Source organism: Halopseudomonas sp. 4NH20-0008 (assembly GCF_057548395.1).
In genome coordinates this window covers 228,067-342,224 of the sequence record NZ_BAAJMD010000001.1, presented here as the reverse complement: position 1 = coordinate 342,224, position 114,158 = coordinate 228,067, and the positions used below count along the sequence as shown (strand labels likewise).

Sequence of the window (114,158 nt, the reverse complement as noted above, 5' to 3'; positions counted from 1 at the left end):
GGAAGAGTCCGAAGCCAATGAAGTCGATTTTATGGAAGTCATGGAGTATGTGCGCATGGCGGTACTGATGCTGTTCAGTGAGTGCCAGCCGGCAGCGGACAGCGAGAGCAAACCACCCGCATCCCTGCATTGAACCACCCGAGCCCGAGGTAAGCATGCATTTGACCAGGCAGGAATACAGTCGCCGCCGCAAGGCGTTGATGGCGCAGATGGAGCCCAACAGCATTGCCGTGCTGCCGGCCGCTCCGGTGCATATTCGCAACCGTGATGTGGAGCACCAGTACCGTCAGGACAGTGATTTTCAGTATCTGACTGGCTTTCCGGAGCCGGAGGCCGTCGCTGTGCTGATCCCTGGCCGGGAGCATGGCGAATATGTACTGTTCTGCCGTGAGAAGGACAAGGAACGTGAGCTCTGGGACGGCTATCGCGCCGGGCAGGAAGGCGCGATAGCGGATTTTGGTGCCAATGATGCTTTTCCGATCAACGATATTGACGACATTCTGCCGGGCCTGATCGAGGGGCGCGAACGTGTCTATTACGCCATGGGCGCCAACCCCGAGTTTGATCGTCGGTTGACTAACTGGATCAACGTGATTCGCAGCAAGGCGCGCCTGGGTGCGCAGCCGCCGAATGAATTTCTGGCCCTCGATCATCTGCTGCACGACATGCGGCTGTACAAGAGTGCTGCTGAACTCAAGGTGATGCAGGCGGCCGCCGAAATTTCCGCTCAGGCGCATATTCGCGCCATGCAGATATGTCGCCCCGGGCTCTGGGAGTACCAGCTTGAAGCAGAACTACAGCACGGCTTCATGCGCCATGGCAGTCGCTCTCCGGCCTACTCCTCGATTGTCGCGGCCGGGCGCAACGCCTGCATCCTGCATTACACCGAGAACAACTGCCAGATCCGCGACGGCGACCTGATTCTGATCGATGCCGGCTGTGAGCTGGATTGTTATGCCAGCGACATTACCCGCACCTTTCCGGCCAGCGGCCGCTTCAGTCCTGAGCAGCGCGCTATTTACGATATCGTACTGGCCGCCCAGGCGGCAGCCTTTGAGGTGATAGCGCCAGGCCGGCACTGGAACGAGGCGCATGAAGCTACCGTCCGGGTTATCGCCGCCGGTCTGCTCAAGCTGGGCCTGCTCAAGGGTGAGCTGGAGGAGTTGATCAGCACTGAAGCCTACCGCCGTTTCTACATGCACCGCGCCGGGCACTGGCTGGGCATGGATGTGCACGATGTAGGTGATTACCGGGTGGGGGGCGTCTGGCGCGAGTTGGAACCGGGCATGGTGATGACCGTTGAACCGGGTATTTATATCGCCCCGGATGACGATACGGTCCCGCGCAAGTGGCGCGGTATCGGTATTCGCATCGAGGATGACGTGGTCGTCACGCGCAGTGGCTGTGACGTCATCAGCGGCAGCGTGCCCAAGCAGGCGGATGAAATTGAAGCGCTGATGGCCCAGGCTCGCGAGTCTGAGGGCGTGACGGCGTGAGCACCATCAGTATCGTAGGTGGCGGCATGGTCGGTGCCTGCCTGGCGTTGGCCTTGCAAGCCTGTGCCCGGCAAGCAGGTTGGCGTATCCAATTGATTGAAGCCAGCCCGCCCGGCTCGGGTGCGGCGCCGACCAGTTACGATGCGCGCTCCACCGCTCTGTCGCATGGCAGTCGGCTATTGCTGGAGCGCCTGGGGGTTTGGCAGCGATTGTCGGAAAAAGCTGAACCCATCCGCCACATCCATGTCTCGGACCGCGGGCATCCGGGTGTTACCCGCCTGGACGCCCAGCAGGAGCGGGTCCCGGCCCTGGGTTATGTGGTGGAGAACGCCTGGCTGGGCGAGGTGCTGCTTGACGCCTTGGATCAGCAACAGGTTGAGTGGCTGGCGCCGGCCAGCGTCACCTCTGTGCGGGTAGCCCCAGGTGGTTACGCAGTGGACATACAGCAGGCATCCGGTCAGCAGACCTGCGAGACTGGCCTGCTGGTACTGGCCGATGGCGGGCGCTCCGGTTTGCTTGAACAGTTGGCGGTGCACCGTCAGATCAGCCCCTATGGTCAGGCGGCGATTGTCGCCAATATCAGTTCCGCCCAGGGTCATGCCGGCGTGGCCTATGAACGCTTTACCGATAGCGGCCCGCTGGCGCTGTTACCGTTGTCTGCTGGTCGCAGTGCATTGGTCTGGACCCTGCCGGAAGACCAGGCGGCGGCGGTTGCCCGGTTGCCTGATCAGGCCTTCCTGGATCGTCTGCAACAGGCCTTTGGTTACCGCATGGGTGCGCTCACCCGGGTCGGTGCCCGCGCCTGTTATCCGCTGCAATTGATTGAGGCTCAAGAGCAGGTGCGCTCGCATCTGGTGGTGCTGGGCAATGCCGCGCACAGTCTGCATCCGATTGCCGGACAAGGATTCAATCTGTCGTTGCGCGATACACTGGCGCTGGCTGACAAGCTGGTTGAAGCGGGTCGACGTGGTGTTGCGCCGGGGGATCTGGCGGTGTTGCAGGACTACCTGCACAGTCAGCAGCCTGATCAGCGGCAAACGGTGGCCTTCAGCGATTACCTCACGCGTCTGTTCAGTAATCGCCAGCCACTGCTGACGCTGGGGCGCAATATCGGCTTGCTGGGGCTGGATATGTTGCCACCGGCACGGCAGTTGTTCGCACGGCAAGCCATGGGGCTCAAGCATTGATGTTCCGGCCCGGGAGAAACCCGTGACACAAGACTATGATCTGATTGTGGTGGGCGCCGGCATGGTGGGCGCTACTCTGGCTCTGGCATTGGCCGATAGCGCTTTGCGCATTGCCGTACTGGATGGCATGCCGCTGGATCAGCCTGCTCCGGCCACGTCCACAGCCTCGGGCTTCGATCCAAGGGTCAGCGCCCTGAGTGCCGCCTCCGAGCATATTCTGACGCGTTTGCACGTTTGGCCGCTGATCACTGAGCGCGGCCCCTACCGGCATATGCACGTATGGGATGCTGAAGGTACCGGCGACATTCACTTTGATGCCCACGAGCTTGGTGAGCAGCGACTCGGCCATATCGTCGAGAACCATCGTCTGCAGCAGGCTCTGTTAGAGCGTTTGGCCAGCAGCGACGTTACCCTGCTCGGCCGTCATGCAGTACAGGGCCTGATTCGTGAGGAGGACGTCTGGCGCTTGGACTTCGTCGACCCCGAGTGTGCTTCATTGCGCGCGCCTTTACTGGTGGCTGCCGATGGCGGCCGCTCGCGGCTGCGTGAACTGGCCGGGTTTGCCATGCGTGAATGGGACTATCTACACCATGCCATTGTCACCACGGTGGAGCTTGCCGAGCCGCATCAGGACACCGCCTGGCAGGCTTTTCTGCCCTCCGGCCCGCTGGCCTTCCTGCCGCTCTCGCCACGTGATGGCAAACAGTTCTGTTCGATTGTCTGGTCCTTGCTGCCCGATCAGGCAGAACATCTGATGGCGATAGATGAACCCGCCTTTATCGCCGCGCTCAACGAGGCCATGGCCGGACGGTTGGGCAAGGTGCTGGCGGTTGATCCGCGGCATTGCATCCCGTTGCGCCAGCGCCACGCCAAACAGTATGCGATGCCGGGACTGGTGCTGATTGGTGACGCTGCGCATACCATCCATCCGCTGGCGGGGCAGGGCGTGAATCTGGGTATGTTGGATGCGGCCGAACTGAATGATGTGTTGCGCGCCGCTATGCAGCGCGGTGAAAATCTGGCCGACCTCGCCGTATTGCAGCGCTATGAGCGCCAGCGCATGGGTGCCAATCTGGCCATGATGGCCGCCATGGAAGGGTTCGAGCGCCTGTTTCACGCCGATGCCCTTCCGCTGCGCTGGCTGCGCAATACCGGCATGCAATGGCTTGACCATCAGGGCAAACTGAAGGCTCTGATCATACGCCGCGCCATGGGACTTGATGGTAAATTGCCCAGCCTGGCGCTTGATCCGGAGCTGGTCATGGAAGATTCATGATCTGACCATTGATAAACTAAATATGAATCATTATCATATAGCCTCTTTCTTCATTCTCTGAGGCGTACCATGTCCCTGATTCGTTGTGTTGTTGCACTGAGCCTGGCGGCAAGCGTGTCTTCTACCCTTGCCCAGGCCAATGAGCTGGTTGTCTATTCGTCACGTCAAGAGCATTTGATTCAGCCCGTATTTGATCTGTACACCGAACAAACGGGTGTGAAAATCAGCTATATCACCGATGGTGAAGCGCCGTTGATGGCTCGTCTGCGAGCTGAGGGTGCCAACACCCCGGCTGATCTGTTTATCACTGTGGACGCCGGCAATCTCTGGCAGGCTGAGCAAATGGGTCTGCTGCGCCCGGTCAAGTCGGACCTGATTGAAGCCAATATCCCTGCCCAGTACCGCGCCGAAAGCGGTGAGTGGACGGGTCTGTCTTTGCGTGCCAGAACGGTTGCCTATTCCACCGAGCGTGTTGATCCGGCCACCCTGAGCACCTATGAAGCGCTGGCTGATTCGAGTTGGCACGGTCGTCTGTGCCTGCGCACGTCCAAGAAGGTCTATAACCAGTCGTTGACCGCGACCCTGATCGAAACCCTGGGTGCCGAGGGTGCGGCTGAGGTGATTCGTGGCTGGGTAGCCAACCTGACTACGCCGGTATTTTCCGATGACACGGCACTGCTGCAGGCAATCAACGCTGGGCAATGCGATGTGGGTATCGTTAATACCTACTACTTCGGCCGTTTGCAGAATGCCGATCCTGACCTAAAAGTGGCGTTGTTCTGGCCTAATCAGGAAGACCGCGGTGTGCATGTGAATATTTCCGGAGCCGGTGTCACACGTCACGCCAAGCAGCCTGATGAAGCCATCAAACTGCTGGAATGGATGACCGGTCCCGAGGCTCAGGCGATTTTTGCTGGCGTCAACCAGGAGTTTCCGGCCAATTCTTCTGTAGCACCTTCCGAGGAAGTGGCCGCCTGGGGTGAGTTCAAGGCCGACACTATCAATGTCGAAGTAGCGGGTCGCCGCCAACCTGAAGCCATCATGCTGATGGATCGTGAAGGCTGGAACTGACGTCTATCTCTTGGCCTTGGTCCGCCCACGGATCAGGATTTACCGATATACTGCACACCCGGCCGCGAGCCGGGTGTGTTTTTTCTGAAGCCTTTTGCCACCGGGAGACCTTGTGCCGCAGAGCCTGATCAACAACATGCCTCGCTGGCGCGCCGTAGCCTATTGTGCAGCCGCTCTGGTCATCATGCCGTTGATGGTCCTGCTCTTGAGCTGGCAAAGCCTGGATCTGCCGATCTGGACGCATCTGCTGCAGACGCAAATGGCCAGGTTGATCGGCAATACGCTGGTGCTGGTAATAGGTGTGGCTGCAGGGGTGCTGCTTCTGGGTGTCAGCCTGGCCTGGTTGACCAGTCTTTGCGAGTTTCCCGGGCGGCGCTGGCTGGACTGGGCCTTGATGTTGCCCTTCGCCATACCTGCCTATGTGCTGGCCTTTGTGATGATCGGCTTACTGGATTTCGCCGGCCCCGTGCAAAGTCTGTTGCGCGACTGGTTCGGCAGTGATTTCCGGATGTTCTCCATTCGCTCGACCGGTGGCGTGATCAGTGTGTTGGTACTGGTCTTCTATCCCTATGTCTATTTGCTGGCACGCAGTGCGTTCATGGCCCAAGGCCGCGGACTGATGGAAGCCGCACGGATTCTCGGACAGACACCCTGGCAAGGCTTCTGGCGGGTGGCACTGCCGATGGCACGGCCGGCTATTGGTGCCGGTACTGCCCTGGCGATTATGGAAACACTGGCTGATTTTGGTGCAGTCTCGGTATTCAATTACGACACCTTCACCACAGCCATCTACAAGACGTGGTACGGTTTTTACAGTCTGCAAACCGCCACGCAGTTGGCCAGTCTGCTGTTGCTCTTCGTTTTTCTGGCTTTGTATGTCGAACGCAGGGCGCAAGGCAGCAAAGGTTTCCCGGGCGTGGATCGCCCACGTCAGGGCGCGCTCTATAGGCTGCACGGCCCAAAAGCCTGGCTGGCAACCGGCTATTGCCTGTTGGTACTGGCAATCGCCTTCGTGATTCCACTGATGCAACTCTTGAGCTGGCTATGGTTCAGCGGTCTGGCCGATCTGGATAGCCGCTATTGGACACTTATCCGAAATACCCTGACGCTTGGCGCGTTAGCGGCGCTGCTGACGGTTACGCTGGCCATTCTGCTGGTGCTGGCCAAACGATTCCAGCCGATCCGGCGGGTGCGCAGTGCAGTGGCCATGGCTAATCTGGGGTATGCGCTGCCGGGGTCGGTATTGGCCGTGAGCATCATGTTTGCCTTCAGCTTTCTGGATAATCAGGTATTGATACCGCTGAGGGTTTGGTTGGGTAACGAGTTGGCGGCGCCCTTGTTACTTGGCAGTCTGTTCGCCCTGCTGCTGGCGTATCTTATTCGCTTTATGGCAGTGGCCTTTGGTCCGCTGGAAACCTCGCTGGCGCGCATTCGCCCGTCGTTGCCGGAGGCGGCGCAGAGTCTCGGTCAGTCTGGCTGGCGCGTGTTCCTGCGGATTTATCTGCCGTTGCTGGTACCGGGCATTCTCAGTGCGGCACTGCTGGTGTTTGTCGATGTGCTCAAGGAAATGCCGGCGACCCTGCTGATGCGGCCTTTTGGCTGGGACACCCTGGCTGTGCGCATTCATGGGTTGACCGCCGAGGGCGACTGGGCCAGAGCGTCGCTACCGGCTTTGACGCTGGTGTTGGTCGGGCTGATTCCCGTGATTGTGTTGATCCGCCGGTCAGCTCGGCGTTAATTGCTGGGCAAAAGCTGCAAATCCTTAGCGTTTATGGCTACAATTCGCACCTTTGTGAAGTCCCTTCTTTTTCAATCAAGCAGGTAGGCCGTATGGGTTTGCGCACGCCGTTGTATGAATGTCACCTTGCTGCTGGCGCCAAAATGGTCGACTTTGGCGGCTGGGACATGCCTTTGCATTACGGCTCACAACTTGAAGAGCATCATCAGGTACGCCGTGACCTGGGTGTATTTGATGTGTCGCACATGACCGTTGTCGACGTCGTCGGCAGCGAAGCCAAAGCTTATTTGCAGTACCTGCTGGCCAATGATGTGGCGCGCCTGACTTCCGCCGGCAAGGCGTTGTACAGCGGCATGCTGAATGAGCAGGGCGGGGTCATCGATGATCTGATCGTCTACCTGACCCAAACCGGTTATCGGGTGGTGGTCAACGCCTCTACCCGGGACAAGGATCTGACCTGGATGCAACGCCAGGCCGAGGCCTTTGCGGTGACTGTTACCGAGCGCGCCGATCTGGCCATGCTCGCGGTCCAGGGCCCGCGGGCGCGTGAAGTCGCGGCCTCGGTGGTATCCGATACTCGAGCCGCATTGATACATGATCTTAAAGCCTTTCAGGGCCTGGCCGAGGGTGACTGGTTTATCGGTCGTACCGGTTATACCGGTGAAGATGGGCTGGAAATCATGTTGCCCAATGAGCAGGCCGCTGCCCTTTGGGATGCGCTGCTGGCGGCCGGTTGCAAGCCCTGTGGTCTGGGTGCACGGGATACCCTGCGGCTGGAAGCGGGCATGAACCTGTATGGGTCGGATATGGATGAGAGTATCTCGCCGCTGGCCGCCAATATGGCCTGGACCATTGCCTGGGAGCCGGTTGAACGTGACTTCATCGGCCGCAAGGCACTTGAAAAGCAGCGTGAAGCCGGTGATCAGCCCAAGCTGGTTGGTCTGGTAATGAATGAGCGCGCCGTCCTGCGTGGTCACCAGAAGGTCGTTGTCGAGGGTGTCGGCGAAGGTGAAATCACCAGCGGCAGTTTCTCTCCAACCCTGGGTTGCTCCATTGCGCTGGCCCGTGTGCCCCGTGCCACCGGCGATACAGCGCAGGTCGAGATCCGTGGCAAGTTACTGGATGTGAGGGTAGTCAAACCCGGTTTCGTGCGTCACGGCCAGGCCGTATTCGAATAAGTTTTCCCTTTTTTGTCGAGGATTGTCCCATGAGCAATATCCCTGCTGATCTGCGCTACGCTGCCAGCCACGAATGGACCCGTCAGGAAGCCGATGGCACCGTGACGGTGGGCATTACCGACCACGCCCAGGATTTGCTGGGTGATGTAGTATTCGTTGAGCTGCCGGAAGTAGGCCGCACTGTCAGCGCCGGTGAGGAGTGCGCTGTGGTTGAGTCGGTCAAGGCAGCCTCGGATATTTACGCGCCCATCAGTGGTGAAGTGGTCGCCGTCAATGACGTGCTGGCAGACGGCCCGGAACTGGTCAACAGCGAGCCCTATGAAGGCGCCTGGTTCTTCAAGATCAAGCCATCCGATGCCAGCGAGCTGGACAAGCTGATGGATGCTGATGCTTACGGTGCGTCTATCTAACGGCCTCATCCGTGCCTCGGTAAACCTTGATCAAGCGAGTATGGGGTTGGCGCCGTTGACTTGCCCCTGTTCCAGACCCGCTGCAAGCACATCCCTGTGAGCTCGACGACGCCCGTCCAGGGCGTCGACGGTCTGGAACAGGGGCAAGCCAACGGCGCTAGTCTGGCTATGTGCAACTGATCAAGGTTTCCCATCCAATCTGTATCTGACAGGCACGGACGGTCCCGGAACATAACGATTCAGCCCTACATATTTTCAACAGGTGCCCCCATGAGCCGTACCCCAAGCCTTACCGATCTGGAACAGACTGACGCTTTCCTGCGCCGACATATTGGCCCGGATGCCGCAGAGCAGCAGGCCATGCTCGATACGCTGGGTGTTGACTCGCTGGATGCGCTGATCAACCAGACCGTGCCGCAAAGCATACTGCGCAAGGACCTGCTGGCTATGCAGGGTCCGCGCAGCGAAGCCGAGGTGCTGGGGTACCTGAAGAATGTGGCGAGCAAGAACGAAATCTATACCTCCTGCATCGGCATGGGCTATCACGGCACGCTGACACCGACGGTGATCCTGCGTAACGTGCTGGAAAATCCGGGCTGGTACACCGCCTACACGCCTTACCAGCCGGAGATTGCCCAGGGCCGCCTGGAATCGCTGCTGAACTTCCAGCAGATTTCCATCGACCTGACCGGCATGGAACTGGCCAGCGCCTCGCTGCTGGACGAAGCCACCGCCGCCGCCGAAGCCATGGCGCTGGCCAAGCGCGTGGCCAAGAGCAAGAGCAACCTGTTCTTTATCGATCAGGATTGCCACCCGCAGACCATTTCCGTGGTCAGGACCCGTGCTGAAGCCTTCGGCTTTGATGTGGTGGTGGATGATGTGGCTGATCTGGGCCAGCACGAGGTATTCGGTGCGCTATTCCAGTACCCGACTACCTGGGGCGAGATTCGCGATATCAAGCCGCTGATCGATCAGGTCCATGCACAGAACGGCCTGGCCTGTGTGGCCGCTGACCTGCTCAGCCTGGTCCTGCTGACCCCGCCCGGTGAACTGGGTGCCGATGTGGTCTTCGGTTCGGCTCAGCGCTTTGGTGTGCCCATGGGTTATGGCGGGCCGCACGCGGCGTTCTTTGCTACCCGTGACGCCTACAAGCGTGCCATGCCGGGACGGATCATCGGTGTATCCATCGATACCCGCGGCAACCGCGCGCTGCGCATGGCGTTGCAGACCCGCGAACAGCATATCCGCCGCGAGAAGGCCAATTCGAACATCTGTACCGCGCAGGTACTGCTGGCCAATATCGCCAGCTTCTATGCGGTGTACCACGGGCCGCAAGGGCTGAAAACCATTGCCCAGCGCATTCAGCGCCTGACGGCGATTCTGGCTACGGCGTTGGAAAGCCGCGGCATCAGTCGCCAGAACCAGCACTTTTTCGACACCCTGACCTTCAGGGTGCCAGGTAATGCCTCGGCCATCGTTGAGCGTGCGCGTGCGGCGCGCATCAATCTGCGCCTGATTGACGGCGAGCATCTGGGTGTCAGCCTGGATGAGACCAGCACTCGTGCCACAGTTGAAGCCCTGGTGGCCTGTTTCACCGGTCAGGGCGACAGCCTGGATATGGACGCGCTGGATGCTCAGGTCGCTGACGCGGGTCTGGGTATTCCAGTTGGCTTGCAGCGCCAGTCAACCTTCCTGACCCACCCGGTATTCAACAGCTATCACTCGGAAACCGAGATGCTGCGCTATATCAAGTCGCTGGAGAACAAGGATCTGGCGTTGAACCACGCGATGATCCCGCTCGGCTCTTGCACCATGAAGCTGAATGCGACCACCGAGATGATCCCGATCACCTGGCCTGAGTTCGGCCAGTTGCACCCCTTTGCCCCCTTGGCACAGGCCCAGGGTTACAAGGTGATGATCGACGAGCTGGAAGCCATGCTGCGCGAGATTACCGGCTTCGATGCTATCTGCATGCAGCCCAACTCCGGTGCCCAGGGTGAATATGCTGGTCTGCTGGCGATCCGCAAGTTCCATGAAGCCAATGGCGACGAGCACCGCAATGTCTGTCTGATTCCGACTTCCGCGCACGGCACCAACCCGGCCTCGGCGATGATGGCGAGCATGCGCGTGGTGCTGGTCAATTGTGATGACCAGGGTAACGTGGATATTGCCGACCTGCGTCAGAAGGCCGAAGACAACGCGGCCAACCTGTCCTGTCTGATGATTACCTACCCTTCTACCCACGGCGTGTATGAAGAGGGTGTTCGCGAGATCTGCGACATCATCCATAAGCACGGCGGTCAGGTGTACATGGACGGTGCCAACCTGAATGCTCAGGTGGCGCTGACACGGCCGGCGGATATCGGTGCCGATGTGTCGCACATGAACCTGCACAAGACCTTCTGTATTCCGCACGGCGGTGGTGGTCCCGGTATGGGTCCGATTGGCGTCAAGGCGCATCTGGCACCCCACGTGGCCAACCACCCGGTGGTGCCACTGGATGGTCCTAATCCGGCCAACGGTGCGGTCAGCGCCGCGCCCTGGGGGAGTGCGAGCATTCTGCCGATCAGTTGGACCTACATTGCGCTGATGGGCGCGCAGGGTCTGCGGCAGGCCACCGAGGTGGCCATTCTGAATGCCAACTACCTGGCCAAGCGCCTGGGTGAGGCGTATCCGGTGTTGTACAGCGGACGAAACGGCCGGGTGGCGCATGAGTGCATTATTGATATTCGCCCACTCAAGGCGGCGTCCGGCATCACTGAGGAAGACGTAGCCAAGCGGCTGATGGACTTTGGCTTCCATGCGCCGACCATGTCCTTCCCGGTGGCGGGTACGCTGATGATCGAGCCGACCGAAAGTGAGTCCAAGGCCGAGCTGGATCGCTTTGTCGACGCCATGCTGACCATCCGTAGTGAGATCAGTCGGGTGGAAAAGGGCGAGTGGACTGCCGAAGATAATCCGCTGCACAACGCGCCGCATACCCTGGCCGATATCACCGGTGACTGGCAGCGCAGCTACTCACGACAGGAAGCGGTGTTCCCGCAGCCCTGGGTCGCCGCCAACAAGTTCTGGCCATCGGTCAACCGCATCGATAACGTGTACGGCGACCGCAACCTGTTCTGCGCCTGCCCGCCGATCGAGTCCTACGAGTCCTGATGGCGTCTGGCCGGGGGCGCTCTGTCGAGCTGCTCCCGGGGCAGGATAAGGTCAACTCTGACACCCTGATCAGGCACATTGCATAACTGCACGCTACCCCGGTGCAGTTGCGCAACTTCACGTACCAGACTGAGTCCCAGGCCTGTGCTTTTGCGCTGACTGTCCGGGCGTGGCAGCGAATAGAAACGCTCGAATACGCGCGCAATGGCGTAGTCGGGTACCGCGGGTCCCTCATTCAGAATGCTTATCCGTATCTGTTGTTCGGCCGTCGGTTCTGCGCTGATCAGGATGCGTCCGCCGGCTGGTGTGAAATCAATGGCGTTATCCAGCAGATTGCTCAGGGCCTGCTCGAGCAGAAAGCGCTCGGCTTGCAACTGCACTTGCGCGCTGACCTGCAGTTCAATCTGTAGATGCTTGCGGCTTATCAGGCTTTGTTTGGCCTGCAGCTCCTGATGAAGCAGCGCGCGCAGGTCGAGTGCTTCAATACTGTCCAGGTGCTGACGCTTTTCCACGCTGGCCAATGACAATAGCCGGTCGATCAGCCGTTGCAGGCGCGCCGACTCGGCGTCGATATTGCGGGTAAAACGCTGGCGGGCAGCCTCGGGCAGGTCGTTTTCCTGCAGCAGCTCGGCGGCGCCACGGATCGCCGAGAGGGGTGACTTCATCTCGTGGGTCAGGGTATGCACATAGTTTTCCACATAGGCCTTGCCGTCGATTTCCTCACGCATGGCCTCGGTGGCCTGGGCCAGGCGGTCCAGCTCGGGTTCGCCCATCACCGGCAGGCTGGCCCGCTCACCATGCCGTACCCGCTCGACATAGTTGACCAGCCGGCGGATGGAGTGTGTCAGCCAGTAGGCGATGCCGCCGCCAAGTAGCAGCGCAGTCAGCAGAATCAGACCGCCGCGTTGCCAGAAGTGCGCATTGGCCAGGGTAATGAAGGGCTGCAGGCTGGCAGTCGGTTGGCCAATGCTGAGGACACCGAGCAAGCCGTCGCTGCCCATGATCGGCGCGGCCACATACATGTAGCTGGTGCTTTCGTCCTCGGGGTCGGTGCGGGTGGTGCGCGCGCCATATTCACCGCGCAGGGTCAGGGCCACATCACGCCAGTCGGAGAAGTCTTCACCAATCAGGCTTGGCTCCGGGTGAAACAGCACCTTGCCCTGATGGTCGGTGATATACACCAGCAGTTCGGTCTGGTTTTTTTCGCGCGACCAGATCAAGGCCTGCAGCGGGCGCTGCCGGTAGCGTGTCAGGGCCTTACTGAACGGCGAGCCGGGGGCAAAGCCGCTGTCCCAGTGCAGGGCGCTGAGCTCGGCCAGCAGGTGACTGCTGTCGACCAGCACCTCTTCGCTGGCCTGGCGCATGGAGGAGGGTAACTGATTGATGATGCTGTTGTAGAACAGCAGCGTGCCAACGCCGGCCAGCAGGAACCAGGCGATAAAGACTCTAAGGCCAAGACTCATTGACGCGCTTGCCGGCTGTTCAGGTCCAGGCTATAGCCGAGTCCGCGGTGAGTAACAATCGGGTCGTGGGCCGGTTCGATACGCTTGAGTTTGGCCCGTATGCCCTTGATATGGGTATCCACCACACGGTCAAAGTTCGCTGCGGGGTCGTCCCAGGCCGAGTCCATCAGTTGTTCGCGGCTCAGCACGTGTTCCGGGCGTTGCAGCAGGGTGCTGAGAATCAGGTATTCGTAGCGGGTCAAATCCAGCCAATGGCTGTGGTAACGGATACGCCGACGTTGTTGATCATGTTCAAACAGGTTTGCTGCGGCTTCCGTAGGCGCCGAGCTGCCTGTCGCGGGGCCGCGACTACGACGCAGAATGGCACGCACCCGGGCGGAGATTTCCCGCGGGCTGAAGGGTTTGACGACATAGTCGTCGGCACCAATCTCCAGACCGACAATCCGGTCGACCTCTTCCTTGCGGGCGGTCAGGAACATCACCGGGACCGTGGAAAACTGGCGAATCTGCCGGCACAGCTCAAAGCCGCTGGTGTCCGGCAAGCCGACGTCCAGTACCAGCAGATCGACCGGGTTGTGTTGCAGCCAGGCGAGTCCGTCCCGGCCCAGGTGACACCAGTGCACCTCAAAGCCCTCACTGCCCAGGGCATAGATTAAGGCGTCGGCAATGGCTGCCTCGTCCTCGATGATCAGTATGCGCTCGCCCATCTGTTCCGCTTCCCTGTTTGCCAGCGGCGATTGTGGCGGCAATAAGGCCTGCTGCGCAATCATGTTGGGGGCTCCAGCAGGGCGCTGACCACATAGCGCAAGGGGCCGCCACTGTGCAGCGAGGCGAAGGGGTAGCAGGTGACCAGGCGTAGTTCGGCCAGATCCTGATGGAAATGCATGCTCTGTTGCGAGCTGTCTACCACAGTCTGAACACTGACCCGGTAGGCATGGTCGTTACCCTGGAGATCCTGTAGGCGTAGCAGGTCACCGGCTTTGAGGTGCTGCAGAAAGGCAAAGTGGCTGTCCTGATGTCCTGCCAGCAGCACCGTAGCCGTTTCGCCGGGGAGTGCGCTGGCCGGGTGATGGCCCGGACCGAAGGCCAGGGCTTCACCGCTGACGCTGGCCAGCACATAGTGATGACGTCCACCGGGTTCAGTCAGCCGTGCTACCGGCCAGGTGTCGGCCCAGCGCCAGGGTTTGACTGGTTCGCCGGAGAGCAGGCTCTGCTCCCAGGCGTCGGCAATCAGGTATTGGGCCACAATGGCCTTGGCCTGCAGCCAGCATGCCTGGCCCGCCAGACCGGCGGCTGCCAGCAGCAGTACACCAGCCAGGCCATGACGCAGGCGCCGGCTCATGCTGCTTTCCTGCGCAGCAGCAGAGCACCCATAAGACCCAGGAACAGGGCCAGCAAGCCTTTCTGCAATAGCCCCAGCGAGGTTTGCGGGTACTGGTGGTCGACCGGGTTGCGGTTACCCAGCTCCTGGCTGTGCAGCGCTTGATCAGGCTTGCGAGCCGGCTGTTCATCCACGGCAACAAAGCTGGTGTAGGCGCTCAGCAGCCGATGCTTGAGGGCGACATCCAGAACCGCCTGGCGAAGCTGCTCGGGGTCTTGACCCTGGCTCAGCTGATCCATCAGCACCTCGATCTTCTGGCGTGCCCAGAGCACGGCTGCACCGGCATGTTGCTGCTCGACGGGCAGGCTGAGTTGCTGCTGCCAGGGCTCGGGCTGACGGCCATGCAGGGTCAGATGCGTGGGCATGCGGTTCAGTTTCATGGCAATCAGCAGTGGCTGGCCGGCATACAGGTCAGGCAGTTCCTGGGGCCAGTATTCAGCCTCAATGCCGGCCGGCAATTCCAGGCGCAGATCGGTCAGGACCGGGCGTTCGAGCTTCTCGAACAACAGCGCCATCTGGGCTTCCACTTCATTGGCGTGGGCGATGAAGTTGTAGCTGCCGCGGCCCAGCTCTGCAGCCTTGCGCAGCAGATAGCTGTTGGGTGCTGCACCGATGCCAACGGTAAAGAGCCTGGCGCGATGCCGACGACGCTCGATCAGGTTGAGGATATCGGCCTCGTTCCCCACTGAACCATCAGTAATGAAGATGATCTGGCGCAGAAACGCGGGGTCGCTGGGAAATGACAGGGCATCACGCAGTACTGGCAGCATCTCGGTGCCACCGTTGGCTTCCAGGCGGCTCACCCAGGCTTCGGCCTCGGCCAGGTTGTCGGCATTGGCCGGCAGCAGGTCACGGAACAGCATGCTGTGCTGGTGGTTGAATTCAAGGACGTTGAACTTGTCCTCCGGCTGCAGTCTGCTCAGGGCATAAATCAGGCTGTCGCGGGCTTCACGCATGCGTTCACCGGACATCGAGCCTGAGGTATCGATCACCATGATGACTTCCCGCGGCATCCGTTCAGTTTGCTCGGACAGATCGCCGGGTACCAGCATCAGTAGGGCATGCAGGTCACCATCGACACGCTCGGCAAACACATTGACGCGGCTGGATGGGCTGCCTTGCAGCTGCCAGTCGAGCACGAAATCACGATCCATGGGCACGGATTCGGCCGGCAGAACGATGCGATGACGGTTGCCATTGGACTGCTGTTGAATCACATGGCTGGGGCTGCTGAGGCTATCCAGCGGCTGTCCGGCATCCAGTTGAATGGACAGGATGGTGCGATGGGAGTTATCCGGCAGGCCGCTGCTGGGCAGGATCAGACCTTCCGGTCCTGAGGCCTCGGCCGCCACGGCGGGCACCGGGTTTTCTGCATGCTCAGCGGCCATGGGCAGGTAACGCGGGGTCATGGTTAGCGGCAGGCGCAGTGACAGGCGAGGGCCATCGGGGATCAGCAGCTCGGTGTACTCGAGACTCACCATAATGTCGCTGTTGGGATCAATGTTGGCTACCGAGGTGTTGAAGATATTGGGCCTGCGCTGCTCAACCAGGGCGGTGGACTGACCTCGGGCACGGGCCTGTTCATAGATCTGCCGGGCCCGTGCCTGCTCTTCGATACGGCCGACGATGCGCCGCTCGCCAATCACCATCTGCATGCCATGCACGCCGGAACGCTCGGACAGAGGAAAGGCGTACACCCCTTCGGCAAACTGGTCGAGGGTGTTGCGAAAGCGCTGCTCGACCTTGACGCGCACTACCGGGCCACTGATCTGCACATCAAAACGGGTTTCCAGCAGCATGGCAGGCTGCCATTCCTGATGCCCATCACCCCGCAGCAGTAATGCGCCGCTCTCGGCTTCGTTCAGCCAGGTGTTGATGTGTGCGGGTGCTGGGTTGGCGAAGCTCATGCGGCCCAATAGGCCCGCCAGCAAAATGATGTATCCAAGGGTTTTCAGCATGACAAGTTCTCCTGTGTTGTCCTGGGAGAGAGTCTCGCTGGCGAATTTGTGCTGATGATGTGGTTTGTGTGTGGAACTCGACTCTGTTCTGCGTATCAGAGCTTGGCACCTGCGCTTGCCGACGGGTACATTGAAGAAAATATCAGCAGGAACACCCATGAAAGCACCCGAATCAGCTGCCCAGTCACCGGGCACCAGCCCGCTGCTGGTGTTGCGGCGCGTGGGTATCGATACCTACAAGGAAAATGTGGCTTATCTGCACCGTGACTGCGAGGTCTATCGAGCCGAGGGCTTTCAGGCGCTGTCCAAGGTCGAGGTGCGCGCCAACGGTCGGCGCATTCTGGCCAGCGTCAACGTGGTGGATGACGCCTGCATTGTTGCTGCCGGTGAGCTGGGGCTGTCCGAGGATGCTTTTGCCCAGTTGGCTGTGGAGGAGGGGCATAGCGTCAGCGTCTCACAGGCCGAGCCACCGTTGTCGATCCCGGCGCTGCACCGCAAGATCGCCGGTGAACGGCTGTCCCGGGATGACTTTCGGCATATTGTTCAGGATATCGCCGAACACCGTTATTCCAAGATCGAGCTGACTGCCTTTGTGGTGGCCTGCAATCAGTCCGAGCTGGATCGTGAAGAGGTGTTCTTTCTCAGCGATGCCATGAGTCGGGTGGGGCGCAAGCTCGACTGGCGTGAACACCCAGTGGTCGACAAGCACTGTATTGGCGGGATTCCCGGAAACCGTACCTCGATGCTGGTGGTGCCTATTGTTGCCGCCCACGGCATGCTGTGCCCCAAGACCTCATCACGCGCCATCACGTCGCCGGCTGGCACCGCCGATACCATGGAGGTGCTGGCGCGGGTCGAGCTGCCGTTCGAGCAGTTGACCGAGATAGTCCGCGCGCACCGTGGCTGTCTGGCCTGGGGTGGGACCAGTGACCTGTCACCAGCCGATGATGTTTTGATTGCCGTTGAACGGCCGTTGTCGATTGACTCGCCGGGCCAGATGGTCGCGTCGATTCTGTCCAAGAAGATCGCCGCCGGTTCGACCCATCTGCTGCTGGATATTCCCATCGGTCCCACCGCCAAGGTGCGCAGCATGCCGGATGCCCAGCGTTTGCGACGGCTTTTCGAATTTGTTGCCTCACGCATGGGCCTGGCCCTTGATGTGGTGATTACCGATGGTCGCCAGCCGATTGGCAACGGCATCGGGCCGGTGCTGGAGGCGCGGGACGTGATGCGCGTGCTGGAAAACCATCCGGATGCGCCCAATGATCTGCGCCAGAAGGCCCTGCGCCTGGCCGGGCGCATGTTGGAGTTTGATCCGGACGTGCGCGGTGGCGACGGCTTTGCCATTGCCCGTGACATTCTTGACTCGGGTCGGGCACTGGAAAAAATGCGCGACATCATTGCGGCGCAGGGCATCAAGGCCTTTGATCCCGAGTATCCACCCCTGGCGCCGCTGAGCTTCGACGTCAAGGCGCCGACAACGGGCACTGTGATCGGCATCGATAACCTGCAACTGGCGCGCATTGCCCGCCAGGCCGGGGCGCCTCGGGCCCAGGGGGCGGGCGTCGATCTGCTGGCCAAGCTCGGCAGCCCGGTGCGCAGTGGTGATGTGCTCTACCGGGTCTACGCTGCCTTCCCGACCGAAATGGAATTTGCCCGCCAGAGCTGTGAGCGCGCCAGTGGCTTTCAGATTGGCGATGCGGCGGCGTTGCCCTCTGTCTTTGTGGAGTTCTGATGAGTGATCTTCTGCTGTATTTTGCCGACGAAGCGCAGCCTGCGCGGCGTCTCGCCGAGGCCACGGAACTGGCTGCCGCCGAGATCGACAGTCACCGTTTCCCGGATCAGGAGTTGCGTCTGACCCTGCCCTTTGCCGAGGATCAGGCGCTGCCACAGTCATTGGTGCTGTATCGCAGTCTGGATAGGCCCAACGAGAAGCTGGTGGAGCTCTTGCTGATCGCACGCCACGCGCGTCGCCTGGGTATCCGTCACTTGGTGCTGGTAGCCCCTTATCTGGGCTACATGCGCCAGGATATCGCCTTCAACCCCGGTGAAATTGTCAGCCAGACCATAGTCGGCGGCTTTCTTGCCGAGCTGTTTGATGCGGTGATCACCGTCGACCCGCATCTGCACCGTATCAGTCACCTGCGTGAAGCCATTCCGATTGAACAGGCCATTGCCCTGTCCGGTGCGCCCCGGTTGGCCGATCTTATTGGCCAGCAACGGCACGATCCTCTGTTGATCGGTCCGGATGCCGAATCTCGGCAGTGGGTGCAAAGCGCTGCCGCCGCGCTCGGTTGTGACTTTGCCGTGTGCAGCAAGGTGCGCAGTGGCGATACCCGCGTCAGCATTACCTTGCCGGATATTGATGTACAGGGCCGTGCTGTGGTGTTGATGGACGATGTGGCCAGTTCTGGCCGGACGCTGGCGGGGGCTGCCGAGCAGCTGTTGCGGGCGGGTGCCGCCTCGGTGGATGTAGCGGTCACCCATGCGCTGTTCGCTGATGATGCCTTGGCGGTGATTCGAGCGGCGGGCGTTGATCAGGTCTGGAGTACCGACTGTATTGCCCATGCCAGCAACGCGATTGCCATGGCGCCACTGCTGGCAGTCGATCTCCGGCGTATCCTGTTACAGAATAAGCCCCCCAAGGGGTGATGATCTGCGCCTGAACAGCGTCTGAAGCGAGTAACTGAGAAATAGACCATCAAGGAGTAGCGGTTTGACCATTGAAGAGCGCGACAGTCCAATCCAGACAGCCCACGATGCGGTGCTGGACGCGCTTGAACGTGGAAAACGCAAGCGCCTGCGCAAACTGCTCAAGGCCATGCATCCGGGCAAACTGGCCAGTTTGCTGGAACTGCTTGAGGCGGAACAACGGCAGGCGGTCTGGCAGCAGATTGCCGACGAGCAGGAAGCGACCGTGTTGCGACACCTCGATCCGCTTTTGGCCGTTGCCCTGCACCGTGACCCTGAGGAAGTGGGCCTGGAAGCGGCACTCAAGGCCGGTGAAGAGCACGAGTTCAGCCAGGTCAGCAGTATTCGCGAGGCCCTTGAGGCGGGCAAATTCAAACGCATCACCAAGGTCTTCAAGCATATGCACCCGGCCAAGGCCGCGGGTCTGCTGGAGGCACTGCCACCGCCTGAACGCAGCAGCGTGTGGGAAACCCTGGATGCCGAGCGCGCCGGTAAAGTGCTGGTGCACCTGCATGATGAGGTGCGCGCCACCCTGGCGCTGGAAATGGAGCAGGAAGAGCTGCTGGCTGCGGCGCGCAAGCTGGATCTGGATGATCTGGTTGACCTGATACAGGCACTGCCGGCCGGCCCGGGCAGACAGCTGTTGTTGTCAATGGACGAGATCAAGCGCCAGCAACTGGTGGCCATGCTGTCCTATCCCGAGGACAGTGCCGGCGGTCTGATGAATACCGACCATATTTCCGTGCGCGCCGATATCAAGGTTGGCTCGATTCTGCGTTATCTGCGCCTGCTGGAAGACCTGCCTGATCATACCGACAAGCTCATGGTGGTGGACCGCAAGAACCGCTATCAGGGTGTATTGCGCCTGAGCAGACTGCTGACCAGCGTGCCGTCGGCCAAGGTCAGCGAGGTCATGGATGCGGATTTCCAGGCGCTGGATGTGAGTCTTTCCACCCAGGAAGTGGCGCGCAAGTTCGAGGATCTCGACATGCTCTCGGCGGCGGTTACCGATGAGCAGGGTACCCTGCTTGGGCGCATCACAGTGGATGATGTGATGGATACCATCCGCGAGGATTCCGATCGCGCCATTATGAACATGGCTGGTCTGGATGATGAGGCCGACATGTTTGCGCCGATTCTAACCAGTACCCGGCGTCGCTCGGTGTGGTTGGGGATCAACCTGGTCACCGCCTTCCTGGCGGCCTGGGTAATTGGTCAGTTTCAGGGCACGCTGGAACAGATAGTGGCACTGGCTGTGTTGATGCCGATTGTCGCCAGTATGGGTGGCATAGCCGGTAGTCAGACACTGACGCTGGTCATTCGCGGTCTGGCCCTGGGGCAGGTGGAGGGCGGCAATGCGCGGGTGCTGCTGGTCAAGGAAATGGGTATCGGTTTGCTCAACGGCCTGATCTGGGCGGTGGTTGTAGCGTTGTTGGCTTATGTCTGGTTCGACAGCTGGAAGATTGGCGGTATTATCGCTGCGGCGATCTTGCTCAACCTGGTTTGTGCCGCGCTCGCCGGCTTGACCATTCCTCTCATACTGCGGCGCTTCGGTATTGATCCCGCGCTGGCAGGCGGTGTGATTCTCACCACGGTTACCGACGTGGTCGGCTTCTTTGCCTTCCTGGGTTTGGCGACGCTGCTGCTGATCTGACCTGCAGGCATTCCGCTTTAGTCTGGTGCTGCACCAGTGTTCCGATGCGGGCAGGGATCGACCCCGTCAATTTTGCTCAAGGAGTATGACAATGAAAGATGAACTGGCTGCGCTGGATTCTGGTTTGCTGCCCGCGCTGGACACAGCCCGGCTGGGCCAGCCGCTGAAATGGCAGCATCCGCCACGTATTCTGTTGCTGTACGGATCGAACCGCCCGACCTCCTATAGCCGCTTACTGGTTGAAGAGGCCGCGCGCTTGTTGCAACGGATGGGCGCGGAAACGCGTATTTTCGACCCATCCGGTTTACCCATGCCCGATGACGTCCCCGATGATCATCCCAAGGTGCAGCAGTTGCGTGACTGGATGCAATGGTCAGAGGGTCAGGTTTGGTGCTCCCCGGAACGTCATGGTGCGATGACCGGGGTGTTCAAGTCACAGATCGATTGGGTGCCGCTGGCCTTGGGCGCAGTGCGCCCGACCCAGGGCAAGACCCTGGCGGTGATGCAGGTCTGCGGCGGTTCACAATCCTTCAATGCGGTAAATCAACTGCGGGTGCTGGGCCGCTGGATGCGGATGGTCTGTATCCCCAACCAGTCCTCGGTACCCAAGGCCTTTCTCGAGTTCGAGCATGGCCGCATGAAGCCCTCGGCCTATTACGATCGCGTTGTCGACGTCATGGAGGAGTTGATGAAATTCACCCTGATGCTGCGCGAACAGGCCGACTATCTGGTTGACCGTTATTCCGAACGCCGTGAATCGGCAGATGCCCTCTCAGCCCGGGTAAACCAGCGCAGTATCTGATCAGCCTCTCAGGCAGCCCCCTGGCTGGCGAGGTGAATGGGGCTGGCCTCCAGGCGCCGGGCACAATACCAGCCGATCATGGCTACGCCTGCACCGGCCAGCCCGATCATTGGCATGGAAAAAGCCTGGGTGACCTGGGCGCCCACCGCTGCACCGGCGCCCTGGCCGAGAAACATCATGGAGCCATTCAGTGCCAGGCTGACTTGTCGGGCATGCGGCGCGGCTTCGATCAATTGCCCCTGCATCAGCGGGGTCATGAAGAACAAGGCAGATGCGCCGAATACCACCGCACAGCTCAAGCCCAGCCAACTGATGGCGCCCATGCCCGGCAACCAGATCATGGATGTTGAATAGAGCAGCTGGGTGACCGCCACGGCGACGAAGGCATGCTTGAGAACCCGGCCCGGATTGCTGGGTGTTCCCAGTCGGCCGGCAAGGATGACACCGGCAAGGGCACCTACGCCTACCAGCATCTGTGACAGTGCCACCCATTCGGTACTGCCAATGATGATTTTCATTACCGGCGCAATAAAGGGCACGACACAAAAGGTGGCGCAAAAGGACGTCAGAGTCATGATCAGCAGGCGGCGCACTGGCGGGTGCCAGCCGAGCTTCAGCAGGTGCCAGCCAGTCTGGTCCTCGCTAGTGACCCGGGGTAGTACCAGACGGATCGCCAGCGCAGCGCCAATACAGAGTATGGCGGCAAGAATGAACGTGGAGCGCCAGCCAAACTGTGCGCCGATCAGGCTGCCTAGCGGCATGCCGAACATGAACGCCAGGACCATGCCGCCCATCACCATGGCCAGTGCCGGGCCGCGTCGTTCAGGGGGTAACAGGCTCGCCACCACGGCAGGCACCACGGGTGTGACCAGCGTGGCGGCCAGCCCGGCGAATATACGCAGGGCGATCAACTCGGTGAACGTGCTGGCCATGGCGGCAGTCAGGTTGATCGCGCCCATTACCAGTAAAGCGATCCACAGCAACCGGCGACGCTCCAACTGGCCGGTACGCAGGGCAATAAAGGGCGCGGTAAAGGCGTAGGTCAAGGCGTAAGCGGCAGCCAGATAACCGGCCACCGCGACGGTGATGCCCATATCGGCAGCCAGTTCAATCAACAGACCGGCGAAAACAAAGGTTTGAGTGCCCACTGCGCAGGTGGCGGCGGTCAGTACGGCAACATTTCTGTTCATGACGGTTCTGCCTGAATGTGATCGGCGTTTTGCTGGCGGCTGCTGTGTGCGAAACGTGGATGATAGCGTAGTCCAGCCGGTAGACGGTTTCGACCCCTGGTTTTTTTCAGAAAGTCGATGACTGACTCGATAACCAGGGGATCACCCAGGGGCCTGTTGTGTCCGCCTTGATCCAGCCATAGCGTTTGCGCCCGGCGTGCGGCGGCATTCTGATGCGCTGCTTGAATAGGGACGACCCGGTCATCCTGTGCGTGTACCAGCAAAACCTGGCATTGTATGAGCGCCAGTCCACGGTCCACCTGAAAGCGCTCCAGAGGGGCCGCTAACCGCTGTTGTAGCTGCCGCTGCATGCGCTTGATTGCCCTGGCAGACAGTCCGTTAGCCAGCGCCTGGCCTACCGCCTGCTTGCTGGCCGCTTGCGGCGCGCCAATCAGTACCAGTTTCTTGGCATTCAGTCCGTACTCCTCCATGGCCAGAACGCTGGTTGCACCGCCGACCGAGTGGGCAATAACCGCATGCAGGCCCGGCAGGGCGTTACTCACCGCCGCAATGGCTTGGGCTATCAGCGGCAGCGGAGCGGACTGGCCCTCAGCTTCGCCATGGGCCGGCAGATCCAGTGCGGCCACTGAGTAACCCTGATTGAGCAAGGGTTGGACAAAACCGCCCAGAGCAAAATGGTCGTTTTCCCAGCCATGCACGAGCAGGATCTGTGGTCCGTTGCCCTTGTGCCAGTAGGGAATGCGCAGTCCCTGGATGGCTATTTCCGACTTCTCAAAGCCAGCAAAGGCATCCTGCCAGCGCGTAACAGGTGCTGCGCGTTGCGGTTGCAGGAATAGTCGCGTGCCGATAGCACCGAAGTACTCGGGAAAAAGCCATGACAGACCCTGAACCAGCCGTATGCGAAACCTGCGACCTAGTCGTGAGATGTTCATGAGGTGCTCCTTAACTACCTACCAGTCGGTAGTTATTTGGTGACTAAAAAAAGCCCCTGAAGGGCTGGAATGCTTGTTTCTGTCTTTCAGCCTTTGTGGCTGTTGCCTGGCCACTCGCTGCGCAGTTGCGCGATAGTGTGCTCCAGTGGCAGTGGGCTGTTCTTGACCCGCGATAGCAGCATGGCACCCTGGACCCTGATCATCACCTGTTCCGCCCAGCACTCGGCCTGTTCAGGGGTGTTGGCCAGGCCGCCGAGCTCGGCAATCTTCTCCAGCCAAGTATGCTGCTCATTGAGCAAAGCCAGAGCCCAGCGTCGAGGCTCCTCGCCAAGGTGGTCCCAGTCACCAGTAACACCAGTGACCGAGCACAGTCGGGTGCCGGCCCCGATGCTGTGTTGATAGATCCCAAGGAAGGCATCCAGTTGGCGCTCAGGGGGCTGCTGCTGCATGTTCTCAACGCGCTTGCTAAACGCGTTTAAGCTGTTTTCCAGAACATCGGCGATAAGGGCATCCTTGTTTCGATAATGATGGAACAGGCTGGCCTTGCGAATGCCGACGCGATCAGCTACATCCTGCAGGCTGAAACCATTGACGGTTTGTCGCTGAAGCAGGTCTGAGGCAATGCTGAGTATCTGGGTTCTGGTGTCCATTTGCCTACCATATGGTAGGCGTTTGGGACGGGTCAAGTTTTTTATGACGTAATCACGCCGGAGGTCATAGTATTGTCTCCAATTGTTTCGGCAAGTCGCAGACCGTCTGGCCTCCGCTAAGGTATGCGCATCAATAACCGAGGAGTCTTTCATGTCAGGTCGTCAGTTGTTTTCATTCGTACAGTTAAAGTGGCTTGTCAGCCCTTTATTGGGACTGGTTCTTCTACTCTCAGGCTTGGCAGTCAATGCCTCGTCCTCAGCATCGGCAGAACAGCCCTTTGCCGGCAAGGTCGCGGTTATCACTGGCAGTAGTTACGGCCTCGGTCGCGAGTTGGCGTTGATCGGCGCAGCGCAGGGCATGAAGCTGGTGCTGGTGGATATCCGTCCGGAACCATCACTGGCGCTGGCGGAACAGATCCGCAGTCAGGGTGGTGAGGCGGTAGTGGTTGAGGTTGATCTGGCTGAGGCGGCTCAGCGCCCGCACGTCATTGATGCGGCCATGCAGGCCTTCGGTCGCATTGACTACCTGTTCAATAACGCCGGCTATTCCTATCTGGCTACGCTGGAGCAGATGGATATTGCCAAGGCGCAACATATGTTCGAGGTCAACTACTGGGCCTATGTCGATCTGGCTCAGCGGGTTATTCCGATCATGCGTGAGCAGGGTAGCGGGACCATATTGAACGTCTCCTCGATTCTTGGCATGCGCGCTGCGCCGCCCGGACTTGGACACTACGCCGGTAACAAGCACGCTCTGCACGGCCTGTTCCAGACAGCCGCTCAGGAATTGGCCGAGGCTAATATCAAGGTATTTATTGCCGCGCCGGCCGGCATGCGCACTCAGATCAGCCGCCATTCGGTGGGCCCGCTGGCCAATCCGGAAAATGACCGGGCTGCAGACTGGGAAGACCCGGCTATTGCTGCGCAGGATATTTTCGACATGATCCAGGGCGATCAGGTGGTATTCAATCCTGGTTACATCGGGAGACAGTAGCTTCAAGCTTCAAGCTTCAAGCTTCAAGCTTCAAGCGCCAGGAAAAACCCGGGCAGTCGCGTGACTGCCCGGGTTTTTTACTGTTCGTTGTCGGCCATTTCGAGGATGGCACTGACGATGTCGTTCATAGTGATGATGCCCACCAGTTCGTTGGCATTGGTCACTAGAATACGGTGAATCGACATGTTGACCATCAGCCTGGCGACGTATTTGACTTCCAGCTCACGGGATACAATCAGTGCCGGTTTGGTGCAGATGTCATAGACGTTGATCAGGTCAATATCGCCTTCTTCAGCGACTATGGTCTTGAGGATGTCGTTGTAAGTGATAAGTCCGTAAGCATCATGTTCGTTGCCCTTTTGCACGACCAGTGACTTGATGCCATGTTCGCGCATGGTTTTCATTGCCTGGCGCACGGTGGCAAAGGCTGAAACGGTGACGACATTGGACTTCATGATGTCTTTGACCAGCATGGCAGTTCTCCTGAAAGGGTCAGATCTCGTTCTTGATCAGTTCTTCGAATTGTTCGATCTGCCGGTGATCAATGCCGGCAATATGTTCCAGCGGCAGGGTAAAGACCACCCCGCGACTATGATTGTTCAGGTCCAGCTCGGCGACCAGGCGTTTCATGACCCGCAGTGACAGTTTCTTTTCCAGTACCAGAATCAGTACGGACTGGCTGCCCTCGTAGGTCAGCCCGAAAAAGGTCTTTTTCTGTTCGGCGCCGAGTCCGCGGCCGTTGAGGATGGTCATGCCGCCGGCGCCGGCGGCCTTGGCCACTTCAATGGCCTGTTCTTCAAGGTCCTCGGCCAGCATGGCCACCAAAACCGAGAATTTCATGGTGTCTCTCCTATGGCAGGCTTGATCCGCTCCATGACAATAGCGTAGAGCAGGACGGTAACGATTGGGAAAATGGAGGCAAAGGCAATCAGACCAAAGCCGTCGATCAGTACACTGCGACCTTCTATATTAGTTGCCAGTCCGATGCCCAGAGCGGTAACCAGGGGTACGGTTACCTCTGAGGTGGTGACCCCGCCGAGATCGAATGCCAGGGGCACAATAAAGCGCGGCGCCAGAAAGGTCAGCAGAATGACCAGCGCATAGCCGGCCATGATGTAGTAGTGGATTGAGTCGCCGGTGATGATCCGGTGTACGCCAATACTGATGCCAATAGCTACGCCGAGCGCGACCAGTAAACGGATATGCCTGGCCTGCAATTTGCCGTTGGCGGCTTCTTCGGCCTGCTGACCTATGGCGATCAAAGCAGGCTCAGCCATGGTGGTGGCGAAGCCGATGGCAAAGGCAAAGAGGTAGATGTACAGCAGCGTATCCAGACCGATCAACTGCTCTGCCATACTGCGGCCGACTGGAAACAGGCCGAGTTTGAGACCAATAACAAAGGCGTAGAGGCCGAGAATGACCATGGCAAAACCGAGAATAACCCGACGTACGTAGGGAATGGGTTTGCGGATCACGCCGTACTGGAAAAACAGAATCACCAGGATAATCGGCAATACATCGCGCAGCATGCCGAACAGGTCCATCAGCATGACCAGCAGTTGCCGACCCAGGCTATCTTTTATTGGCAGTCCCTCACTGGCCTGGCTCGCGAGCATCTGCACCTCGGTCAGACTGGCTTCAACCGGGAACAGGGTATAGACCACGATGCCGTAGAACTGCACGGCAATCATCGGCACCATAACCGCCAGCGCAACCAGGCCAAAACCGTGGGCCAACGGGTTGCGCCCCCGAATCGAACTGGCCAGACCAATACCCAGTGCAGCAATCAGCGGCACGGTGACAATATTGGTGGTGACGCCGCCGGAATCGTAGGCCAGACCGACTATTTCAGCGGGCGCAAAAAAAGTGACTGTCACGACCAGCAGGTAACCGATGATCATGTACCAGTGCAACGGGTGACCAAGCAGGGTGCGCAGTACCCCCACGGCGACCACCAGGCCAACCGACAGGGCTACCAGCAAGCGCAGAATCAGGCTGTCTATGCGGCCACCACTGATCTCTTCGGCCTGCTGGGCAACGGCGATCAAGGCTGGTTCGGCGACTACCGCCGAGAAGCCCAGGCTGAAGCCAAAGGCCATCAGCAGCGGCAGTGAGCCGCGTCGGGCGAAGGCATTGGAGAGATTCTTGCCGACCGGGAAAATACCCAGCTCCAGGCCCTGCAGGAAGATGGCCACACCGAGAATGACAATGCCCAGGCCGAGCAACATGCTGCCCAGTCCGTCCGGCACCTGACGAATCACGAAGATCTGAAACAGGCCAACCACCAGCACAATCGGCATAAGGTTGCCAAAGGCGTGCTTAAGGGTATGCCAGAATGCGTGCAGATGATTCACAATAACGGGGATCCTGGGTGGTCTGGCATTTCGGCACAGAATAGCAAAGGATCATTGCGCAGGGACTGATATCAATCAACTCAATGGCTTGAATGGCATGCAAAGGGAAAACCGAACAGGACTCAGGCAGTGGATGTGGCGCGCCTTTGTGCAGAGTGCGCTGATTCCTCTGGTCCTGGTGGAAACCGTATTGGTGGCGGCGTATCTGCTGACCAATATTGCTATTCGGGATGCCCAGGTGTCGCATCTGCGTGAGACGGCGCTGCTGGACCTGCAGGGTGCGGCGGCACAGGAAGCGCGTTTGGTCAGTCAGCGACTGCAGTCGGTGGCCGACCTGACCAGCCTGTTTGCTGACCAGACCCTTGAGGCGTTACAGGTACCGCTGAGTGCCAGCCTTGATGCAGAGCGCGACAATCTTGCCCGCACAGACTCAGGTGTGCTCTACAGTCCACAGGACAGGGGTGGTGCGGCATCCTTCTATTCGACAGCCACGCCAGAACAGCAGCAGGACATGGACAAGGTACTGAGACTGTCGCGTCTGGACCCGCTGATGCAGTCCATCGAAGCGCGCAACAGTCTGGTCGCGGCGGTGTATTTCAACACTCACGACAGTTACAACCGTATCTGGCCCTGGTTTCTGACACCGGAGCAGTACCCCCATGATATGGCTATTCCCGAGTACAATTTTTATTACCTCGCTGATGCGGTGAATAATCCCGCGCGGCAGGTTACCTGGACCGACATTTATGTTGATCCAGCCGGTCAGGGCTGGATGATGTCCGCCATGGCCCCGGTGTATCGGGACGACTTTCTCGAAGGGGTGGTCGGGCTGGACATCACTGTCGACAACATTCTTGAAGAAATTGCCAGTCTTGATCTGCCCTGGGACGGATACGCCCTGCTGGTCAGCGATGAGCTGAACATCATGGCGTTGCCGGAGGCGGGTGAGCGCGACCTGGGTCTGGATGAGCTGACCAGCTTCAGTTACCACGAGGCCATCCGTCAGGAGATTTTCAAACCGGGTGATTTCAACCTTATCAACCGCACCGATACCCGCGACCTGGCGATGCTGGTGGAGAGCCAGAGCCAAGGGCTAAAGCCGGTGGTCTTGGGTGGTCGAGCGCAACTGGCGGCCTGGGCGGATATACCTGAGACCGGCTGGAAGCTGATCACGCTGGTCGATGAGGCCAATGTGTTTCGGCAGACCAATGATCTGGCCAGCCATTTTCAGCGCATTGGCTATCTGCTGATTCTTGGCCTGTTGTTGTTCTATACCCTGTTTTTTGTCGCCATGTGGATTCGTTCGCGGCAGTTGAGTACCCAGCTACAGGAGCCGATTGCCGGGGTTGGGGAGATGCTCGATGAAATTGGTGAGGGCAAGTGGTTTCCTGCGCCAATCCAATCGCCGATTGTCGAGCTGCAGGCCATGTCCGCCACAGCGGCAGGCTTGGGCAGCCGCCTGGCAGACAGTGAGCAGCGTCGACTGGATACCAGCAAGCAGTTGGAGCGGGTGCTCGAGTCAACGACCGAAAGCCTCTGGGAAGTCGATGTCGGGCAGCAACTGATCCAGTTTCAAGGTCGTCTCCCGGCGCGTTTCGGCTTGCCGGATAATCGCCTGGATGTGAAGCATTTTCTTGCTCGTGTGCACCCTGATGATCTGTCTGTGGCGCGTGACAGTCTGTTGCCGCGCAGTCTGGATCGACGCCTGGATGCCGAGTACCGTCTACGCGACGCGGAAGGTAACTATCATTGGCTGCTGGCCCGTGGCCGGGTGGTGCAAATTGACCGTCGCTTGCAACGTCCGGCACGCATTGCCGGTACCCATGTCGACATTGATGCGATCAAGGCTACCCAGGAAGCACTGCGTACCGCCAGTTTGCAGGCTCAGTCGGCGAACATTGCCAAGACACGCTTCCTCTCCAGCATGAGCCACGAGCTGCGTACACCCTTGAACGCCATTCAGGGCTTTGCCCAATTGATGGCGCTGGATATCGAGCGTGAAATGCCACTTACGCAGCTCAAGCGTCAGGTCAATGAAATACTGATCGCTAGTCAGCACTTGTGCCTGCTGGTGGATGATGTGCTGGACCTGGCCCGGATTGAAGCCGAACGGCCGGAGATTCAGCTTGAGTCAGTGGATGCCTGGGCCATACTCAAGGCCTGTGCTGAGCAGATGCAGCCGGAGCGCAGCGCGGCCGGTATCAATCTGGAGCTGAAAGAGCCGTCGACCATGTTGCTGGTTCGTGCGGAACCCCGCCGACTGCGTCAGGTACTGCTGAACCTGCTGAGCAATGCCATCAAATACAATCGCCCTGGTGGCACTATCCGGCTTGGCTGCAAGCTCGTGGATGGTCGCGTACAGCTGCTGGTCGAGGATGATGGTGTGGGTATTCGCCAGGCTGACCAGTCGTTGCTGTTCAAACCTTTTCAACGCCTTGGCCATGAGAACGGAGCGATCAAAGGGACCGGTATAGGCCTGGCACTTTGTCGTGAGTTGGCTGGGCTGATGGGTGGCAGTATGGGGGTGCGCAGTGACCTGGGTGTGGGCAGCTGTTTCTGGATCGAGTTGCAGCAGGCACAGTTGTCAGTCAGTGCCCGCAGCGACTGGGAGGCCGGCGCCAGTGCGGATCTGCATGATCTGGTGTATGTCGAGGATGACCGCGCCAGTCAAATTCTGGTTCAGCATGCATTGAATGATCTGGCACAGGTCAGACTGATTGAGAACGGGCTGGAAGCACTGCACCTGATCACCGAGCGGCCGCCCGAAGTGTTGTTGCTGGATATCGATCTGCCGGATATGCAGGGTGACCGCCTGCTGCGTTCGCTGCGCAGCAGCGCGCGAACGCGGGACCTGCCGGTCATCATCATCAGTGCCGGCGCGCTGCCGGCTGATCGTGCCAGGGTCAGTGATCTGGATGTTGCCGCTTATCTGACCAAGCCGCTGCAGATACAGGACCTGCGCGAGGCGATAAAGCGCTTGCTGGCGGATTGATTCAGTCTGTTTCGCTGAGCTCGACCATCAGATCATCTGCCAGGTGTTCGAGGTCGGCGCGCAGGCTATCAAGATCGGTTTGAGCTTGAATGCCCAGTCGCGCACTGGCCTTGAACAACAGATCGGCGCTCATGGGGGCGGGGCTGCATTCGGTTTCAAGTTTGTCGACGTTAACGCCATGCCGGGCCAGAATCTGCGAGACCTCATGCACGATGCCGGGTCGGTCATTGCCCAGCAGGGTCAGGCGCATCACCTGCAGCGCCGGCTCGTCAGCCTGGCCACTGACAGCGACCTGCACGTTGATGCCCAGGCTGGTCAGCCCAGTCAGGTCGGTACGAAGGGCATCTACTCTGTCCGCAGCAATATCCACCCTGAGAATGCCGGCAAACTGCCCAGCCATTCGCGCCATCCGGCTTTCCAGCCAGTTGCCACCGTGTCGGGTGATGACCTGGGCGATGCTTTCCACCAGGCCGGGTTTGTCGGCGGAGATTACAGTCAGAACGAGGGGTGTAGTCATGGCGTTATTTTCCTTTTTAAACCTGGTAATAGCGGCCTTCGCCGGTGGCCATCATTTCCCGACAGGTCACTTCAATGGATTCAAAGTCGTACTCGCTAAGGCCGACATACTCCAGAATCTGTGCGCCGCTGGCGGCCCATTCGTGATCCACCGATTGGCTGCCCAGCACCCGATGTGATTCGCAGATATGCTCGGCCATCTTGAGGATAGCCAGCAGATTTTTCAAACCGGTGTCGATATGTTCATCCTGCATGAAAATATTCTGGGTGTTGTGATGACTGGCAATGGCTTCGCAAAGATGGCGGGGCAATAACCAGGACTTGGCCGTGAAGTAGCCGATAACCGCATGATTGGTATTCAGGCGCTGATTTTCTACGTCGACAATACGGGCATCGGACATGGCATAGGATTCTTCCATGACCTGCATGTAATGCGGGAAGCGTTTCAGCATCAGCGGAATGCCGCAGTTGTGGAACAACCCCAGGGCGTAGGCTTCGTCCGGTTCGACGCAGCCGATCTGCTTGGCCAGGGTCATGCAGGTCATGGCCACGTCCTGCGCGCTGTCCCAGAAACGATTGAGATTGACGATATTCTCATCGGTCATCTCGCCGCGAATCGACTGGGCATTGATGATGTTGATGACCCGCGTGACGCCGAGCAGATTGACCGCTTGCTGGATCGATGAAATGCGATTGGCCAGGCCAAAGAACGGCGAGTTGACGATTTTCAGCAGGCTGCCGGACAGGCCGGGGTCTTGGCTGATCAGCCGGGCGATGGTCTTCGGGTCAGGGTCGGGCATCACCTGTTCCATCTGCAGGTCAACCATGATCTGCGGCTGCGGTGGCACGCTGATGCCCTGCAGGGCGTTTTTGATCTGCTCTTCAGTAAGATCCTGGCTCATCGACGGCGCTCATCTGATTTCATCGGATCATCCGAGTTTAGCCGCAGACTGCGACACTGGACAGCCTGTATAATGCCCGGCCGGCGGAATACCCTGCCGTCCGAAGTCGAGGAGCGAATATGACCCTGCCCAGCCTGCGTCTCAAATCCAACAGTGACAGACGCATCAAAGCCGGTCACCTGTGGGTGTTCAGCAACGAAGTGGATACCGCCCAGACGCCCTTGACCGCCTTTGAGTCAGGACAGGAGGCCCTGCTGGAAACCGCCTCTGGCAAGCCGCTGGGGCTGGTGTGCATGAGTCCGGCCAACCTGATCTGTGCCCGCATGCATAACCGCGATACCGCCCATGGTCTGGGCAAGTCGCTGCTGGTACACCGTTTTCAGGTGGCCCTGAGCTTGCGTGAGAAGCTGTTCGACAAGCCTTTTTATCGATTGGTCTACGGTGATGCCGACTTGCTCCCGGGGCTGGTGGTTGATCGCTTTGGCGATTATCTGGTGGTGCAAATTGCCACGCCGGGGATGGAGCGGGTGCGTGATGCCATCGTCGAGGCGCTGGTACAGGTGCTCAAGCCCACCGGTATTCTGTTCAAGAATGACAGCGGCGCCCGTACCGCAGAAAACCTGCCAGCCTACGTTGAAGCGGCCCATGGCGAGGTACCTGAACAGGTCGAACTGGAAGAAAATGGCGTGCGCTTCCTGGCCCCGGTCTGGCATGGTCAGAAAACCGGCTGGTTCTACGATCACCGCATGAATCGTGCGCGCCTGGCGCCCTATGTGGCGGGCAAGCGGGTGTTGGACCTGTATTCCTACATTGGCGGCTGGGGTGTGCAGGCGGCGGTCTTTGGGGCCAGCGAGGTGATGTGTGTCGACAGCTCAGCGCCGGCGCTGGATCTGATCGAGCAGAATGCTGCACTCAATGGTGTGGCCGAGAAGATGGCCGTGGTCGAGGGCGATGTCATGGATGCCCTGCGCGAGCTCAAGTCCGGCGGTGAGAAGTTTGATGTCGTGATTGCCGATCCGCCAGCCTTTATCAAGAAACGCAAGGACATCCGCAATGGTGAAGCGGCCTACCGGCGCCTTAACGAGCAAGCCATGCGACTGCTGAAAAGGGACGGTATTCTGGTGTCAGCCTCCTGCTCCATGCACCTGGCCGAGGACAGCCTGCGCGACATTCTGCTGGCCTCCAGTCGCCACCTCGACCGCAGCCTGATCATCACCGAACGCGGCTTCCAGGGCCCGGATCATCCGCTGCATCCAGCCATCCCGGAAACCGGCTATATCAAGTCACTGTTCTGTCGGGTCTTGCCTGTTTAGGGCGGCCGTTGGCCGCCAGCTTCAAGCTACAAGCTTCAAGCGGCAAGTAATCCGCGTGAGAGTTAGGTTTGTCGTTGACACTAACAAGGCAGCGTCTGCCAGTAAGGCATCATCGAACACGAATCTATCTTTTGCTTGAGGCTTGAGGCTTGTAGCTTGCGGCTGTTTTTAGCGCAGGCTGACGACCCGCCATCCCAGCGCTTCGGCGTGCGCGCGGAGCACCTCGTCCGGATCAACGGCAACCGGGTTGTCGACCATGTTCAGCAGTGGCAGGTCGTTCTGCGAGTCACTGTAGAACCAGCTGCCTTCAAGTTGTTGACCGTTCTCCATCAGCCAGCGCTCAAGACGTGTCACCTTGCCTTCACGGAAGCAGGGTATATCGGTAGTGCGGCCGGTATAGCGTCCGTCGACCCGCTCGCACTCGGTGGCCAGCAGGATGTCGATGCCCAGACGCGCCGCGATCGGGCCGGTGATAAAACGGTTGGTGGCGGTGATGATCATCAGCGTATCCCCGGCCTGGCGATGCTGGTCAATCAAGGCCAGGGCCTTGGGCAGAATGATCGGTTCGATGCGCTCGGCCATGAACTGAGCATGCCAGGCTCGCAATTGTTCCGGCGGATGTTCGGCCAGCAGTTGCAGACAGAAATTCAGGTACACCTGAATATCCAGACGCCCTGCCAGATAGTCATTGAAGAAGGCGTCGTTGCGGGCCTTGTACTGGTCGGCATCAACAATGCCATGGGCCACGATAAATTCACCCCAGGCATGATCGCTGTCACCGCCAAGCAGGGTATTGTCCAGGTCAAAAATCGCCAGTGCCACGCCGTTTCTCCAGTCTATGCAGTGCGAGGTTGACTAGCATAATGCAGCATGCCATTACCTGCTACGATGCAATTGCCGCTGCGCGCGTCTTTGTGGAACAATGCCTTGCATACGCACTGAAGGATACTGGCCGTGATAGACCCTGATGGTTTTCGCCCTAATGTAGGCATTATCTTGACCAATGGGTCAGGACAGGTGCTATGGGCGCGCCGTATAGGGCAGGATGCCTGGCAGTTTCCCCAGGGCGGCATTCAGCGTAATGAAACGCCTGAGCAGGCGCTGTACCGCGAATTGCACGAAGAAGTCGGCCTGCTACCCGAGGATGTCGAGGTGCTGGCCTGCACCCGCGGCTGGTTGCGCTATCGCTTGCCGCAGCGGCTGATCCGCAATCACTCCCAACCGGTGTGTGTCGGCCAGAAGCAGAAATGGTTCCTGCTGCGTCTGACCGCCGATGAGCAGCGGGTCTGCATGACCAAGTCAGGCAAGCCCGAGTTCGATGGCTGGCGCTGGGTCAGCTACTGGTATCCCCTCGGCCAGGTTGTGGCCTTCAAACGCGATGTCTATCGTAAGGCGATGAAAGAACTGGCCCCGCGTTTGCCCCTCGGCGATCAGGTGCTCTGATGAGTATGCTCAACACGCTGCGGCGCATCGTCCAGGAGGTCAACTCAGCCAAGGATCTGTCTGCGGCGCTGGATATCATTGTGCAGCGCGTGCGTGAGGCCATGGGCACCGAAGTCTGCTCGGTTTATCTGCTTGATCCGGATGTGTCGCGTTATGTGCTGATGGCCACTGAAGGTCTGAACAAGGACGCGGTAGGCGTGGTCAGTCTGGCCAGCAATGAAGGCCTGATCGGTTATGTGGGCGCCCGCGAGGAGCCCGTCAACCTGCAGGATGCCGCTGCCCATCCGCGTTTTCGTTACTTTGCCGAGACCGGCGAAGAGCGCTATGCCTCGTTCCTTGGTGTGCCGATCATTCACCACCGTCGGGTCATGGGTGTGCTGGTCGTGCAGCAGAAGGAACGCCGCGAATTTGATGAAGGTGAAGAATCCTTTCTGGTGACCATGAGCGCGCAATTGGCCGGGGTGATTGCCCATGCTGAGGCAACCGGCTCGATCCATGGTCTGGGCTGGGCTGGCGAGGCCGTTCAGGATACCCGTTTTGATGCGGTGCCCGGTGCCCCCGGCGTAGCCATAGGCCAGGCCGTGGTGATTCTGCCGCCGGCCGACCTCAAGGCCGTACCGGACAAAACAGTTGAGGATATCGACGCCGAGCTGCAGTTGTTTTCCAATGCCCTGGAAGCCGTGCGCAGCGATATGCAGGGCATGTCGGCGAAACTGGCGACGCAGTTGCGCCCGGAAGAGCTGGCCCTGTTCGACGTCTATCTGATGATGCTTGATGATGCGGCTTTGGGTAACGAGGTCAGACAGGTCATCCGTAAAGGCCAGTGGGCTCAGGGTGCCCTGCGTGAAGTGGTCAATGCGCATATTGGCCGCTTCGAGATGATGGACGATCCATACCTGCGTGAGCGCGCTTCAGACGTCAAGGATCTCGGTCGGCGACTGCTGGCGTATTTGCAGGAGGCCGGCAAGCAGGACCGCGTGTTCCCGGATCAGACCATCCTGGTCAGTGAGGAGCTGTCGCCGGTCATGCTGGGTGAAGTGCCCAAGGAAAAGCTGGTGGGCCTGGTCTCGGTCCTCGGCTCCGGCAGTTCACACGTCGCGATTCTGGCCAGGGCCATGGGTATTCCCACCGTGATGGGGGCAGTTGATCTGCCTTACACGCGCATGGACGGGCTTGAGCTGATTGTCGACGGCAACCACGGCGAAGTGTATTCCAACCCCTCGCAGGAGTTGCGACGCCACTATATGGAGTTGGTGCGCGAAGAGCTGGAACTGGTGCAGGGGCTGGAGAAACTGCGTGATGTGCCCTGCGTCACCACCGATGGCCACCGTATGCCGCTGTGGGTGAATACCGGTTTGCTGGCTGACGTAGCGCGCTCGCTGGATCGCGGCGCAGAGGGCGTGGGGCTGTACCGCACCGAAGTGCCTTTCATGATTCAGGACCGGTTCCCCAGTGAGAAGGAGCAGCAGGCTACTTATCGGGAGCAACTGAGTGCCTTCCATCCTCTGCCGGTGACCATGCGCAGCCTGGATATCGGTGGCGACAAGGCCCTGACCTATTTTCCGATCAAGGAAGACAACCCCTTCCTCGGTTGGCGCGGCATCCGGGTAACCCTGGATCACCCGGAAATCTTTCTGGTGCAAACCCGTGCGATGCTCAAGGCCAGTCAGGGGCTGAACAATCTTCGCATCATGCTGCCGATGATCAGCAGTGTGTATGAAGTCGAGGAAGCGCTGCATCTGATTCACCGTGCTCACAGCGAGATCCTTGATGAGGGTATCGATGTGCCGATGCCACCTGTGGGGGTGATGATTGAAGTGCCGGCCGCGGTCTATCAGGCCCGTGAGCTGGCCCAGATGGTCGATTTTTTATCCGTGGGAACCAACGACCTGACCCAGTATCTGCTGGCGGTGGATCGCAATAATCCGCGTGTAGCCGACCTCTATCACTCGCTGCATCCAGCGGTGCTGCAGGCTCTGATCAAGATCGCCGTCGCCTGCCGTGAAGCGGGCAAGCCCATGAGTGTCTGTGGCGAAATGGCCGGCGATCCGGCCTCGGCGGTGTTGTTGATGGCCATGGGTTGTGACGTGCTGTCGATGAATGCCACCAACCTGCCCAAGGTCAAATGGCTGTTGCGGCAGATCAGTCTGGTGGATGCCAAGGCGCTGCTGGATGAAGTGATCGAAATCGACAATCCGCACCTGGTACAAAGCACCCTGCATCTGGCCCTGAGCAATATGGGGCTGGAGAAGGTGCTGCGTCAGGGCCGCTGAACCCGTTCCAGCAGCCAGCAGTTTTCCCCCAGCGCTGTGCCATTTGGTCCGAAACACCGCTCCGTGAAGGTGATCTCATCTTTGCTTAGGCGCAGCAGACTGCTGGCCCGGGTGCCGTATGTGTCGCCGAGAATAAACCGGGCTGACAGCAGGCGTTCCCACTCCAGACTGACGCCGGTAGCGGGCAGACGTTCATCGGCATAGGTATCGGTATTGCCGAGCAGGTCCAGCAGGCTGGCCGGATCATCGTTCAGGTGGGCCGCTAGTGCGTTACGCAGATCCAGAAGTTTTGGCCAGGGGCTGTCCAGGGACGCGTTGCTAAGGCCATAGATGCCGGGTGGCAGCTGCCGTGGTCGGGCTTCCAGGCTGTTCAGGTGCCAGAGTTGCTGGCAGTCGCCCACCAGTAGGTTGAAACCACTGTATAAATGCCCCTCTGCCGCGATGCGCTGCAGGTAGGCTTCTGGTGACTGGTCGGAGGCGAGGTAGTCAAGTGCCAGGTGCCCGCGGGAACGCGTGCCCACGGGACCCCCGGGTTGGCGAACATTGGTCAGCGCGGCAAAGCGACCCTGACGGGTGACGCCAAGCCAGGTGCCACCGGCCTCCAGATCCTTGCCCGCCAACAGATCCGGCAGGCCCTCTGCTTGCCAGAAGCCAGCTTGGCGGCTGGGCCGGGCATGGAATTCATCACGGTTTCCCAGCAGGGTCAGTGGATGTTCACCGATTTGCCAGGCAAAGGCCATCAGACACATGGGTATCTCCTTTCTCTGCCTTGAGTGTACGTATTTTTCGCTCGGTTGTCGGTGTCTGATCGGTCTGGCGAGGATGATCCTGGATTGGCGCATGTGAAAATCCTGTCGCCTGGCAGGTATTCAGGCTGTTGGGCGGAAAACCCAGGGTGATTTCGCGATGTGCGGAATTGGCCACGGCGGTATGAGACCCTCTGGCAAGATTTCCGTTACACTAGCGCCGCATATTCAAGCGCTGATCCGGCGTCTTCGGGGGTGTTGTGGAATTTCTGCTTTATCTGATTCTCGGTGGTTTTGCTGGCACCTTGGCCGGACTGTTTGGCGTCGGTGGCGGCATGATTATCGTGCCGGTGCTGGTCTACAGTTTTGCGTTACAAGGCTTTTCTGCCGAGGTGGCCACGCATATGGCGGTGGGGACGTCGCTGGCGACTATTGCCTTTACATCGATCAATGCCATTCGCGCGCATCATCTCAAGGGCGCGGTACGCTGGCCGCTGTTTGTCTGGATGACCCTGGGGATTGTCTTTGGTACTGTGCTCGGGGCCATGACGGCGGCGCAGATAGCCGGGCCGCTGTTGCAGAAAATCATCGGTGTTTTTGCCATTTGTATTGCCATTCAGATGGGCTTTGAATTGAAGCCTAAAGCCGAAAAAGCAGTGCCGGGCAAACTCATACTGACCTCCGCAGGCGGCGTGATAGGGTGGGCCTCGGCGATCTTTGGTATTGGCGGCGGTTCACTCACCGTGCCTTTCCTGGTCTGGCGCAGTGTTCCGATGCAACAGGCGGTAGCCACCTCGTCGGCCTGTGGCTTGCCGATAGCCATAGCCGGGGCACTGAGTTTTATCTGGACCGGCTGGGCCGCAGAGCCATTACCGGACTGGAGTCTGGGTTATGTGTATCTGCCTGCGCTGCTGGGTATCGCTGCGACCAGCATGCTGTTTGCCGGGTTTGGTGCCAGGCTGGCGCACCGGTTGTCGCAACGCTTGCTGAAACGCCTGTTCGCCCTGCTGTTGCTGGGTGTGGGTATCAATTTTCTCTTGTAGGGAGTGGTGATGCTGCCATATCCACAGATTGACCCGGTGGCACTGTCATTGGGGCCGGTGCAGATTCACTGGTACGGTTTGATGTATCTGATTGGTATTGGCGGGGCGTGGTGGCTGGCGCGTCGTCGTTTGGCCGATTTTGCTCCCGACTGGGATAGCGAGAAGCTCTCAGACCTGGTGTTCTGGGTGGCGCTGGGGGTTATCGCCGGCGGACGCCTGGGCTATGTCCTGTTCTATGAATTGGACGCCTATCTGAATGATCCCGCACTGATGCTGCAGGTCTGGAAGGGTGGCATGTCCTTTCACGGCGGGCTGATCGGCGTGCTGCTGGCGGTGGCCTGGTTTGCCCGTCGGCAAGGTGTGTCCTTTCTGGCACTGATGGACTTTATCGCGCCTATGGTGCCGATCGGTCTGGGTGCAGGACGGATCGGCAATTTCATCAATGCCGAACTCTGGGGCAAGGCAACCGACCTGCCCTGGGCCATGGTCTTTCCCACCGACCCGTTGCAGCTGGCGCGTCACCCATCCCAGCTGTACCAGTTTGCCCTTGAAGGTGTGGTGCTCTTTGCCATTCTCTGGATCTACTCCAGTAAGCCGCGCCCGACCATGTCGGTGATGGGGCTCTTCGGTATCTGCTATGGCGCATTTCGTTTTCTTGTCGAATTTGTCCGGGTGCCTGATGCGCAATTGGGTTATCTGGCCTTTGGCTGGTTGACCATGGGTCAGTTATTATCCTTGCCAATGATCTTGATTGGCGCTGCGCTGATGGTGTGGGCCTACCGTAAAGAGGGACGCAACGCGTGAAACAGTACCTGGATCTGATGCGCCATGTGCGCGATCACGGCACCTTCAAAGCTGACCGCACCGGCACTGGCACCTATAGTGTGTTCGGTTATCAGATGCGCTTTGATCTGGCCGAAGGCTTTCCGCTGGTGACCACCAAGAAGTGTCACCTGAAGTCCATCGTGCATGAGCTGCTATGGTTTTTGCAGGGTGATACCAACATCCGCTATCTCAAGGAAAACGGCGTATCGATCTGGGACGAGTGGGCGGATGAAGAGGGCAATCTGGGTCCGGTATACGGCTACCAGTGGCGTTCCTGGCCCGCGCCCAATGGCGAGTCGATTGACCAGATCAGCAAGTTGCTGGAGATGTTGCGGACCAATCCGGATTCACGCCGCTTGATTGTCTCAGCCTGGAACCCGGCGCTGGTGGATCAGATGGCGCTGCCGCCCTGTCATGCGTTGTTCCAGTTTTATGTGGCTGACGGCAAGCTGAGCTGCCAGCTATACCAGCGTTCGGCGGATATTTTCCTGGGTGTGCCGTTTAATATCGCCAGTTATGCCCTGTTGACCCTGATGGTGGCGCAGGTCTGTGGCTTCACACCCGGAGAATTCATCTGGACCGGTGGTGATTGTCATCTGTACAGCAATCACATGGAGCAGACCGAGCTGCAGCTGTCCCGTGAGCCCTATCCGATGCCGACCATGCGTCTTAACCCGGCGGTAACCGATTTGTTTGCCTTTACCTACGATGACTTCACCCTTGAAGGCTATCAGGCGCACCCGCATATCAAGGCACCGGTGGCGGTATGAGTCAGCCGCGTATTGCGCTGATTGCCGCCATGGGGCTGAACCGGGTGATCGGACGTGACAACCAGTTACCCTGGCATCTGCCGGAGGATCTCAAGTATTTTCGCGGCATGACCTGGGGCAAGCCCATTGTCATGGGCCGCAAGACCTTCGAATCACTCGGGCGACCGCTGCCGGGACGCACCAATATCGTTATCAGCAATCAGGGCGGGTTGCGTATTCCCGGCGCCTCAGTGCAGCCGAGTATCGAGGCGGCATTGGATCAGGCTGCTACGCAGGCGGCGCTGGATGGAGTTGACGAGATCATGGTGATTGGCGGTGAGACCCTGTACCGGCAGTTTCTCGATCGGGCTGATCGCCTGTATCTGACGCTGGTTGACGCCGAGCCGGAAGGGGACGCCTGGTTTCCGGTGGTGAATCCCGACGACTGGAGGTTGGTTGACGACCGGGCAGTGGCGGGCACCGCGGATTATCCGGCGCATCGTTATCAGATCCTGGACAGGGTCGCCGGCTGATTGATCACATCATCCAGGGTGCGCGGTCGGCCAATCCAATAGCCTTGCAGGTAGTCCCCGCCCCAACTTGAGAGCAACTCGGCGTACTGGGCGTTTTCCACGAAATTGGCGATCACTTGCTTGTCCATGCTGCGGGTCAGGCTGATCAGGTTGCGCATGTAGTTGGCTTGATCGGTGTCCTGCTCGGCCATACGCCGGGCATCCAGTTTGACGCCCTTGATCGGTAGTCTGGCCAGATAGCCAACGGCACCGTATTCCTCGCCAAAATGATCCAGCCAGATATCCACGCCCAGTGCGGCAATGGTCTTGCACAGCTTCTCGGCCTGGCTAGCATGCGTCAGCAGGGTGTCCTCGCGCAGTTCCACCTGAATGGCACTGGCGGGCACTTTGCTGCGCATCAGCAACTGCCGCAATTGGTCGGCAAAGCGCGGCTGCTTGAGCTCGCGATCACTCAGGTTGACCGACAGCCGGCAATCAATTCCGGCGTCGCGCCACTGCTTAACCGCTGTCAGCGCCTGGCCTATGACCCAGTGGCCCATGGGCAGAATCAGTCCACTGTGCTCGGCCAGCTTGAGGAAGGCATCGGGCGTCAGCAGCCCGAGCTGTGGGTGCTGCCAGCGCAGCAGCGCCTCCCAGGCTACCGTATGGCCCTGACGGGTATCGACTATGGGCTGATAATGCAAACGGAACTGACCTTCCAGCAGGCCGTGTCTGAGGCCCTGTTCGACATCCAGATTGTGCTGGGTCTGGGCTTCTTCATCAGGGCTGTAGAAACTGAAACCATTGCGCCCGCCGGCTTTGGCACGGTACAGGGCCTGATCAGCGTGGTTCAGCAGTTCGCTGGCCGAAGTGCCGTGCTGAGGAAAAGTGGCAATGCCGACACTGGCGGAAATCAGCAGGTGATGACCGTTCAAGGTAATCGGTTCGCTCAGTGTATGAATGATCTTGCTGGCGATCAGGGCGGCATCATTGGGGTCATGCAGATCATGCAGCAAGGCGACAAATTCATCGCCACCGATCCGGGTGATCAGATCAACATCCCGCATGCTGCGCCGCAGCCGGTTGGCGATCACCGCCAGCAGCAAGTCGCCCAGGCCATGGCCAAAGCTGTCGTTGATCTGCTTGAAATAGTCGAGGTCGATATACAGCAGGCCAAAGCGTGTGGGTGTGCGTTTGCTGCGTAACAGCAAGCGATCAAGCTCTTCTTCAAGCTGCGCGCGATTGCCCAGACCGGTAAGTGGGTCCTGTTTTGCCTGCAGTGCCAGCTTGCCACCCTGCTGTCGGCGAAAACCGGCGTGCAGCAGGGCGCGATTCAGGCTGGAGCTGGATAGCGTGTTGCGATGCAGTACGTCATCTGCACCGTCTTCCAGCGCTTGCTGGTCCTGCTCGTGGCCGGCCTGATCGCTGATCACCAGGCACAATGTCTGGCTGGACACGCGGCGCACATCGCGCAACAGGACGCTGTCATCAGGAATGATACAGGCAGTGTAATTGCCATTGGCCAGGCGATTGAGGGCTTCCTTCGGGCGCGTGCACACATCGACCAGCACGGGGTGGTCGATATCAGATTGGCACAGGGCAAGCAGCTGTTCGCGCTTGTCCGGGTCCATTTCAACCAGCAACAATCTGTGTGCAGTTGTATCCACTGGCGTCTATGCCCAATTGGAAGGGGTGTGGTGATATGACACTGTTATGCCATGAATGTTAACTCCGTCACAATATGGATGCCTGCACGCTGTAAGGCAAACGGTAGGTTTTACCGACAAATGGTTGATCAGAGGCTTGCATGTGCCGAGTGATTGACGTAATGCGGAGGGCGGTGGTTGCCCGACAGGAAACTGGCGCACTTTGTTAGTGCAGTACTGCTGAGATGTGAGGGAACCTGACGGCCGTGAGACCGTCAGGGCAGCAGGGATCAGTCCTCGAGCATGGCCTTGTTACGAACGGCACCCTTGTCGGCGCTGGTGGCCAGCAGGGCATAGGCCTTGAGGGCGGTGGTGACCTTGCGCGGACGTTTCTCAACCGGCTTCCAGCCTTTGGCGTCCTGCTCGATGCGGCGGTGAGCCAACTCCTCGTCGCTGACCAGCAGGTTGATGCTGCGGTTGGGAATGTCGATCAACACCTTGTCACCATCGCGCACCAGTCCAATGGCGCCGCCGGCAGCGGCCTCGGGCGAAGCATGCCCGATCGACAGACCGGAGGTGCCGCCGGAGAAGCGGCCATCGGTCAGCAGCGCGCAGTCCTTGCCCAGCCCCTTGGATTTCAGATAACTGGTCGGATAGAGCATTTCCTGCATGCCGGGACCGCCCTTGGGTCCCTCGTAGCGGATAATCACGATATCGCCGGCCTTGACCTCGTCAGCCAGAATCCCGCGCACCGCACTGTCCTGACTTTCATAGATCTTGGCGCTGCCTTCAAACACATGAATGGACTCATCCACGCCAGCGGTCTTAACCACGCAGCCATCCAGCGCGATGTTGCCGTACAGCACGGCAAGACCGCCTTCCTGTGAGTAAGCGTGCTCGACACTGCGGATACAGCCTTGCTCACGGTCCAGGTCCAGGGTGTCCCAGCGGGTGCTCTGACTGAATGCGGTCTGGGTTGGAATGCCCCCGGGACCTGCCTTGAAAAAGGTATGTACTGCTTCGTCACTGGTCTGGGTGATATCCCAGCGAGCAATGGCATCAGCCATGCTCGGGCTGTGCACCGTGGGTACATCGGTGTGCAGCAGCCCGCCGCGGGCTAGCGAGCCCAGAATCGAGAAAATGCCGCCAGCACGGTGCACATCTTCCATATGGTATTTCTGGATGTTCGGCGCCACCTTGCACAGCTGCGGTACCTTGCGTGAGAGCCGGTCGATATCACGCAGATCGAAGTCGATTTCAGCTTCCTGCGCGGCTGCCAGCAGGTGCAGTATGGTGTTGGTCGAGCCACCCATGGCGATATCCAGGGTCATGGCGTTCTCGAAGGCGCGGAAGTTGGCGATATTGCGCGGCAATACGCTCTCATCGCCCTCGGCATAATATTTTTTGCACAACTCGACTACGGTACGGCCCGCCTGCAGGAACAGCTGTTCGCGATCCGCATGGGTAGCCAGGGTCGAGCCATTGCCGGGCAGGGACAAGCCCAGCGCCTCGGTCAGGCAGTTCATCGAGTTGGCTGTGAACATCCCTGAGCAACTGCCGCAGGTGGGGCAGGCGCTGCGCTCGTATTCGGCCACGGTTTCATCGCTGACGCTGTCGTCGGCGGCCACGACCATGGCATCGACCAGATCCAGGCCGTGGCTGGCCAGCTTGGTCTTGCCCGCTTCCATTGGCCCACCGGAGACGAACACCACGGGGATATTCAGGCGCAGTGCGGCCATCAGCATGCCGGGTGTGATCTTGTCGCAGTTGGAGATACAGACGATGGCATCGGCACAGTGGGCGTTGACCATGTACTCCACCGAGTCGGCAATGATCTCGCGGCTGGGTAGCGAGTAGAGCATGCCATCGTGACCCATGGCGATACCGTCATCCACGGCAATGGTATTGAATTCCTTGGCTACACCGCCGGCCCTTTCAATTTCACGCGCCACCAGCTGGCCTAGATCCTTGAGGTGCACGTGACCGGGCACAAACTGGGTAAACGAGTTGGCGATGGCGATGATCGGCTTCTGGAAGTCCTCGTCCTTCATGCCGGTGGCGCGCCAAAGCGCGCGGGCGCCAGCCATATTGCGGCCAAATGTGGAGGTTTTCGAGCGGTAATCAGGCATGACAGTGATCTCGTTGGGCGTTGTCAAAGTTGACAAGCATATCAATTCGGCGTGGCAAGTGCAGCCAGTGCGCTGCTGCTTGACGCGATGAGCGTGTAGGGTAATCAATATATTCTTTATTGATCTAATAAAATAAAAAATCATTCTTTTAAAGAATATAAAGGTTCGGTTAGTATCCTCTCATCGACGCGCCAGTGCGTCGATCTGATAGCCCACGGAGCAGGACCATGACCGCAACATCACAACTCAATGCGGCTGTGGACGACGAGCGGGTAATTTCAGCCATTGCAGCGGCACTTAAAGATATTCAGTTTGGTGCCGTGGAAATTACCTTGCATAACGGTCAAGTAGTGCAGATCGAGCGGAAAGAAAAAATCCGCATTCAGCCACCGACCAAGGCGTCCTGATTGACCCGGCCACGGGAAGTGCCAAGTACCTTTTAACGACCTACCTCCCACCGACTGGCACCACCAGAGGTGTGAAGCTCAACTGACCATGGAGAATCCCATGCATGCTTTCACGCCTGCCAGAGCACGCTGTTGCCTGTGTAAAAGCACCCTCAGCCGGATGCGCTGATAAAACAGATTTGCCAACACGCTTATGACATGGCTTTTACAGAGTGCACGAAATGAAAAAACTGATTCGCAATACCCTGATAGTGGGTGGCCTGGCCACCCTATTTGCCACCCCCGCGCTGGCTCAGACCATTAACCTGCTGAACGTGTCCTACGACCCGACCCGTGAGTTTTACCGCGAATATAATGCGGCCTTCAGTCAGTACTGGCAGGAAACTAAAGGCCAGAGCGTCAACGTGCGTCAGTCTCATGGTGGCTCTGGCTCTCAGGCACGTTCTGTTATCGACGGTCTGGATGCCGATGTGGTGACCCTGGCGTTGGCCTACGATGTGGATGCCCTGCGGCAGAACGGTGAACTGATTCCCGAAGGCTGGCAGCAGCGTCTGGAACGCAATAGCTCACCCTATAGCTCGACCATCGTGTTGCTGGTGCGCAAGGGAAATCCCAAGAACATCCAGGACTGGGATGACCTTATCCGTGACGATGTTGAAGTGATTACCCCCAACCCTAAAACCTCGGGAGGGGCACGTTGGAACTACCTGGCGGCCTGGGGTTATGCGCTGCAGCAGAACGACGGTGACCAAGAGAAGGCTTATGAATTTGTCAGCCAGATCTATGCCAACGTGCCGGTGCTCGATCCGGCGGCCCGCGGTGCCACCAATACCTTTGTGCAACGGGGTATAGGTGATGCCTTTATCGCCTGGGAGAACGAGGCGTTTCTGGCAGTAGAACAGCTTGGTCAGGGTGAGTTTGAAATCGTCGTGCCCTCGGTAAGCATTTTGGCTGAGCCACCGGTTACGGTGGTGGACAAGAACGTTGACCGTAAAGGCACTCGCGAAGTTGCCCAGGCCTACCTTGAGTACCTCTACACCGATAAAGCCCAGCGTTTGGCGGGCAAGCATTATTACCGTCCAAGCGATCCGGACATCGCAGCCGAGTTTGCTGACCGCTTCCCTTCAGTCGATTTCTTCACTGTCGACGAGGTATTCGGCGGCTGGCAGAGCGCCCAGGATACGCACTTCAACGATGGCGGCAAGTTCGACAGCATCCTGGAATCCCTTTCCAGACGCTGATTGAGCCTGCTTTACCAACCCGGGCGATATACGCCCGGGATTCTGCTTGAGGTGATCTATGTTCGTGGCCAAAAGGCGTCGCGTTATACCCGGCTTCGGGTTGACGATGGGTTTTACGTTGTTCTATCTGAGTTTCATCTTTCTTATCCCGGTCGGAGGCTTGCTGTTATACACCTCCATGATGAGCTGGGACGAGTTCTGGAAAGCTGTCAGCCATCCGCAGGTGGTCGCGTCCTACAAGCTGTCCTTTGGCGCCTCACTCATAGGTGCAACCATCAACCTGGTGTTTGGTGGTCTGGTGGCCTGGGTGCTGGTGCGTTACCGCTTTCCAGGCAAGAAGATCATCGATGCCCTGGTTGATCTGCCCTTTGCACTGCCGACTGCCGTGGCTGGTATTGCGCTGGTGACCCTGTATGCCTCTACCGGCTGGGTCGGTCAGTATCTTGAGGTGGCCGGAATCAAGGTCGCCTATACCCAGCTGGGTGTGGTGGTTGCCCTGACCTATATCGGTTTGCCCTTTGTCGTGCGCACGGTACAGCCGGTACTGGAGGATCTGGAGGCCGAACGCGAAGAAGCCTCGGCCAGTCTCGGTGCCAGCCGCTTTACCACACTCCGCCGGGTGATCCTGCCGTCACTGCTGCCCGCCTTGATGACCGGCTACGCCCTGGCCTTTGCCCGCGCGGTCGGTGAATACGGGTCGGTGGTGTTTATCTCGGGAAATATGCCCTACCGCACGGAAATCACGCCCTTGCTGATCGTCGCCAAGACCGAGCAGTACGACTACAACGGTGCGGCGGCCATTGGCACGGTGATGTTACTGGCGGCCTTTGCTCTGCTGTTGTTGATCAACGGGTTGCAGTGGTGGACCTCGAAACGTGGCGTATGACCAGGAGAATCCCATGACAAGTAAAACAGGGGCCTATGAGGCTAATCCGGCGTTGGCTGCGCGTTGGCGTCGGGCCACGGAAGAGCCCACCTGGGTGCGCTGGACTCTGATCGGTATTGCGCTGAACTTCCTTGCGCTGTTTCTGGTCCTGCCGCTGGTTGTTGTGCTCTATGGCGCCTTCGAACAAGGTCTTAAGGTCTGGTTTGCCGCCATCAATGAACCCGATGCGCTGGCGGCGATTCGCCTGTCGCTGCTGGTTGTGGTGATTGTGGTGCCGATCAATATGGTTTTTGGCGTGGCGGCGGCCTGGGCGATTGCCAAGCACGAGTTTCGCGGCAAGCCGATACTGATTTCGCTGATCGACATGCCCTTTGCCATCTCGCCGGTCGTGGTGGGTCTGATCTTCGTGATTCTGTTCGGCTCACAGGGTTGGCTGGGGCCATGGCTGGCAGCCAATGATATACGCATCATCTTTGCCGTGCCCGGCATCATTATCGTGATTGCCTTTGGCACCATGCCCTTTATCGCCCGCGAGCTCATTCCGCTGATGCAGCAGCAGGGCAAGGAAGAGGAGGAAGCCTCGCTGACACTGGGGGCCAACGGCTGGAAGACCTTCTGGTATGTCACCCTGCCGAACATCAAATGGGGTCTGATCTACGGCATCATTCTGTGTAATGCCCGCGCCCTGGGCGAGTTTGGCGCGGTGGCAGTGGTTTCGGGGCGTATCCGCGGCGAGACCAACACCATGCCGCTGCATATCGAAGTGCTTTACAACGAATACATGTTTACTGCGGCCTTTGCCGTGTCGTCACTGCTGACCGGGCTGGCACTGGTAACCATTGCAATCAAGAGTCTTGTCGAGTGGCTGGATGAGCGTGGTCGAGAGGAGTCAGGTCGTGCCCATTGAATCCACAGCAGCATACCGCAGCGCTGCCGTGCAACATGTATCGATAAGCCAGACAGAATCAACCCTGAGGTTTTCCCATGAGCATTGAAATAGAACAGGTCAACAAACGCTTCGGCAATTTTGTTGCGGTTGATAACGTCAGCCTCACCCTGAATGACGGCGAGCTGACGGCCCTGCTTGGCCCCTCAGGCTCAGGCAAGACCACTTTACTGCGCATCATCGCCGGGCTTGAACAGCCCGACAGCGGGCGCATTCGCTTTCACGGTGAAGACACCACCGACCTGCATGTCAGTGATCGCGGCGTCGGCTTCGTATTCCAGCACTACGCCCTGTTCAAGCACATGAGCGTGTATGAGAACGTCGCCTACGGCCTGAGCGTCAAGCCGCGCAACCAGCGACCAAGCAAGGAGGTGATTCGCCAGAAGGTCATGCACCTGCTGGAAATGGTGCAGCTGGACTGGACCGCCGATCGCCTGCCGTCCCAACTGTCCGGTGGTCAGCGCCAGCGCATCGCCCTGGCCCGTGCCCTGGCGGTCGAGCCCAAGGTATTGCTGCTGGACGAACCCTTCGGTGCACTGGATGCCAAGGTACGCGCAGAACTGCGCCGCTGGTTGCGCCGCCTGCATGATGAAATTCACGTCACCAGCGTGTTCGTGACCCATGACCAGGAAGAGGCTCTCGAAGTTTCCGACCGCGTGGTCGTGATGAACAAGGGCCGGGTCGAGCAGGATGGCAGCCCGGAGGACGTCTACGACAATCCGGCCAACCCCTTCGTCTACCAGTTCCTGGGTAACGTCAACCTGTTCCATGCCCGCGTACATGATGGCGTGGCGCGCATCGGCGATGCCCAGTTCGACGCCCCCGAATACGCCGGGCAAGGTGACAGTCAGGCACTGGCCTATGTACGCCCACACGATATCGAAGTGCTGGGCAGTCGCAGTCATGGCGCCCTGCATGCCGAGATCGAACTGGTCTCGGTAGTGGGTCCCACAGTGCGGCTCGAACTGCGCACCGACAACAGCGCTGACGTCGTGCATGCCGAACTGTCGAAGAACCAGTTCAAGGCTCTCGGCCTGGTGCAGGGCGGCGATGCCTGGATACGCCCGGTCAATACCCGGGTGTTTCTGGAGGACGGCGAAATCAGCAGAGGCGACTGAGGTATCTGGGCGGGTAATCTTTCGAACGGGTAGAGGTAAACATTTATCCTGAAATCGGTCAGTATGGTCTGGTTATCCATGCTGACCAAGCCAGCAGAATCAGGGGAATGCAATGACCGACAACAGCTATACGCCACCCAAGGTATGGACATGGGACAAGGCCAGTGGTGGCCAGTTTGCCAATATCAACCGGCCGATTGCCGGGCCAACCCATGACAAGACCCTGCCAGTAGGTAAGCACCCGCTGCAGCTGTACTCACTAGCCACGCCCAACGGCGTCAAGGTCACCATCCTTCTGGAGGAGTTGCTGGCACTGGGTTTTGACGGTGCCGAATACGATGCCTGGTTGATCCGTATCAATGAGGGCGAGCAGTTCGGCAGCGGTTTTGTCGAGATCAATCCCAACTCGAAGATCCCGGCCTTGCTCGATCATAGCCAGAATCCACCGCTGCGCCTGTTCGAATCCGGCTCGATCATGCTGTATCTGGCTGACAAGTTCGGCGCCTTTATTCCCCAGGATATTGCCGGGCGCGCCGAGTGCCTGAACTGGCTATTCTGGCAGATGGGCAGCGCGCCTTTCCTGGGTGGCGGCTTTGGCCACTTCTACGCCTATGCCCCGGAAAAATACGAATACCCGATCAACCGCTATGCCATGGAGGTCAAACGACAGCTGGATGTACTCGACCGGCAGCTGGCCGAACAGCCTTTCATCGCCGGTGCCGAGTACAGCATTGCCGACATGGCGATCTGGCCCTGGTACGGCGGTGTGGTGACCAATCAGGTGTATGGCGCCGCTGAATTTCTGGAGGCTCACACCTATACCCACCTGCAGCGTTGGGTCAAGGAGATTGGCCAGCGCCCGGCGGTTCAGCGTGGGCGCATGGTCAATCGCACCTGGGGCGATGCGGCCGAGCAGTTGCCGGAGCGGCATGCGGCGAGTGATTTTGATGTGCTGAAAGGCTGATCAGGTAGCAAAGGCAGGGCGCTACTCAGCCAGAAGCCTTGGCTGCATGGCGCCTGGTCATATAGAACAGCACTGCGGTTAAGGCCCCGGCTGCATGGCTAGAACTCATGGTCTGTAGCTCTGCACCGTCAGTGGCGGCTAGGGAAAAGCCCGACCCCAGACTGTCGGCCAGTATCTTCAGGCTGATGACTAGCATCGCAACGCGGCTGAGCCATTTCAGCGATGGTTGGGTTGCGTGCAAATACAGGGCGCAGTAAAAAGCGTAGCCGTAGACCAGGCCTGACAGACCGCCATACCAGGCCATGTCAGGATGCAGAAGAAACAGCGTAGGGCCGATGACCAGCAACATCAATCCGGTAAGCTCGCACAGGCGTCGGCGGCTATGTGCTTCCATCAAGCCTGCTGTCAGCGCCAAGCCGAGCACATTGAAGATCAGATGTCGGCTGTTGAAGTGCACAAGGTGAGCCGATAGCAGCCGCCACACCTCGCCCTGTAGGACATTTGCCCGGTCATAAATGCACCAGGCGGCCAGTGGCGGCAGCATGTAAACCGCGATGCACAGGGCAGCAAAACCGCCTGTAATGAGAGGTAAGCGCCGGGTCACATTGCCGGGCGCCTGATGCGCCAAAGGCATCCGCCGGCCAGCAGCAGTAACAGCAGCAAGAACGCTGCATCGCTGCTACCGCTGCCGGTATAGCCGGGCTTGTGTATAACCTGATAATCGTCTGGCGTCTCCTTGAGTCTGTCCTGAAACAGAGCCAATTGCTGATTCAGATTGGTCACCAGATCGGCACTGGCATCACGGAAGCCCTGAGAGCTGTCTACGCGCAACTGCTCGGATTGGTTTACAGGTGTGGCGTTGCTCTTGATGTGACTGACGCCGGGCGCTCTGAACAACAGTTTGCGGCTTTGAATATCGTAGACAGCTGCATCCATCAATGTATGCGTGTCGTTCTTTTCGCCGCGGACCAGATAGGCGCCGATCAGCGTCCAATAGCTGATGGAGGCCAGACCCTCATCGGTAAACTGGGTCTGGTCGTAGGACAGCAGGGCGATGACGTCGACGCCAAACAGGCTGCGAATTTGCTCCAGATTGCTGAAGCTACCCTCTGTGCGCAGATAGCTGGAGGGGATAAGTTCAATCGAACGCACATAGTCAAGGGCTTCGAAGTGCGAGGCTACCGCAGTCTGAAGTTCAAGCTTGTCGCGTTCAGTAAGGCTGTCATGACCATGGCTGCCATCCGGGACAAAGGCGACACCGACGCGAAGAGGCAGCTCAAGTCGAGGTACGCTGGCAACGTCGATATGCTCATTCTTGTCTGGGTACAGATAGGAAACTACGCTGCTGCTGCGATGCTTGCTGGTACCCAAAGCACAGCCGGCAAGCAGGGTGATCATTGAAACAATCAGAAGATGACGGAGCGTCGTGATCCCTGTTTTTTTCATCTTTGCATTCCTTGTGCCTAGAAAAGATACTCGCTGAAATGGGTTGAAGCCCATCATTATGACCACGGTATTGCCGTGCGGTTCGTGGCCGACGAAGCGCAGCCTGTTATTTACCTTGTAGTGTCATTTGTTGCGGGCATAATCCGGGACGCTCGCATGCGGTTTTTCCGCGCACTACGGTCTGATACGAATTCAGCTGGCCTGAGGTTTTCTGATGCACATTGGTGAGTTCTGTTGTTTCTTCTACAGTGGTGTGCAGGCTGGTGGCCAGGGTCAAATCGTCTTGAGAGAGGCGTTATGAAAGGCAATCAGTCGGAAAATCGGCCCCATGGGCTGCAAACAGATGCTCAATCTGTGCCTTTTTATCAGGCTTTTCTGTTCTGGCTGAAGCTTGGGTTGATCAGTTTTGGTGGACCAGCTGGCCAGATTGCGATCATGCATCAGGAGCTGGTCGAAAAACGTCGCTGGATTTCCGAGCGGCGTTTTTTGCATGCATTGAACTACTGCATGCTGCTGCCGGGTCCAGAAGCCCAGCAGTTGGCTATCTATATCGGCTGGCTGCTGCATCGTACCTGGGGCGGGATTGTCGCTGGGGTGTTGTTTGTCCTGCCCTCGCTGTTCATCCTGATCGCCCTGGCTTGGATCTATATCGCTTACGGCGATGTGCCTCTGGTGGCGGGTATCTTCTACGGTATCAAGCCTGCGGTGACGGCCATCGTGTTCCAGGCGGCCTGGCGGATTGGCGGCAAGGTGTTGAAGAACCACTGGTTGTGGGCAATAGCAGTGGCGGCGTTTGTCGGGATCTTCTTTTTAAACCTGCCGTTCCCGCTGATTGTACTGGGCGCTGGCCTGATTGGCTTTATCGGTGGACGCTATGCTCCTGAGTACTTTCAGCCGGGCGGTGGCCATGATGCCAAAGGAACAGCCGATGAGACTGCGGTGATCGGCGACAATACTCCCACACCAGAGCATGCACGTTTCACCTGGTACCGCCTGGCGCGCTTGTTGGCTGTGGGCGCCTTGCTCTGGCTGGTGCCTATGCTGGTCCTGTTTATGCTGTTTGGTTGGAACGGTACCTTGACGCAGATGGGCTGGTTTTTTACCAAGGCCGCCCTGCTGACCTTTGGTGGTGCCTATGCGGTGTTGCCTTATGTCTATCAAGGTGCTGTCAGTGGTTATGGCTGGGTTACGCCCGCACACATGATTGATGGCCTGGCGCTGGGCGAATCCACACCGGGTCCGCTGATCATGGTGGTGGCTTTTGTTGCCTTTATCGGTGGCTATGTACTTGAGGTATTCGGCCAGGATCAGGCGTTTCTGGCTGGTGCGGTAGCGGCCATCTTGGTTACCTGGTTTACCTTTCTGCCGTCCTTCCTGTTTATTCTCGGCGGTGGCCCGCTGGTGGAGTCGACCCACGGTCAGCTGGGTTTTACTTCACCACTAACGGGTATTACCGCTGCGGTGGTGGGCGTGATTGTCAATCTGGCGTTGTTTTTTGCTTATCACGTGCTCTGGCCTGAAGGCTTTGATGCTGCGCCGGACTGGCCTTCGGCGGTTATTGCGCTAAGTGCTGCGGTGCTGCTGTTTGGTTTCAAACTGTCGGTGATGAAGACGCTGGGCTTATGTGCACTGGCGGGGTTGGTTGCCCATCTACTCTTTTAGGGCCGGTTTTCACGTTCAGCCCAAGCCGGGAAAGGATCCTGCGTGGGCTGGTCACGTATCGGTCAGGTTGTCTTGCTGTCCTTCAGCCGGTGCTCCCAGCGGCGACGGGCAAAGCGGCGCATATTCGGAATGTCGTCGGTCTCGTCCATGATCGGCTTGCCGATAATGGCCTCGACAATATCTTCCAGCGTAACCAGACCCTGCCAGCCGCCGAATTCGTCGTAAATCAGGCTCATGTGCTGACGCTCCTGCATCAGTTGGCTCATCAGGTTTTCCGCGTTGGTGGTCTCCAGCGTGACCTTGACCGGTTTCATGATGCTGGAGACCGGCTGGCTTTCATCTTCAGCCATCAAGGCGTCATAGCGGAAGACCACTCCCAGTGGTGACTCGTCTTCAGCCACCACGGGGTAGCGCGAGAACTGACTCTCGCGAATGCGCAGCTTGAGTTCGGCAATGGGTTCATCCGGGAGGGCAGAGTCGCAGACGATGCGCGGGGTCATGATGTCCCTAACCTTGACGTCATGCAGGTCGAGAATATTGCTGATGACCCGCTGCTCGTCGTCATCCAGCTTGTCCAGCTCCCGACCGAGCATGGCCAGCGCCTTGATCTCCTGGCGGACATCATGTTCAGGCGGCTTGCCGCCAACCAGTCGCATTATCACGTCCGAGAGCATGATGAACGGCTTGAGCAGCAGGATCATTGCGCCTAACAAGGACGGCAAAAAGGGCGCTATGGCACGCCAGTAACGGGCACCGATGGTCTTTGGCACAATTTCCGAGAGGATCAGAATCAGCAGGGTCATGACGGCTGAGGCAATACCCAGGTAGCCATCGCCAAACACGATGGTGACCTGTGCTCCGACACCGGTGGCACCCACGGTATGGGCCACGGTATTGAGTGTCAGGATGGCAGCAAGCGGCTGATCGACGTTGTCCTTGAGCTGCTTGAGGCGCTCGAAGAGTTTGGGCTTGTCCTGCTTCTGATGGGCAATGTAACTGGGCGTCAGGGAGAGCAAAGCGGCTTCAAGGATGGAACAGATGAAGGAAACCAGAATGGAAAGGACAGCAAAGGCTATCAGGAGAGTCATGGGGTCCGTAAAGGGTGGCTATTGGAAAATGGAACTTACATTAAAACAGGCTGATCGTCACCGGTCATTCTGTGTCCAAAGATCACTTTCAGATGAGTGACCCGCATGCAGGTTCCGTGCGGGTACAAGCTGTTTGATCAACCTGCGCCCAGTCTGGACTCGGGCGCAGGCCGGGGCTCAAAGGGCTTTTTCAAACACCTTGGAGTTACGCTGGTAGTTGTACAGCGATGCCCGCTTGGCCGGTAGGCGTTCGACCGAGCTGGGCACAAAGCCGCGCTCGCGAAACCAGTGCGCGGTGCGGGTGGTCAGCACAAACAGGGTGTCGAGTTTCAGCGCGCGGGCTTCGGCTTCGATATGCTCGAGCAGTTGATCACCACGGCCGCCATGCCGGTAATCCGGGTCGATGGCCACGCAGGCCAGTTCCGCCGAGCTGGATTCTTCCAGCGGGTAGAGGGCGGCACAGCCGATTATCCGACCGTCGCGTTCGATCAGGGTGAATTGGCCGATCTCGGTTTCCAGTACCTCGCGTGAGCGGCGCACCAGAATGCCGGCTTCTTCCAAGGGTCTGAGCAGTTCCAGCAGGCCACCGACATCCTCGATGGTCGCGGTGCGGATCAGTTCGAAGGCTTCCTGGCTCACCAGCGTGCCGCCGCCATCACGGGTAAAGAGCTCGGTCAGCAGTGCACCGTCATCACTGAAGCTGACAATATGGCTGCGCCTTACGCCCTTTTCGCAAGCTTTGCAGGCAGCGGTCAGCAGTGAGCCGGGTAGGCTGTTGCCGAGGCTTTCGCGCAGTGCCACGGTCTTGGTTGGCTTGAGCTCGCGCAACAGTTGACCACGGCTGTCGAAGATACCGGCATCCGGGCCGAACAGGATCAGCTTGTCGGCCTCCAGGGAGGCAGCGGCGCTGGTGGCCACATCTTCACAGGCCAGGTTGAACACTTCACCGGTCGGCGAGTAGCCCATGGATGACAGCAGCACGATGGATTGCTCATCCAGGTGCCGACTGATGGCCTTGCGATCAATTCGCCGGACTTCACCGGTATGGTGGAAGTCAACACCTTCAAGCACGCCTATGGGTTTGGCGGTGACAAAGTTGCCACTGACCACGCGCAGGCGCGAGCCCTGTCCGGAGGCGGAGGGCGCCATACAGAGTTGCGCTTCTATGGCGATCCGCAGGCTGCCGACCGCATCCATCACGCAGGCCAGGGTATCGCTGTCGGTAATGCGCAAATCCTGATGGTAGCGGGAGCTGATACCGCGCGCGTTCAAGCGCTCCTCGATCTGTGGCCGCGAGCCATGTACCAGAACCAGCCGCACGCCCAGGCTGTTGAGCAGCATGATGTCGTGCACTATGTTGCTGAAATTCGGGTGCGCCAAGGCCTCACCCGGCAACAGCATCACGAAGGTACAGTCGCGGTGGGTGTTGATATAGGGCGTCGAGTGGCGAAACCAGTTGACGTAATCAGACATGCTGGGCAATCCGTGCAAAACCGCAGTGTAGGGACTTTGTCTGATCCGCTTCAAGTGGTGATTGTGCTTGCCTGTACCTGGAACGCAAAAAACAGGCAAGATAGACTCATCAATAATCAGGGAGAAAACGCATGGCAGAGCCATCAGGCGGGTATCAGCAGGTCACGACAGCAGAGCAGGCTGTTGAGGTTCTGGCAGCACTGTATGGGCAGGCGTCATCAGCCCTTGCTCAGGCGCTGACGGCTTATCTGCATGATCGTCGTCGTCCCGATGCGGCTCAGTTGAAGGCCTTCTGTTACCCCGCGCTGCGCCTGACCTATGAGTGCCCCGGCGATGTACCAACCAGTGTCAGGGCCTACGCCAAAGTCCAGTTGCCCGGTACCTATGGCATCACGGTGACCCACCCCGGTGCCTTTCGCAATTACCTGCTGGAGCAGCTGCGACCGCTGATGAGTGAGTTCACCGTCAGGGTCGAGGTCGGGTTGAGCGAGCAGGCCATTCCCTATCCCTATGTGGTCGAGCATGTTGAGCTGGCCAGTGCCGGGGTGACTGCCAGCGAACTGGCGCGGGTGTTTCCCAGTACTGACTTGTCATCGGTGACCGATGCCACAGCCGATGGCCTGAACGACTGGGACACGCTGGATATGCTACCGCTGGCGCTGTTCGATGCGGCGCGCACGGATTTCTCCCTGCGGCGGCTGGTGCACTACACAGGCTGCGACTGGCGTCATGTGCAACCCTGGATTCTGCTGACCAACTACCATCGCTATGTTGATCAGTTCATTCGTCACGGGCTGGACATGCTGCAGGCGGACACCCGCTTTCAGCGCATGGTTCTGCCGGGCAATGTGGTGATCGAGCGTGGGCTGTCCGAAGGCGAGATGCAGGCGATACTCGAGCAGGTGGTGTGGCACCGCTACCAGATGCCTGCCTATCACCTGCAGGCCGAAGAGGGTCAGGGCATAACGCTGGTTAACATTGGGGTGGGCCCGTCAAATGCCAAGAACATTACCGACCATCTGGCGGTATTACGTCCGCACTGCTGGCTGATGATTGGCCACTGCGGTGGTCTGCGGCAATCGCAAACCATAGGCGATTATGTGCTGGCCCACGCCTATATGCGCCGCGACGGGATTCTGGATCGGGTGTTGCCACCGAATATTCCACTGCCGGCCCTGGCTGAAGTACAGATGGCCTTGCAGGAGGCCGCTGCCAAGGTAACCGGTGAGCGCGGTGAGGCGCTGAAGCGGCGACTGCGCACCGGTACCGTGCTGACTTACGACGACCGCAACTGGGAGTTGCGTTGGGCGCAGGAGCGGCCTTTGATCAATCAGGCACGGGCGATTGCCGTGGACATGGAAAGCGGCACTATTGCCGCACAGGGTTACCGCTTGCGGGTTCCCTATGGCACGCTGCTGTGCGTATCGGACAAGCCCTTGCACAGCGAGATCAAGCTGCCCGGTGCCGCCGGAGTCTTTTACGAGAAGGCGGTAACCCAGCATTTGCATATCGGCATTGCCGCTTTGGAGTTGCTGCGCAGTCAGCGCGACAGTCTGCACTCACGGAAATTGCGTAGCTTTGACGAGCCGCCCTTCCGTTAGTCAGAGCAGTCCCTGGCTTACAGGCAAAAACGGGCGATCAGGCCTTGCAGGATCTTGATCATCGGGTCGATGCGGTCCATGGCCAGATACTCATCCGGTTGATGCGCCTGATCAATGTCGCCGGGGCCGAGAATCAGGGTCTGCATGCCGATCTGGTTCAGATAGGGGCCTTCGGTGGCAAAGGCCACGCTTTCGGCGCTATAGCCGGTCAGCTCTTCGCAGATGCGCACAATCTCGGCATCAGCGGGGGTGTCCAGGGGCGGCACGCCGGGGAACAGTGGCTTATAGGTGATCTCCAGCTGGCGTTCGGCAGCAATCTGTTGCAGCACCTCGTTGATGTCGGCCCGCAGCGCATCCGGGTCCATGCCTGGCAGCGGGCGGATATCAAATTCCAGCGCACACTTGGCGCAGATCCGGTTGGGGTTGTCGCCGCCGTGAATGCAGCCGAAGTTGAGCGTAGGCACCGGCACGCCGAACAGCGGGTTCTGCCAGCGCTTTTGCCAGCCGGCCCGCAGGGTCATCAGGTCGCCAATCACCGCGTGCATGGCTTCCATGGCGTTCTTGCCGAGGGCCGGATTGGAGGAGTGTCCGGCCTGGCCGACGATATCGATCCGCTCCATCATGATACCCTTGTGCACCCGAACCGGTTTCAGGCCGGTTGGCTCACCAATCACCGCGTGACGAGCCTGCAGCAGATCACTGGCGACCAGCGCCCTGGCGCCGCTCATCGAGCTTTCTTCGTCAGCCGTGGCAAGAATGATCAACGGCTGCTTGAAGGGTTGCTCCAGGTGGCTTTTCAGCGCTTCGATAATCAGTGCGAAGAAGCCTTTCATATCGCAACTGCCCAGTCCGTACCAGCGGCCATTTGCTTCAGTCAGTGCGAAGGGGTTGTGCTGCCAGCGGTCAGGGTTGCAGGGCACGGTATCGGTATGCCCGGCCAGCACCAAGCCGCCAGGGCCGGTGCCGAGACTGGCAATCAGGTTGGCTTTGCCGGGTTCGCCCGGAATCGGTTGAATGCGGCAATCAAAGCCAAGAGCTTCAAACCAGCCGGCCAGCAGCTCGATAACACCCATGTTGGACTGATCGATGTCCGGCTGGGTGCAGCTGATAGAGGGTATCTGCAGCAGGGCATCAAACTGCGCCCTGAGAGTAGAGGTGGCCATGGCAGGCTCCTGACGACGTAAGCTGGAATATGCGTTCCAGCTTACGCTGCGAGGCAGCCAGCGTCAGCCGAAAATGCCGGTCAGGATAAAGAAAAACACAATTGAGAGACCGGCACCGGCTGGCAGGGTAATGATCCAGGAACTGAAAATAGTGCCGATTACCCGCAGGTTCAGGGCGGCGATACCGCGCGCCATACCGACGCCGAGCACCGCGCCAACCAGGGTATGGGTGGTGGAGATGGGCAAGCCAATGCCCGAGGCGCAAACCACGGTGGTGGCAGTGGCCAGTTCGGCAGCAAAGCCACGGCTGGGGGTCAGCTCGGTGATATGCCGACCGATGGTGGCAATGACGCGGTAACCGTAGGTGGCCAGACCGATGACAATGCCAATACCGCCAATCAGCAGAACCCAGCTGGGTACCACCGAGCGTGCGGCAATCTCACCGCCAGAATGTATAACGCCGACAATGGCTGCCAGCGGGCCAACGGCATTGGCTACGTCATTGGAACCGTGGGCAAAGGCCATGGAGCAGGCGGTGAAAATCATCAGTACGGCAAAGACTTTTTCCACGCTGGCAAAGTGGAAGCCCTTATCCGCTTCCGGATCCTGCTTGACGCGGCTCAGCAAGGCCACGCCTAATGCGGTTACCAGCAGGCCGATCAGAACAGCCAGGCCCAGCGCCTGCCAGGGATTAAGATCCAGCCCGACGTGCTTAAGTCCCTTGGTCACGGTCATCAGCGTAACCATAAACCCGACGGCAAACATGTAGAAGGGTACATAGCGTTTGGCATTACGGAATGGATCTTCGGTATCGAGGATCAGTTTCTGTACGCTGACAAAGATCATAAAGGCCACGATCCCCGACAGCACCGGTGAAACCACCCAACTCGAGACAATCGGGATAACACCGGCCCAGTTCACCGCTTCCATCGACACGCCGACCGCGCCGAAGCCGATCACTGCGCCAATGATCGAGTGGGTGGTGGAGACCGGCCAGCCTTTCATCGAGGCAATCAATAGCCAGGTACCGGCGGCCAGTAGCGCGGCCATCATGCCGAAGACCATCTGCTCCGGACTGATCATGCTTGAATCGAGAATGCCGCTACGGATTGTCTGGGTGACGGAGCCACCGGCCAGATAGGCTCCGAGGAACTCGAAGACAATGGCGATGATGATCGCTTGCTTGATGGTCAGGGCGCGGGAGCCGACCGAGGTACCCATGGCGTTGGCCACGTCGTTGGCGCCGATACCCCAGGCCATGAAGAAGCCGAACAGGCAGGCCAGGATCAGCAGTATCGTGCCGTATTGCTCAATCAGGGTCATGTCATCAATACTCTTTACAGGTGTATGTCAGGGCTGACCACTAGCGGGCCATCAGTTGTTCCAGGCGGTTACCAACGCGCTGGGCGCGGTCGGCTACATCGCCGACCCACTCGATGATCTGGTACAGGAACATCACGTTGACCGGCGGCAACTCGGACTCGAGCTTGAACAGGTCGGCCCGCAACTTGATCTGCAGTGTGTCGGTGTCGTGTTCGATACGGTCGAGCTCTTCGATCAGGTTTTCCACCAGGGTGACTTCACGGCCGGCAAAGCTGGTTTCCAGCAGCTCATCCAGCTCGTTCATGGCCTTGAGCGCCTGCGCTGCAGCATCGACCGAGCGCTGCACAAAGGCCTTGAAGGCTGGCTGAATCGGTTCGGGAATGGCCATCTGGCGACCCAGCATCAGGCCGGCGATATCCTTGGCGCGGTTGGCCACTTTGTCCTGTACACTGAGCAGTTCCAGCAGATCAGAGCGTGGCACCGGCAGAAACAGGCTTTTTGGCAGGTGCACGCGCACATCTTTTTTCAGCTTGTCAGCATCGCGTTCAAGCTGGGAAATCTGCAATTGAATGCGTTCGGCTTCAACCCAGTCATTGGCGGTAACCGCGTCGATAAAGGGCACCAGTTGTGCTGCACATTCATGGGCCTTGCCAATATGCTGCTGCATGGGCCCAATCGGCGAGCGACCGAACAGATTGAGAAAGGGATTGCTTGGCATGACGCCTCCGAGAGTGGTTCAAGTCGCGGATTATAGGTGTTGAGTGGCCTTGCGTCATCTAACGGTAAAAAAAGCGTCATCCTTTGGTCATTAAGTTATGTATTGCAGGCGCTCATTGGGCCTGTATCACGTCAGTTCGAGAGTGTTCATGGTTAAAGAAACCGAAATCAAGTTACGTATCAGCCCGGCCACCCTTGAAGCCTTGCGCCAGCATCCCTTGTTGCTCGAGCGCAGTGAGGGCGAATGGCAGACCGGTACCTTGACCAACCAGTATTTCGATACGCCAAACCGGGATCTGGCGGCCGCCCGAGTAGCCTTGCGCCTCCGGCGCGACGGAGATCAGCTGATCCAGACCCTGAAAACCCGCGGCCAGAGTGTGGCCGGCTTATCCGAGCGTAATGAGTGGGACTGGTATCTGAAGACCGAGCAACTGGATACCGATCTGCTGGACGATGGCTGTTGGCCGGCGGCGCTGGCTGATCTGGACAAGGGGCTGTTGCAGCCGTTGTTTACCACCGATTTTCAGCGCTGCAAGACGCTTCTGCGTTGGCAGCGCGATGGCCAGCAGGTTGAAGTGGAGGCGGCCCTTGACCACGGGCTGGTGCTTGCAGGTGAGCAGCAGGAAGTGATCTGTGAGCTTGAGCTGGAGGTACGCCAGGGACCCGCCGAGGCCTTGCTGGAGCTGGCGCTGGCGCTGGCAGCCGATCTGCCACTGATGCCCTGTGATATCAGCAAGGCCGAACGCGGTTACCGGCTGTTTGATTCGGCCAGCTATAACCTGCGTCCGGCCAGCCCTGATTGGCAGCTCGACAGCTGTGTTGATGAGGTGATTGCCGGTGCCGGCTGGCAGTTGCTCGGCTACAGCCAGCGTCTGGCTGAGCAGTACCGGCATGCCGCTCAGTGGCGCTTGTTCCGTGAGCTGACGCAGACCCTGAGCAGTTTGCGGGCCTCCTTTGCGGTCTATGATCTGGCCCTGCCGCGCTCGTCGGTACAGGCTTTTGTGCCGGCGCTGGATCGTCTGCTGCAGCAGTTCCGGCCGCTGGTGCTGGCCGGTTGGGCCGACGATGAGGTCGGTCGCGCGGCCCGTGAGCAGGCGCCCGCCTTGTTTGAACAGCAGCTTGCGGATCCGGTCTGGGGGCAGTTGTTCATTGGTCTGGCGCTGTGGCTCAGACAGCGCGACTGGACCCGCAACCGGCCACCCAAGGGCAATCGAATTGGTGCCCTGCCGCTGGCAAAATGGCTGCTGGCTGCGGTAGCCAAGGAAATTCAGGAGCTGCGCGTACCGCATCATAATGAAGGGGATGGTGCCATAAGCGAATGGATGGATCAGCAACCCAGACTGGCTCGTCTGCATTTTCTGCTGTCAGGCTTTCGTGGTTTTCTTGATGCATCCGAGCCGGATCGTCTGTTTGGCGAGCTCAACAAACTGCAGGCGCTGCTTGAACAATACCCGCTGATTGAGGCCGAGCAACGGCCGCTGCTACTGGATGCGCTGCGCAAACAGGGGCAACGCTTACGCAAGTTGAATGCCTGGCGTGAACTGAACGGCTGATTTCGGCATCAGAGATGAACACAAGGCGAAGCGAGCGAGTATGAAGCGATTATCCGATCTGGCCAGCCCAGGCGCTGACCGTTTGATTGAATTGGCCGATGTGCTCAATGCACTAGTCGAACAGTCGATGCTGAGTCTGGACAGTGCCGAGCAGATCAGTACCCTCAGGCGCTCGGCCAGTGCCGACACCTTGAAGCTGCATCCTCTGGAGTTTATTGCCGCCCAGGCACCCGACGACCTCAGTCACCCTGGCCGCAAGCTGGAGATCGAGGGGCTTAGCCGCTGGCTGGCGGCCGAGGCAGGGCAGCCTTACTACCGTATTGATCCGCTGAAGATCAATGTGGCCGCGGTAACCCCGCTGATGTCCTTTGCCTTTGCCCAGCGCCATCGGATTCTCGCGGTTGAAGTCAATGAGCGCGAGGTTGTCATTGCCAGCGCGCAACCCTTTGTCAGCAGTTGGGAAGCCAATCTGGTCCACGTACTCAAGCGCGAGATTCGTCGAGTCGTAGCCAATCCGGCCGACCTGCAACGCTATTCGATAGAGTTTTACCGCTTGGCCCGTTCGGTCTCCGGGGCCAATGCCAGTGATCAGCGCAATTCGGCGATCGGCAATTTCGAGCAACTGCTTAACCTGGGCAGCCAGGGTCAGGAGCCGGATGCCAATGATGCTCATGTGGTGAATATCGTTGATTGGCTGTTTCAGTATGCCTTTGAGCAGCGAGCCAGTGATATTCATCTTGAGCCCCGGCGAGAGGCGGGCACAGTGCGCCTGCGTATCGATGGGGTGTTGCATACCGTCTATCAGTTCCCGTTGCAGGTCGCGATTGCCGTGATCAGCCGCTTGAAAACCCTCGGGCGCATGAACGTGGCGGAAAAGCGCAAGCCCCAGGATGGCCGGATCAAGACCAAATCACCCAAGGGCAATGAAATCGAACTGCGCCTGTCGACCCTGCCGACCGCCTTCGGCGAAAAGATGGTGATGCGGATTTTCGACCCGGATGTTCTGCTGCGCAGTTTCGACCAACTGGGCTTTTCCGCCGAGGATCAACGCCGCTGGCAGGCCATGGTGCATCAGCCCAATGGCATTGTACTGGTCACTGGTCCGACCGGATCAGGCAAGACCACCACCCTGTACACCACGCTCAAGCAACTGGCGACCTCGGAAGTGAACGTCTGCACCATTGAAGATCCGATTGAAATGGTCGAAGACAGCTTCAATCAGATGCAGGTGCAGCACAATATCGATCTGGATTTTGCTGGTGGGGTGCGTGCCCTCATGCGCCAGGACCCGGATATCATCATGGTCGGCGAAATCCGTGATCTGGAAACGGCGGAGATGGCCATTCAGGCGGCCTTGACCGGGCACCTGGTGCTTTCGACCCTGCATACCAACGATGCGCCCAGTTCAGTCAGCCGCCTGATTGAACTGGGCGTGCCCGCCTACCTGATCAAGGCCACTGTGCTTGGGGTCATGGCCCAGCGTCTGGTACGGACCCTGTGTCCGCACTGCAAGGCCCCGGCTGAAGTGGATGCCGAGGCCTGGGTGGAACTGACCAAGCCCTGGAATGCGCCATTGCCGACCCAGGCGCACAGGCCAGTGGGCTGTCCCGAGTGCCGGGATACCGGCTACCGCGGGCGTGCTGGAGTATATGAGCTGATGCTGCTGGAGGACGGGCTGAAGCCGCTGGTGCAAGCCGATATCGATCTCAATGCCTTGCGCCGTCAGGCCTACAAGATGGGCATGCACAGTCTGCGGCTGTCCGGTGCGCAAAAGGTCGCTGCCGGCTTGACCACCATCGAAGAGGTTTTGCGGGTTACCCCAAGCAGTCAGCAGGTCTGAACTGCTAGAATGCCCTGGCCTTGTTCGCGGATCCCATCATGAATTACCGACATAGTTATCACGCCGGCAATCACGCCGACATGCTCAAACACGCCATCCTGCTGCGCATGGCGCAATTGCTGCAGCGCAAGGACGGTCCCTATTGCTACCTCGACAGTCATGCAGGGACCGGGCTTTATGACCTGGCGGGTGAGGCGGCGGGCAAGACCGGCGAGTACCATGACGGCATAGCCCGGCTCTGGTCGCGCCGCGATCTACCGCCAATGATCGCGGCGTTGCGCGATGCCGTGGCGCAGCATAACCCTGACGGCCAGCTGCGCTACTACCCCGGTTCGCCGCAGTTGGTGGCAGACCTGGTGCGTGAGCAGGACCGCATGATTCTCAGTGAATTGCACCCTGAGGATGCCGAGTTGTTACGGCAGAACTTTGCCTATAATCCGCAGGTGGCCGTGCATCAGCGTGATGGCTACGAGCTGCCCAAAGCCTTTCTGCCGGTTGCGGAGAAGCGCGCACTGTGGCTGCTGGATCCGCCCTTCGAGAAAACCGACGACCTCAGTCGCTCGGTCAAGGCCATGCAGCTGGCCATCCAGCGCATGCGCCAGACCGTGATTGCCCTGTGGTATCCGATCAAGGACCAGCGCCTGCTGCGTGACTTCTACCGGCAAGTCAGCAGTGCCGAGCTGCCCAAGGTGCTGCGCGTCGAGTTGAATGTGCGGCCAGCGGATAACGCCATGGGCCTGAATGGGTCGGGGCTGATGCTGGTCAATCCACCCTGGCCACTCTGGGAGGAACTGGAACAAGTGCTGCCCTGGCTGGCTGATCAACTGGCGCAGTCAGGTGCAGGAGATTGGCGTATGGACTGGCTGGTTGGCGAGCCCTGAAAGGCGTTGCCGGGGTCAGCGGCAACGCGGCACACAGCGGTATTCAGATACCGCTTAGCTTTCCAGTTTGAACTGCAAGCCGGCATGCGCCACCAGGCGTTTGATCAGGGCTTCGGCCATCGCTGGGGCGGTGGTCCAGATGCCCCCGGGGGTGCTGGTGGCATCGCGCACCAGGCAGATAGCAGTCTCGGCAATCATCCGCGAGGTTGATCCGTAACCGGGATCCTTCTTGCCGGACACGCTGGCCATCAGGGTCTTGCCGTTGGCGGCGGTGCCGATAAACAGCACATCGTAAAAGCCGTTTTCGCGCTCTTCCTTACTCGGGCCTTCACCCGGTTTTGGCGCTTTGTCGCTGGACAGGCTGCGGTCGCCCGCCACCGCATCGGCAATCGCCTTGCCCTGATCGCCTGGGCCGGTGAGGAGCATTTCATCGTAGACAAAATCACTGCCGTACTGATGCTTGAGCAGCAGATTGGAGCGGTGGATGTTGCGCGTATTAATCGCCGCCATGATGAAGGGTGCCGCCCAACTGCCCAGTGACTCGTCATACTCGGGGGTACTGGCAGGCGGTTGCTCGGCGCCAGTGAAACCCGGCGTCAGGGCAAAGTGGTTGGTCATCAGTTGCAGAATGCCCGGGTCCGCCTTGGCGGCGGCCATGCTGGCCTTGAGGCTGGCAGCGGTGCCACCGGAAAAGGTGCCTTTCATCTTGCGAACCCGGCCCTTGATGCGCTGAATGGGCTTGCCGGTCTGGCGCAGCGCCTCCTGCTGCAGGAAGAACACCCCGAGGTCGAAGGGGATCGAGTCAAAGCCGCAGGAGAACACGATGCGCGCGCCGGATTGCTTGGCTGTCTCAGCGTGTGCATCGATCATCTGGCGCATCCAGGCCGGTTCGCCGCACAGATCGACATAGTCGGTGCCGTGCTTGGCACAGGCCGCCACCACCACGCCGCCATACAACTGATAAGGACCCACGGTGGTCAGAACGACACGGGTGCGCTTGACCATGGCCTCGATGCTGGCCGGGTCGCTGGTGTCGGCAACCACCAGGGGGATATCGGCGGGTGCGCCGATCTCATCGCGCACGTGCGCCAGCTTCTCGGCGCTGCGCCCGGCCATGGCCCAGCGTAGGGAGCTGTCCCTTGCATACTCCTGACTCAGATACTCCGCGACCAGGCGCCCGGTAAAGCCGCTTGCGCCATATACGATGATGTCGAATTCTGTTTCATTGCCCATTTTCGGGGAGCTCCTCTGCTGGTGATTGTGTCCTCAGCATAGACGAGATCGAACCAAGGTCCGATCCCGGGGTCAGCTATGCTGTGGAGGTAATAGGCTAGAATGACAAGCTGAATGCTGAAGACAATGGTGCTGAGCCTGTTTCGTTCAGGCGAATAGGCCAACATAATCCAGCGGTATGTGTTCATATGGGCGGCTGGTATTCAGTCGCACGCCCAGCCTCCATGGTCCGTTCCACTGGATCACCTCACTCACGGGAAGGAGAACCATCATGTCAGCAAGTAAAGATGTACCAGGCAAACAGCAGGAAATCGATGCTGGAAAAGAAGCCGTAGTGGCCGCCTATAATAATCTGGTTGAAGCCAAGTCACATTTCAAGCTGGCGGCAGAGGCAGCTGGACTGGACCTGAAGCAGGATGCGCTGGATCAACTGCTCAAGGGCAAGGCCAAAGCTGAAGACCTTAGCCATGAAGCGGGCCGTTTCATGCAGGAAAAACCGCTGGCAACCATGGGGCTGGCCTTTCTTGCAGGCTTTTTGATTTCCCAGTTGTTTTCCAGGAAGTAACGCCTATGAGTGATGCTGCTGAGCCTGAAAAGCCCAGTGTTGATGCATCGGTTAGCCCCGATTCGGTGCAAGCCTGGACGGCACTCTTGCAGCAATTGCAAGCCACCGGCCAGGGCTTTTCAAGGCTGTTGCAGCTTGAATTGCGCTTGGCATTGGGTGATGCGAGACGCCTGCTGCTGGTCAGTCTGGCGCTTCTGCCGCTGGTTTTTCTTGCCTGGTGCGGTTTCTCGGTTTTACTGGCCTGGCTGGCATTTGATTTCAGCCAATCGGTTGCTGCCGGAATGGCAGCTTTTATCGGGGTGCAACTGCTGATGCTGGCGGTTTTACTGCGTATGATCAGAGGCTATCGGCGCAGTTTCGCCTTGCCTGCTAGCCGTCGTCAGTGGCAATCCTTTATGGAGGGGATCCGTCATGGGGCGCAGAAAGCTGATCAGTGAGATTCAGGCAACCGACATGCACTTGGTTGCCCAACAGCGCGCTCTTCAGGTGCGACTGGCCGAGCGGCTTGACTGGACTGGTCGCTTGCCCGCTGTCTGGCGAATCGGTGGTGCCTTTCTCTCCGGAATGTTGCTGCAACGCCTGGTCATGCTGCTGCCCTTGCAGCGTGGCAGAGCGTTACTGATGACCGGGTTCCAGCTTTGGCCCTCGCTGTTGCGGGGGTTACGGGCTGGCGCGCAACAATAATACCTATCTGTTCCTCTCTTATGCGCAAGGACTCAATGATGTCATCCTCTGCTGATGCCCGGCAGCCTGTGAACCCCGGACACAAACCGGTGCTGGTCAGACTGTTGCAATGCCTGTTGGGTCTGGCGTTGCTGTATACACTGTACTTCGCCAAAACGCTGCTCATGCCATTAGTGGTGGCGCTGCTGTTTGCTTTGCTTTTGAGCCCGCTGGTGGCCGTGTTGAAACGGCTTTACGTGCCCCGCAGTCTGTCGGCCATTCTCATACTGAGTTTGATCTGCGTCCCCTTTGGCCTGCTGTCCTATCAACTGGCGGAGCCAGCCCAGCGTTGGGCACAGAAAATTCCGGAGTTGTCGCACCAGTTGTCCCGGCAGGTCAGCGACCTGACCGATACCCTGCGCCCGGATACGATCATGGTGCCTGAGCCGATCCGCGCAGAACCCAGAAGCAGAGGATTCTTTGGCCTTTTTGGCTCTGGTGAGCCAGACGCACCAGTAGCACAATCCGAACCGGCCTCCAGCACGAATGCAGTCAGCGACCGTCTCGTCCAGGGTGGGTTGGAAGCCGCGTTGTCGGCACTCAGCGCCGCACCGGTAATGATTGCCCAGTTGTTGACGGCGCTGATCATGATCCTGTTTCTGCTGATTTTCGGTCCGCGGTTGTTTGCCGCCTTTATCGATATCTTTCCGCAGGTTCAGGACAAGCAGCGCAGTATCCTGCTGGTGCGCACTATCCAGATCGAACTGTCGCGCTACATTTTGACCGTCAGCGTCATCAATACCTGCCTGGGCCTGACGACGGCGGCGGCGCTGTGGATGCTTGGGGTACAGGATGCGCTGTTGTGGGGCGTCATGGTTGGCATGCTGAACTTCGCCCCCTATGTTGGCCCCCTGATCGGTACGGTGATTCTCTGTCTGGCCGGTTTGGTGCAATACGGTACAGTTGCCTTTGCTTTCGTCCCCGCGTTGGTTTATTTCGCCATCAATATGCTTGAAGCACAGTTCGTGACGCCCCTGGTGCTGGGTCGGAATATGCGTTTGAATCCGCTTATTATCATGCTCTGGCTGCTTATATGGGGTTGGCTGTGGGGTGTTGTCGGTGTGCTGCTGGCAGTGCCCTTGCTGGTGTGCATCAAACTGGCTGCAGCGCAGCTGCGGTTGTTGGAAAACTGGGTTCGGCTGATTGAAACACGCGCCTGAGGTGTTGCTGCGGTGCAGGGGTTGAATGATGCTATATTGATATTACATGACTGGTTTTCTGGGAAACACTGTGAGCGATAAAATCCACGGTCTGCAGCAATGGATGGCACAACTCAACAAGGCTGAACTGCCTGCCATGGCTGTGGTCGTGCATGATCTGCTGCGTTTGTCGCAATCAGAAACCGCCTCGATAAAACAGTTGGCTGAGGTGCTGTTGCGTGATGCCTCCCTGACCTCCAAAGTGCTACGGGTCAGTAACAGCGTGTACTGCAATCCGGGAAGAGAAATAGTCAAGACCATCTCCCGTGCCGTGGTGGTGATTGGCTTCGATCAGGTGCGCATGATCGGCCTGTCGGTCAGTCTGCTGGATGGCCTGCTGCGGGATGCGCCGCGCCAGCAATTGCAATCGCTGCTGGCGCGCTCTTTCCACGGTGCGATGCAGGCCCGCAACCTCGCTGATTACATAGCGTTGCCGGAAAAAGAAGAAATCTTCATTGCCACCCTGCTGCGCAATCTTGGCGAAATGGCGTTCTGGAGCAATGGCGGGGAACAGGCCGAGGTGCTGGCGGATGCGTTGTCAGTACCTGGGGTCGAGCATGAAAAGACCGTGCGCCGCCTACTGGGAACCGGCTTTGATCAGTTGACCCTGGGGTTGCTGAAAACCTGGAATATGGGCGAGATTGGGCAGTTGATCCAGGCCAGTCGCGCGGCCAAAGGCCCTGCAGCGCGTGCTGTGAACCTGGGTGCCGAGATTGCCGAAGCCGCCTACCAGGGCTGGGCCTCAGTCGAGGTGCAAGCATTGCTCAAGCCGGTGGCTGAATTGACTGGCACAACGGTTGAGGAGGCCATGCAGCAGATGCTTGCCAGTGCCGATGAGGCGGTCAGTGTTGCCGGCTCCTGTGCCAATGCTGATCTGCGTGCCTGGATACCCCGTACTGACGATTTGCCGCTCGACCTCTCCGAGTTGCTGCAAATGGACGCCGTGCCCGCCCAGTCGGCGCGTGCGGCGGTTCAGGATGCACTGCTTCAGCCCAATCTGGACATGCTCAAGCTGTCACTGCAGAACATGTCGCTGATGGTCAAAAGTCCGATCAATATCGAGAACACGCTGAACGGTGTTATCAACGGCCTGCATTTGGGCGCCGGCCTGGAGCGGGTGATGCTGGCTGTGCTGGCAGACAACCAGACCCGCTTTCGAGCACGACGTGTAGCCGGCAAGGGTACCCAGAGTTGGCCACAGGACTTCAATCTGCCCTGTGTCGACGGCGAGCAGCACATCTTCAGCTTTGCCTTGAGCAACCAAGAAGCCATCTGGATGGGTTCGCCAGCGGCAGCCAGTTTGCAGGACTTGGTGACGCCAGCCATTACTGCTTGGCTCGGACAGGGCATGTTCTTCATCGCGCCGGTGTTGGCGGGTCAACGGCAGATTGGCGTACTTTACGCGGATATGCGTCTGTCGGGGCGGGCGCTGACCGAGTCGCAGTTCAGCGCCTTCAAACGTTTCGCCAAGCTGACAGGCGATTGCCTGCAGGCGCTGAGCAAGCGCAACTGATCAATTACCCGGCAGGCAAACCCCGGTCCCGGCTAGACCACAATAGCCATTGGGGTTTTTGTGCAGATACTGCTGGTGATAGGCCTCGGCATAGTAAAAAGTGGGTGCAGGCGTGATCTCGGTGGTGATGGCGCCCAGTCCGGCTTCCTGTAACCGATCGGCATAGTCTGCCTTGCTGGCCTCGACGCTGGCGCGCTGAGCCATATCGCTGACGTAGATGCCTGAGCGGTATTGCGTGCCCATATCGTTCCCCTGACGCATGCCCTGGGTTGGATCATGGGCTTCCCAGAAGGTTTTCAGCAGGCGCTGCAGACTGATCTTGTCCGGGTCAAATACCACCAGCACAACTTCATTGTGACCGCTCATACCGGAGCAGACTTCTTCGTAAGTGGGGTTTGGCGTAAAACCGGCGCAATAGCCTGCGGCGGTGCTGTAAACACCGGGCAATTGCCAGAACAGCCGTTCGGCGCCCCAGAAGCAACCCATACCGAAAATGATCTGTTGCATGCCGTCCGGGAAAGGCGGCTTGATAGGTGTCCCGAGTACGGCATGAGTGCTGCTGGTAGCCATCGGCTCGGCGCGGCCGGGAAGTGCTTCTTCCGGGCTTGGCAGGCGCAGTTTGTTTTCTGGAACGCGGCGAAGGAACATGCTTGGACTCCTGTAAATGATGATCAGTGTGGTCCGTCTGGTCAGTGGCTGTCCATGCACCTGATACCGGCCTGTGTTGCCGGGTATGTCACGTGTCTCAGCGCTGCAGTTCACCGCGTTGCTCGAGCAGGTCACGGACCAGATACAGCGCGGCCAGGGCGCGACCTTCGGTAAAGTTGTCCTGCATGGCCAGATCGCCCAGGGCATACAAATCGACACTGTCGACGCGGATGGGTTCCGGCTCATCACCCGGCAGGCGTTTTTCATACAGGTCGCGTGCCAGCACCACGGCAATTTGTTGGCTCATGTAACCGGGTGACAGCGACAGATGGGTGATGTATTCCAGCCTTTGTGCGCCAAAGCCGGCTTCTTCCATCAGCTCGCGGTTGGCAGCCTCGAGCACATCCTCGCCGGGCTCAACCAGGCCTTTGGGAATGGACAGCTGGTAGTTGTCCATGCCGCCGCAATACTCTTCAATCAACAGCGCCGTGCGTGCGTCGCGTAATGCCACGACCATCACTGCGCCATAGCCTTGACCCTTGTTGACCAGGCGTTCGTAGGTGCGTTCGATGCCATTGCTGAAGCGCAACTGCACTTCTTCCACGGTAAACAGGCGGCTCTTGGCAACAATGCGTGCCTCGAGGATCTCGGGCTTTTGCGGCATGGGTACTCCGTGGTGATTGGGCGATGGCTTGGGTATCATAACGGCACATTCCACCAAAGCCCACATTGCCCATGCTCAACTGGACTGCCATCGACACCGTGCTGCTGGATATGGACGGCACTCTGCTGGATCTGCATTTTGATAACCACTTCTGGCTCGAATACTTACCCCAGCGCTATGCGGATCACCATGGTCAATCGCTGGCCTGGGCCAAGGCCGAGGTCTATCCGTTGATGCGCGCCAAGCAAGGGCAACTGGATTGGTATTGTCTGGATTTCTGGACCCGCGAACTGGGTCTGCCGATTGTCGAGCTCAAGCGCGAAATTGCCCACTTGATCAGCCTACGCCCCGATGCTGACCTGTTTCTGCAGGCGCTGCAGCGGGCCGGCAAGCAGGTGGTGCTGATCACTAATGCCCACCGCGATTCACTGTCGCTGAAAATGGAGCGGGTCGAGCTGATGACCTGGTTTCAGCGCCTGGTCAGCTCCCATGATTACGGCTACCCCAAGGAGGCCCAGGCGTTCTGGCATGCGCTACAGGCCGAGATCCCCTTTGATCCCGAACGCACCCTGTTTATCGACGACAGCCTGCCTATCCTGCGCAGCGCACGTTCGTACGGCGTTGCCCATTTGCTGGCGGTCAAGCAGCCGGATAGCCGCGGCGAGCCGAAGGATACCGAGGAGTTTGCGGCGGTGGGGGATTATGTCGAGCTGGTTGAAGGGCTGACGGAAGGCTGTAAGCTGTAAGCTGGAAGTACTCCGTAGGGCCAATTGTCTTGTTGTTGTTTTGGAGTAATGACTTGACGGCAACGGCGTAAAAACCATCCTGTTCCAGCTTCCAGCTTCCAGCTTCCAGCTTCCAGCTTCCAGCTTCCAGCTTCCAGCTTCCAGCTTCCAGCTTCCAGCTTCCAGCTTCCAGCTTCCAGCTTGCGCTAGCCTTTGCCTTTGGTCCGCGTCTGGTTTGGCTTGGCGTTCTTTTCGATGTAATCGATGATCAAGCCGGCGATATTGCGGCCGGTGGTTGACTCGATGCCTTCGAGACCGGGGGAGGAGTTGACCTCCATGACCACCGGGCCGTGATTCGAGCGCAGGATATCCACGCCGGCCACATTCAGGCCCATGACCTTGGCGGCGCGTACCGCGGTCATGCGTTCTTCGGGGGTGATCTTGATCAGGCTGGCGCTGCCGCCGCGATGCAGGTTGGAGCGGAACTCGCCGGGCTTGGCCTGACGCTTCATGGCGGCGATCACCTTGTCGCCAACCACCAGGCAGCGGATGTCCGCGCCGCCAGCTTCCTTGATGTATTCCTGTACCATGATGTTGGCTTTAAGCCCCATGAAGGCTTCGAGAACCGACTCGGCGGCCTGCTCGGTTTCGCACATCACCACCCCAATGCCCTGAGTGCCCTCAAGCAGCTTGATCACCAGCGGCGCACCGCCAACCATGCTGATCAGGTCTGGGATATCGTCGGGCGAGTGAGCAAAACCGGTCACCGGCAGGCCGACACCCTTGCGTGCCAGCAGTTGCAGTGATCTCAGCTTGTCTCGCGAGCGGGTAATGGCGACGGATTCGTTCAGCGGAAACACACCCATCATTTCGAACTGCCGTAACACCGCCGCACCGTAAAAGGTAATGGAGGCGCCAATCCGCGGGATCACGGCATCAAAACCGGTCAGCTCTTCGCCACGGTAGTGAATCGACGGCTTGTGGCTGGTGATGTTCATATAGGCACGCAGGGTATCAATCACCCGCACTTCATGGCCGCGCTCTTCCCCGGCTTCAACCAGGCGACGGGTGGAGTAGAGCTTGGGGTTGCGCGACAGTACCGCGATTTTCATGGGGGTTCCTTCAGGCATCATTGAGCAATAAAGCAGTTTGTGGCTTGTCCTGCACAAAGCGGACGCCGGGATTAATGACCAACTGGCCTTCAAGCATCGCCGTGCAACCGAGCAACACCCGGTAGCGCATGGCCTTGCGGCAGGTCAGGGTAAAGTAGACCAGCCATGATCGGTCACCCAGCACCATGGGCGTACAAATCACATGTCGTTCCTGTAACTGGCCATTGGAACTCTTGATTCGCTTGAACTCCACAAGGCGTGCCTCACAGGGCTGCTTGCGTTGTTTTTTCTGGCTACCGATATGGGCGTTGAATCTGACCCAGGTTTCACCGGCCCGTTCAAAGGTTTCGATGTCACTGGCATGCAGCGCAGAGGTTTTGGCGCCAGTGTCGACCTTGGCCATGATCAAGTCGATACCCAGATCAGGCAGGCCGATCCACTCGCGCAAACCAATCACGTTGAGGTGGTCAAAGGTTTTCATCGGTAGCCTGTCCTGTTGCAACGCGAATGGGGCGCATCATGGGCCAAGTCTCGCAAGGCCACAAGCCTGATACACTGCCCCTAAGGTGAGGAGTACAGACCCTATGGCGGAAGATGGCAAGGTACGTTTGGACAAATGGCTCTGGGCCGCGCGTTTTTTCAAGACTCGGGCACTGGCAAAGGCAGCAATCGAGGGCGGCAAGGTGCAGTGTCAGGGCGAGCGCTGCAAGCCCGGCAAGGAGCCGCGGTTGGGAGATCAATACCAGATTCGTCAGGGCTTTGATCTGCGCACGGTGGTGGTGAAGTCCCTGGTTGATCAGCGCCGCGGCGCCAGTGAAGCTCAGCTGCTCTATGAAGAAACCCCTGAAAGTGTGGCCCAGCGTGAAGCCAAGGCGCTGCAACGTAAGGCATTGGGAGCCAGCGGCTTGATCAGCGAGCACCGGCCGAGTAAAAAACAGCGCCGGCAGATATTCCGTTTTCGCGACGAGCGTAATACCTCGGCTGACGACTGAGGGGTATAATCGTTTTCTTTATAGTCCCATGGGTTGTTCGCATGTCAGTTGAAGATACCTCCCAGCGCTTTTTGTTTGAACACGCCGATGTGCGTGGCGAGCTGGTCTCGCTCGACCAGAGCTACCGTGAGGTGCTGGCCAAGCACGACTACCCGGAGCCAGTGCAGGCCTTGCTGGGCGAAATGCTGGCAGCGGCGGTGCTGCTGTCGACGACCCTGAAATTTGATGGCCTGCTGGTGTTGCAGGCGCGCTCTCCAGGACCGGTGTCACTGCTGATGGTCGAATGCTCAAGTGATCAGCGGGTCCGTGCCATAGCCCGGTATGCCGATGATCTGCAGGGCTATACTCTGGCAGAACTGATGCCCGAGGCGGTCATGGCCATGACCATTGATCCGGATAATGGCCAGCGTTATCAAGGCATTGTTGCGCTGGAAGGTGAGAGTCTGGCGGCGGCCCTGACAGCTTACTTTGATACCTCCGAACAGTTGCCAACGCTGTTTCGTCTGCAGGCTGATGGGCGGCGTGCCCGCGGGTTCCTGTTGCAGGCCTTGCCCGCCGACCGCCAGAAGGACCCGGAGCAGCGCGCCGCCACCTGGGAACACCTGAGTATCCTGGCCAAAACCCTGAGCGCCGAAGAGCTGCTGTCGCTGGATAACCAGACCGTGCTTTTCCGTCTGTTCCATGAGGAGGAGGTACGGCTGTTTGAGCCGCGCGCAGTCTGCTTCGAGTGCAGTTGTTCGGCTGAGCGTTCAGCCAATGCGCTGGTCAGCCTTGGTCATCAGGATGCACTAAGCCTGTTGCAGGAGCGCGGTGGTGAAATTGAGATAGACTGCCAATTCTGCAATACCCGTTATCGCTACGGCGAAAATGAGCTGGATGAGCTGTTCAGCAATCTCAAGGAACAGGCAAAAAAATTACATTGATGCCTCTAAATCGGGCATTTCAACGATTATAGCCGGTACCTATCAGCATCATGCAAAAGTTGCGCGGAAGAGGTTTAGCGCGCTTGTCTTTTTTTTGGCATAATGCTGCGCCTGCACGCTGACCTGGGAATACTTCTGCGCTTCCCAAGCGATTATATATAGCTGAGGCCGACCATCGGTCTTAATGGAGATTTCGGTCACAGCCGAAGAGGATGACGTTTGATGACGCAAAGTATCCACACCGTACATACTGATCTGAGCGTTGCTCAACTGATCGAACTGGCCATTCAGCGCAACGAAGGTCAGTTGGCCGATACCGGTGCGCTGGTAGTCAATACCGGCGCCCGTACTGGCCGTTCGCCGATGGATCGCTTCATCGTTGAGGAGTCCACGACCCGTGACGCTATTGCCTGGGGTCCGATCAATCGGCCCTTCCCGGCGGACAAGTTCGACGCCCTGTGGCAGCGTGTTGCCGGTTATCTGGCTGAACGCACCAGCTTTGTTTCGCATGTGCATGTGGGTGCCGATCCGGCCCATTACCTGCCCGTGGTAATGAGCACCGAAACCGCCTGGCATAACCTCTTTGGTCGTACCCTGTTCATCAATCCCGAACAGTTCAATCCGGCCAACAAGGAGCGCTGGCAGATTATCAATGCCCCGCACTTTGTCTGTGAGCCTGAGCGTGACGGCACCAACAGCGACGGCTGTGTGATCATCAACTTTGCCCAGCGCAAGGTGCTGCTGGCCGGCATGCAGTATGCCGGGGAAATGAAGAAAGCCATGTTCTCGGTGCAGAACTTCCTGCTGCCAGCCAAGGACGTGCTGCCCATGCACTGTGCCGCCAATGTCGGTGACGAGGGCGATACCACACTGTTCTTCGGTCTGTCTGGTACCGGCAAGACCACCCTGTCTGCCGATCCGGCGCGCAATCTGATCGGTGATGATGAGCACGGCTGGGCGACAGGCTCGGTGTTCAATATCGAAGGCGGCTGCTACGCCAAGTGCATCGACCTGTCGCAGAAGAATGAGCCGGTGATCTGGAATGCCATCAAATTCGGTTCCATCATCGAAAACGTGGTGATTGATGCGGAAACCCGCGTAGCCGATTACACCGATGTCAGCCTGACCCAGAACACCCGTGTGGCTTATCCGCTGGCGCATGTCGAGAAGCGCGTTGAAGCCAACCGTGCTGGTGAGCCGAACGCCATCATCTTCCTGACCTGTGATCTGACCGGTGTGTTGCCGCCCGTCTCCATCCTCAACAATCACCAGGCGGCCTACCACTTCCTGTCCGGTTACACCGCGTTGGTCGGTTCAACCGAGATGGGATCGGGTGGCGGTATCAAGTCGACCTTCTCTACCTGCTTTGGCGCGCCGTTCTTCCCGCGTCCGGCTGGCGAGTATGCCGAGCTGCTGATCAAGCGCATCAATGCCTTCGGTAGCAAGGTCTATCTGGTCAACACCGGTTGGACCGGCGGTCCCTACGGCAAGGGTAATCGCTTCAGCATCCCGACTACCCGCGGCATCATTGCAGCGATTCAGTCCGGTGCGCTGATCAATACCGAAACCGAACATCTGCCGGTCATCAATCTGGACGTGCCCAAGGCGGTTCCGGGGGTTGAAACCGTGCTGCTGAATCCACGTAATACCTGGTCCGAGCAGGCTGAGTATGATGAAGCGGCCAAGGCCCTGGCTAAACTCTTTGTCGAGAACTTCAAGAAGTTCGAGGTAGCAGAAGACATCGTCAAGGCAGGGCCACAGCTCTAAGCTGACCCCGGTACTGAAAACGGACCCGCCTGATGGCGGGTTTTGTTTTTTATAGCCTGATGTCGTCTTGTTTTTTGCCGCAAAAAGCCGAGCTGAACTGTTGTCCGAGGCTATTTCGCGACTGGTTACGAGAATGCCACGATTGACTGTGCATTTTGGGGTTGACAGGCTGGCGCTGGCCGGTAAAATGGCGCGCCTTGGCAGGGGTTATGTAACAGCTGTTACCGCCTCTTCAAGTGTTGAAGTAATTCCGCGATAGCTCAGTTGGTAGAGCAAATGACTGTTAATCATTGGGTCCCAGGTTCGAGTCCTGGTCGCGGAGCCAATTCAAGAAAATCGGGGTATAGCGCAGCCTGGTAGCGCGCCTGCTTTGGGAGCAGGATGTCGAGAGTTCGAATCCCTCTACCCCGACCATTTTCTGTACGTTGAGCACCGGGTCGTTAGCTCAGTTGGTAGAGCAGTTGGCTTTTAACCAATTGGTCGTAGGTTCGAATCCTACACGACCCACCACTCATCTATCAGCGTCAAACCTTCCGTTTGACGTCTTCGCACGATCCAAGCCCATACTCTGATTCCTCCAGCTTCTTCCGAGAAGTACTTTTACCTGTCCGTATGAATTCTGTCTGTTACGCGAATGCGTTGCCTCGCCGGGTTCGGCGCTGATGTGCGCAGACCCGGCGACGCTCTGTTGTGCCCCTCAGTGCAGCTTCAGGCGCGGTTCTGTGCTGCGGCCGATACGGTCGCTGAGCATTAACAGCAGCGTACGTGGAACGCCGTACAAGGCCATCTGGTGCATGCGATACAGCGAGATATAGAAGAGTCTGGCCAGCTTGCCTTCGAGCATCACGCTGCCGGTCAGGTTGCCCATCAGATTGCCTACGGCGCTAAAGCTGGCGAGGGAAATCAGTGAGCCGTAATCCCTGTACTCATACGTCAGCAGGTCCTTGCCCTCAAGTACCCGGCCGAGATTTTTGGCCAGCAGGCTGGCTTGCTGGTGGGCCGCCTGTGCGCGCGGCGGCACAAAGGTGCCAGCTTCGCCGGCCGGGCAGGCGGCACAATCACCAAAGGCGAAAATGCGTTTGTCCAGCGTGCTTTGCAGGGTGCTGTAGACCGCCAATTGATTGATACGGTTGGTTTCCAGGCCCAGCTCGGTCAGGAAGGCCGGTGCCCGTATACCCGCGGCCCAGACCTTGAGTGAGGCGGGGATGCACTCGCCGTTGGCCAACAGCAGATGCTCGGCGGTCACTTCCTTTACTGCCGCACCGGTATGCAGATACACGCCCAGACTTTTCAGGGTCTCGGTAACCGGAGTGCCGATGCGCTCAGGCAGGGCGGGCAGCACCCTTGGGCTGGCCTCAATCAGATTGATATGCAGGTCTTCAGGTCTGATGCGATCCAGCCCATAGGCTTGCAGCAGCCGTGCGGCATGGTGCAGTTCGGCTGCCAGCTCGACACCGGTTGCGCCGGCACCGATGATGGCGACATTGATGCGCTCACTGACGCCCTGTTCGCCACGGGCCTGGGCTTTCATGTACTGATTCAGCAGCAGGCGGTGAAAACGCTCGGCCTGGGCGCGGGTATCCAGAAACAGACAGTGCTCAGCCGCACCGGGTGTATTGAAATCGTTGGTTGTGCTGCCCACCGCCAGCACCAGATAGTCATAGCCCAGCTCGCGCTCGGGTATCAACTCCTGGCCCAGATCATCGAGTATGGCCCCCAGCTTGATCAGCCGGCGCTCACGGTCCAGACCACGCATGGCGCCAAGCTGAAAGTGGAAGTGATTCCACTTGGCCTGGGCAACGTAGTTCAGTTCGTCTTCGGTGGAGTTCAGGGAGCCGGCGGCCACTTCATGCAGCAGCGGCTTCCAGATATGGGTCATGTTGGCATCGACCAGGGTGATGCGTGCGCGCTTGCGCTTGCCCAGGCGGCGGCCCAGACGGGTGGCTAATTCCAGACCGCCGGCACCTCCGCCGACGATCAGGATACGGGGCAGGGCACTATCGCTCGTGTTTTGCGTCATGGCTGAAACTCACTGATAAATGAAACTGTGATCAGCGCTGACGCAGTCTCGCGGCGTTATCCCAGAACCAGGCCCGCCAGCATGCGCGCGAGCAGGCCCATGCCTACGACGGCGCCGAAGATAATGCCCAGCAGGAGCCAGATGTTGAAAGGCTTGCGGTCCACTTTCTGGGCGGGCAGGTTGAGATACTCATCGACCTTTTTCTGGTCTTCAGGGTACAGGCGGCTAGGCATGTGCTGACCTTTTATTTTGAGCTGGTGCAAGGCGACGCTGCGTCAACTTGAGCTGACTTTCAGGCATTCTAGACCTGACTGACGTGGATTGCATCAATTCAGGCTGTAACACTACGCTGTGCCACAGTGTGAAGGCGCTGACGGATTGTTATGATCAGACACTCCAGCCAACGGAGTGTTTCCATGCTTGCTGTCAGCCTGCTGACCACGACCCAGATGGTACTGGGCTTGTTGTTATACACCGGGGTATTGCTCTGGGCCGCCATGCGTGTGCCGTGGATCGAATTGCTGGCGGACAGCCGGCGTCAGCATCTGTTTTACGGCAGTGTCTTTGTGCTCTTTGTCCTGTGGCTGGTGCGTCGGGACTTTGATAGCGGCCTGACCTTCCACTTTATCGGCCTGACCGCGGTGACCCTGCTGCTTAACTGGCACCTGGCAATCCTCGCGGGGACGCTGGCGCAACTGGCGCTGCTGGTATTGGGGTTGGATGAGCCGGAGGCTTTCGGCATCAACGGCCTGTTGCGCGTGCTGTTACCGGTAATGGTGACCGTGCTGGTCAGTCAGGCTCTGGAGCGGCTGCGACCCAGCAACCTGTTTGCCTACATCTTTGTCAGTGGTTTTACCTCGGCGGCTTTGGCAGCGGTTGTCACCGTGCTAGCGGGTATTGGCTTGTTGGCCTGGTCGGGTCAGATGGCCGCGCCGGACTCATTGCTGGAGGTGTTTGGTTATCTGTTGTTGGTGGCTTTTCCCGAAGCCTTTATCAACGGTACCGTGATCACCGGTCTGGTAGTTTTTTATCCGGATTGGCTGGACACCTTTGACGGCGACCGTTATTTGCAAGAACCCTTAGGTCCGGATGACAGATCCTGAGCCAGATCAATGTCGCGCTTGGCTAGCTATGCTTCAATTGGGCTTTGGAATGGGAGTCGGAACATGTCTGTATATAAATTGGCGGCAGCCTTGATGCAGGACAATATTGCCCGTGCCGAGGCCGAGGGCTTCACTGACCAGGCTCTGGCACGTGCCATGATCAGCGAAATTATTGGCGTTTATCGGCGTGAGCGTACCCAGGCGGATATTGCCCATGAACTGCAGTTCCTCGCCGAGAACCTCGACGAGGATGCTGATTACGCGTTCATGCGCCCCTGAGCCGGCTTCAGGGCATCAATACTTCGATGATGCCGTCGGCGCTGACGCTGACATCGGCCTGGCCGCCTTCAACCGAAGGGCTAGCCATTTCCATATCCGCTGACATGCTCGACATGCGTGCTTGACGCAGCATGGGAGGCGGCATGAATTGGCTGTTGAGGTTGAGACTGACGATCTTGTATCCGTTGCCACCGAGGCTTTGGCTGGCAATCTCGGCACGTGCCTTGAAGGCCTCGATGGCTTCACGAATCAGCTCATCCTCGGTGCTACGGCGGCTGACGGCTGACAGGCTGAACTGCATGTCGTTCAGGCTCAGTTGACCAAGCAGTTCGCCGGTCAGGTTGGAGAGCGTGGCAAAGTCATTGCTTTCAAGAATGATTTCTCCACGTTCGCGCCAAGCGGTAATGGTCTGACCCTTATCGTCATAGACCGGTTGACTGCTGCGGCTGCCACTGGAAACGCGAACACTCTCGTGGCCACGGGCAATGGCGAGTGCCGCATTGAGACGCGTGGTAATGCGGTTGGCCAGGTCTGCCGCATTGTCATCCTGATCCTGGGCATACAGGCGCACGCGAAGCAGATCATGATTGACGGCGCGTTGCACTTCGGCACGCAGGGCAACCTGATTGTAAGTTTGTTCGGCAGCGTACAAGCTGCCAATGCAGCCAAGCAGAAGACTGCCGGTCAGCAGGGCGGATAACAGTGATGGGCGCATAGTTGAACTCCTGTAGGGATGCGGCTTTGACAGTGGCGCAGGGTAAATAATTCCCGAGCATCCTGATACATCGCGCGGATGGTTCGCCGCACGCAATTATGCGACGCTGTGACACAGCTTGGTTGTTCAATACCGAGCCTATACTGGAGCGCCAATCTGTGTCGAATCGGTTTCTTATGAGCCCCAAGACCCTTGCCCTGTCGCCTACCCGGCAGAACCTCTGGCGGTTAATTCTGATTCGCTTGCTGGTTTTGCTGGCACAAAGCCTGTCGGTCATGGGCGCCTATGTCAGCGGCTGGTTCCCCTTGCCCTGGGCACCCCTTTTGCTGACCCTGGGTCTATCTGCGCTGGTTAGCATAGTGACGCTGCTACGCCTGTCGCGGCGCTGGCCAGTAACCGATTTCGAATATGGCTTGCAGCTGTGTTTCGACATGCTGATTCATAGCGTCCTGCTGTACTACTCGGGTGGTCCGACTAACCCCTTCGTGTCCTATTATCTGGTGCCGCTGACCATCGCGGCGGCCACCCTGCCGTGGTTTTACACTGCGGTGCTCGGTGGCTTTGCGGTGGCAGCCTACAGTGTGCTGCTACTTTGGTACGAACCGTTGAACGCCTTTGTCCTGCCGGTCAGTCGCGGTTCGATCAATCTGCATACCATCGGCATGTGGCTGAATCTGGCCATGAGTGCCGGCTTGATCAGTCTGTTCGTGGTGCGCATGGCGGCCGCGCTGCGCCAGCATGCCGAGCGCCTGGCCGAACGACGCGAACAAAGCATGCGTGACACCCAGTTATTGGGTATAGCCAGTGTGGCTGCCGGAGCCGCCCATGAGTTGTCTACGCCACTCTCGACCATGAGTGTGCTGCTCAAGGACTTGCGCAGTGACTACGCTGATCCGCATTTGCAGGAGGACCTGGCCCTGCTGCAGGAGCAGGTCAAGCTGTGCAAGGACAGCCTGCAGCATATGGTTCGCAGCGCTGAGCAAAGCCGTCTGCAGCCCAGCCGACCCGAAGTGGCTGATGTCTGGCTGAAGGGCCTGCTGACCCGTTGGCAGTTGATGCGGCCCGAAGCCTCGTGGCAGTGGATGCCGCTGCCGTCGGGTCCTGTGCCCAGTTTGCAATCCAGCCCGGAGCTGGGGCAGGCAGTACTGAATCTATTGAACAACGCCGCTGATGCCTGCCTGGAGGGAATCGAGATAAGCCTCAGTTGGGATAGTCGGCGTCTGACCCTGACGATACGCGACTACGGCCCCGGCGTGCCACTGCATGTGGCCGAACAATTGGGCACAGCCTTTGTAACCACCAAGGACAAGAAGGGTTTTGGCCTGGGGCTGTTTCTCAGCCAGGCTGCCGTTGAGCGCACCGGCGGCAGTGTGCGCCTATACAATCAGGAGGGCGGCGGGACGCTGAGTGAAGTGATCCTGCCCATTACCCAGGAGAAAGCAGATGAATGAGCCAAGCGAGCTGGAGGAGCAGCCTTTGTTGCTGCTGGTGGACGATGATCCGACCTTTACCCGGGTCATGGCCCGGGCGCTGTCACGCCGGGGCTTACGGGTAAATACCGCAGGCGATGCCGAAGAAGCCATGCAGCTGGCCCGTGAAGAGCAGCCCGACTACGCGGTGTTGGACCTGAAAATGGAGGGTGACTCCGGCCTGGTGCTGTTACCGCGCTTGCTGGAGCTGTATCCGGAGCTGCGGGTGGTTATTCTTACCGGCTACTCGAGCATCACCACTGCGGTCGAAGCCATCAAACGCGGTGCCTGCAACTACCTGTGCAAACCGGCGGATGCCGATGATGTATTGACGGCGTTGCTGTCAGATCAGGCCGATCCCGAAACCCTGGTGCCGGAGCATCCGATGTCGGTTGACCGTTTGCAGTGGGAACACATACAGCGCGTTCTGGCCGAGCATGAGGGGAATATTTCTGCGACAGCGCGGGCGTTGGGCATGCATCGCAGGACCTTGCAACGCAAGTTGCAGAAGCGCCCGGTCAGGCGTTGAGGGTCAAAGTTTGGATTTTTGTCCTTAAGCAACTAGGGTGAAGACTGTGTTCTGATAGTGTTCAGCGGTTCTCCAGTGGGGTGATCAGCATGTTTGCAGAAATGCGTAGCGACCGGACCGAGTCTGTCCACCTGTTCACCGACAGGGTCAGCGGTCTGGAGGCGATCATTGCGATTCACAGCAGTCGGCTCGGCCCCGCTTTGGGAGGCTGTCGTTATATGCCCTATGCGAGCCAGCAGGACGCCTTCAATGACGCCCTGCGTCTGGCCCGCGGCATGAGTTACAAGGCGGCGCTGGCCGGGCTTGAACATGGCGGAGGCAAGGCGGTGATTATCCGTCCCGCCCATGTGCCAGATCGGGCGAGCCTGTTCGAAGCCTTTGGTCGCTGCATTGAATCCCTGCGCGGCAGTTACATTACCGCCATGGACAGCGGTACCGGAAATGAGGACATGGACTGCATCGCCCAGCAGACCGGGCATGTGACCAGTACCACACAGGCTGGGGATCCATCACCGCACACGGCACTCGGGGTGCTGGCGGGCATCAAAGCGGCTGCCCGCGCCAGGCTCGGTAGCGATGACTTGAATGGTGTGCGCATCGTGTTGCAGGGCTTGGGCAATGTTGGCTACGCCCTGGCCCAGTTGCTGGTTACCGAGGGCGCGGAGCTTCAGGTTACCGATCTGGATGCCGGCAAGGTACGCCTGGCCATTGATGAACTGGGGGTCAGTCCGGTGGCCGCGGATGCCGTGTATGAATCACCCTGCGATATATTTGTGCCCTGCGGACTGGGCGGCGTTCTGAATAGGGGCAGCATCAATCAACTGCGTTGTGCCGCCATCGCCGGTGCCGCCAACAATCAGCTGGCGGATGCCGAGTCAGCTGATCTGCTCGATAGCCGTGGCATTCTCTACAGTCCCGATTATGTGATCAACGCCGGTGGCCTGCTGCATGTGGCCTTGACCCACAGGGGCGACAGCCCGGGTACCATTGCAGCGCGGGTAAGGCAGATTGGCTCGCAGCTGGATCAGTTGTTTGCCCAGAGTCTGGCCGAGGGCCGTTCTCCAGCCGAGGTGGCGGACCGGCGCGCCGAGGCCATTCTTTACCCCGACGGCTGAGCGCTGGTCGGTTTCAGCTCTTGTCCAGACCAAAACGCTTGCGCAGCTGTGTCTCCAGAATCGAAGTGGGCAACCAGCGCTTCATGCGCACCATGCTGCGGGCGCTGGTGCCAATCAGCGCGGTTTCCGGGCGCAGCGGATTCTTGATATAGCCCATCAGTTCCTCGGCGAAATCCGCAGACGACGTTGAACTGGCCTTTTGCGAGGCTTTGGCTCGAGCCTGTACAGCCTTTTCCCAGGGCTTGAACCAGGATGCCTCGGCCAGTGTGATGGCGGCGCTGGCGTTGTTGCCAAAATCCGAAGCAATGGCACCGGGCTGAACGGTCAGGACACCTATCTCAAAGGGCGCCAATTCCATGCGCAGGGCTTCTGACAGGGCATGCAGGGCGGCCTTGGAGGCGCAGTAGACGCCGGAAAAAGGCGTGGTGGTGACCCCCGAGACACTGCCGATATTGACGATCAGGCCTTTGTTGGCGCGCAGCAAGTCGGCGCAGGCGCGGACCAGTTGGATGGGCGCAAAGACATTGGTGTCGAACTGCTTGAGCAGGGTGTCGCGATCAGCGTCGAGCACGGGTCCCATGGCCCCATAACCGGCATTGTTGACCAGCAGGTCTAGGCGCCCGGCTTCGCTTTGCAGCCGCTCTGCGCAGGCTTCAATCTGCTCGGCATCGTTGACATCCAGGGTCACCGCGACCGCTCCACGGGCAACCAGCGCTGCCAGGCTGTCCGGGTTGCGCGCGGTGGCCCAGACCTGGTAGCCCTCGTCGAGGCAGCGGTTGGCAAGCGCCTGGCCAATGCCGCTGGAGCAGCCGGTGATCAAAGCAACAGGTGAGGTCATGGTGTCGGCCTTATGCAAAGTGGTGGGTTCTTATTGGAATTCAGCCTGAATGTTGTCGGCACTGAAGCGCAGCTCCGAGGCGCGATAGCCCCGCCGCAAGGACGGAATGGCAAAACAGCTCTGCCAGCTCTCGCCGGCCTGGATTGGTCGGTCAGTCTGGTACTCATCGCTACGGACACTGACGTCCAGCAGGTTGGCGCTCTGGCCTGGCTGGTTGGCCAGCAACTGCCAACTGACGGTCCTGGCAGTGCGTTCAGTTCGATTGGCAATGCTGATCTGAAGCGGTTTGCCAAAGGCGCATTGTTCCGGTTGGTACAGGACGCTGAATTCCAGTTGCTCGATCAGGCGGCTATTGAACCATTGCTGCAAGCCAACTGCCCCCGCCAGCAACAGTATCAGTGCCAGAAGAATGCCGCTAAAGGGCAACATGACCCGCGGAAAGCGCAGCAGCATGACCAACCAGAAAACAAACAGGGCGATGCCAAGTGGCATGGAGTGCTCCAGAAAAAGGATGTTCAATGACCAAGACTTTATCAGACCTTAACATCACCCGGTGCCCAGCCAAACAATTCGCAACTGTTGTGTAGGCAGGCGTTGGCCAGCTGTGCTGGACTTTCGTTACGCAGTTGGGCGAGTTCATGGCAGATTTGCGCCAGGGCGGCCGGGTTATTGCGTTGCCCGGCCAGAAAGGCCGGTGCCATGTCAGGCGAGTCGGTTTCCAGTACCAGACTGTCCAGCGGCAGTGAGGCCAGCGTGCGCCGCAGGCGCAGTGCCTGCGGCCAGGTTGCAGCACCACCAAGGCCGAGCTTGAAGCCCAGGCGACAGTACTCTCTGGCTTCCTCGGGACTGCCGGCAAAGGCATGGATGATCCCGGCCCGCGGCAGCCGATAGCGCTTTAGGGTGGCAATGGTGACAGCATGGGCCCGCCGGACATGCACTAACACGGGCAGGTTGAAGTCCCGAGCCAGCTGCAATTGCGCTTCGAACAGTCGTTGTTGATGGTCGCGGTCGGCGTCCGTCACATAGTAATCCAGGCCTGTCTCGCCGACAGCGCAACACTGCGGATGGCTGATGTATGCGGCCAAGCAGTCGCGCAGTGCAATCAGGTCGTCGGGTTGGTGCTGATGGCTTAACACGGGATGCAAACCGAAGGCCGCATACAGCTGGGGATGGCTGCTGCACAGTTGCCAGATCCGTGACCAGTTATCCCGCAGCACCCCCAGTACAACCAGCCGGGCAACCCCCTGGGCACGACAGTCGGCCAATACCTGCTGGCGGTCGGCATCAAAGTCAGGAAAATCCAGATGCGTATGGGTATCGATATAGCGCGCTGTGGGGCTGGACATGGCTCAGATTTCCAGCGGTATGTCGCTGGTCATTAGCTGCTCCAGCAACATGGGTTTGCCAATGTGAAAGCCCTGGGCGTAATCCACCCCGAGCTGGCTGACGATCTCCAGAATCTCGACGCTTGAGACGTACTCGGCGATGATTTTCTTGCCTAGAAAGTGGCCCATCTCGGTGATGGACTTGACCAGGGCAAAATCGAAATTGTCCTCGGCAATGTTGCGAATAAAGGCCCCGTCGATCTTGATGAAATCCACGGGAAGGCGTTTCAGGTAGGCGTAGGAGGATTGCCCTGAGCCAAAGTCGTCGAGTGAAAAGCGGCAGCCAATTTCCTTCATTTCATTAATAAAGTCGGCGGCGTCGGCCAGGTTGTCGATGGCGGCGGTTTCGGTAATTTCAAAGATCAGCTTGTCTCTGGGTACGTTGTAACTGACCAGTAATTCAAAGAGAAAATCCAGAAACGACTCATCGTTCAGTGAGCAGCCGGAAAGATTGACGGAAAAGCCGCCGAAACCGGCGAGTTGCTCGGGGTTGGCGTCCATCCAGCGCAGCACGGTTTCGATGACCCAACGGTCTACCGCGCCCATGCGATTGAACTCTTCGGCGGCCTTGATAAAGTCGGCTGGCGCAAGGTGCTCACCGTGCTCATCAACCACAGTCAGGAGAATCTCATAGTGGGTGTTGGCGGCGCTGGCATCGGCAATCGGGGCGATTTTCTGGCAACGTACCTTCAAGCGGTTTTCGTCCAGTGCGCGGGTGATGCGGGTGACCCAGGAAATCACTTCATCGCGTTCGCGGAAACGCGTATCTCCGGGCTTGATGATCTGGATGTCACGGTGACCGGATTTCTTGCTCATCTCGGTGACGGTTTCGATCGAGCGCAGCAGCTCCATGGGTTCAGGGCTGTGTTTGTCGATGGCGATCATCGACATGGCGCAGGCAATGGTAAAACTGTGCTCGCCGCTGACAAAGCGCCTCAGTTCAATCGCCGATTTGAGCGCCACAGCCAACCTGAAACCCTCATTCTGGGTGTTCACGGGCAGGATCATGGCGAACTGATCAACCCCCACGCGCCCGGCCACCGGGGTATTACCGATGGTGTCGCGGATGGTCGTGGCAATGCTTTGCAATAACTGGTCTCCGGCTTCATAACCGCAGGTGTTATTGACTAGCTTGAACTGCATGACATCCATGAACAACAGGGCGAAGCGCGCCTCGCCGTCCCGCGCGCGGGAAACACCATCGCCCAGGGCGCGTATGAATTCACGGCGGGTCTTGAGTCCGGTCAGGGGGTCCATGGCCGCTTCGATGGCCAGCTTGTCGTAGACGGTCTGTACCAGTGAGTCGAGACCCTGTTCCAGTGCCGGGCTATCGGCATCCTTGAGCAGGGTCAGGCCGCCGTTGCGCAGCAGTTCGGCCACCATTTCCAGTGGCATTTCTTCGGCTTTACTGCCGCGGTGATTGCAAAAAACCATAAGCCCGCTATCTGGGTCGGTCCAGGCAAGATAATAGAGTCGGATGTCCTTGCCCTGGCTGTGACGCTCCAGCCACTGGCCAGGCTGCAGTTGCCGGGCACGTTTGCGCCAGCGCTGCTGGTCCTTGTTCACTAGCGGATCTGCTTCAGTGGTGGCATCCGGTTTGCTGGCTGGCGCGGAGGCAGGTATGAAATGACGGGTTTTGACTTCGGTGTTCTCCGGGTCGCGGAGCAGATTGTCCAGGTCAATGATGACGTCCTTGTGGCGAGCAGTTGAGTCCGGGATTTTCGACAGCCCCTTGCTGATCAGGTTCATCAGTTTTTTCGCGCTGAAGCGCAGCCGCTTTTCGTCCCATTGGCCCGGAACCGTGCGCACAATGAGTTGATCCAGTACGACCAGCGGCATTTCCCAGGCCAGGCTGCCGACGCCTTCGCGGATATAGCTTAAGCGCATCAGCTCCGTCCAGCCGTTGTCGATCAGAGCCAGGATGGGCTCGGCCAGTCTATGATTGGCCAGCAGGGTGGTCAGCTCCTGTTCGATCAGAGCGTTGGCCTGGTTGATCCGTTGCTGGCCTTCGCAGGCTTCAGTAACTCGCCTCAGGTTGCGCGCGAATAGCTGTTGCTCGCGATGTACGCGCTCATCCAGACCACTGAGAATCTTGCCAAAGGCCTCATTGTTGTCGCTTTCGTCGGCCAGCAGGGTGCGTATCGCCTCGATCACTACCTGACGATTGTCATCCACGTTGATACTGCGTTGATCGGCCAGACGGGCGATCTGGTTGATAGCCTGGCGTGCAGGGTGGTGCTCTGCCGAGAACAGCTCTGGATCCTTGAGCATGACCTTGAGTAGCGGGATTTCCAGCTTGCGCAGTTCACAGCGCAGATCCTCGAGTATCTGCCCGTTGTGCACGATATGCTCGAACAGACTCTCGACCATCTCGACCGAATTCTGCTCCTGACTGCCGAGGCGTTGGCCCGGCGCTACTGAGGATTGCAGGAATTGTCGCAGCGCGCCCGGAGACTCGAGCTGTGCCTTGCCCAGAAGCACCGCCTGTTGCAGTTGCTGCAGAGTGGTCTGTAGCTGTTCCGGCGGCATGCTGATCATGGCCGGCATGGTGGCCGCGTGTCCTGGTCTGCGGCGCAGCTGACGCTCTACGGAGAGGAGCCTGGAGGCGGTTGAGAAGGCGCTCTGGCTGCCGGTGCCGGTTTCCTTGAGCTGGGCTTGTGCCGGTACCGGGCCAGCAGTGGAGGAGGTTGACTCGGGACTGGCGTCGACAGCCCCTTGGGTGGCCTGGCGCTGCGTGGCTAGATATGCCGATATATCAATATCAGGCAAGACCCCGGCATCCATGAATAGCTGGTTAAGCGGCGCATAGACCTTGTCCAGTGACTGCATCAGCACATCGTGGAATAGCTGGAACAGCTGCTTGCGTTGTTCCAGCGTCATGACCAGCTTATCGATGGCGTCGGCAAAGCTGAGGGCAATGGCTGCCGGGGAGTAGGGGTTCCAGATTCGCGTCTGACCGGGCATGGCAAAGGCCGCCTCGATACGCACCTGCAATGCCAGCAAGGGCTCCTGCAGACGCTGCTCAGCACGTGAAATAACCATGCGCACCACCAGCCAGTTTTCGAAGGCGTCCTTGGCTACCAGGGACAGGCTGTTATGTGTTGCAGCACTGCCCTGTTCAGGCTGAGCGTCCTGCGCGGCGGTGTCCGGGAGCTGACCCTCGGCAATCTCACTGGCCTGGCGACAGAGACTGCTGACTGTCTGTTGCGTGAGGCGCTGACTGAGGGCGCGAAGCTGAATCTGCAAATCCAGATAGCGTTGCTGATCAGTATGGGTGCGTTGCTGTTCGGCGGCCTCGAACAGGGCTCGATCAATGGCCTGGAAAAAGGCTTCGAAGCGGTTGTCGAGGTAGCTGCGCATCAGTCGATTGGTGGACTGGATAAGATGTCGACGCTGCTCCAGGTTCAGTGTCTGCTGGGGTGTGGCGCGCAACAGGCTGTCAATGGCCTCGTTCTGCTGCTGTTGGGCGGCCTGTTGTAGCAGGGACAGATCCGCAGGGTTCTGTTCGGTCAGGCGCAAACCCAAACCGGCACCGGTGATATGGGCCAGATTGACGCGCAGGGTTACGGGCTGGTTTTTCAGGCTGAAGTCGATCAGCGCAGGTTGGTCAATCTTGAGGCTTGAGGGCTGCTCGTTGGGCTGGTCGAGACTGATCAGCAGGCCATCATGGCTGAACTCCCGGATCAGGCAGTGGTGCGCCGATCCATTGGCAAAGCGGATAATCGCCTTGATAGCAATGCGCTGGCGCGAGAAAAGTCTTTTGTCCACAGCTACACCTTGGCTTCATGCCAAAAAGACTGAATCCTTTCAGTCTAGCGTTGCTGGCGCCAATGAACAGCCATGTGGCCTGAATCTGGCACAGAATGTCATTCAGGCCATCAGACTGGCGCGCAGAGACTCGGGTGCGCATGTTCTACTCGCAGCTTGTGGCTTGCCGCTTGAAACTGAGCCGCTCAGTGGTGCTCGCGGGTGGCGCGGAAGGTGATGTCCGGCCAGCGCTCTTCGGTCAGATTCAGGTTGACCCGAGTAGGTGCCAGGTAGGTCAGGTGTCCGCCACCATCAACGGCCAGGTTCTCCATGGCCTTGTTGCTGAATTCCTCGAGCTTTTTCTTGTCACTCGACTCAATCCAGCGCGCTGACCAGACGTTGACCGGCTCATACATGCACTCGACCTTGTATTCTTCCTTGAGGCGACTGGCAACCACATCGAACTGCAGAACCCCGACGGCGCCGAGGATGATGTCGTTGCTGCGTTGCGGAAAGAACACCTGGGTGGCGCCTTCCTCAGCCAGTTCCTGCAGGCCCTGGCGCAATTGCTTGGACTTCAGTGGGTCCTTCAGACGTACGCGGCGAAACAGTTCGGGGGCAAAGTGCGGGATGCCGGTAAAGCCGATCTTTTCGCCCTCGGTAAAGGTATCGCCAATCTGGATGGTGCCATGGTTGTGCAAACCGATGATATCGCCAGCCCAGGCTTCTTCCAGGTGCTCGCGCTCGGCGGCAAAGAAGGTCAGGGCATCGGCAATGCGTAATTCCTTGCCGGTTCTCACATGGAAGAGTTTCATACCCTTTTCATAGTGGCCGGAGCAGATACGCATGAAGGCAATGCGGTCGCGGTGCTTGGGGTCCATGTTCGCCTGGATCTTGAACACAAAGCCACTGAAGCTCGACTCGCTCGGTTGGACTTCACGCTCATGGGCCGGACGTGGCAGCGGCTTGGGCGCCCAATCGACTACCGCGTCCAGTACCTGATCGACACCGAAGTTGCCCAGTGCTGTGCCGAAGAACACCGGGGTCATTTCGCCCTTGAGAAAGGCCTCGCGCTCGAAAACGTGACAGGCACCCTGCACCAGCTCGAGTTGCTCGACAAAGCTGTCGTACAGGTCATCAAGGTGGGCCCGGGCCTCATCCGAATCGAGGTGTTTGATGATACGTTGTTCGGTACGCTCATGGCCGTGTCCGGCCTGGTAGACAATGATGTAGTCGCCTTCCAGGTGATACACACCCTTGAAGTCCCGGTAACAGCCAATCGGCCAAGTTACCGGGGCGGCCTTGATATTCAGTACCGCCTCAATTTCATCAAGCAGTTCGATCGGATCGCGGATATCGCGGTCAAGCTTGTTGATGAAGCTGACAATCGGCGTGTCGCGCAACCGGCAGACATCCATCAGGGCAATGGTGCGGGGTTCTACACCTTTACCGCCATCCAGTACCATCAGCGCTGAATCCACGGCCGTCAGGGTGCGGTAGGTGTCTTCAGAGAAGTCTTCGTGACCGGGGGTGTCGAGCAGGTTGATCATGCAGTCACGGTAGGGAAACTGCATCACCGAGGTGCTGACCGAGATGCCGCGTTGCTTTTCCATGGCCATCCAGTCCGACGTGGCATGCCGGTCGGATTTGCGTGCCTTGACCGTACCCGCCACGTTGATCGCCTGACCCATCAGCAACAGGCGTTCGGTGATGGTGGTTTTACCTGCATCCGGGTGCGAGATGATGGCAAAGGTACGGCGTTTGGCGACTTCGGCGGCGGCGATGCTCATTGAAAACCTTGTAGTCTGACAGGAATGGCGGATTCAGCCGCGCATTATACCCCATTGTCGGCGGTAACTTGCGTGTCCTGCGCGCGCAGTTGATTGATAAGGCGCTGCAGGGCCGGCAGGTTGATCTGCGCCTGATGCAGGCCCAGCTTGGTCCGGCGCCAGAGAATATCCTCGCTGGTCTGGGCCCATTCATGCTGGATCAGGTAGGTCACCTCACGGGCATACAGACCGGCACCAAAATGCTCGCCAAGATCCTCGGACTGCTGGCACAGGCTGAGAAAGCCTTTGCACAGGGTGCCATAGGTCCTCACATAGCGTTGTGCCAATGCGTTATCCAGCCAGGGATAGCGCTGTTGCAGTTCGTTCAGCAGGTCGACCGGCGAGTCGAAGTCACCACCCGGTAGACTGGCTGAAGCGGTCCAGGCCTGGCCCGCTAGCCCCGCCTGATGGCAGAGGCTGTCCATGGCGGCCTCTGCCAGTTTTCGGTAGGTGGTGATCTTGCCACCAAATACCGAGAGCAGGGCGGCCTGGCCAGCGGGTGCATCAATCACGAAACGGTAGTCGCGCGAGGCCTTCTGGGCCGATTGTGCGGCTTCATCCATCAGTGGGCGCACACCGGCAAAGTGCCAGACAATGGCGGCGCGTGACAACGGCTGACGGAAGTGCTGATTGACCACGCTTAACAGATACTCGACCTCATCATCAGAAATGATCACGGCAGAGGGATCGCCGTGATAGTCGACGTCGGTGGTGCCAATCAGAGAGAAGTCATTCTCGTAGGGGATGACAAAGACAATACGGCCATCGTCGTTCTGCAGAATATAGGCTTCATCGCCATAATAAAGGCGCGGCACCACCAGATGACTGCCCTTGACCATACGGATGCGCTCGGGATTGGCCTGGGCCAGCGGGCCCTGCAACACCTGGCTGACCCAGGGGCCAGCGGCATTGACCAGGGTACGGCTGAGCACCGAGTGTTGTTTGCCCGTGTTGTTGTCCCGGTAGTGAACCCGCCACAGATTGCCTTCGCGGGTCGCAGCAACGACCTGACAACGGGGCTGAACAAGGGCTCCGCGCTGGGCTGCGGCCATGGCACAGAGCACCACCAGCCGGGCATCATCAACCCAGCCGTCGGAGTACTCGAAACCCCGGTGGATGCCCTCGACCAACGGCCCTTGCGCGGCAAAGCGAATACCGTGTGAGCCGGCCAGGCGTTTGCGCCTGGCAAGGTGGTCATACAGAAACAGGCCGATGCGAATCATCCAGGCCGGGCGTAGATGCGGGCGGTGTGGCAAGCGAAAGCGCAACGGCCAGATGATATGTGGCGCATTGCTCAGCAGGGTTTCCCGCTCCTTGAGGGCCTCGCGTACCAGTCTGAACTCGTAGAACTCCAGATAGCGCAGGCCGCCATGGATCAGTTTGCTGCTGCTTGAAGAGGTGGCCGAACCCAGATCATGCATTTCCAACAGCAGTACCTTGAGACCGCGGCCCGCCGAATCCATGGCGATGCCGCAGCCATTCACGCCGCCACCAATGACTACAAGGTCGTAATCGGGCTGGCCGCCTTGGAGCGGCTTGGCGGTGGTCTCGGTCATGCGGTGAATCCTCGTTGACGGTCTTGAGCTTGACCATAGTACACCGCCGGGCTTGTCGGAACTGTGTCAGTCACATGCAACTTTGTTGCTTGTGATTGACCTGTTCAAGTGCGTGCATATGATTCCTGCACAGATCAGATGCACCCCGGGATGCAGTCAAGGAGGTATTCATGCGGCTGATCTCTTTTAGAAACAGTTAATTAACAGATAATTGGTGTTTGTGGCACGAGCTTTGCTTTTTACCCTTACGGGAGCAGGCCGAACAATACAGGCAGTAATCGCTCCACCACACTACATCGAGTACGGACAAAGGCGTCCACCGAATCAATCCAAGGGGTTGATAACGGGGACGCCTTTTTTTGTGCGCGTTTTTTAGCCAGGGGGAGTTTGAGCATGAATACAGGCAATTTCGGGGGGCAGCGCCAGGCGCTGATCGGGCTGTCGACAATGGCGCTGGCCATGCTGTCTGCTGCGGCCCAGGCCGAGAGCACATCCTTGATGGAGGCACTGAGCAACGGCAAGGCCGGGGTGGACCTGCGCTATCGCTACGAACATGTGGATCAGGATAATCCGCTGCGCAATGCCAATGCCTCGACATTGCGTACCCGCATCAACTACGCCACTGACAGCTTTCACGGCTTCGGCGCCTTCGTGGAAATGGATGATGTGACTGTTCTGGGATCGGTGCGTTACAACAATGCGACCCAGACCCCATCGGCTGAAACCGCTTACTCGGTGGTGGCCGATCCGCGTGGCACCGAGGTCAATCAGGCTTTTCTGAGTTACGCCGGGCTGTCGAATACCCTGCTAAAGCTGGGTCGCCAGCGCATCATTTATGACAATGCACGTTTTATCGGCAATGTCGGCTGGCGTCAGAACGAACAGACCTATGATGCCGTCAGTCTGGTCAATACCAGTCTGGCTGACACCCAGATCAGCTATGCCTACATCGACAAGGTCAATCGCATCTTTGGTGAGGACTCACCGGTCGGCGAGTTCGAGATGAGCTCGCATTTGCTCAACCTGGGTTACAGCGGTTTTGCCGCGGGCAAGCTCAGTGCCTATGGCTACTTTCTGGATAACGAGACGCTGCCCGCCAGCTCCAATCGTACGCTGGGTCTGCGCTTCGCTGGTGATTACGCGCTGAATGCCAGCAGCAAAGTCTTATATGCCCTTGAATATGCCAAGCAGGACGACTTTCGCAGCGGTGCTTCGACCATTGATGCCGATTACAGCCTGGTAGAACTTGGCGCGCAGTACAAGGCCGTAACGGCACGGCTGGGCCATGAAGTACTGGGTGTTGATGGCAGTGCTTTCAGCACACCGCTGGCGACAGCCCACGCCTTCAATGGTTGGGCCGATGTGTTTCTGGTGACCCCGCCGGATGGTCTGCGCGACAGCTATCTGAAGCTCTCAGGCAACCTCGCAGGTGTTGGTCTGCTGGCGGCCTACCATGATTTTTCCGCTGACCGTGGCGGTGATGACTATGGCTCGGAGCTGAATCTTCAGGCTTCCCGGGCCTTCGGCAAGGTCAACCTGTTGGCCAAGTATGCCCGTTATTCCGCCGACGATTTTGCCACGGATACCAGCAAGTTCTGGCTGATGGCCCAGGTGGCCTTCTGATCCGGCAATCCATTGAACCAATTTGAGGAGTAGAACCCATGACCCTGTCAAATCCCAACCATCGCCCCGGGCTGTTGCGCCGCGGGCTGTCACTGAGCTTGAAACAACTAGGCGCAGGCACATTGTTGACCTTGGGGGCCAGCCTGCTCGGCCTGTCCACAGCCTCCGCCGAGGGCGTGCTGGAAAAGGAAGACCTGCACCTGGGCTTTATCAAGCTGACCGATATGGCCCCGCTGGCCATTGCCTACGAGCGCGGCTATTTCGAAGACGAGGGGCTGTTTGTCACCCTTGAGGCCCAGGCCAACTGGAAAGTACTGCTGGACCGCGTCATCAGTGGCGAGCTTGACGGCGCCCATATGCTGGCCGGTCAGCCGATCGGTGCGACCATAGGCTTTGGTACCGAGGCGCACATTATCACCGCCTTCTCCATGGACCTGAATGGCAACGCCATTACCGTCTCCAACGATGTCTGGTCACAGATGAAACCGCATGTGCCGCATGAAGATGGCCTGCCGGTGCATCCGATCAGTGCCAGCGCGCTCAGTCCGGTGGTTGATGCCTTTCGTGACCGGGGCGAGAACTTCCGCATGGGTATGGTCTTCCCGGTTTCGACGCATAACTACGAGCTGCGTTACTGGTTGGCGGCGGGCGGCATACACCCCGGCTATTACGCGCCGCACCGCGGTGATACCTCGGGTCAGCTGCATGCTGATGTCCTGCTCTCGGTCACACCGCCACCGCAGATGCCTTCAACCATGGAGGCCGGCACCATTCACGGTTACTGTGTAGGTGAGCCTTGGAATCAGCAAGCGGTGTTCATGGGCATTGGTGTGCCTGTGGTGACCAACGAGCAGATCTGGAAGAACAATCCGGAGAAGGTCTTTGGTGTCAGCAACGAATGGGCTGAGCGTCATCCCAATACCCATATGGCGCTGGTCAAGGCGCTGATCCGCGCGGCCCATTGGCTGGATGCGGATGACAACGCCAATCGCCAGGAAGCCGCGCGCATTCTGTCGATGCCGCAATACGTCGGTGCTGATGTCGAGGTTATCGCCAACTCAATGACCGGCACCTTCGAGTATGAGAAGGGCGATCTGCGCAGTGAGCCGGACTTCAATGTGTTCTTTCGTCACCACGCCACCTATCCCTTCTATTCCGATGCCATCTGGTTTCTGACGCAAATGCGTCGCTGGGGTCAGATTCCGGAAGCCAAGCCGGACAGCTGGTATATGGAAACCGCACAGCGGGTCTATCGCCCGGACATCTATGCCCAGGCGGCTCAGGCACTGATTGCCGAAGGCAAGATGGCGGCCAGCGACTTTCCTGACTTCGCCACTGAGGACGGCATACGCGATACCCCCAGTGAGTTCATTGACGGCCTGCCCTACGATGCGCGGAGCCCGAATGCTTACCTGGAAAGCTTTGAGATCGGCCTCAAGGGTGACGAGTCAATCTGAGCGACAGCCACCGGCCCGTGCTGAAGAGCGCGGGCTACCCTGTCACGCAGCAAACAAGCAGGTGATGTCATGAGCAATAGAATCATTCACTACATGGAAATGTCCGGCCTTAACTGGATGGTGCCGCTGGTCCGTCTGGTGCGTGGTGAAAGCCCCCGTGAGCAGGCCAGAGACTTATTCAATCAGTTGGGTATGCCGCTGATTGCGATCGGGCTTTTTCTGCTGCTGTGGGCGGGCGCTGCCGCACAGATCAACACCAGTCTCGGGGTGCTGCCCGGACCAGTTCAGGTCTGGGAGCAGGCCGGTAATCTGCTTGAGGATCACCAGCGCGAGCGGGCCCGTGCAGCGGCCTTCATGCAGCGCCAGGAAGATCGTAATGCGCGGTTGCTGGAAGCCAACCCGGATGCCGAGCTGCGCTGGCGCAGCTATGCCGGCGCGCCAACCTTTGTTGATCAGGTTTTCACCAGCCTGAAAACCGTGTTTGCCGGCTTTGTCCTCGCCAGCCTGATCGCCATTCCCATTGGTGTGGCCTGTGGTTTGAGCAAGAACCTGTATGGCGCCATCAGTCCGCTGGTACAGATTCTAAAGCCGGTATCACCGCTGGCCTGGTTGCCGATTGTCACCTTGGTGGTCAGTGCCGTTTACGTGTCGGAGGATCCGATGTTCAGTCGCTCCTTTGTCACCTCGGCCATTACCGTGATGCTCTGCTCACTGTGGCCTACGCTGATCAATACTGCCGTGGCCGTTGGCTCGATTGATCGCGACTGGATCAATGTCGGCCGGGTTATCCGTCTGCCGCTACGCAAGCAGATCTTCAAGATCGCCATTCCTGCTGCACTGCCGATGATCTTCACCGGTCTGCGCATTTCCCTGGGTATTGGCTGGATGGTGCTGATTGCCGCTGAAATGCTGGCGCAGAACCCCGGTCTGGGCAAATTCATCTGGGATGAGTTCCAGAATGGCAGCTCCAATTCGCTGGGTCGCATCATGTTTGCGGTCCTGGTCATCGGCTTTATCGGCTTTCTGCTGGACTGGTTCATGGTCACCCTGCAGAAGTGGTTGTCGCACGACAAACAGGCCGGTCAATGAGTTTTCAATTTCTATTCGACGAGGTATTCCCATGTCAGTCATGAGCATGATCAGCGCAACGCTCGACGCCGGACAGACAGCCACGATTCCGGCTACCCGAACTGAGGCCGCCTTTCTTGACTTGAGCGGCGTATCGATTGATTTTCCAACCCGAGGCGGGGTGTTCAGGGCGCTGGACAAGGTCAACCTGAAGGTCGCCAAGGGTGAGTTCGTCTCCATCATCGGTCATTCCGGTTGCGGCAAGTCTACCGTGTTGAATATTGTCGCCGGGCTCAGCCAGGCCACCGAAGGTGGAGCCATTCTGCAGGGCCGGGAGGTCAATCAGCCTGGCCCTGACCGCGCCGTGGTGTTTCAGAATCACGCCCTGTTGCCCTGGCTGACCTGCTACCAGAACATCGAGTTGGCGGTGAAGGAGATCTTCAAGGGCCGCAAGAACCGCAAGGAAATGCGCCAGTGGATCGAGCACAATCTGCACCTGGTGCATATGGATCACGCTATGCACAAGTATCCGGCGGAAATCTCCGGCGGCATGAAGCAGCGTATCGGTATTGCCCGGGCGTTGGCCATGGAGCCGACTCTGCTATTGATGGATGAGCCCTTTGGTGCCCTTGATGCACTGACCCGGGCGCACCTGCAGGACTCCGTCATGGCGATTCAGGCCGAGCTCAAGAACACCGTTTTGATGGTCACCCATGACGTCGATGAGGCTGTGCTGCTGTCGGACAAGATCGTGATGATGACCAATGGCCCGTCGGCGCGCATCGGCGAGATATTGAACGTGGAGCTGGAGCGTCCACGCGACCGATTGGCACTGGCCGGTGATACGCAATACAACCAGTATCGCTCGGAGGTCCTGCGTTTTCTCTATGAACGTCAGCGCCGACCGGAATCAGCCGGTTGAGTTGGCCAGTTGCGATGCGCTAGGGAATTGCTTAGCGATTCCCTAGGCAGGAGCACCATCGCTGAGGCTGTGTTCGGCCTCGAATACTTGCAGGTCTTCAAGCAGGCCTGGCGTGCCATAAAAATGGCCCTGGGCAAAATCGACGCCGATCTGCTCAACAATCTCCAGGGTTTCTGCGGTGGTAACGTATTCGGCAATCACCTTCTTTTTCAGGTAATGACCCATTTCGGTAATTGATTTGACCAGCGCAAAGTCGACTTCGCTGCGGCTGATATCGTGGACGAAGGCGCCATCAATCTTGATGAAATCCACTGGCAGACGTTTGAGGTAGGAATAGGACGACTGGCCAACGCCAAAGTCATCCAGCGAGAAGCGGCAACCAATGCTGCGCATTTCGTTGATGAAGTCTGCGGCGTCTTCAAGATTCGCTACAGCGGTGGTCTCGGTGATTTCGAAGATCAGTTTGTCGCGGGGCACCTCGTAGCGCACCAGGGCATCGAAGATAAAGTCGAGGAAGGACTCATCGTTCATTGAGTGCCCGGAGAGGTTGATCGAGAAGCCGCCAAACAGCGCCAATTGATCCTTGTGCGCCATCATCCAGCGCAGCACGGTTTCAATCACCCAGCGGTCGACTGCCCCCATGCGACTGTATTCCTCGGCAACCTTGATGAACTCGGCCGGGGGGATCTGCTCACCCTGTCCGTCGATCACGGTCAATAGCACTTCGTAATGCGGCAGGGCGTTATCTTCATCGCTCAGCGGGGTGATTTTCTGGCAGCGTAGCTTCAGGTTGTTATCATCCAGAGCGCGGTTGATGCGGGTGACCCAGGTCATGACCTCATCCAGCTCTTCCAGGCGCTCATCACCCGGCAATACCACCTGAATATCCTTGTGGCCGGCGCGTTTGGCAATTTCCGCTGCGGCTTCCAGAGAGCGCAACAGTTCCATGACCCGTTTGTTTTCATGGTCAAAGCCGAGCATGCTGATCACGGCATTGATCACGAAGCTCTTGTCGTCCTGCACAAAACGGTTTTCTTCGATGGCGGCCTTGAGCTCCGAGGCCAGCTTGAACCCCTGGGTGTCGGCCTCCATGGGCAGCAGCAGGGCAAACTGATCCGGCCCCACGCGCGCCGCGATACCGTCCTCATCCAGTACGCCATTGATGCGTCGCGCCAGTTCCCGCAGGAAGCGATCGCCCGCTTCGTAGCCACAGCTATTGTTGATAACCTTGAATTGCAGGATGTCGATAAAGATCAGACTGAACTGGCTGCGCTCCTCCTGCGCCCGCGAGACGCTCTGGGCCAGGCAGCGCGAGAATTCCTTGCGGGTCAGCAGGCCAGTCAACTGATCATGCGAGGAGTCGAAGGCCAGCTTGTCGTAAATTTTCTGAATCAGGGCATCCAGGCCATTTTCGACTGCTGGCATGGCTGCATCGGTCAGCAGACTGAGCTTGCCGTCGCGCAGCATGATGGCGACCTGCTCAAGGCTCAAGGCCGCCGTCTTGGTGGCATGGTGATTGGCAAACATGAACTGACTGCTGTCATCGGATACCCAGACCAGCTGGAACAGCTGGGTCTCCTGTTCATCCGGGGTCATTTCAAACCACTGGGCCGCCTTGAAGTTGCGTGCACGCTTGATCCAGCGCAGCAGATCCTTGTCGGTTTCCACGTGGTCCTCAAGGCGCGCGCTAAGGGCTGTGCTGTCCAGTTCGACGGAGCTGTAGAGACCCATCGGGGTTTCTGCGGTGACACCCAGGTTCAGCAGCTCGGCCAGGCCATCGAGAATCGACTGATGGCTAATACGATCTTCGGGGACCTTGGACAGGCCCTTGCTGGCCAGTTTCAGCAAATGCTCTTTACGGTGTAATTCACGCTGGGTGAGATTGCGCTCGGGCAGCAGGTGCCAGAGCAACTGGCCAACCACGGTCAGGGTCATGTTCCACGACGGACTGTTTATGCCTTCACGCAGGTAACTCAGGCGCATCAATTCCTTCCAGCCATGATTGACCAGATTCAGCAGTGCTTCCGGTACCGGCTTGTTCAGAAGCAGACCCAGTTCACGTTCAATCTGACGGTTAGCCTGAATCAGACGCTGTTGACCGGCGCAGGTCTCGCGAATCCGCCGCAGGTTATGCTCGATAAAACGCTTTTCCTTGTTCACCAGAGAGCCCAGGCCGTCCAGCGACTGGTTAAAGGCCTCGGTATCATCCTCGCTCTCCAGGATCTGGTGAATGCTCTGGATGATGCTGTCCTTGTTGGCCTCCAGGTGGATGCTGCCCTTGTCCGAGAGTAGTGCCAGGTAATTCACGGCTTGTCGGGCGGGGTGAAATTCGCCACTGAACAATTCCGGGTCCTTGAGCATGATTTTCAGCAAGGGCACCTGCAGCTTGCGCAGCTCATCCTTCAGGTCGTCAGCTACCCGCTCGTTTTGCACAATGCTGTCGAACAGGCTTTCAATCATGTCCATCGAGTCATGCTCAAACTCGCTGAGACGGATGTGTTCGCCGCCGGCCTGGACCAATTGTTGCTTTAATGCCCCCGGGGTGTTGAGGTTGATCTGGCCTTGAAGGAGTTGGCTCTTGAGCTGCTCGATCGCCTGGAAGGCGGCGTTTGAGACCGCTTGGCCCGATGCTCTGGGGCCGCCACGTGCGGCTGATGGGTCGGCCAAGCCCGGCGGACTGATTTGTTTCTGCAGGCTCATCAGGCGGCTTGCTGTACCAAACGCGGAGGGGCTGTTGGCATAGTGCAGACTGTCGCCTGGCATCAAGGGTGCGGCAACCGGTTGCTCAAGGTCGGTATCCGCGATTGGCTGCGAAACCCCACCCGTTGCTTGCGCTGATGAGTTGAAAGCTTGTTCCAGCGCTGCCTCAGGTTCTGCTGCGGGTTCGGCTGCTGGCTTCGGCGCGGGCCGAGACGGGCGAGCTTGTAGGCTTTGCGCGGCCAGATAGGTCGTTACATCCAGATCCGGTAAAATGTCGGCATCAATATAAAGACGATTGAGCAGGGCGTAGACCGACTCCATATCTGATAATACGGTGTCTTGCAGCGTCTTGAAGCACAAATCAACGATCTTGTTCTTCAGGCCGAGATGGCGGATGACCTCAAAAAAGGTATTGCACAGCGAGGTTGGCGAGTAAGGGTTGAACACCCTGACGCCATCGCGTTTGCCAAAGGCAGCGTCGATGCGGAGTTGGAGCTCGATCAGAGTGTCGCGCAGCTGCATCTCGGACTTGGAAATAGTGACCCTCACGACCAGCCAGTCTTCGAAGTCGTCCTTGTCTACCAGTGAGAGCGAATTGCTCTTTGCCTCTGTGTGACTTGGCGTTTCCTGAGTTTGGGTTGGCTGGCCACGGGCAATATCCAGCGCACTCATGACGATACGGTTGATGGTGGCACCCAGCACCCGTTGGCGTTGCTTGCGAAACAGTGCAATGGCATCGAAGTAGGGTTGTTGCTCGGCCTGATTTTTCTGCCGCTCGGCATCGACCAGCAGGGATGTTTCCAACTGGCCAAAATAGACTAGAAACCGGTCTTCAAGGTATTGCTTGAAGTGCAGGTTGGCGGTCTTGGCCAGGTTTTCGCGTTTTTCCGGACTGAGCTGGTGCTGGCCGGCCAATAGCTTGCGCGAGGCGCCGGTCTGCCCGGGTTTGAGTCGTTCATTGGCGCGCTGCAGATCGTTGTAATGGGCCTGGCTGGGCTTGAGAATGCGCAGGCCGGCAGCGTTATCGGTAAAGCGAACGACTTCCACCTCAATGCCGACCTTGCGGTCGGGCAGATCGAAGCTGATGACCGCTGGGTGGGCATGGGGAATAGCCGCACTGCGCCTGAGTCTGATCAACATCAGATCATCCAAGGTCACCAGCATGCCAGCCTGGCTGAAATCCTTGATGGTGCAGCGGCATGTCTCATCCACGCCAAAACTGATCAGCGCGTCAAGTTGCGAAGCCTTACGTGGCCAAACTCTTTTGTCCATTACAGCATCCTGATGCGGGCGTACAGTACCTCATGTGAGTTTAGTCGGCTGCGTCACAAAAGTCGTCAAAAAACCATCTTTGTATCAAAGCAATGGCGGGCATTGCCTTGATATTGGCTCACACAGTCAGGTATCGCTGGACCAGATCATCGCTCAAGTCGGCAATGGGTCCATCAGCCATCACCCGACCACGTTCCATGATGAAAAAGTCGTCAGCCGTGCGCCGGGCGAAGGGTAGCTTCTGCTCGACCAGCAGCACGGTAAGGCCCATCTCGGCATTGAGCTTGCGGATAACCTCGCCAATATCCCGAACAATATTTGGCTGGATACCCTCGGTGGGCTCATCGAGGATCAGCAGTTTGGGGTCCAGCACCAGGGCCCGGCCTATCGCCAGTTGCTGTTGCTGACCACCGGATAGATCGCCACCACGGCGGTTTTTCATATCCTTGAGTACCGGGAACAGCTGATAGATATGCTCGGGAATCTGTCGGGCGCGGTCGGGGCGAGCGCCAAGGGAGATTTTCAGGTTTTCCTCAACGGTCAACAGCGGAAAGATTTCACGCCCCTGGGGGACATAGCCAATGCCCGCGCGGGCCCGGTTTTCCGTGGTCATGCGGCTAATGTCGCGGCCATTCAGGCTGATCTGTCCGTCCTTGATCGGCAACAGGCCGGTGATGCACTTGAGCAGGGTGGTCTTGCCCACGCCGTTGCGCCCCAGCAGGCAGCCGCAGGTACCTTCCTTGAGCTCAAGATTCAGATCCCAGAGGATATGGCTTTGGTTATAGAACTGGTTGATGCTCTGGATGCTCAGCACGGCCGTTATTCTCCCAAGTAAACTTCGATCACGCGCGGATCGTTTTGCACCTGATCCATGCTGCCTTCGGCCAGTACCGAGCCCTGATGCAGGACAGTGACCTTGCGTGCGATGGAGCGCACAAAGGCCATGTCATGCTCAACGACAATCACCGAGTGACGGCCGGCCAGGGAGGTCAGTAGTTCAGCGGTGTGCTCGACCTCTTCACCGGTCATGCCGGCGACCGGCTCATCGACCAGCAGCACCCGCGGGTTCTGCACCAGCAGCATGCCGATCTCCAGCCATTGCTTCTGACCGTGGGACAGCTCGCCGGCATTGCGATGGATCAGTTCCTTGAGGCCGATCAGCTCCAGTACCTCGTCAATGCGATCACGTTGTTCGCCACTCAGGTCGCGGCGCAGGATGAACCAGACCGACTTGTCCGAGGCCGTCGCCAGTTCCAGGTTCTCGAATACGCTCAACGCCTCGAAAATGGTCGGTTTCTGGAACTTGCGGCCAATGCCGCCGCGGGCGATTTCATGCTCTGACAACCTGAGCAGATTGGTCCGCTGGCCAAACCAGATGCTGCCGGTATCGGGTTTGGTCTTGCCGGTAATCACGTCCATCATGGTGGTCTTGCCAGCGCCATTGGGGCCGATGATGCAGCGCAGCTCGCCGTCATCGATATACAGGTTCAGATTGTTCAAGGCCTTGAAACCATCAAAGCTGACACTGACATCCTCGACATACAGAATCGGCCCATGGCTGGTGTCCACCGGCTTTTCGAAGGCGGGTGGCGGCAGCAGAAAGTCGAACACCTGATCCCGTCGCCAGGTACTGCGCAGTTGATCCAGACTATTCATGATTTGTCTCCCTTGCGCAGTAACCGATCAAACAGGCCGACAATACCCCTGGGCAGCAGCAGCGTGACCATCACGAACAGGCCGCCGAGAATGAATAACCAGGTTTCTGGCGAGAAGGTGGTGAAAAAGGTCTTGGCATAGTTGACTGAGAAGGCGCCGACAATAGCGCCGAACAAGGTGCCGCGTCCTCCGGTAGCAACCCAGATGACCATCTCGATGGAGTTCAGTGGTGAGAACTCACCGGGGTTGATGATGCCCACCTGGGGTACGTAAAGTGCGCCGGCAACGCCCGCCAGCATGGCGGAAAACACGAACAGCCAGAGCTTGTAGGACTCCACCTGATAGCCACTGAAGCGGGTGCGGCTCTCGGCGTCGCGGATGGCTATGATCACCCGCCCCATGCGTGAAGTAACGATATAGCGGCAGGCCAGATAACCGAGGATCAGGGCGATGGCCGAGGCGACAAAGAGCCCGGCGCGGGTGCTTTGGGCACTCAGCGAAAAGCCCAGGATGTCCTTGAAATCATTCAACCCGTTATTGCCGCCAAAACCCATCTCGTTGCGGAAAAAAGCCAGCATCAGGGCATAGGTCAGGGCCTGGGTAATGATCGCAAAATACACCCCGGTAACCCGCGAGCGAAAGGCCAGCCAGCCGAATACCAGGGCCAGCAGGCCTGGCACCAGCAGGATCATCAGCGCAGCAAACCAGAACATGTCGAAACCCTGCCAGTACCAGGGCAGCTTTTCCCAGTTCAGCACCACCATGAAATCCATCAGCTCAGGGTGACCATAGACGCCACGGTCACCGATCTGACGCATCAGGTACATACCCATGCCATAGCCACCCAGACTGAAAAACGCGCCATGACCCAGGGACAGGATGCCGCAATAGCCCCAGATCAGATCAACTGACAAGGCCAGCAGGGCAAAACACAGAAACTTGCCGAGCAGCGCCACGGTAAAGTTGGAGATATAAAAGGGTGAATCGGTCGGCAGGGCCAGGTTGCAGATCGGCACAATGATCGCGGCCAGCACGACCAGACCGAGAATCAGCATTCCACCGCGATCACTCAATAACAAACGTTGGGTCAGCATACTTCCCTCTCAATCACTCAATGCAGTGAAAGGCGGCGGACAATCAGTCCGCAGCCGCACGTCCCTTTTGCGGGAAGAGTCCCTTGGGCTTTTTCTGAATGAACAGAATAAGCATGATCAGCACCAGCACCTTGGCTAGCATGGCGCCCGCATAGGGCTCCAGGAAGTTGTTGATCAGCCCCAGACTCATGGCACTGACCAGCGTGCCCCAGAGGTTGCCGACACCGCCAAAGACCACCACCATGAAGGAGTCGATGATGTAGGCCTGTCCCAGATTCGGACCGACGTTGGTGATTTGCGACAGGGCCACCCCGGCCACGCCGGCAATACCCGAGCCCAGGCCAAAGGTCAGGGCGTCGATCCAGTTCGAGCGCACCCCGACGGCGCGGGCCATGGCGCGGTTCTGCGAGACGGCGCGGACCTTGAGGCCGAGGGTGGTGCGCTTCATGACCAGCAGCAGGGCAAAGAACACCATCAGCCCGAACAGCAGGATATACAGGCGGGTATAGGTCAGGGATAACACCGGGTTCAGGGTCAGGGTGCCGCTGATCCATTCCGGCGAGGTGACCGAGCGGTTCAGCGGGCCGAACAGACTGCGGACCGCCTGCTGCAGCACCAGGCTCAAACCGAAGGTGGCGAGCAAGGTTTCCAGCGGCCGGCCATAGAGAAAACGGATTACCCCGCGCTCGATCAGAATGCCGACCAGTCCGGCAATCAGAAAGGCGCTGGGGATGGCAATCAACAGACTCCACTCGATCAGTCCGGGAAAGAGAATCTGCACGCCCCAGGTGGTGTAGGCGCCAATCATGATCAGCTCGCCGTGGGCCATGTTGATCACGCCCATAACACCAAAAGTAATGGCCAGACCAATGGCCGCCAGTAACAGCACCGAGCCCAGGCTCAGGCCAAAGAACAGGTTCTCGACAAAGCGATAGAAACGGATTTTGCCCTGAATTGACTGCAGCGCTTCAGTGGCGGCGGCGCGCAGGGCCGGCTCGCTGTCTTGCTCGGTGACACGGTTCAGGGCAATGCGGGCTTCGGATTCCAGCGAGCCACTGAGGGTTTCGATGGCGCTCTGGCGTATCTCCGGCTCCGGGCTCTGGATTTGATACAGGGCGATGGCGGTGTCAATCGCATCAAGTACTCGACCGACTTCTTCCTGTTGTTGATGCGCAACCAGCAAGGCCATGCTGTTGCTGTCCATGCCATCGCGGATAAAGCGTTGAACCGCCTGATAACGCAGGTCGGCATTGTCGTGTGTCAGGTTCAGCTCGGCCAGTAGACCGCGCAGACGGGTGCGCTGGGCATTGTTGACCGGGACGCGCCGCAGACCACTGAGCGCGGACTCTTCAAGGGCTTCGCCGGTCAGCGCATCCAGGGTGTTGCGGTCGGCGCGTATGGCTACCCTGGGCGGCGTGTTGCGGTCGGCAAGCAGCTTGCCATCGGCCAGGGCATTGAAAATGGCGATGATACGGTCATCGTCCTTGCTGGCCAGCAACTCAATGGTGCGTGTGCGCTGCGGCAGGTTACCCTGCACCAGTTGTTGTATCAGCGTGTCGACGCTGACAGGTTGTTCGGCTTCGGCCCCATCGGCCAAGGCGGCGCCTGCTGGGACAAGAAGCATGATCCAGAGGCAGAAAAGGGCTGGCAGATGCCAGATTTTGTGGCGGTTGAAACGGGTCATGGTGCCGATCTCGACTGTCCGTGTTCAAAGGCTGGAAACCCCCGATCCAAACTGGACCGGGGGCGTTTAAGCCGCTTACTCGGCGGTAGTGCCCATGCAGGTATTGGTAACTGTGTTGTAGTTGCCGCAGCTGACGGGGGCGGTCCAGTCGGCAATCAGGTCCTTGCTGCCTTCCAGGTAGTCGGACCAGGCGTCGCCGGGCACCAGATCATCGGTACGGGACACCGTCAGGAACTGACCGTCAGCCTGAATCTCGCCAATCAGTACCGGCTTGGTGATGTGGTGGTTGGGCAGCATGGTGCTGACACCGCCAGTCAGGTTGGGCACTTCAATGCCAACCATGGCATCGATAACCTGGTCGACATCGGTAGTACCGGCCTTCTCAACGGCCTTGACCCACATGTTGAAGCCGATGTAGTGGGCTTCCATCGGGTCATTGGAGACGCGATCAGTGTCGCCGGTAAAGGCGTGCCAGGTGTTGATGAATGCTTCGTTTTCTGGAGTCTCTTCGCTCATGAAGTAGTTCCAGGCAGCCATGTGGCCAACCAGCGGCGTAGTGTCGATGCCGGACAGCTCTTCTTCACCGACGGAGAAGGCTACGACCGGGATGTCCTCGGCGGATACACCCTGGTTACCCAGCTCGCGGTAGAACGGCACGTTGGCATCGCCGTTGATGGTCGAGACCACCGCGGTTTTCTTGCCGGCACTGCCGAAGCGCTTGATTTCGGCAACGATGTTCTGCCAGTCGGAGTGACCAAAGGGCGTGTAGTTGACCATGATGTCTTCCTGAGCTACGCCGTTGGCCATCAAGTAGGCTTCCAGGATGCGGTTGGTGGTGCGTGGGTAAACGTAGTCGGTACCGGCCAGGACCCAGCGCTCAACGCCGATTTCGTCGCGCAGATAGTCAACCGCAGGAATGGCCTGCTGGTTCGGTGCAGCGCCTGTGTAGAAGACGTTGCGTGAGGACTCTTCACCTTCGTACTGCACCGGGTAGAACAGAATGCCGTTCAGCTCTTCAATCACCGGCAGGACCGATTTGCGCGATACCGAGGTCCAGCAGCCGAAGATTGAGTCAACCTGGTGCTGCTCCAGCAGCTCGCGGGTGCGCTCAGCAAACAGCGGCCAGTCGGATGCTGGGTCAACCACCACCGCTTCCAGCTGTCGGCCGAGCAGGCCGCCCTTCTTGTTCTGCTCTTCGATCAGCATCAACATGGTGTCTTTCAGCGTGGTTTCGGAAATTGCCATGGTGCCGGACAGGGAATGCAGAACGCCGACCTTGATGGTCTCAGCCTGCGCGGTCAACGCGCCGAACGCCATGCTGCAGGCCACGCCAAGGGCGCCTACCTGCTTTACCAGTGTGTTGAGTTTCATCTGTACATCTCCATTGTTTTAACGTTATTCAACCTTGTGAGAAATCTCAGGTATCCAGGCTCGGGTGTCATGCTGGTCGAGTTTTCCGGGCTGTCGAACTGCGGCAACCTGTGGAGCATCGGCCCTGTTGCGGATCTGGTCTTCACTGCAGCCAGACCTTCGTATTCAGCTGTCGGCATTGATCTGCCGCCGGCTGTTGAACTGGGTTTGTCGCGCCTGCGTGATCATTTGCAGGGTGATCTTGTGAACTTCTGCCTTGCTGTCCTCGATGTGTTGCTGCAGGCAGGCAGCGGCATGCTCGGTCTCACCGGCCAGCAACAGGCGCAGAATCCGCGCATGTTCCTCATAGGTGATGGCAACGCGTGGCTGCTGACTGAAATCAAGGTGCCTGACGATACGCAGACGTTCGGTTACATCGTGGTGAATCCGTGCCATTTCCAGGTTGCCGGTGGCTTCAACCAAGCGCTGATGAAAGCGCTCGTCGAGCGTGCAGACTGTCTCGCCATCGGTCAGGTATTGATCCGGCGCAACCATCCAGATGGCAATCTGATCGGCCAGCCGTTCTGCCACGGCCGTTTGGTCGAGCGCCTTGACTGCCGCCAGCTCAAGGGCGATGCGTACGTCATAGAGTTGCTCGTACTGATTGAAGTCGAAGGGCTTGACCTGCCAACCGCTGCGAAAAAACACCTCAACGAACCCTTCGCTTTGCAAGCGACTCAATGCTTCGCGCACGGGCGTGCGGCTGGCGCTCAGCAAGTCGGCCAGCGCGCTTTCGCTGAAGCGCTCGCCGGGTAACAGCTGGTAATTGAAAATGCGCCTCTTGAGTTCGCGGTAGACCTGCTCAGTCAGGTTGATTCGCTCTGGTTGGCGCGGTGTGGCGATCATCATCAGTCCCTTGATGCCGCGGCTCAGTGGCGGCTGGCGATAAAAGCACGCCAGCCGCCCAGTTCAGTGATATCGGTGGCGCCCTCAATGGCCGCCCCTTCACAGATAAAGCCTTTAACCTCACGACCGTCTTCCAGGGTCAGGGTGCCGATACCCAGCGGCGCAGGAATCAGGGCAACAAAGCTGCCAAAGTGCTGTACCGGCATATCCCAGAGTTCAACCAGAATCGCTGCACCCTGCTGGCTGCGAATCAATCCGGGTTTGGGTGGCTGGGTGTTGGGCAGGGCATAGAGGCGGTAGCAATCAGCGGTGCGGGTGCTTTCCACCAGGCGCGCATGCCGCTCGATCAGTTGGCTGTTCAACGGCATGCCAGAGAGATGGGCGCCAACCACGGCTAGGCGCACATGGCCGGCGGGAACGCCGGTCATCGGCGGTGGTGGCAAGGGCAGGTCGGTGGCTCCGCGTTGCCAGGGTTGGCTGCTTTGCCACTGACGACCAAACTCGGCCAGTGCGCTGTCCTGCCAGGCGGCCCCGATCAGGGTAATGCCAAAGGGCAAGCCGTCTGCGCGCAGTCCGGCAGGCAGGGCCAGGGCGCAACAGTCGGCAAGGTTGACGAAGTTGGTCCAGGTGCCCAGCTGGCTGTTGACGGTCACCGGGTCAGCGTCAACCTCGGCCAGGGTAGGATGGCGTGGAGAGGTGGGCACCAGTAGCGCGTCGACACTCTGCATCAATGTCTGTATCTCCCGGGCCAGTTCGGCGCGGCGGTACTCGGCGCGGTAGGCGTCTGTGGCACTGAAGCCTTCGGCCTGGGCAATGATGCCGCGTACCACCGGGTTCATCTGCTCGGCGTGAGCAGCCATGAACTCGGCCACGGCGGCATGCCGTTCGGCAACCCAGGGCCCACCATAAAGCAGTTGCGCCAGTGCCTGCATCGGGCTGAAGTCGATGCTGACCAGCTCAATGCCCATGGCCTGAAGCTTGTCCAGACTGACATGCCAGGCCGCTTCGGCCTGCTGGTCAGCAAACCAGGGCAGAGAATCTGGAATAGCAAAGCGCGGCTTTGGTTGCATCAGACGTGCTGCGGCCGGCGCCTGACGAGAATAGCCATCAGCCTGATCAAAACCCTGCATGACAGCCGCAACTGTCTCGGCATCCTCGACACTGAGGGCAAAGATCGACACGCAATCCAGGCTGCGACAGGCCGGTACCACCCCTTTGATACTGAAGCGCCCGCGGGTGGGTTTAAGACCAACAATATTGTTGAAGCCGGCCGGTACACGGCCCGAGCCTGCGGTATCGGTTCCCAGACTGAAGGGCACCAGTCCGCGCGCCACGGCGACAGCCGAGCCGGAGCTGGAGCCGCCAGAGATGTAGTCCGGATTGAAACTGTTGGGAACTGCGCCATAGGGCGAACGGGTGCCAACCAGTCCGGTGGCAAACTGATCGAGATTGGCCTTGGCCAGCACGATGGCGCCGGCGGCACGCAATCTGGCAACGCTGCTGGCATCTTCTGTGGCGGTATAGCGGTAGGCCGGGCAGGCGGCCGTGGTCGGCAGGCCAGCCACATCGATATTATCCTTTATGACACAGGGTATGCCGTAGAGCGGGAGACTGGCCGCGTTGGGCAAGCTCTCCAGCTGTTGCAATTGATGCTCCAGCTCGGCAGGGCTGACCACATGAATCCAGGCAGGATCGTTGTCATCAAAAACCGCCAGCGCCTGCGTTAGAGCCTCGCGCGGGCTGAGACGGGCTTCCTTGTAAGCCTGTGACCAGTCAAAAAGTGTCCAGCCGACCTGGGGTGTCATGCCTGCTCCTGTAAATGATCCGATTGAGGTCTTGTATACAAGGAGCAGAGCAGAAACTGTGCCAGCTCAATCATGGGCGCCCGTATTGGTAAATAAAAACCATAATAAACAGTGGTTTATATCTTTTTGCAGGTATTCCTGAGAGATGCTTGGGGGCGTCGCTTCACGGAGCCCGCGCCTCGCCCATGTGCAATTTCGGTGCGCCGCTCTTCTTTGGTGCGCGGCATGCCTGCTACTGGACCGGTCAGGCTGTGACAGCGCTGAGTGACTGAACCATGTGACTGATTGGCACTCAAAAAACACAATGGTGGTCGACTGACTGTCATCTCCCGCTGGGAGACTGGATTAATTGATCTGTCCCTATTGACCCTGACGTCACTTGGTTTTATGGTGCGACCCGAACGTTGAGGCTGGCACGATCCATACGGCTCAAGTACTGACGACGAGACAGCAAGACCGGTTTTCCGGACTTATTGCTTTCGGCGCACGCCTTGGGAAGTAGGCGAACCAAAGTGGGGATACTGATCAGACGTTCGCACCCCTTGGGTTGTGTGCTGGCCTTGCATGTTCGGAAGCGCTTCCGTCGGAAAGCGCGTCCCCGTCCCCATAAAATGATGTGGGTGAGGGGATGCACTTGTCTGCCCTGCATCTGATCATTCTGTCCTCACGCGGCTCAATCCGGAACTTTTTGCTTTGGAGCCGAAGCCATGCCTATCAAGATGGATGAATATTTCGACCGCGAGACCTTTGCTCGTATCAAGCAATGTGCCGATCAGCACGAAACCCCTTTTCTGGTTGTTGATCTGAAAACCATTGACCGTGCCTACGACGAGCTGGTTGAAGGTTTTCCCTTTGGCAACATCTATTACGCGGTCAAGGCCAATCCGGCCAACGAAGTGCTCAACCTGCTGAAAAGCAAAGGGTCGAACTTCGATATTGCTTCTATCTATGAGCTTGAGAAAGTTCTGGCCATTGGTGTCAAACCGGAGCAGATCAGCTTTGGCAACACCATCAAGAAGTCCAAGCACATCCGCGCCTTCTACGAGAAAGGTGTAAGACTTTATGCCACCGACTCCGAAGCTGACCTGCGCAATATCGCCAAGGCCGCCCCGGGCTCGAAGATCTATGTGCGCATCCTGACCGAAGGCTCGACCACGGCTGACTGGCCGCTGTCGCGCAAGTTCGGCTGCCAGACCGATATGGCCATGGATCTGCTGGTATTGGCCCGCGAACTGGGTCTGGTGCCCTACGGCATTTCCTTCCATGTTGGTTCGCAGCAGCGTGACATCGGCGCCTGGGATGCCGCGATTGCCAAGGTCAAGGTGATCTTCGAGCGTCTCAAGGAAGAAGACGGCATCAGCCTGAAAATGATCAATATGGGTGGCGGCTTCCCGGCCAACTACATCACCAAGACCAACACCCTGAAGACCTATGCCGAGGAAATCACCCGTTTCCTGCAGGAAGACTTCGGTGATGAACTGCCGGAAATCATTCTTGAGCCAGGTCGCTCCTTGATTGCCAACGCCGGTATTCTGGTCAGTGAAGTGGTGCTGGTTTCACGCAAGTCGCACACCGCGCTGGAACGCTGGGTCTACACCGATGTGGGCAAGTTCTCCGGCCTGATCGAAACCATGGATGAATCCATCAAATTCCCGATCTGGACTGAAAAGCAGGGCGAGCTGGAAGAAGCCGTGATCGCCGGCCCGACCTGCGACAGCGCCGATATCATGTATGAAAACTACAAGTACGGCATGCCCCTGAACCTGGCCATCGGTGACCGCCTGTACTGGTTGTCTACCGGTGCTTACACCACTAGCTACAGCGCCATCGAGTTCAACGGCTTCCCGCCGTTGGAGGCGATTTATATCTGAAGCGCGTAGCGCTTCAGAAAGCGGCAAGATGAACTGCAAAAGCCCGTACTGGAAACAGTGCGGGCTTTTTGTTTGGGCTGAATGAGTGTGCGCTTTCAGTCTGTATTGTCGGGCCGCTTCGGTCTGCAAACCGACCGGTTGTACTCGGCAGGGGATAGCCGGTAGCGGGTTGATGCTGCTCACTTGATATATTGGCCAGGACTTTACTCACTGCATATAAGGAATAGTATGCTCGATACCTTGATACTGGTGCTGGTCGGACTGGTTCTTGTCGTCCCGCTGTTCATGAATCTGGTTGGCCCCTTCATCGTCTGGAAAACCCAGAGAATTCCAACCCTTGTGCATTTTGAGCCAATTGCTGATGAAGATTTTGCCGAGCACCTGACCGAGGTGTTTTCTTCATACGATCAGGAGATTAAAGCGCTCGATTTTAGCCCGCTGGGCTCATCCTCGCTGCATGACAGTCATACCAATACCTACTTCAGGCTCTACTGGCATCCGGATATTAAAGTGGTTGGCATGATCGTCAGCATCAGCGCTGCCAATCAGCCAACACTGACCTATTGCGAGTTTTCGCAAAAATTCAGCGACGGCAGCATTCTTGATGTATCAAACTCATCTCGGCCCGAGGGCTACCCGGATCTGCCGGTAAAACAGAGCTTCCGTTTTCCGGGGGTAATGGTATTGAACGAACTGCTTTCCCTGCAAAATCAACTGCGCCATAAGCTCAAAGGCACGCTGCAACCGGTGGACTATCCGCTGGATCAAGGGTTTGGCGAAATGGAAGATTTTCTCCGCCGCGAGTCTGATGCCCTGCTAGCCAAAGGATTGCTCCATCCTGAGATTGACGAGAACGGCAAGCGCGCCCTGACCCTGCGCGGCGCCCTGACCCTGACCTGGCGTTCAGTCTTTCCAGGCGTGCGCATCTGGGGGTATATCACTGCCCGGCGAGGGCAGAGGGTTTTGCAGGGCGGTTAAGTCGTTGAATGCTCAACCGATCCAGCCTGACGGCGCGGAAGGCTTGGGCGCTATTGCGTTGCGTGATTAAAGGTTTGTTGTCTACCGGCAGCGCGACACCCCCAAAGGCGTTAAGCGCGGCGGCCTCACCGCGAAGGGTCTGGG

98 protein-coding genes and 3 tRNA genes (1 of these 101 running past the window's edge) are annotated in these 114,158 nt (G+C 58.7%); 56 read left to right on the top strand and 45 right to left on the bottom strand.

The genetic code is table 11. From position 1 onward, the window contains the following. The 9 genes from AC27HQ_RS01500 to gcvP form a co-directional block, all read left to right on the top strand. Positions 1 to 133 carry the end of a UPF0149 family protein gene (locus AC27HQ_RS01500; RefSeq protein WP_487154043.1) on the top strand. It extends 440 nt beyond the left edge of the window, so 133 of the gene's 573 nt are visible here — the last part of the coding sequence; its start codon lies beyond the left edge, outside the window; the stop codon is at positions 131 to 133. 22 nt (positions 134 to 155) lie between these two features. Continuing rightward, positions 156 to 1,496: a Xaa-Pro aminopeptidase gene (gene pepP, locus AC27HQ_RS01495; protein ID WP_487154042.1), complete on the top strand. Its 1,341-nt coding sequence runs from the start codon at positions 156 to 158 to the stop codon at positions 1,494 to 1,496. A gap of 26 nt (positions 1,497 to 1,522) precedes the next feature. Continuing rightward, a complete protein-coding gene (ubiH, locus tag AC27HQ_RS01490) occupies positions 1,523 to 2,683 on the top strand; it encodes a 2-octaprenyl-6-methoxyphenyl hydroxylase (protein WP_487154194.1) in 1,161 nt (386 codons plus the stop codon). Positions 2,684 to 2,705: 22 nt separating this feature from the next. Further along, the gene (locus tag AC27HQ_RS01485; RefSeq protein ID WP_487154041.1) at positions 2,706 to 3,959 is read left to right on the top strand and encodes an FAD-dependent monooxygenase; all 1,254 of its coding nucleotides are present in this window, start codon (positions 2,706 to 2,708) and stop codon (positions 3,957 to 3,959) included. Positions 3,960 to 4,028: 69 nt separating this feature from the next. Beyond that, on the top strand, positions 4,029 to 5,030 hold the full coding sequence (locus tag AC27HQ_RS01480; RefSeq protein ID WP_487154040.1) for an extracellular solute-binding protein: 1,002 nt from the start codon (positions 4,029 to 4,031) through the stop codon (positions 5,028 to 5,030). Positions 5,031 to 5,166: 136 nt separating this feature from the next. Then, positions 5,167 to 6,768 (top strand): ABC transporter permease, encoded by a 1,602-nt coding sequence (locus tag AC27HQ_RS01475; RefSeq protein WP_487154193.1) that lies wholly within the window; start codon positions 5,167 to 5,169, stop codon positions 6,766 to 6,768. Positions 6,769 to 6,860: 92 nt separating this feature from the next. After that, positions 6,861 to 7,946 (top strand): glycine cleavage system aminomethyltransferase GcvT, encoded by a 1,086-nt coding sequence (gcvT, locus tag AC27HQ_RS01470; RefSeq protein ID WP_487154039.1) that lies wholly within the window; start codon positions 6,861 to 6,863, stop codon positions 7,944 to 7,946. Positions 7,947 to 7,975: 29 nt separating this feature from the next. Next, entirely contained in the window at positions 7,976 to 8,356 is a 381-nt protein-coding gene (gene gcvH / locus AC27HQ_RS01465; protein ID WP_487154038.1) for a glycine cleavage system protein GcvH, read from the top strand. Between the two features lie 270 nt (positions 8,357 to 8,626). Then, positions 8,627 to 11,512 carry an aminomethyl-transferring glycine dehydrogenase gene (gcvP, locus tag AC27HQ_RS01460; RefSeq protein WP_487154037.1) on the top strand — a complete coding sequence of 962 codons (2,886 nt, stop codon included), beginning with the start codon at positions 8,627 to 8,629 and terminating at the stop codon, positions 11,510 to 11,512. Here the strand turns inward: gcvP and creC are convergent. From creC to AC27HQ_RS01440, 4 genes are read right to left on the bottom strand one after another with little or no spacing between them, the layout of a single operon-like run. Continuing rightward, complete coding sequence (creC, locus tag AC27HQ_RS01455; protein ID WP_487154036.1) at positions 11,500 to 12,975, bottom strand: two-component system sensor histidine kinase CreC; 1,476 nt, start codon at positions 12,973 to 12,975, stop codon at positions 11,500 to 11,502. The genes gcvP and creC overlap by 13 nt on opposite strands. Further along, a complete protein-coding gene (gene creB / locus AC27HQ_RS01450; protein ID WP_487154192.1) occupies positions 12,972 to 13,682 on the bottom strand; it encodes a two-component system response regulator CreB in 711 nt (236 codons plus the stop codon). Before creB ends, creC begins: the two co-directional genes overlap by 4 nt. A 59-nt stretch (positions 13,683 to 13,741) precedes the next feature. Further along, positions 13,742 to 14,317, bottom strand: coding sequence for a class GN sortase (locus tag AC27HQ_RS01445; protein ID WP_487154035.1), 576 nt, complete (start codon positions 14,315 to 14,317; stop codon positions 13,742 to 13,744). Further along, positions 14,314 to 16,314 (bottom strand): marine proteobacterial sortase target protein, encoded by a 2,001-nt coding sequence (locus AC27HQ_RS01440; RefSeq protein ID WP_487154034.1) that lies wholly within the window; start codon positions 16,312 to 16,314, stop codon positions 14,314 to 14,316. Before AC27HQ_RS01440 ends, AC27HQ_RS01445 begins: the two co-directional genes overlap by 4 nt. Before the next feature lie 157 nt (positions 16,315 to 16,471). On the opposite strand from AC27HQ_RS01440, the gene AC27HQ_RS01435 reads away from it, so the two are divergent. The 4 genes from AC27HQ_RS01435 to arsH all read left to right on the top strand — a co-directional run bounded on the left by AC27HQ_RS01435 (position 16,472) and on the right by arsH (position 21,461). Further along, on the top strand, positions 16,472 to 18,049 hold the full coding sequence (locus AC27HQ_RS01435) for a thymidine phosphorylase family protein (protein WP_487154033.1): 1,578 nt from the start codon (positions 16,472 to 16,474) through the stop codon (positions 18,047 to 18,049). Beyond that, entirely contained in the window at positions 18,049 to 18,966 is a 918-nt protein-coding gene (locus tag AC27HQ_RS01430) for a ribose-phosphate diphosphokinase (protein ID WP_487154032.1), read from the top strand. Before AC27HQ_RS01435 ends, AC27HQ_RS01430 begins: the two co-directional genes overlap by 1 nt. Positions 18,967 to 19,030: 64 nt before the next feature. After that, complete coding sequence (gene mgtE / locus AC27HQ_RS01425; protein ID WP_487154031.1) at positions 19,031 to 20,659, top strand: magnesium transporter; 1,629 nt, start codon at positions 19,031 to 19,033, stop codon at positions 20,657 to 20,659. Positions 20,660 to 20,750: 91 nt separating this feature from the next. After that, positions 20,751 to 21,461, top strand: a complete 711-nt coding sequence (arsH, locus tag AC27HQ_RS01420) for an arsenical resistance protein ArsH (protein WP_487154030.1) — start codon at positions 20,751 to 20,753, stop codon at positions 21,459 to 21,461. Positions 21,462 to 21,469: 8 nt separating this feature from the next. On the opposite strand, the gene AC27HQ_RS01415 is transcribed toward arsH, so the two are convergent. The 3 genes from AC27HQ_RS01415 to AC27HQ_RS01405 form a co-directional block, all read right to left on the bottom strand. After that, positions 21,470 to 22,651: an MFS transporter gene (locus AC27HQ_RS01415; RefSeq protein ID WP_487154029.1), complete on the bottom strand. Its 1,182-nt coding sequence runs from the start codon at positions 22,649 to 22,651 to the stop codon at positions 21,470 to 21,472. Further along, the gene (locus AC27HQ_RS01410) at positions 22,648 to 23,583 is read right to left on the bottom strand and encodes an alpha/beta fold hydrolase (protein WP_487154028.1); all 936 of its coding nucleotides are present in this window, start codon (positions 23,581 to 23,583) and stop codon (positions 22,648 to 22,650) included. The genes AC27HQ_RS01415 and AC27HQ_RS01410 overlap by 4 nt, the downstream gene beginning before the upstream one ends. Before the next feature lie 86 nt (positions 23,584 to 23,669). Continuing rightward, entirely contained in the window at positions 23,670 to 24,233 is a 564-nt protein-coding gene (locus AC27HQ_RS01405; RefSeq protein ID WP_487154027.1) for a TetR/AcrR family transcriptional regulator, read from the bottom strand. A gap of 151 nt (positions 24,234 to 24,384) precedes the next feature. Between AC27HQ_RS01405 and AC27HQ_RS01400 the strand changes: the two genes are divergently transcribed. Further along, on the top strand, positions 24,385 to 25,227 hold the full coding sequence (locus AC27HQ_RS01400) for an SDR family NAD(P)-dependent oxidoreductase (RefSeq protein ID WP_487154026.1): 843 nt from the start codon (positions 24,385 to 24,387) through the stop codon (positions 25,225 to 25,227). Between the two features lie 77 nt (positions 25,228 to 25,304). Here AC27HQ_RS01400 and AC27HQ_RS01395 read toward each other — a convergent pair whose 3' ends face one another. Genes AC27HQ_RS01395 through AC27HQ_RS01385 form a run of 3 tightly spaced genes read right to left on the bottom strand, consistent with a single transcriptional unit; the run spans position 25,305 to position 27,581 of the window. Continuing rightward, positions 25,305 to 25,700 (bottom strand): CBS domain-containing protein, encoded by a 396-nt coding sequence (locus tag AC27HQ_RS01395; protein ID WP_487154025.1) that lies wholly within the window; start codon positions 25,698 to 25,700, stop codon positions 25,305 to 25,307. 19 nt (positions 25,701 to 25,719) lie between these two features. Next, complete coding sequence (locus AC27HQ_RS01390; RefSeq protein ID WP_487154024.1) at positions 25,720 to 26,067, bottom strand: P-II family nitrogen regulator; 348 nt, start codon at positions 26,065 to 26,067, stop codon at positions 25,720 to 25,722. Beyond that, on the bottom strand, positions 26,064 to 27,581 hold the full coding sequence (locus AC27HQ_RS01385) for a DUF1538 domain-containing protein (RefSeq protein ID WP_487154023.1): 1,518 nt from the start codon (positions 27,579 to 27,581) through the stop codon (positions 26,064 to 26,066). The genes AC27HQ_RS01390 and AC27HQ_RS01385 overlap by 4 nt, the downstream gene beginning before the upstream one ends. A gap of 97 nt (positions 27,582 to 27,678) precedes the next feature. On the opposite strand from AC27HQ_RS01385, the gene AC27HQ_RS01380 reads away from it, so the two are divergent. Beyond that, the gene (locus tag AC27HQ_RS01380; RefSeq protein WP_487154022.1) at positions 27,679 to 30,573 is read left to right on the top strand and encodes an ATP-binding protein; all 2,895 of its coding nucleotides are present in this window, start codon (positions 27,679 to 27,681) and stop codon (positions 30,571 to 30,573) included. 1 nt (position 30,574) lies between these two features. Here AC27HQ_RS01380 and AC27HQ_RS01375 read toward each other — a convergent pair whose 3' ends face one another. Then, positions 30,575 to 31,090: a glycine cleavage system transcriptional repressor gene (locus tag AC27HQ_RS01375; protein WP_487154021.1), complete on the bottom strand. Its 516-nt coding sequence runs from the start codon at positions 31,088 to 31,090 to the stop codon at positions 30,575 to 30,577. A 16-nt stretch (positions 31,091 to 31,106) separates the two neighbouring features. Then, entirely contained in the window at positions 31,107 to 31,991 is an 885-nt protein-coding gene (locus tag AC27HQ_RS01370) for an HDOD domain-containing protein (RefSeq protein WP_487154020.1), read from the bottom strand. Between the two features lie 119 nt (positions 31,992 to 32,110). On the opposite strand from AC27HQ_RS01370, the gene AC27HQ_RS01365 reads away from it, so the two are divergent. Further along, positions 32,111 to 33,304, top strand: coding sequence for a class I SAM-dependent rRNA methyltransferase (locus tag AC27HQ_RS01365; protein WP_487154019.1), 1,194 nt, complete (start codon positions 32,111 to 32,113; stop codon positions 33,302 to 33,304). A gap of 168 nt (positions 33,305 to 33,472) precedes the next feature. Here AC27HQ_RS01365 and AC27HQ_RS01360 read toward each other — a convergent pair whose 3' ends face one another. Continuing rightward, complete coding sequence (locus AC27HQ_RS01360; RefSeq protein WP_487154018.1) at positions 33,473 to 34,126, bottom strand: histidinol-phosphatase; 654 nt, start codon at positions 34,124 to 34,126, stop codon at positions 33,473 to 33,475. Between the two features lie 132 nt (positions 34,127 to 34,258). Here AC27HQ_RS01360 and AC27HQ_RS01355 point away from each other — a divergent pair, with 132 nt between their 5' ends. Both AC27HQ_RS01355 and ptsP read left to right on the top strand, forming a co-directional pair. Further along, the gene (locus AC27HQ_RS01355; protein WP_487154017.1) at positions 34,259 to 34,747 is read left to right on the top strand and encodes an RNA pyrophosphohydrolase; all 489 of its coding nucleotides are present in this window, start codon (positions 34,259 to 34,261) and stop codon (positions 34,745 to 34,747) included. Between the two features lie 5 nt (positions 34,748 to 34,752). After that, entirely contained in the window at positions 34,753 to 37,020 is a 2,268-nt protein-coding gene (gene ptsP, locus AC27HQ_RS01350) for a phosphoenolpyruvate--protein phosphotransferase (protein WP_487154190.1), read from the top strand. On the opposite strand, the gene AC27HQ_RS01345 is transcribed toward ptsP, so the two are convergent. Next, complete coding sequence (locus tag AC27HQ_RS01345; protein WP_487154016.1) at positions 37,008 to 37,769, bottom strand: NRDE family protein; 762 nt, start codon at positions 37,767 to 37,769, stop codon at positions 37,008 to 37,010. The genes ptsP and AC27HQ_RS01345 overlap by 13 nt on opposite strands. Positions 37,770 to 38,026: 257 nt before the next feature. On the opposite strand from AC27HQ_RS01345, the gene AC27HQ_RS01340 reads away from it, so the two are divergent. Genes AC27HQ_RS01340 through AC27HQ_RS01325 form a run of 4 tightly spaced genes read left to right on the top strand, consistent with a single transcriptional unit; the run spans position 38,027 to position 40,916 of the window. Next, on the top strand, positions 38,027 to 38,809 hold the full coding sequence (locus AC27HQ_RS01340; protein ID WP_487154015.1) for a sulfite exporter TauE/SafE family protein: 783 nt from the start codon (positions 38,027 to 38,029) through the stop codon (positions 38,807 to 38,809). Positions 38,810 to 38,818: 9 nt separating this feature from the next. Then, positions 38,819 to 39,613 (top strand): prolipoprotein diacylglyceryl transferase, encoded by a 795-nt coding sequence (gene lgt, locus AC27HQ_RS01335; RefSeq protein WP_487154014.1) that lies wholly within the window; start codon positions 38,819 to 38,821, stop codon positions 39,611 to 39,613. Continuing rightward, complete coding sequence (locus tag AC27HQ_RS01330; protein ID WP_487154013.1) at positions 39,610 to 40,404, top strand: thymidylate synthase; 795 nt, start codon at positions 39,610 to 39,612, stop codon at positions 40,402 to 40,404. Before lgt ends, AC27HQ_RS01330 begins: the two co-directional genes overlap by 4 nt. Continuing rightward, positions 40,401 to 40,916, top strand: a complete 516-nt coding sequence (locus tag AC27HQ_RS01325; RefSeq protein ID WP_487154012.1) for a dihydrofolate reductase — start codon at positions 40,401 to 40,403, stop codon at positions 40,914 to 40,916. The genes AC27HQ_RS01330 and AC27HQ_RS01325 overlap by 4 nt, the downstream gene beginning before the upstream one ends. Here AC27HQ_RS01325 and AC27HQ_RS01320 read toward each other — a convergent pair. Together AC27HQ_RS01320 and ilvD are read right to left on the bottom strand one after the other, a co-directional pair. Next, positions 40,889 to 42,562, bottom strand: coding sequence for a putative bifunctional diguanylate cyclase/phosphodiesterase (locus tag AC27HQ_RS01320; protein WP_487154011.1), 1,674 nt, complete (start codon positions 42,560 to 42,562; stop codon positions 40,889 to 40,891). The two genes, AC27HQ_RS01325 and AC27HQ_RS01320, sit on opposite strands and share 28 nt — an antisense overlap. A gap of 269 nt (positions 42,563 to 42,831) precedes the next feature. After that, positions 42,832 to 44,670, bottom strand: coding sequence for a dihydroxy-acid dehydratase (gene ilvD, locus AC27HQ_RS01315; RefSeq protein WP_487154010.1), 1,839 nt, complete (start codon positions 44,668 to 44,670; stop codon positions 42,832 to 42,834). Positions 44,671 to 44,897: 227 nt separating this feature from the next. On the opposite strand from ilvD, the gene AC27HQ_RS01310 reads away from it, so the two are divergent. The 6 genes from AC27HQ_RS01310 to yghU all read left to right on the top strand — a co-directional run bounded on the left by AC27HQ_RS01310 (position 44,898) and on the right by yghU (position 50,232). Next, on the top strand, positions 44,898 to 45,077 hold the full coding sequence (locus tag AC27HQ_RS01310; protein ID WP_487154009.1) for a DUF2292 domain-containing protein: 180 nt from the start codon (positions 44,898 to 44,900) through the stop codon (positions 45,075 to 45,077). Between the two features lie 221 nt (positions 45,078 to 45,298). Next, entirely contained in the window at positions 45,299 to 46,318 is a 1,020-nt protein-coding gene (locus tag AC27HQ_RS01305; protein WP_487154008.1) for a sulfate ABC transporter substrate-binding protein, read from the top strand. Between the two features lie 58 nt (positions 46,319 to 46,376). Next, positions 46,377 to 47,204 (top strand): sulfate ABC transporter permease subunit CysT, encoded by an 828-nt coding sequence (gene cysT, locus AC27HQ_RS01300; protein WP_487154007.1) that lies wholly within the window; start codon positions 46,377 to 46,379, stop codon positions 47,202 to 47,204. A 13-nt stretch (positions 47,205 to 47,217) separates the two neighbouring features. Next, entirely contained in the window at positions 47,218 to 48,111 is an 894-nt protein-coding gene (gene cysW, locus AC27HQ_RS01295; RefSeq protein WP_487154006.1) for a sulfate ABC transporter permease subunit CysW, read from the top strand. A 77-nt stretch (positions 48,112 to 48,188) separates the two neighbouring features. After that, positions 48,189 to 49,268, top strand: a complete 1,080-nt coding sequence (locus tag AC27HQ_RS01290; RefSeq protein ID WP_487154005.1) for a sulfate/molybdate ABC transporter ATP-binding protein — start codon at positions 48,189 to 48,191, stop codon at positions 49,266 to 49,268. A 112-nt stretch (positions 49,269 to 49,380) separates the two neighbouring features. Continuing rightward, positions 49,381 to 50,232: a glutathione-dependent disulfide-bond oxidoreductase gene (gene yghU / locus AC27HQ_RS01285; protein ID WP_487154004.1), complete on the top strand. Its 852-nt coding sequence runs from the start codon at positions 49,381 to 49,383 to the stop codon at positions 50,230 to 50,232. A gap of 25 nt (positions 50,233 to 50,257) precedes the next feature. Here the strand turns inward: yghU and rrtA are convergent, their stop codons facing one another. Together rrtA and rhlP are read right to left on the bottom strand one after the other, a co-directional pair. Further along, the gene (gene rrtA / locus AC27HQ_RS01280) at positions 50,258 to 50,866 is read right to left on the bottom strand and encodes a rhombosortase (RefSeq protein WP_487154003.1); all 609 of its coding nucleotides are present in this window, start codon (positions 50,864 to 50,866) and stop codon (positions 50,258 to 50,260) included. Beyond that, positions 50,833 to 51,678, bottom strand: a complete 846-nt coding sequence (rhlP, locus tag AC27HQ_RS01275) for a rhombotarget lipoprotein (RefSeq protein ID WP_487154002.1) — start codon at positions 51,676 to 51,678, stop codon at positions 50,833 to 50,835. Before rhlP ends, rrtA begins: the two co-directional genes overlap by 34 nt. 297 nt (positions 51,679 to 51,975) lie before the next feature. Here rhlP and chrA point away from each other — a divergent pair, with 297 nt between their 5' ends. Beyond that, on the top strand, positions 51,976 to 53,340 hold the full coding sequence (gene chrA / locus AC27HQ_RS01270; RefSeq protein ID WP_487154001.1) for a chromate efflux transporter: 1,365 nt from the start codon (positions 51,976 to 51,978) through the stop codon (positions 53,338 to 53,340). A 62-nt stretch (positions 53,341 to 53,402) separates the two neighbouring features. Here the strand turns inward: chrA and AC27HQ_RS01265 are convergent, their stop codons facing one another. Further along, positions 53,403 to 54,428: a CNNM domain-containing protein gene (locus tag AC27HQ_RS01265; protein WP_487154000.1), complete on the bottom strand. Its 1,026-nt coding sequence runs from the start codon at positions 54,426 to 54,428 to the stop codon at positions 53,403 to 53,405. A 177-nt stretch (positions 54,429 to 54,605) separates the two neighbouring features. Continuing rightward, the gene (gene argA, locus AC27HQ_RS01260) at positions 54,606 to 55,901 is read right to left on the bottom strand and encodes an amino-acid N-acetyltransferase (protein ID WP_487153999.1); all 1,296 of its coding nucleotides are present in this window, start codon (positions 55,899 to 55,901) and stop codon (positions 54,606 to 54,608) included. A 131-nt stretch (positions 55,902 to 56,032) separates the two neighbouring features. Between argA and amn the strand changes: the two genes are divergently transcribed. After that, positions 56,033 to 57,502 carry an AMP nucleosidase gene (gene amn, locus AC27HQ_RS01255; RefSeq protein WP_487153998.1) on the top strand — a complete coding sequence of 490 codons (1,470 nt, stop codon included), beginning with the start codon at positions 56,033 to 56,035 and terminating at the stop codon, positions 57,500 to 57,502. 17 nt (positions 57,503 to 57,519) lie between these two features. Here the strand turns inward: amn and argE are convergent, their stop codons facing one another. From argE to AC27HQ_RS01240, 3 genes are all read right to left on the bottom strand, one after another. After that, positions 57,520 to 58,665, bottom strand: coding sequence for an acetylornithine deacetylase (gene argE / locus AC27HQ_RS01250; RefSeq protein ID WP_487153997.1), 1,146 nt, complete (start codon positions 58,663 to 58,665; stop codon positions 57,520 to 57,522). A gap of 63 nt (positions 58,666 to 58,728) precedes the next feature. Beyond that, positions 58,729 to 59,988, bottom strand: coding sequence for an inorganic phosphate transporter (locus AC27HQ_RS01245; RefSeq protein ID WP_487153996.1), 1,260 nt, complete (start codon positions 59,986 to 59,988; stop codon positions 58,729 to 58,731). 40 nt (positions 59,989 to 60,028) lie between these two features. Beyond that, on the bottom strand, positions 60,029 to 60,706 hold the full coding sequence (locus AC27HQ_RS01240) for a TIGR00153 family protein (RefSeq protein ID WP_487153995.1): 678 nt from the start codon (positions 60,704 to 60,706) through the stop codon (positions 60,029 to 60,031). A 148-nt stretch (positions 60,707 to 60,854) separates the two neighbouring features. Between AC27HQ_RS01240 and AC27HQ_RS01235 the strand changes: the two genes are divergently transcribed. The 3 genes from AC27HQ_RS01235 to AC27HQ_RS01225 are packed head-to-tail and all read left to right on the top strand — an operon-like array spanning position 60,855 to position 64,979. Continuing rightward, positions 60,855 to 62,258: a CYTH domain-containing protein gene (locus AC27HQ_RS01235; protein WP_487153994.1), complete on the top strand. Its 1,404-nt coding sequence runs from the start codon at positions 60,855 to 60,857 to the stop codon at positions 62,256 to 62,258. Between the two features lie 40 nt (positions 62,259 to 62,298). Continuing rightward, positions 62,299 to 64,098, top strand: coding sequence for a type IV pilus assembly ATPase TfpB (tfpB, locus tag AC27HQ_RS01230; RefSeq protein WP_487153993.1), 1,800 nt, complete (start codon positions 62,299 to 62,301; stop codon positions 64,096 to 64,098). Between the two features lie 38 nt (positions 64,099 to 64,136). Next, the gene (locus tag AC27HQ_RS01225; protein ID WP_487153992.1) at positions 64,137 to 64,979 is read left to right on the top strand and encodes a 23S rRNA (adenine(2030)-N(6))-methyltransferase RlmJ; all 843 of its coding nucleotides are present in this window, start codon (positions 64,137 to 64,139) and stop codon (positions 64,977 to 64,979) included. Positions 64,980 to 65,033: 54 nt separating this feature from the next. Here the strand turns inward: AC27HQ_RS01225 and AC27HQ_RS01220 are convergent, their stop codons facing one another. Further along, positions 65,034 to 66,212: a saccharopine dehydrogenase family protein gene (locus AC27HQ_RS01220; RefSeq protein ID WP_487153991.1), complete on the bottom strand. Its 1,179-nt coding sequence runs from the start codon at positions 66,210 to 66,212 to the stop codon at positions 65,034 to 65,036. 271 nt (positions 66,213 to 66,483) lie between these two features. Between AC27HQ_RS01220 and AC27HQ_RS01215 the strand changes: the two genes are divergently transcribed. The 5 genes from AC27HQ_RS01215 to AC27HQ_RS01195 all read left to right on the top strand — a co-directional run bounded on the left by AC27HQ_RS01215 (position 66,484) and on the right by AC27HQ_RS01195 (position 70,212). Then, a complete protein-coding gene (locus AC27HQ_RS01215; RefSeq protein WP_487153990.1) occupies positions 66,484 to 66,777 on the top strand; it encodes a hypothetical protein in 294 nt (97 codons plus the stop codon). Positions 66,778 to 66,782: 5 nt separating this feature from the next. Then, positions 66,783 to 67,214 carry a hypothetical protein gene (locus tag AC27HQ_RS01210; protein ID WP_487153989.1) on the top strand — a complete coding sequence of 144 codons (432 nt, stop codon included), beginning with the start codon at positions 66,783 to 66,785 and terminating at the stop codon, positions 67,212 to 67,214. Next, positions 67,189 to 67,461, top strand: a complete 273-nt coding sequence (locus AC27HQ_RS01205) for a hypothetical protein (protein WP_487153988.1) — start codon at positions 67,189 to 67,191, stop codon at positions 67,459 to 67,461. Before AC27HQ_RS01210 ends, AC27HQ_RS01205 begins: the two co-directional genes overlap by 26 nt. 38 nt (positions 67,462 to 67,499) lie before the next feature. Further along, on the top strand, positions 67,500 to 68,660 hold the full coding sequence (locus AC27HQ_RS01200) for an AI-2E family transporter (protein ID WP_487153987.1): 1,161 nt from the start codon (positions 67,500 to 67,502) through the stop codon (positions 68,658 to 68,660). 70 nt (positions 68,661 to 68,730) lie between these two features. Further along, a complete protein-coding gene (locus tag AC27HQ_RS01195; protein ID WP_487153986.1) occupies positions 68,731 to 70,212 on the top strand; it encodes an HDOD domain-containing protein in 1,482 nt (493 codons plus the stop codon). Here the strand turns inward: AC27HQ_RS01195 and msrA are convergent, their stop codons facing one another. Both msrA and nudE read right to left on the bottom strand, forming a co-directional pair. Continuing rightward, entirely contained in the window at positions 70,213 to 70,860 is a 648-nt protein-coding gene (gene msrA / locus AC27HQ_RS01190; protein ID WP_487153985.1) for a peptide-methionine (S)-S-oxide reductase MsrA, read from the bottom strand. A gap of 97 nt (positions 70,861 to 70,957) precedes the next feature. Beyond that, entirely contained in the window at positions 70,958 to 71,524 is a 567-nt protein-coding gene (gene nudE / locus AC27HQ_RS01185) for an ADP compounds hydrolase NudE (protein WP_487153984.1), read from the bottom strand. A 65-nt stretch (positions 71,525 to 71,589) separates the two neighbouring features. Between nudE and yrfG the strand changes: the two genes are divergently transcribed. Continuing rightward, on the top strand, positions 71,590 to 72,270 hold the full coding sequence (gene yrfG / locus AC27HQ_RS01180; RefSeq protein ID WP_487153983.1) for a GMP/IMP nucleotidase: 681 nt from the start codon (positions 71,590 to 71,592) through the stop codon (positions 72,268 to 72,270). 185 nt (positions 72,271 to 72,455) lie between these two features. On the opposite strand, the gene rimK is transcribed toward yrfG, so the two are convergent. Continuing rightward, the gene (gene rimK, locus AC27HQ_RS01175) at positions 72,456 to 73,361 is read right to left on the bottom strand and encodes a 30S ribosomal protein S6--L-glutamate ligase (protein WP_487153982.1); all 906 of its coding nucleotides are present in this window, start codon (positions 73,359 to 73,361) and stop codon (positions 72,456 to 72,458) included. A gap of 10 nt (positions 73,362 to 73,371) precedes the next feature. Further along, complete coding sequence (rimB, locus tag AC27HQ_RS01170; RefSeq protein ID WP_487153981.1) at positions 73,372 to 73,842, bottom strand: retropepsin-like aspartic endopeptidase RimB; 471 nt, start codon at positions 73,840 to 73,842, stop codon at positions 73,372 to 73,374. Positions 73,843 to 73,945: 103 nt separating this feature from the next. Here rimB and AC27HQ_RS01165 point away from each other — a divergent pair, with 103 nt between their 5' ends. The 6 genes from AC27HQ_RS01165 (at position 73,946) to AC27HQ_RS01140 (ending at position 77,553) form a co-directional block, all read left to right on the top strand. After that, on the top strand, positions 73,946 to 74,353 hold the full coding sequence (locus tag AC27HQ_RS01165; protein ID WP_487153980.1) for an RNA-binding S4 domain-containing protein: 408 nt from the start codon (positions 73,946 to 73,948) through the stop codon (positions 74,351 to 74,353). Between the two features lie 41 nt (positions 74,354 to 74,394). Continuing rightward, entirely contained in the window at positions 74,395 to 75,276 is an 882-nt protein-coding gene (gene hslO / locus AC27HQ_RS01160; RefSeq protein WP_487153979.1) for an Hsp33 family molecular chaperone HslO, read from the top strand. Between the two features lie 222 nt (positions 75,277 to 75,498). Further along, positions 75,499 to 77,043 (top strand): phosphoenolpyruvate carboxykinase, encoded by a 1,545-nt coding sequence (locus AC27HQ_RS01155; RefSeq protein ID WP_487153978.1) that lies wholly within the window; start codon positions 75,499 to 75,501, stop codon positions 77,041 to 77,043. A gap of 249 nt (positions 77,044 to 77,292) precedes the next feature. Beyond that, a tRNA-Asn gene (locus AC27HQ_RS01150) sits at positions 77,293 to 77,368 on the top strand. Between the two features lie 12 nt (positions 77,369 to 77,380). Continuing rightward, positions 77,381 to 77,457 (top strand) — tRNA-Pro (locus AC27HQ_RS01145). A 20-nt stretch (positions 77,458 to 77,477) separates the two neighbouring features. Then, positions 77,478 to 77,553: transfer RNA gene (locus AC27HQ_RS01140), tRNA-Lys, on the top strand. Between the two features lie 187 nt (positions 77,554 to 77,740). Here AC27HQ_RS01140 and AC27HQ_RS01135 read toward each other — a convergent pair. Then, complete coding sequence (locus AC27HQ_RS01135) at positions 77,741 to 79,063, bottom strand: NAD(P)/FAD-dependent oxidoreductase (protein ID WP_487153977.1); 1,323 nt, start codon at positions 79,061 to 79,063, stop codon at positions 77,741 to 77,743. A gap of 56 nt (positions 79,064 to 79,119) precedes the next feature. Further along, positions 79,120 to 79,296, bottom strand: coding sequence for a DUF3094 family protein (locus AC27HQ_RS01130; RefSeq protein ID WP_487153976.1), 177 nt, complete (start codon positions 79,294 to 79,296; stop codon positions 79,120 to 79,122). A 183-nt stretch (positions 79,297 to 79,479) separates the two neighbouring features. Between AC27HQ_RS01130 and AC27HQ_RS01125 the strand changes: the two genes are divergently transcribed. Then, positions 79,480 to 80,166 carry an energy-coupling factor ABC transporter permease gene (locus tag AC27HQ_RS01125; protein ID WP_487153975.1) on the top strand — a complete coding sequence of 229 codons (687 nt, stop codon included), beginning with the start codon at positions 79,480 to 79,482 and terminating at the stop codon, positions 80,164 to 80,166. A 63-nt stretch (positions 80,167 to 80,229) separates the two neighbouring features. Beyond that, a complete protein-coding gene (locus AC27HQ_RS01120) occupies positions 80,230 to 80,445 on the top strand; it encodes a hypothetical protein (protein ID WP_487153974.1) in 216 nt (71 codons plus the stop codon). Positions 80,446 to 80,452: 7 nt separating this feature from the next. Here AC27HQ_RS01120 and AC27HQ_RS01115 read toward each other — a convergent pair whose 3' ends face one another. Next, positions 80,453 to 81,160, bottom strand: a complete 708-nt coding sequence (locus tag AC27HQ_RS01115) for an SIMPL domain-containing protein (protein ID WP_487153973.1) — start codon at positions 81,158 to 81,160, stop codon at positions 80,453 to 80,455. 176 nt (positions 81,161 to 81,336) lie between these two features. Here AC27HQ_RS01115 and AC27HQ_RS01110 point away from each other — a divergent pair, with 176 nt between their 5' ends. From AC27HQ_RS01110 to AC27HQ_RS01100, 3 genes are all read left to right on the top strand, one after another. Next, on the top strand, positions 81,337 to 82,611 hold the full coding sequence (locus AC27HQ_RS01110; RefSeq protein ID WP_487153972.1) for an ATP-binding protein: 1,275 nt from the start codon (positions 81,337 to 81,339) through the stop codon (positions 82,609 to 82,611). Next, positions 82,604 to 83,158, top strand: a complete 555-nt coding sequence (locus AC27HQ_RS01105; protein WP_487153971.1) for a response regulator transcription factor — start codon at positions 82,604 to 82,606, stop codon at positions 83,156 to 83,158. Before AC27HQ_RS01110 ends, AC27HQ_RS01105 begins: the two co-directional genes overlap by 8 nt. Positions 83,159 to 83,247: 89 nt before the next feature. Then, the gene (locus AC27HQ_RS01100; RefSeq protein ID WP_487153970.1) at positions 83,248 to 84,273 is read left to right on the top strand and encodes a Leu/Phe/Val dehydrogenase; all 1,026 of its coding nucleotides are present in this window, start codon (positions 83,248 to 83,250) and stop codon (positions 84,271 to 84,273) included. Positions 84,274 to 84,286: 13 nt separating this feature from the next. On the opposite strand, the gene AC27HQ_RS01095 is transcribed toward AC27HQ_RS01100, so the two are convergent. The 6 genes from AC27HQ_RS01095 to glpD all read right to left on the bottom strand — a co-directional run bounded on the left by AC27HQ_RS01095 (position 84,287) and on the right by glpD (position 93,628). After that, positions 84,287 to 85,111: an SDR family oxidoreductase gene (locus AC27HQ_RS01095; RefSeq protein ID WP_487153969.1), complete on the bottom strand. Its 825-nt coding sequence runs from the start codon at positions 85,109 to 85,111 to the stop codon at positions 84,287 to 84,289. 30 nt (positions 85,112 to 85,141) lie between these two features. After that, entirely contained in the window at positions 85,142 to 85,603 is a 462-nt protein-coding gene (locus AC27HQ_RS01090) for a hypothetical protein (RefSeq protein WP_487153968.1), read from the bottom strand. A gap of 41 nt (positions 85,604 to 85,644) precedes the next feature. Continuing rightward, entirely contained in the window at positions 85,645 to 86,457 is an 813-nt protein-coding gene (locus AC27HQ_RS01085) for a TatD family hydrolase (RefSeq protein ID WP_487153967.1), read from the bottom strand. A 3-nt stretch (positions 86,458 to 86,460) separates the two neighbouring features. Beyond that, positions 86,461 to 90,264, bottom strand: coding sequence for a DUF1631 family protein (locus AC27HQ_RS01080; protein ID WP_487153966.1), 3,804 nt, complete (start codon positions 90,262 to 90,264; stop codon positions 86,461 to 86,463). Positions 90,265 to 90,449: 185 nt separating this feature from the next. Further along, positions 90,450 to 92,033, bottom strand: a complete 1,584-nt coding sequence (locus AC27HQ_RS01075) for a peptide chain release factor 3 (RefSeq protein ID WP_487153965.1) — start codon at positions 92,031 to 92,033, stop codon at positions 90,450 to 90,452. A 44-nt stretch (positions 92,034 to 92,077) separates the two neighbouring features. After that, positions 92,078 to 93,628 carry a glycerol-3-phosphate dehydrogenase gene (gene glpD, locus AC27HQ_RS01070; RefSeq protein ID WP_487153964.1) on the bottom strand — a complete coding sequence of 517 codons (1,551 nt, stop codon included), beginning with the start codon at positions 93,626 to 93,628 and terminating at the stop codon, positions 92,078 to 92,080. A gap of 393 nt (positions 93,629 to 94,021) precedes the next feature. Here glpD and AC27HQ_RS01065 point away from each other — a divergent pair, with 393 nt between their 5' ends. The 4 genes from AC27HQ_RS01065 (at position 94,022) to AC27HQ_RS01050 (ending at position 98,698) form a co-directional block, all read left to right on the top strand. Beyond that, positions 94,022 to 95,251: an alginate export family protein gene (locus AC27HQ_RS01065; RefSeq protein ID WP_487153963.1), complete on the top strand. Its 1,230-nt coding sequence runs from the start codon at positions 94,022 to 94,024 to the stop codon at positions 95,249 to 95,251. Positions 95,252 to 95,289: 38 nt separating this feature from the next. Continuing rightward, positions 95,290 to 96,708 carry a CmpA/NrtA family ABC transporter substrate-binding protein gene (locus AC27HQ_RS01060; protein WP_487153962.1) on the top strand — a complete coding sequence of 473 codons (1,419 nt, stop codon included), beginning with the start codon at positions 95,290 to 95,292 and terminating at the stop codon, positions 96,706 to 96,708. Between the two features lie 69 nt (positions 96,709 to 96,777). Further along, complete coding sequence (locus tag AC27HQ_RS01055; protein WP_487153961.1) at positions 96,778 to 97,797, top strand: ABC transporter permease; 1,020 nt, start codon at positions 96,778 to 96,780, stop codon at positions 97,795 to 97,797. 31 nt (positions 97,798 to 97,828) lie between these two features. Continuing rightward, positions 97,829 to 98,698, top strand: coding sequence for an ABC transporter ATP-binding protein (locus tag AC27HQ_RS01050; RefSeq protein ID WP_487153960.1), 870 nt, complete (start codon positions 97,829 to 97,831; stop codon positions 98,696 to 98,698). 42 nt (positions 98,699 to 98,740) lie between these two features. On the opposite strand, the gene AC27HQ_RS01045 is transcribed toward AC27HQ_RS01050, so the two are convergent. From AC27HQ_RS01045 to atzF, 8 genes are all read right to left on the bottom strand, one after another. Beyond that, positions 98,741 to 102,670, bottom strand: a complete 3,930-nt coding sequence (locus tag AC27HQ_RS01045) for a DUF1631 family protein (RefSeq protein WP_487153959.1) — start codon at positions 102,668 to 102,670, stop codon at positions 98,741 to 98,743. Positions 102,671 to 102,788: 118 nt separating this feature from the next. Continuing rightward, entirely contained in the window at positions 102,789 to 103,484 is a 696-nt protein-coding gene (gene urtE, locus AC27HQ_RS01040) for an urea ABC transporter ATP-binding subunit UrtE (RefSeq protein ID WP_487153958.1), read from the bottom strand. A 5-nt stretch (positions 103,485 to 103,489) separates the two neighbouring features. Further along, positions 103,490 to 104,326 (bottom strand): urea ABC transporter ATP-binding protein UrtD, encoded by an 837-nt coding sequence (gene urtD, locus AC27HQ_RS01035; RefSeq protein WP_487153957.1) that lies wholly within the window; start codon positions 104,324 to 104,326, stop codon positions 103,490 to 103,492. Continuing rightward, positions 104,323 to 105,420 carry an urea ABC transporter permease subunit UrtC gene (gene urtC / locus AC27HQ_RS01030; RefSeq protein ID WP_487153956.1) on the bottom strand — a complete coding sequence of 366 codons (1,098 nt, stop codon included), beginning with the start codon at positions 105,418 to 105,420 and terminating at the stop codon, positions 104,323 to 104,325. The genes urtD and urtC overlap by 4 nt, the downstream gene beginning before the upstream one ends. A 43-nt stretch (positions 105,421 to 105,463) precedes the next feature. Further along, a complete protein-coding gene (gene urtB, locus AC27HQ_RS01025; RefSeq protein ID WP_487153955.1) occupies positions 105,464 to 107,104 on the bottom strand; it encodes an urea ABC transporter permease subunit UrtB in 1,641 nt (546 codons plus the stop codon). Between the two features lie 75 nt (positions 107,105 to 107,179). Then, on the bottom strand, positions 107,180 to 108,475 hold the full coding sequence (gene urtA, locus AC27HQ_RS01020; RefSeq protein ID WP_487153954.1) for an urea ABC transporter substrate-binding protein: 1,296 nt from the start codon (positions 108,473 to 108,475) through the stop codon (positions 107,180 to 107,182). A gap of 165 nt (positions 108,476 to 108,640) precedes the next feature. After that, complete coding sequence (locus AC27HQ_RS01015) at positions 108,641 to 109,363, bottom strand: GntR family transcriptional regulator (RefSeq protein WP_487153953.1); 723 nt, start codon at positions 109,361 to 109,363, stop codon at positions 108,641 to 108,643. 20 nt (positions 109,364 to 109,383) lie between these two features. Next, positions 109,384 to 111,165, bottom strand: a complete 1,782-nt coding sequence (gene atzF / locus AC27HQ_RS01010) for an allophanate hydrolase (RefSeq protein WP_487153952.1) — start codon at positions 111,163 to 111,165, stop codon at positions 109,384 to 109,386. A gap of 707 nt (positions 111,166 to 111,872) precedes the next feature. On the opposite strand from atzF, the gene AC27HQ_RS01005 reads away from it, so the two are divergent. After that, positions 111,873 to 113,036, top strand: a complete 1,164-nt coding sequence (locus AC27HQ_RS01005; protein WP_487153951.1) for a type III PLP-dependent enzyme — start codon at positions 111,873 to 111,875, stop codon at positions 113,034 to 113,036. Positions 113,037 to 113,264: 228 nt separating this feature from the next. Next, complete coding sequence (locus AC27HQ_RS01000; protein ID WP_487153950.1) at positions 113,265 to 114,014, top strand: hypothetical protein; 750 nt, start codon at positions 113,265 to 113,267, stop codon at positions 114,012 to 114,014. Positions 114,015 to 114,158: the final 144 nt, after the last annotated feature.

What these genes read in the sequence shown, in the direction of transcription:
- pepP (WP_487154042.1), top strand. Translation starts at nt 156, where the DNA reads ATGCATTTGACCAGGCAGGAATACAGTCGCCGCCGCAAGGCGTTGATG.
- ubiH (WP_487154194.1), top strand. Translation starts at nt 1,523, where the DNA reads ATGGTCGGTGCCTGCCTGGCGTTGGCCTTGCAAGCCTGTGCCCGGCAA.
- AC27HQ_RS01480 (WP_487154040.1), top strand. Translation starts at nt 4,029, where the DNA reads ATGTCCCTGATTCGTTGTGTTGTTGCACTGAGCCTGGCGGCAAGCGTG.
- AC27HQ_RS01475 (WP_487154193.1), top strand. Translation starts at nt 5,167, where the DNA reads ATGCCTCGCTGGCGCGCCGTAGCCTATTGTGCAGCCGCTCTGGTCATC.
- gcvT (WP_487154039.1), top strand. Translation starts at nt 6,861, where the DNA reads ATGGGTTTGCGCACGCCGTTGTATGAATGTCACCTTGCTGCTGGCGCC.
- gcvH (WP_487154038.1), top strand. Translation starts at nt 7,976, where the DNA reads ATGAGCAATATCCCTGCTGATCTGCGCTACGCTGCCAGCCACGAATGG.
- gcvP (WP_487154037.1), top strand. Translation starts at nt 8,627, where the DNA reads ATGAGCCGTACCCCAAGCCTTACCGATCTGGAACAGACTGACGCTTTC.
- creC (WP_487154036.1), bottom strand. Translation starts at nt 12,975, where the DNA reads ATGAGTCTTGGCCTTAGAGTCTTTATCGCCTGGTTCCTGCTGGCCGGC.
- creB (WP_487154192.1), bottom strand. Translation starts at nt 13,682, where the DNA reads ATGGGCGAGCGCATACTGATCATCGAGGACGAGGCAGCCATTGCCGAC.
- AC27HQ_RS01445 (WP_487154035.1), bottom strand. Translation starts at nt 14,317, where the DNA reads ATGAGCCGGCGCCTGCGTCATGGCCTGGCTGGTGTACTGCTGCTGGCA.
- AC27HQ_RS01440 (WP_487154034.1), bottom strand. Translation starts at nt 16,314, where the DNA reads ATGCTGAAAACCCTTGGATACATCATTTTGCTGGCGGGCCTATTGGGC.
- AC27HQ_RS01435 (WP_487154033.1), top strand. Translation starts at nt 16,472, where the DNA reads ATGAAAGCACCCGAATCAGCTGCCCAGTCACCGGGCACCAGCCCGCTG.
- AC27HQ_RS01430 (WP_487154032.1), top strand. Translation starts at nt 18,049, where the DNA reads ATGAGTGATCTTCTGCTGTATTTTGCCGACGAAGCGCAGCCTGCGCGG.
- arsH (WP_487154030.1), top strand. Translation starts at nt 20,751, where the DNA reads ATGAAAGATGAACTGGCTGCGCTGGATTCTGGTTTGCTGCCCGCGCTG.
- AC27HQ_RS01415 (WP_487154029.1), bottom strand. Translation starts at nt 22,651, where the DNA reads ATGAACAGAAATGTTGCCGTACTGACCGCCGCCACCTGCGCAGTGGGC.
- AC27HQ_RS01410 (WP_487154028.1), bottom strand. Translation starts at nt 23,583, where the DNA reads ATGAACATCTCACGACTAGGTCGCAGGTTTCGCATACGGCTGGTTCAG.
- AC27HQ_RS01405 (WP_487154027.1), bottom strand. Translation starts at nt 24,233, where the DNA reads ATGGACACCAGAACCCAGATACTCAGCATTGCCTCAGACCTGCTTCAG.
- AC27HQ_RS01400 (WP_487154026.1), top strand. Translation starts at nt 24,385, where the DNA reads ATGTCAGGTCGTCAGTTGTTTTCATTCGTACAGTTAAAGTGGCTTGTC.
- AC27HQ_RS01395 (WP_487154025.1), bottom strand. Translation starts at nt 25,700, where the DNA reads ATGCTGGTCAAAGACATCATGAAGTCCAATGTCGTCACCGTTTCAGCC.
- AC27HQ_RS01390 (WP_487154024.1), bottom strand. Translation starts at nt 26,067, where the DNA reads ATGAAATTCTCGGTTTTGGTGGCCATGCTGGCCGAGGACCTTGAAGAA.
- AC27HQ_RS01380 (WP_487154022.1), top strand. Translation starts at nt 27,679, where the DNA reads ATGCAAAGGGAAAACCGAACAGGACTCAGGCAGTGGATGTGGCGCGCC.
- AC27HQ_RS01375 (WP_487154021.1), bottom strand. Translation starts at nt 31,090, where the DNA reads ATGACTACACCCCTCGTTCTGACTGTAATCTCCGCCGACAAACCCGGC.
- AC27HQ_RS01370 (WP_487154020.1), bottom strand. Translation starts at nt 31,991, where the DNA reads ATGAGCCAGGATCTTACTGAAGAGCAGATCAAAAACGCCCTGCAGGGC.
- AC27HQ_RS01365 (WP_487154019.1), top strand. Translation starts at nt 32,111, where the DNA reads ATGACCCTGCCCAGCCTGCGTCTCAAATCCAACAGTGACAGACGCATC.
- ptsP (WP_487154190.1), top strand. Translation starts at nt 34,753, where the DNA reads ATGCTCAACACGCTGCGGCGCATCGTCCAGGAGGTCAACTCAGCCAAG.
- AC27HQ_RS01345 (WP_487154016.1), bottom strand. Translation starts at nt 37,769, where the DNA reads ATGTGTCTGATGGCCTTTGCCTGGCAAATCGGTGAACATCCACTGACC.
- lgt (WP_487154014.1), top strand. Translation starts at nt 38,819, where the DNA reads ATGCTGCCATATCCACAGATTGACCCGGTGGCACTGTCATTGGGGCCG.
- AC27HQ_RS01325 (WP_487154012.1), top strand. Translation starts at nt 40,401, where the DNA reads ATGAGTCAGCCGCGTATTGCGCTGATTGCCGCCATGGGGCTGAACCGG.
- ilvD (WP_487154010.1), bottom strand. Translation starts at nt 44,670, where the DNA reads ATGCCTGATTACCGCTCGAAAACCTCCACATTTGGCCGCAATATGGCT.
- AC27HQ_RS01310 (WP_487154009.1), top strand. Translation starts at nt 44,898, where the DNA reads ATGACCGCAACATCACAACTCAATGCGGCTGTGGACGACGAGCGGGTA.
- AC27HQ_RS01305 (WP_487154008.1), top strand. Translation starts at nt 45,299, where the DNA reads ATGAAAAAACTGATTCGCAATACCCTGATAGTGGGTGGCCTGGCCACC.
- cysT (WP_487154007.1), top strand. Translation starts at nt 46,377, where the DNA reads ATGTTCGTGGCCAAAAGGCGTCGCGTTATACCCGGCTTCGGGTTGACG.
- cysW (WP_487154006.1), top strand. Translation starts at nt 47,218, where the DNA reads ATGACAAGTAAAACAGGGGCCTATGAGGCTAATCCGGCGTTGGCTGCG.
- AC27HQ_RS01290 (WP_487154005.1), top strand. Translation starts at nt 48,189, where the DNA reads ATGAGCATTGAAATAGAACAGGTCAACAAACGCTTCGGCAATTTTGTT.
- yghU (WP_487154004.1), top strand. Translation starts at nt 49,381, where the DNA reads ATGACCGACAACAGCTATACGCCACCCAAGGTATGGACATGGGACAAG.
- rrtA (WP_487154003.1), bottom strand. Translation starts at nt 50,866, where the DNA reads ATGCCTTTGGCGCATCAGGCGCCCGGCAATGTGACCCGGCGCTTACCT.
- rhlP (WP_487154002.1), bottom strand. Translation starts at nt 51,678, where the DNA reads ATGAAAAAAACAGGGATCACGACGCTCCGTCATCTTCTGATTGTTTCA.
- chrA (WP_487154001.1), top strand. Translation starts at nt 51,976, where the DNA reads ATGAAAGGCAATCAGTCGGAAAATCGGCCCCATGGGCTGCAAACAGAT.
- AC27HQ_RS01265 (WP_487154000.1), bottom strand. Translation starts at nt 54,428, where the DNA reads ATGACTCTCCTGATAGCCTTTGCTGTCCTTTCCATTCTGGTTTCCTTC.
- argA (WP_487153999.1), bottom strand. Translation starts at nt 55,901, where the DNA reads ATGTCTGATTACGTCAACTGGTTTCGCCACTCGACGCCCTATATCAAC.
- amn (WP_487153998.1), top strand. Translation starts at nt 56,033, where the DNA reads ATGGCAGAGCCATCAGGCGGGTATCAGCAGGTCACGACAGCAGAGCAG.
- argE (WP_487153997.1), bottom strand. Translation starts at nt 58,665, where the DNA reads ATGGCCACCTCTACTCTCAGGGCGCAGTTTGATGCCCTGCTGCAGATA.
- AC27HQ_RS01245 (WP_487153996.1), bottom strand. Translation starts at nt 59,988, where the DNA reads ATGACCCTGATTGAGCAATACGGCACGATACTGCTGATCCTGGCCTGC.
- AC27HQ_RS01240 (WP_487153995.1), bottom strand. Translation starts at nt 60,706, where the DNA reads ATGCCAAGCAATCCCTTTCTCAATCTGTTCGGTCGCTCGCCGATTGGG.
- AC27HQ_RS01235 (WP_487153994.1), top strand. Translation starts at nt 60,855, where the DNA reads ATGGTTAAAGAAACCGAAATCAAGTTACGTATCAGCCCGGCCACCCTT.
- tfpB (WP_487153993.1), top strand. Translation starts at nt 62,299, where the DNA reads ATGAAGCGATTATCCGATCTGGCCAGCCCAGGCGCTGACCGTTTGATT.
- AC27HQ_RS01225 (WP_487153992.1), top strand. Translation starts at nt 64,137, where the DNA reads ATGAATTACCGACATAGTTATCACGCCGGCAATCACGCCGACATGCTC.
- AC27HQ_RS01220 (WP_487153991.1), bottom strand. Translation starts at nt 66,212, where the DNA reads ATGGGCAATGAAACAGAATTCGACATCATCGTATATGGCGCAAGCGGC.
- AC27HQ_RS01215 (WP_487153990.1), top strand. Translation starts at nt 66,484, where the DNA reads ATGTCAGCAAGTAAAGATGTACCAGGCAAACAGCAGGAAATCGATGCT.
- AC27HQ_RS01210 (WP_487153989.1), top strand. Translation starts at nt 66,783, where the DNA reads ATGAGTGATGCTGCTGAGCCTGAAAAGCCCAGTGTTGATGCATCGGTT.
- AC27HQ_RS01205 (WP_487153988.1), top strand. Translation starts at nt 67,189, where the DNA reads ATGGGGCGCAGAAAGCTGATCAGTGAGATTCAGGCAACCGACATGCAC.
- AC27HQ_RS01200 (WP_487153987.1), top strand. Translation starts at nt 67,500, where the DNA reads ATGTCATCCTCTGCTGATGCCCGGCAGCCTGTGAACCCCGGACACAAA.
- msrA (WP_487153985.1), bottom strand. Translation starts at nt 70,860, where the DNA reads ATGTTCCTTCGCCGCGTTCCAGAAAACAAACTGCGCCTGCCAAGCCCG.
- nudE (WP_487153984.1), bottom strand. Translation starts at nt 71,524, where the DNA reads ATGCCGCAAAAGCCCGAGATCCTCGAGGCACGCATTGTTGCCAAGAGC.
- rimK (WP_487153982.1), bottom strand. Translation starts at nt 73,361, where the DNA reads ATGAAAATCGCGGTACTGTCGCGCAACCCCAAGCTCTACTCCACCCGT.
- rimB (WP_487153981.1), bottom strand. Translation starts at nt 73,842, where the DNA reads ATGAAAACCTTTGACCACCTCAACGTGATTGGTTTGCGCGAGTGGATC.
- AC27HQ_RS01165 (WP_487153980.1), top strand. Translation starts at nt 73,946, where the DNA reads ATGGCGGAAGATGGCAAGGTACGTTTGGACAAATGGCTCTGGGCCGCG.
- hslO (WP_487153979.1), top strand. Translation starts at nt 74,395, where the DNA reads ATGTCAGTTGAAGATACCTCCCAGCGCTTTTTGTTTGAACACGCCGAT.
- AC27HQ_RS01155 (WP_487153978.1), top strand. Translation starts at nt 75,499, where the DNA reads ATGACGCAAAGTATCCACACCGTACATACTGATCTGAGCGTTGCTCAA.
- AC27HQ_RS01135 (WP_487153977.1), bottom strand. Translation starts at nt 79,063, where the DNA reads ATGACGCAAAACACGAGCGATAGTGCCCTGCCCCGTATCCTGATCGTC.
- AC27HQ_RS01130 (WP_487153976.1), bottom strand. Translation starts at nt 79,296, where the DNA reads ATGCCTAGCCGCCTGTACCCTGAAGACCAGAAAAAGGTCGATGAGTAT.
- AC27HQ_RS01125 (WP_487153975.1), top strand. Translation starts at nt 79,480, where the DNA reads ATGCTTGCTGTCAGCCTGCTGACCACGACCCAGATGGTACTGGGCTTG.
- AC27HQ_RS01120 (WP_487153974.1), top strand. Translation starts at nt 80,230, where the DNA reads ATGTCTGTATATAAATTGGCGGCAGCCTTGATGCAGGACAATATTGCC.
- AC27HQ_RS01115 (WP_487153973.1), bottom strand. Translation starts at nt 81,160, where the DNA reads ATGCGCCCATCACTGTTATCCGCCCTGCTGACCGGCAGTCTTCTGCTT.
- AC27HQ_RS01110 (WP_487153972.1), top strand. Translation starts at nt 81,337, where the DNA reads ATGAGCCCCAAGACCCTTGCCCTGTCGCCTACCCGGCAGAACCTCTGG.
- AC27HQ_RS01105 (WP_487153971.1), top strand. Translation starts at nt 82,604, where the DNA reads ATGAATGAGCCAAGCGAGCTGGAGGAGCAGCCTTTGTTGCTGCTGGTG.
- AC27HQ_RS01100 (WP_487153970.1), top strand. Translation starts at nt 83,248, where the DNA reads ATGTTTGCAGAAATGCGTAGCGACCGGACCGAGTCTGTCCACCTGTTC.
- AC27HQ_RS01095 (WP_487153969.1), bottom strand. Translation starts at nt 85,111, where the DNA reads ATGACCTCACCTGTTGCTTTGATCACCGGCTGCTCCAGCGGCATTGGC.
- AC27HQ_RS01090 (WP_487153968.1), bottom strand. Translation starts at nt 85,603, where the DNA reads ATGCCACTTGGCATCGCCCTGTTTGTTTTCTGGTTGGTCATGCTGCTG.
- AC27HQ_RS01085 (WP_487153967.1), bottom strand. Translation starts at nt 86,457, where the DNA reads ATGTCCAGCCCCACAGCGCGCTATATCGATACCCATACGCATCTGGAT.
- AC27HQ_RS01075 (WP_487153965.1), bottom strand. Translation starts at nt 92,033, where the DNA reads ATGAGCATCGCCGCCGCCGAAGTCGCCAAACGCCGTACCTTTGCCATC.
- glpD (WP_487153964.1), bottom strand. Translation starts at nt 93,628, where the DNA reads ATGACCGAGACCACCGCCAAGCCGCTCCAAGGCGGCCAGCCCGATTAC.
- AC27HQ_RS01065 (WP_487153963.1), top strand. Translation starts at nt 94,022, where the DNA reads ATGAATACAGGCAATTTCGGGGGGCAGCGCCAGGCGCTGATCGGGCTG.
- AC27HQ_RS01060 (WP_487153962.1), top strand. Translation starts at nt 95,290, where the DNA reads ATGACCCTGTCAAATCCCAACCATCGCCCCGGGCTGTTGCGCCGCGGG.
- AC27HQ_RS01055 (WP_487153961.1), top strand. Translation starts at nt 96,778, where the DNA reads ATGAGCAATAGAATCATTCACTACATGGAAATGTCCGGCCTTAACTGG.
- AC27HQ_RS01050 (WP_487153960.1), top strand. Translation starts at nt 97,829, where the DNA reads ATGTCAGTCATGAGCATGATCAGCGCAACGCTCGACGCCGGACAGACA.
- AC27HQ_RS01045 (WP_487153959.1), bottom strand. Translation starts at nt 102,670, where the DNA reads ATGGACAAAAGAGTTTGGCCACGTAAGGCTTCGCAACTTGACGCGCTG.
- urtD (WP_487153957.1), bottom strand. Translation starts at nt 104,326, where the DNA reads ATGAATAGTCTGGATCAACTGCGCAGTACCTGGCGACGGGATCAGGTG.
- urtC (WP_487153956.1), bottom strand. Translation starts at nt 105,420, where the DNA reads ATGCTGACCCAACGTTTGTTATTGAGTGATCGCGGTGGAATGCTGATT.
- urtB (WP_487153955.1), bottom strand. Translation starts at nt 107,104, where the DNA reads ATGACCCGTTTCAACCGCCACAAAATCTGGCATCTGCCAGCCCTTTTC.
- urtA (WP_487153954.1), bottom strand. Translation starts at nt 108,475, where the DNA reads ATGAAACTCAACACACTGGTAAAGCAGGTAGGCGCCCTTGGCGTGGCC.
- AC27HQ_RS01015 (WP_487153953.1), bottom strand. Translation starts at nt 109,363, where the DNA reads ATGATGATCGCCACACCGCGCCAACCAGAGCGAATCAACCTGACTGAG.
- atzF (WP_487153952.1), bottom strand. Translation starts at nt 111,165, where the DNA reads ATGACACCCCAGGTCGGCTGGACACTTTTTGACTGGTCACAGGCTTAC.
- AC27HQ_RS01005 (WP_487153951.1), top strand. Translation starts at nt 111,873, where the DNA reads ATGCCTATCAAGATGGATGAATATTTCGACCGCGAGACCTTTGCTCGT.
- AC27HQ_RS01000 (WP_487153950.1), top strand. Translation starts at nt 113,265, where the DNA reads ATGCTCGATACCTTGATACTGGTGCTGGTCGGACTGGTTCTTGTCGTC.